This is a genomic window from Flavobacterium sp. HSC-61S13, assembly GCF_024171535.1.
Classification (GTDB): Bacteria; Bacteroidota; Bacteroidia; order Flavobacteriales; family Flavobacteriaceae; genus Flavobacterium.
The window spans coordinates 115344-230686 of the sequence record NZ_JALJZV010000006.1 but is presented as its reverse complement, the minus strand read 5'-3'; the positions used below and the strand labels follow the sequence as shown (position 1 = coordinate 230686).

Sequence of the window (115343 nt, the reverse complement as noted above, 5' to 3'; positions counted from 1 at the left end):
AATAGCACATGTCTTTTTTATAGAGGGAATGTGGTTACTGTTGAAAATTAGGATCAGAGATTTGGCCTCGAATCAATAATTGTGATTTTATCTAAACGTCTGCGTTTGGGTGTGCTGTCCCAAGGTGTCGTAATGCTCCCAAATGCCGCTTTTTACATTATTTTTAAAATAGCCTTCTTCTCTTAAAATGCCGTCTTTATCGTATTTTTTATAATTGCCGTCCAATTGGCCTTTTTTGTATGTTGACAGGGTGTATGAAGGGTCATCAGGAGCGTAATCGCACCATAAGCCGTCGCGATCTTCGCCTTCATAATGGCCGTCTGACGCTCTATGACCGTTTTCGAAGTACGAGACCTGTGGGCCTTTTTTATAACCCATTTGGTAAGTAGCCACAGTTTCAATAGATCCATTGGGGTAATACCAAATCCATCGACCATTAGCTACGCCATGTACATAATGGCTTTCACGTTGCAATATACCGTTTTCATAAAGACACCATAGCCCGTTTTGTTTGCCATTGACGACTTCGCCGACTTCGGTTTGTATTTTGTGTGCTTCGGAGCTGTAATCTGATGCTGTAGAAAGGTGTTGGCTATAACTGTTTTGGAAAAACACAGCTGCAATGGATAAGCTAATCGTTTTAAAAGACGGTGTCAAAAGTTTTTGATTTTTACGGGGTTTAATTTACGGGTCTGATTTAATCGAGGGAGATATGGTGTTCTAGTTCTCAGCTCTTTATCCAGACAAATCCTTATTGTTTGTTGTCGTGACTGATCATCCAATGGATTCCAAACTGATCGGTGAACATACCAAACCAGGCCCCCCAAAATGTTTTTTCTAACGGGGTAGTGATGGTGCCTTTGTCGGATAATTCGCTAAAGAGGCGTTGTGCTTCTTCTTCTGAGGGTACGTTTACAGCGATAGAAACGTTGTTTCCTACTTTTAATTCAGGATCAAAATGTAGGGATTGATCACTGCCAATCAAAGTAGTCGTTGGGTTGATGGGGAGTAATACATGCAATACGCGTTTGCCTTCTTCAGCTGTTAATGGGATATCAGAAGGGAAGTCATTAAAGCGGGTTATTTTAGATAATGTTCCGCCAAAGACGCTGTGGTAGAATGAAAATGCTTGTTCGCAATTTCCATCAAAATGCAAATAGGGGTTAATAGTTGTCATCGGATGTTGTTTTTCAAATAGTATTTGACTTGTGTTGGTTTTATTTTTGTTATTTTAAAGATAAGAAAAATTTTTTTAATAAGTTAATATTCTTGAGTTTAAACAGGAAAAATAGCGTTAAAAAAGTTTTTTTTTGGAATCGCTAGCCGATGCACTAAAGCCGGTTTATCAACTATTTAAAATCCATTAATTCTTTGGTGAAAAATTACCTAATGGTGGTGAATTTTCATTATTTTTGCAAAAAAATACAACACTAACTTCCATATTATGTACAAAACCCTTATTCGTCCGATACTATTTAAGTTTGATCCGGAAAAAGTTCATCATTTTACTTTTTTTTCGGTGCGTTGGATCAATAAGATTCCGGGTGTATCTAGTATGATTAGAAGTTTTTGTCAGTTAAATGACCCTCGATTGGAGCGAGAGGTTTTTGGATTGAAGTTTAAAAATCCGGTTGGATTGGCTGCTGGATTGGATAAAGATGCGGCGATGTTTTCGGAATTGGAAAACTTTGGTTTTGGATTTATTGAAATCGGAACACTAACTCCAAAGCCACAAGAGGGGAATCCAAAAAAGAGATTATTTCGTTTAAAAGCCGACAAAGGCATTATTAACCGAATGGGGTTTAATAATGGGGGTGTTGATGCAGCGGTTACTCGCTTAAAAAAGAATAAGGGAACCTTAATTGGTGGGAATATCGGGAAAAACAAATTAACTGCCAATGAAGACGCTATTAGTGACTATGAAATTTGTTTTGAAACTTTGTTTGATCATGTAGATTATTTTGTCGTGAATGTGAGTTCACCCAATACCCCGAACTTAAGAGCCTTACAGGATAAAGAGCCTTTAAAAGCACTTTTACATGCTTTACAAAATAAAAACTCGAAAAAGAAATCACCCAAACCGATATTGCTTAAAATAGCGCCGGATTTGACAGACGACCAATTATTGGATATCATTGAAATAGTAGATGAAACAAAAATCGCAGGTGTAATTGCTACGAATACAACCATTTCTAGAGACCATCTATTATCTCCAGAGCAGGCTGAGATGGGGGGATTGAGCGGTAAACCACTGGCCAAAAGAAGTACAGAGGTTATTCGTTTTTTATCGGAAAAAAGCCATCGTTCCTTTCCTATAATTGGAGTGGGGGGAATTCATACGGCCGAGGATGCGATAGAGAAATTAGAAGCAGGTGCAAGTTTAGTACAGTTATATACCGGCTTTATCTATGAGGGTCCTGCCTTAATAAAATCGATTAACCAAGCAATTTTAGCGAAAAAATAGAACAAATGGCTTCAGAAGTTTTACTTACTTTTTTTGTGACTAGTTTGGTGTTGATTCTAACTCCTGGCCCAGACATACTGTATGTACTTTCTCAGAGTATTACTCGAGGAAGTAAATACGGTATTGCGACAACTTTGGGACAAATAGGGGGTTTGGTGTTTCACTTAGCGCTCTTTGCCTTTGGTGTTTCGAGTTTGATTATCGGTTCAGATCTGATTTTTACGACGGTCAAAATTATGGGAGCCGCATATCTGTTTTGGTTGTCTTATAAGGTCTATCATACTGAGGATATATTGGTTCGTGAAGATAAAAATGCTGTTGAAAAGTCTTTTATGGGCTTTGTACGTCAGGGGCTCTTGATGAATATAATGAATCCGAAAGTAATGATGTTCTTTTTGGCCTTATTTCCAACTTTTATCTCGGAAAATGCAGGTAGTGTAAGAACGCAAGTTTTTACTTTAGGATTGGTTTTTATTACCCAGACATTGGTGGTTTTTACTACGGTAAGTATTATTGCCTCCCAGCTTACAGACGTTTTAAAAAACAATCATGCCTTCAATTCCTTTTTAAAATGGATGCAGATTGTTGTTTTTACAGGATTAGGAATTTATATTTTACTTTAAAAAGGTAGTCGTAAATAAGCTTTTTCTCGAATGCCTATACCCGAATTTTCTTTTGCACAATAAATATCTTTCCTATATCTTTGAAAACCTATGAAGCCAGTAAAAATTATAGAATGCCCTCGTGATGCGATGCAAGGCATTAAGATGTTTATACCCACTGAAAAGAAGGTACAGTATATCCAATCTCTATTAAGAGTTGGGTTTGATACCATTGACTTTGGGAGTTTTGTATCCGCTAAGGCGATTCCTCAAATGCAGGATACCGCTGAATTATTGGCGCAATTGGATTTGTCTAAAACTCCAAGTAAGTTATTGGCGATAATTGCTAATACGCGTGGAGCAGAATTGGCTTCTGAACACAAGGAAATTAAATATTTAGGTTTTCCTTTTTCTATTTCTGAAAACTTTCAGATGCGAAACACGCATAAAACCATAGCAGAATCTTTAGTAACACTGCAAGAAATCTTGAATATTGCTGCAAAATGCGATAAAGAGGTGGTGGCTTATCTATCGATGGGATTTGGAAATCCTTATGGAGATCCTTGGAATGTGGATATTGTAGGAGAATGGACAGAAAAGCTTTCGAATATGGGAGTTAAGATACTATCGCTTTCGGATACAGTAGGGAGTTCTACGCCGGAGGTGATCGATTATTTGTTTTCAAATTTGATCCCAAAATACCCGAATATTGAATTTGGTGCCCATTTACACACGACTCCGGACCGTTGGTTTGAAAAAATAGATGCGGCTTATAAAGCGGGTTGTCTGAGATTTGACGGAGCGATAAAGGGATATGGCGGTTGCCCGATGGCCAAAGATGACTTGACCGGTAATATGCCTACCGAAAAAATGTTGAGTTATTTTACTGCAAACAAGGTAGATACCAACCTGAGTGCGATGTCATTTGAAAGTTCGTATAACGAAGCGTTAAAAATTTTTAATTTTTATCATTAATCTTTTTTATTTGATTTAAAAACGCTAAATTTGCGTGCAATTCAACTACAAATTGCAATGAAAGCACATACAGCTAAAATCATAGGAGAAGGATTAACATACGACGATGTATTGTTAATTCCAAGTTACTCAGAGATCTTACCGAGAGAGGTAAGTATTAAATCAAAATTTTCCAAAAACATTACTTTAAATGTTCCTATAGTTTCTGCTGCTATGGATACGGTTACTGAAAGCGCTATGGCTATCGCTATGGCTCGTGAGGGAGGTATCGGTGTGTTGCATAAAAACATGACTATAGAACAGCAAGCTGCTGAAGTTCGCAAGGTTAAACGTGCGGAGTCTGGTATGATTATCGATCCAGTGACTTTGCCTTTATCTGCTAATGTTGGTGATGCTAAAAGAGCCATGGCCGAATATGGTATTGGTGGTATTCCAGTAGTTGATGAGAATATGGTATTAAAGGGAATTGTAACCAATCGCGATCTTCGTTTTGAAAAGATAAACGAACGTTCTATTTTGGAAGTGATGACCAAAGAAAATATAGTGACAGCGGCAGAGGGAACAACTTTACCTGAAGCTGAAGGGATACTTCAAGAAAACAAAATCGAAAAACTTCCTGTAGTCAATAGTAACTATCAATTAGTGGGATTAATCACTTTTAGAGATATTACCAAACTGACACAAAAACCGAATGCCAATAAAGATAAATTTGGTAGACTTCGCGTAGCTGCTGCATTAGGAGTAACTGCCGACGCTGTTGAACGTGCCGCTGCACTGGTTGCGGCGGGAGTAGACGCCTTGATTATCGATACAGCTCACGGACATTCCAAAGGTGTAATTAGTGTCTTAAAAGACGTTAAGAGCAACTTTCCTCAGATTGACGTAGTGGTTGGAAATATCGCTACTCCAGAAGCGGCTTTATTTTTAGTTGAAAATGGTGCTGATGCGGTTAAGGTGGGAATTGGACCTGGATCGATCTGTACGACAAGAGTAGTGGCAGGAGTTGGTTTTCCTCAATTCTCAGCTATTTTGGAAGTAGCTGCGGCTTTGGAAGGAACGGGAATTCCAGTTATTGGTGATGGAGGAATTCGTTATACAGGAGATATTCCTAAAGCCTTAGCGGCAGGTGCTGACTGTGTGATGTTGGGATCGATGTTAGCAGGTACTAAGGAATCTCCGGGTGAAACCATTATTTTTGAAGGTAGAAAATTCAAATCATACCGTGGTATGGGATCGGTTGAAGCGATGAAAGAAGGATCTAAAGACCGTTATTTCCAAGATGTTGAAGACGATGTAAAAAAATTGGTACCGGAAGGTATCGTAGGGCGTGTTCCGTATAAAGGAGAGTTGGATGAAAGCATGCAACAATTCATTGGAGGACTACGTGCTGGTATGGGTTACTGTGGAGCTAAAGACGTGAAAACACTTCAAAAAACTTCTCGTTTTATCCGTTTAACCGCTTCGGGTATCGGTGAAAGTCACCCACATAATGTGACCATTACTAAAGAAGCTCCGAATTATTCAAGATAATTTCTGAATTTATAATTTATAGAGACAGCCACATCAGTTTTGATGTGGCTGTCTTTTTCTATTAATACCTTGCCGAACTGCGACATGATAAAATAATTTTGGGATGCATAAACGGAAAATATATTTGTGTGTGAATTACGTGATTATCGTTTGAAAAAGCATTTTTGTTACACTTAGCGGTAGCCAATGCATAAGTTCGTAATATGTTGAAATAAGGTTTAGGTGTATTGTATAATATTGTTGATTATTAGTTTGTTTTTAACTTAAAATTCAGTTAAAAATCTATTTAATGGCGGTTAAACACTCTAAAAGATTAACATATGTTAATCTTTTAGTAACTAATAATTAATACATTAGAAACACCCACCTTCGCGATATTAAATACCTTTGTTTCAGATAATAAGATTGATTAACAAGCTAACTTAATAACGCAATTACTTATGGAAACAATGGTCTCACAAAACCAAGTATTTTATGGTTCTTTATTATATACAATCTCGTTGATTTGGGCATTGAGTTTACTGTATAATCAAGACAGTAAAAAGCTAAAAGAAAACTACTGGAAGACAATTATACTTGCCTTGCCATTTTTAGGTGCTATTATTTATATTCTAAAATATTATACTTCTGGAAAGAAAACAAAATACGCTACATCTTAAGGAATTGTTTTGTGTTTGGATTTTAAAGGTTACCGTTTTAAGAATCTACTGTAAATTTCAGATCAAGGATTTTCATAAAAAAAGTGAGACTATAATCTCACTTTTTTAGTTTATTGTTCTTATAAAAATCTTTATAATTCCGTAACCGTTTTAATATTTATCGAGTAGTCGGCCTTAAAAGTCATTTTCGTACCACAGACACAGGCAATGTACTCGGCTGTATTTCCAGCGTCTTTACCACTGATTATTTTGATGTTTGCTATAGCGCAAGAAGTCAATTGAGAAATGTCTTTTTTGACTCTTGGAATACTGGTAGGATGGGTTATTTTTCCATCGGCCAAACTTCTAAGTTCATCATTGTCGGTAAGTAAACAAACATTGTCCTTCTCGACAGCTTTATTTTTTTCGTCGTTATTAACCACTGCTGTTTTAGAAGCCTTTTCTCTAGTGTTTTGGGCGATTGAACAAGAGTAGGTAACACTCAATACAACCCATATAAATAAAATCTTTTTCATAGCTAAAAGGTTTTGTGTGTTTATAATTAAAGATACGCAAAATTTATTTTATATATATGTGCTTAAAAGTAAGTTTTTCAGCAGTTTAGCGCTGAAGAAAAATGTGATTTTATAGTGTATAATGTATTTTTTGTTGCATTTTCACGAATTTGCCAGCTTAATTCTAATCCAAAGTTTGTACACCACCACCATTGACAAACAGTACTTGCCCGCTTGTCCAACTCGATATAGGCGCTGCAAAATACAACACAGCTCCAGCAATATCTTCGGGTTCACCTAATCTTTGTAAGGGGGTATGTTGAAGCATGCGTTTCTCTATCTCTGGAGTTAAAACCGTGCTTAGGGCATGAGTTCTAACAGCACCTGGTCCGATGGCATTGACGCGGATTTCGGGACCGTAATCAAAGGCAATGTTTCTGGTCATATGGTTTACAGCTGCTTTAGACGACGCATAAGCGCTAATAGCTGGACTGGTATTGATGGAAGCCATAGAAGAAATATTGACGATACTGCCATAACCTGCTTTTTTCATATGTGGTGCTACTAATTGACACAACCTCCACATACTAAAAACGTTCATTTCAAATACTTTGGCAAATTGAGCTACATCTATCTTTTCAGGATTTTCTCTGCCTGCTCCACCACCGCCGACATTGTTGACCAAAATATGTATTCCCCCGTAAGCTGAAATCGTTTGATCTACCAAGTTAACAAGAGCTTCGTCTTTCGTGACATCACAGTGAATAGCCAAAGCCTTTCCACCACTTTTTTGGATCTCGTCAGCCGTTTGCTGTGCCGCTTCTAAATTGTAGTCCGAGACAACCACTTGAGCGCCATAAGCTGCTAATATTTGACAACTGGCTTTTCCTATTCCAGCTGCACCACCGGTTACTACAGCTGTTTTTCCAGTTAAATTGAAGAGTTTTGACGTATCCATATTTTATAATAAATATTTTTTTAATGAAGAATAGCTAGACGCTTAATTTATACAATTTACAAAATAAATGCGATTTATTCGTTTTTTTTATAAAAATAAATTGTTTTTGACTTAAGAGTCTAAACTATTTGATAAAGTAGGGAATTAATATTCATACCTGCTCCAAATGAAGCCATTATAATGTGATTGTTAAATTTAAAATGGTTGTTAATCAATGGACTATGGCTGATTGGACGAAATAAAGTAGGTACGACCGCAACAGATGAATTCCGTGAAAAAGTTCTATTAATAGGGAGGTTATCTGGCTGATAGCCTGTTTTTCATATAATTTAAACAGACGGTCATAGAATCGGCAAAACCATTTTTATGGTTCTAACCTTAATGGGGATCATATAGTATATAATCGATCTATTCTTTGTCTATTGCAGCTTAAGTTATAGTTTTTTTGGCAGTTATTTTCCCCAATTTGGAAAGGCTGTTTTAAGCTGTAGTATATTTTTATTTTTTAGTCGCTGTTATCTCGATATATAGTGCTCGAATTTTCGTAAAAGGTTTGTCCAAAAGTTTGGCTCTTTCATACTATAAGTGAATGTTTTCAAAATATTTTCCGTCTATTGCCAGTTCGAGAATATAGCATTCAATTACTGCTATAAGACTTCCTGTCATTTTTCTTCACTTATCAAGTTTAAGGTTTTGTTGAGTGTCGAAATTTGAGCAGATCTTGTGGTCATTATTCACTGATCGAAGACATGTTATTACTGAAGTTTTGATAAGATTGTTTTGTCAATATAAAAAGTCCCAAAGGGAATTACGCAGGCTACGAGTATTTTACAAGTGGTATTCTTAAAACCCCATTTTTTTTCGATAGACATGCTAAATGTATTGAAAATAAAAAGCAGGAATAGCCCTCCGTGTATCATTCCCATATACTGTGTTGCCTGTGCGAAGTCAAAAAAATATTTTAATGGCATTGCAACGAACAAAAGAAGAAGTAAAGAAGTTCCCTCTAATAGAGCGATTAATCGTAGTTGACCTACGGAATTTTTTAATAAATGTTTCATGGTAATTTTTTTATTTGTTATGTTGATCTAAGGTTTTTATGTAATCTAATACTAACTTAAGTCCTTCTTTGTCGATGACAGTAGTTCCTAACTTCGGCATGTGCATTTCGCCCAGAACGGCCATTCGCATACCGATTTTTCCTTGTTTTATTTTAATTCCTGTTTGCTTAAAAGGCGTTTCATAACGCAAGTCTATTAGCGTAAAATTGGCTGTGCCGCTGGGATTGTGGCAATGTGCGCAATTGATGTCTAGATAGGCTCGGGCTCTTTTATCTATCGGGGCTGCTGTATCGTTATAAGCTACTAATGATGAACTTAAGTTTTTGTTATTTAGCGCCAATACCCCTTCATGCTGAAGGAACTTTAACTCATTCGTCTCTCGATTTTGTAAATTTACCATACGTCCCAAATTTTGAACCTTCGGACCTATTGGAACCAGTTGATCATTTTGACGGTGACAAGTGATGCATGCCTCTTTTGACGGGATTTGGTAGTTTATCTCTTTGATATTTCCTTCGTGATCTTTAAATAGAATCGGGACCTTTTCACCTTTGAGAATCAATAGGGCTTCGTCCTGAGTTTCATTCCACTGATAGGTCGCTGCATTCCACTGCGAATCTTTTTTGATTAGTAATCGGGTTTCAACGATATATTTGGAATTATGATGTTTAATACTGTGTTGATAGAAAAAAGTCTTGGCAATCAAAGTCCCCTCTGGGAAAACAGGAAGCCCCTGTCCAGTAGATTGGATTTTCTCCCCATCAGGCAGGACGATGAATCTTTGCTTTTGCGCATAATCTGTAAATAATTCGGAAGATAGTTCGTAAGTAATAGCATTATCGGTAGGATTTAAATCGGCAAGTGGACCTTTAAACAGTTTATAATGCGTAAGCTTTTGATGGAAAGTTACAGTCTCTACGATTTGGGGATGTCTTGCATTGTTATAAAATAGCACTATCACTGATGGAATTATTAAGAGTATGACTAATATAATGGTCGATTTCTTCATGTTTTTTTAGCAGTTAGAGGTCGCGTAGATAAGGTCTTTGTGATAAAGGCGAAAAAGGCCACGGAATGCATATAAAAATAAGAATCAAGGAAATCAAAAACCATATAAATACGGTTTGATGCTTGTTTTTAGCCTCTAGCTTTCGCTTTGCCAAAGAAGATCCAATAGTAAGCAATACAACGACTATAAACATCGATAAAGGATGTAAAAGTCCATAAAAAAGTATATTTAAATCCGTTGTGGAGAGGCTTAGGTTTTTCCAGAAGTAAGTTGTCATCGGATTGCGGATGTAGAGTATTAAACCCAATATCAACTGTAGGTGAGCTAGGGTGGCAGTCCAATGACGAATTTGGTTGTGGTGAATAGTGTATAGTCGTTGGAATCTATAACCGATATAGGATATAAAAATGGCGTATAGGAGAAATACTAATAACAACCACCGAACTGCGGAGTGCAAAAAAACAAGTGACATATTCCATGCTTTAAAGGTTAATAAAGCAAAGGTATAATAAAAACATACTAACTGGTATGTTTTTTAACTAAAAAAATTACCTAAGAGAATTTAGGTAATTTTTTAATTGTAAAAGATAGGCTTGGTAATATTTATTTTCGGATTCCATTCTCCCAAAATTCCGAATACCCCAATAGCTGGATATAACAAAAATAGCCAGCGCATCTGATGGTAAATCAGAATTTAAGCTCTTTTGAATTTTAGCTTTTTCGAGGCTTTCAACAATAATATTCTGCCATTCTTGTGTTAGTTGCTGTAAAGTTTTAGAGAAAAGCATGTTTTTCGGTGCCATTTCTTGAATAAAATTGGCAATCGGACAGCCTTGATCTATCTTTAAAAAAGTTTGGTCCGACAATAAATGACTGATCATGTTATAAATAGCGTCTAACGGATTTGTCGGTGCGCTCAAAATTTTTGTGATCTGGCTTATGAATTCTGGTTGGAGTATTTCCTGAATTATTGCTATTCCCATTTCATCTTTACTCTTGAAATGATAATAGAAAGCTCCCTTGGTAACCTGTGTTGTTGCTAAGATATCATCAATACTAGTCGTTTGATAGCCGTTTATATAGATTAATTCGTAGGCTTTATGGAGTATATTAAGTCGAGTAATGTTAGCTTTTTTCATATTAAATACTATTCGGTATGTTTTACAAAGTAAGAAATTTCAGTTGATTGTTGCAACTATTCATCGACATAATATCCTTTATGGGTTTCATCCCCGTCGATAATCTCTTTTAACCCTCCTTTTTTCAAATTTTCTTCCCGGAATACATCCTCATAATCTTTGATAAGGAGTTGACTGGGTACTATATGTATATCAAAAATTAATTCCTTAGGCTCATCGTCCTCAAAATTGCCGAAAATGGAGATATGATGTTTTGCATATCCTACATTCATTGAAGCAGTGTAGCTTAGTCGTATAAATCCTTCTTTTTCAATAGGAATCATTTTTGTAGTACCATCATTGATAACAATACAGGCACAAGAAGTGAAAATATCACTGATGACTAACGGTGCATTACCCGTATTTTTAATTTTATAGACTAAGTCTATTGTTTGTTCGTATAGAATAGGGGAGTAATGCCTGTTATTATCATGGATTTCAATGCTAGTCGTTTGATTGGACATCACACCAGTACACGAAATAAATGTAAGTAGTAGGCTGCTAATGATGCAGAATTGTTTTATCATAGGTTATAGAGTTAAGGAATTTAAAACGGTCTTTTATAGTTCAGCAGCTGTGCATTTGTTGGCATTGCCAGTTTTATGTTATTCGTTGCTCGAAATTTGAATTTCATCGCATGCCCATTGGCTTTTAGGATATATTTGGTTGAATATTTTTATATCTATGGCATCGCTATCAAGATCTTTCGTAGTAAAGGTGTATTCGACGGTACTGTCATGGTTTTTTGAGACTGTGGTAAACCATTGTTGTGAGGAATTTGAATAGGATATCCGAACATCTTTAGGGGGGTAAATATTGTGGGCGGGGTCATGAAGGAAGCGCATTTTAACTTGTGAACTACCAGTGGGTAATGAATGAATTTGCAGTTGCAAATCCTTAGGAACTATAGTCCAACCAAGTAAAAAATCTTGACTAAAACCCAGTTTCCCATCGTTTAATCCTGTTAATTCCTCGTTTTTAGATTCGATTTGATCGGCTTGGATCGGCTTGATTGAATAAGGCTTCTCAATCCATTCCTGCCATTGGTTTAAATAGGAGTCTAAGGTATTGCGTTCACTATAGTTTAAGATCTTATGTTGCTTAAAAGCTATTTCTAAACTGCGGATTTTCTTTTCTATAGCGCTCTTTATTTTTATTTGCCCATTGGTATGGTAAAAAGCGCCTTCTGTTGCGATACCACTTGAATAGGCAGTTTGCAATTGTGTAAAACCCATGGCGGTATGTAGTTTTTCCAGTTTTAGTCTTTCGTTATTTTTGGTAGTGGGTATGATTTGGTGTAGGGACTTATAAAATTCAGAGAATTGATCCATATTAAAATAGCTGTGTTTTAGGTCATCGAAACCACTGTATAAGTCATAGTGGCGTTGACTTTGTTGAAAATTATATTCCAATTCAGTATAATAATTTGTCAATAGCTGATGTGATTTTGGATAAAAATGTTTTAAATAAGTAGCAACCAGTTTATATACGTCTTGGTCAACATTCTTCATCAGGGCTGAAATAACATAGGTTTTCACATCGTCAAAAGGGGCATAGTCATATCCGCTTGCATGCAGGAAAAGGCCGTTGATTCCGAGTCTTTTAAATTGTTTCGCTTGCTCTTGAAAACCGATAAGGGATGGAATGGGCGTTAAATAATCGTCAAAATTTGCGGCGTAATCCCATAAATAAACCGCAGTGGTGCGTTTTTTCCATTCGCGAATTTGTCGTTTAAAAGTTTCATATTCCGTTGTGTTTTCATCAAGTTGTTGTCCTTTGGGTAAGTTGATACTGCTTAAAAATATGCCGACATTTTTTTCTAATTTTACAATGCTTGGAGTTTGAGTTGTTCTATAGGCTAACATAAAGAATTGTGCTGTCGGAAAATCTTGTGCCAATCGGTTGTTAAATTGTAAAACCGATGGAGAAGCATTTGTAGCGGTATTTTTTGCAGTTAGGCAAAGCGTACAGTTACATACCAAGTCATTATCATTGGGGGCAACCATAAAATGAACGGTAGGTGTTTTTCCATATTGGTCAATAATATAGGCTTTGACTTGTGAATATAACGATGGGGAGCTAAAACAAAATTGCTGCTTTGTTTTTTTTCCGTTGATTTCCGCTTGAGTATCTGGATTTTGATTGTCTATAATTTGTGCTAATTGATGTCCCCAGATTCCCCAATCAGTGTCTATGGAGTTGTTTCCCAAAATATGGACATAATCAATGTCGGTATTTGGAGCGAAAAAGGGTTCTCTATATTCAAAATCAAATTCTCTTTTAGAAGTCACAAAATCGATAGTTGCTGGCGGTAAATCTTCGACGTTGATTCCGGAATTGTCTTCACCTATTTTTTCGATCAATTCATAGATAAGCCATAATGCAATAGCCTCTGAGCGGCTAATTAAAAGTAGTTTGTTTTGATCTCGAACAATTTCATAACTATAGGTACTTGATGGACGTACTTCTATTTGCAAGGCGAATTCACCTTGAGTTAACTCGGTAAGGCTGTTTTTTTGTAGGACTTTAGGACCTGAGATACTCCTTTTTTTTAAATGGGTATACAGGTAGTCTGCCCATTTATTTGAGTTATGGGCAGTGTTATTATTGATCACTACAAAAACTTCGGAATTCAAAGTGTTTGATTCCATGGTATGACAGCTTGATAGTAAAGCGAACAGGGAACAGAAATAAATTTTAAAAAGCGACATGGATATTAAAGTATAAAGTATAAAAGTTTTTATAAATTGACGGCAGGGTTGATTCTGTAGTACTAGCATTGTCGTCGCTTTCACGAACCACTGTCTCCTTTTGATTTTTGAAATTGTGCCAACTACCGATGATGTTTGCCGATACGTTTTTCGTCAGTAGACGGCCAAATCCAGCACCTAGTACAGTATTGTTTATAGAAAAGCTACGCAGATTTTGTAAGTCAATCACATCAACATCAGTACTAGAACCGATTCCAGTTTGAAACAAGATATAGTCCTTAGGTGTGTCGATAAAATATTTGCCGTTAAAGCTGAGATTGTAAAACCAATTTTTTTCTAATGAAAATTGATTGAGTTTCAGGTTTAACCGAAAATCATTGATTTCCTTGGAAACGCTAACAACTACATTATACAGGGTTTCATCAGTCGTTAGTCGTCTATATCCCAAACCGACTTCGGTTTCCCAGTCTTTGCTCCAATATCGGTTTAGTGCCGCTTGAGCGATTAGTTTGGGAAAATACTCATTGGCTAGTCCAAACTCGATTTGATGTGACCACTTGGTTTTCCATTTTTTATTCCACGCTGCGACGCCTTGTATTCCTTGTCCGTCAGATCTACCGGTATAATTTAAATGACCAGTCCAATATTGATTTTCCCCAATCCGACTGTATTCTACACTAGAAGTGTTAAGTTTAGTACTGTTATCGTCAAAATTTGAGATGGAGTGGGTCAGGCTTAGTTCGTTTTTTAAACTTTTTTGATATAAATAATTAAGGCGCTGCTTAAAACTACTATATTCCACTAAAGTGGGTTCGTAATAGCGTTGGTAATAGTAGGCTGAATCGTTTTTTTGTTGCTCGTAGGCCAAACCTTTTAAATAGTTGATTTCTTTATTTTTAGGGTCTAGACGTAAAGCCGCATTCGTTAATTCCAATACGCGGGCGGATTCTTTTTCTTTTAATAATTGTTGCGAATACGTGAGGACTGTAGCGATAAACGCGGCATTGGATTTCTGATGATACGGATTTGTCTTGACTTCTTGAATCATTAAATTCAGCGCTTCCTCATAATTGTTGTTGCCCAATTGAATGGATTCAGCAAGTTTTACTTTAAAAGTAACGTCTTCGGCATAGGTTTGTGTAGCAATCTCTGCATAATGTTTCATCATATCCCATTTTTTCATGGTTGCTGCGGCGCTTATCGCATATTCCAATGCTTGTTTGTTAAGTGGGTCTTGTATTAACCAATGTTGGGCGTAATCGAAGGCTATTGGAATGGCATGGTTTTCTAAGGCATCTTTAATTATTTTTACCATCAATTCTTCATAGCCTATAAGTGCATGAAAACGATCTTTGTATTCGGTTTTCTGTAACCCCTCTTCATAGATTTTTGGAGCTTGGTCTGGGCGATTGAGTAAGTAATATAAATTTGCTTTTTTAAAATAGAGATTCGCTTGCTGGGGTTGGATGCTGAGCATGGTATTTAAAGCCTCTTCGGCTTTATAATAATTGGCTGATTGAAGATAAGCATTGTAAAGACCAGTATTTGCCGAACTTCTTTGCTCATGATCGCCGTGTTTTTGAACTACTTTCCACAGTTCAATGGCGAGAGGGTAATTGGAATCTGCCATGGCATCTTTGGCGTCAGTGAGGGATATTTGAGCAAAGGCAGCTTCTAAATCAACATCATCTGGGTAATCCATATTTAATCTTCTAGTAATACTTTTAACTTTGGAAGTATTTCCGATTGCTTTAAACAAGCTCAATTCTTTTAAATCCAGTTTTTTTGAATTTCCGATGGCTGCACTATGTCGGTTTAAAACAATAAGTGCTTCATCGTATTGATGTTGGGAAACTAGTTGATTAAATACAATTTCAAAAGCCTCAGTATCTCCAGGGTTTTTGTCTAAAAGCTTGCCGAATAATACAAAGAGGCTACCATCTTTAGCTGCTTGTGCGGAAGAACTGAGGAAATACTTATATTGTTTGTCCAAATTCATCGAAGGATTGGCTTTTTTTTGCTGATTAATATATTTTAAACCGGCTTCGTATTGCTGACCTTGGTCGTATAAACTCAGTTTTTTCAGCACTAAATCGCTGTCATTTGGATATTGATTTAACCCCCTATCGGTAATGATTGTCGCATGAGAATAATCGCCTACTTTAATATACATATTGATCAAATCCAAATAGTTTTTAATGGTGTTGGAATTGGTTTTTAATAGTTTTTTATTCAATTCGATGGCCTCATCGTAATAACCTTGTTTGTTTTTTTGGTCGATACTGACCTCCATCTGGTATTTGATATCATGGAGAATGGATTGATCTTCAGGATAGATATCTGCCAATCTTTTTAACAGTCGATTAGCTTCCGTTGGATTGCCTTGTTGTCGGTATAAATCAATCTTTTTTAGCCATAGTTCTTTGGAATAGGGATTGGCTTCGAGCAGTTCATTAACATAACCGATAGCGCTAGAATAGCGTTGGGTGACCGTTTCGATATGCAATAGCAACTTTTTAACGTCTAAATTATTTGGATTAAACTCCAAAGATTTATTTAATTCGAAAAGTGCTTTCTTATATTGTTTTTTTTCAATGTAGTATTTTCCTAAAAGTATGCGCAATTCGGCATCATTTGGGTATTTTGTAATGGCTTTCACCAGCCACTTATTTGCGGTGTCCCATTGTCCATTGCTATACAATTCATTAATTTTAGTTTGGATCTCTGCTTTATTATTTAGATCTATAGAGGTTTGTCCGTAAGAAAAAATGCTTAAAAAGAAAAAAGAAAAAATAAAAAATGTGCGATTTGTGTACTTTGGAGCTACTTGATTTGAGGTAATTGGTTTCATTAATAACGGATAATTATTGTTTGTGGAATTTGAATATCTAGATTGATGGATTGGGTTGTAATAGCAGAATCAGGATAGGGGTAGGTCGGATTTTTTTTTGGAATTAACGGGATTTTCTGATTGTGAGAAACCTTTGCGCGTCATTTTACCCCATTTGAATTCCTTTCGTGTCAGTAGTTGTATGTAGCCAGCAAGTGTAAATAAAATGATAAAGGGATGGTATAGAAATGCTTCTAGAGCGGAGGATATGATCAATTGAACGTATTCGGATATGGTTTGGTATTGTTTTTTTACAGAGAAATCTAAAGCGATCGTTAGGATTGAAATACATAATCCAACTAAATAAACATAGGCAAACATCAACCAAAATGTATGTGCATTGATTTGTGAAGTAATAGAGAGATACAGTAAAAATAAAAACCCAAGAATTTCTATCAGCGGAGCAAACAATTCAAAGATCAATATATAGGGTAAAGTCACGAGTCCCATTCGTCCGTATTTTTTATTAAACAAAAACCGATGATGGACAAAGAAAATTTGTAGTAAACCTCGGCCCCATCGCGAACGTTGGCGATAGAGTACTTTTAGATTTGGCGGACCTTCTGTCCAACAGCAACTGTGTGGGGTATTAACGATCTTATAAGGTAATTTATGATCTCTCATGTGGGCAATGATACGTAGGGTCATATCCATGTCTTCAGCATGTGATTCTGGGTCATAACCGCCTGCGGCAATCACGATGTTTTTGTCAAACAGTCCAAAGCCACCCGATACATTTGGAATAGCATTAAAGTAAGCCCATCCCATTTTAGTGATTAAATAGGAGCGAAGGTATTCGGTTTCTTGAAATATGGGAAAAAAACTGCGTGGTGGACTTACTCGGGTAATTTGAACCCGATCGATTTCACAACCATTGACCATCCGCATGGTTCCGCCGACGGCAATCACAGGTGTTTTTGAATCGAGTACCGGTAAAATTACCTTGGTTAAGGTATCTTTTGCTAAAATGCAGTCTACATCGGTATTTACGAAGTAGTCGTATTTTGCTACATTAAGCCCCGCATTCATGGCATCGGCTTTGGTACCGCCATTTTTTTTGTCGACCACAGTGAGTTTTCTATAAAGGGGATTCGTGGACTTAAAGATTCTTTTAATGGGCTGACTGATGACTTTCTCTATAATATAATGGGGCACTTCTGTTAATTCAAAGGCCTCAATAAGCAAATGGAGTGTGTCGTCTTTACTACCGTCGTTTACGATAACAACCTCAAAATTGGGGTATTCCAAGTCTAAAAAAGCGCGTGTGGCATCGACAACCACTACTTCTTCATTATAAGCTCCTGCAACGATAGAGATTGGAGGGGCTATCTCTCGGTGCTCTAGCAATATATTTTCTTCTTCCTTGGTGTATTTTAATTTGTTTTTATAAGTATTCAAGTAACCGAAAAATGCCAAAAATAAGGATATTAATACCAGTAAAGTAGCGTAAAAAAATATGGTATATTGATAAAATTGAATAAAGGATTCCATATTAAATAGTTGCGGTGGTTTGACGTTTTTTTTGACTGTTAGCAAACTTAACTTGTGCCAGTATTTTTGAATCAAAGTTGTTGTTGAATTGCGACAGCGATTCCATTTTTAGCTGTCCTTCTATACCATAATCCGTTAAAGCATAGGCTAACTGAATCTTGATGCTACTGTCGTAACTCCGCTGATAGGTATCGCCTAAAAAGGCTAGGGTCTTCTCTGTCTTTAGTTTTGCTAATGTGGTAATAATGGCTTTTTGAAGTAACGTCAGTGAACTGGAGTACATCGCAATCAGTACACTAGCTGACTCTTTGTAATCTAGAGTTCCCAAGGTTTCTATAATTTGTTTCTGTACATATAAATCTTTCTCCTTTTGGAGTAAGTTCATAAGTAAATTAGCGCAATGATATTGTCGTAACAGTCCAATTTCCTTAATAATGAATCGTTTGAAGTTGTTGTTGTTAGCATTCTCGACCCAACGTGAAAAATCAGGGAGCTTATATAATTTGGCTTTTCTTTTCAGATAGTGATGCAATCGAATTTCGTCTAGAGCATTGAATTCGATATCAAAATCTTCCTCAAAAAATTTGTAGGGATCGTTAGTGTCGTATTCAATAAAAGCCGCACGCGACTGTTTTCTAAAATCGTTGTTTCTATGGTAAACAGAATGCAGTAACAGAGAACCAGAAAGTAATTGTTCTAGCTGGTCCATTTTCCGTAATGCCTGTTTACGCTTACTCAAACGTCCTTTTAAAAATGCGCTTTGCCAATAAATGGGGAGGTGAAAATAATTTAATACGATCATTAAATGCTCACTATGGATCTTGATCCCTGAGCTTTTTAACTCCCTGATGATTTCAATCAAACCGTCTGTATACAGCTTTTTATTAACATCCACAGAGTTCGAATTGCCTAACAGGTCTATAATCGCAATTTCCTTCAGCCTTTCTGTACTACTGAGAATTTTGTTCACCTTTGCCCCATATAAACTAATAAATTGATCCTTTGTTCTTTTTTGACGTATAAAACGTAGATTAAGTACTATAATGTGTGAGATTGAAAGTATAAAAACCAATACTAAAAGAATAGCGAATAAGACGGTGATTTTTATTACGGTGGGAGCGCCCTCATATTCTGCCACTAAATAATAGAAGTAGTATTTTAAGTGAAATGGTAAATTCATTGATTTTTGATGTTTTGAAGTTTGTTATGGAGAGTTACTCATTCAGATTTCTGTATAGAATTAATCTCAGTTGATAAGTTTAATTGGCCATGTTTTTTATAAAGTGCAAAACTATCAATCAGTCGCTTTCTAAATTATTTTTAGTTGAGACAAAGCAGGGGACAATGACGGGACATTTTATTAAATATTGATAATCAGTTGTTTGTATACTGTGTTTTGCTGTGAGTTATTAAAAGTAAAAATTATTAGTACCTCATTACCAAAGCTGTGTTAGAAGCCGCTAAATGTTAGAGGGTTTCGGAAAAAGAAGAAAAATGCTGTAAACACTATTGTATAGTGCAGATGGTTTAAAATCAATGTATTAAGCCTGTAAATTATCGAAAAACGGTTTAGAAGGAAAATGGAATAGAAATATTTTGTAAGTCTTATTCATCATTTTGTTATTAAAATTTTTAATGATTTTTTTAATTAAAATACAGATAATTTAGCTTGTTTCTTTGATATATAGCACATTAGATTAATTTTTTTAACTTGATTGGTATTGAAGTATTAATTCGATATTTTTTTCTAAAAAAATAATATGTGACTTTTGGAATAAGTTGGTGTCTAAACAATTTAAGCAATTACTTGATTTTTAATTTTAGATGACCTTGTTCACTTTCTGAATTCGCATTTTTAATAAATTTAGATCTCAAAAGTAGGTGCTTTTTAACGACAGCAATTAACTTGAAATCAACAATTTATTTTCTGTTTCTGTCCTTATTGTTGACTATATGTTGTTTGGATGATAGTTCTTTGATGATAAGGAAGCGGAAATACCCTACCTATGATGCGACCATACCCCAATTTGAGTCGGTAAGATTTTTTATGGATGGCGCTGTTAAATACTTAAAACCTTCAATAAAGGTATTGGATTCTTCTATATATGCTGCTGTTGCTCCGACTAGGGACTTCTCAAAATGGCTTAGCACACGATTTAGTTGCGATCATAGTATTTCTACTGGTGAAATTTCTTTTTTTGATGTATCGCAGTTTTGGTGGAAAAACAACAGAAAAAATAATATTCTGCTCTTGAATAGGAGCAATCCCTTCCTAGAGCTTCATTATTATACTTTTTTGCGGGTTATACAGCTGTTTATTAAAACAGTAGATTGGTCACCATTAGAGCTTGCATATTTAGATACAAAGTCTGTATCCGGTTATTTAGATCATAACAATGCACAAGCAGTATATTTAGATAATACTGAAAAAATCATCATCAAGACCAAAGATCAACTGCGTAATGCTAAAGTTTTAGATAGTAAAGCAGAGATTTATGCAGAGCAATGTTTGTATGTTGAAGCATTAAATGATTTACATAAAAATCTTTCAATTGCAGAGAAATCGGAATCACCTATGCAATTGATGTTCGTTAATCGGCAATTGGCCCTGCTATATATACAATTGGAAGATTACATTCAGGCTCAAAAATATTTAGAAGATGCATTAACATTATCTAGAAGTAAGGTATATTTAAAATCGGATGAATATGATATTTTAAAAATCAAGCTGGAATTAAACAAGAAACTAGGCAATCAAAGTGAAGAATTTACGATTCTAAAACGGTTAAATGAGCTTAGGGATTCTATTGATTATACCGACAATGAACAAAGTATTAATGCGATTACGCTAAAGTATCAAAAGGGTTTGTACGACGAAAGATTTCGCTTAAACCAGACTATTTTAGAGAAGGAAGTTTTTCTTAATCACCTCTTAAGAGTTGTTTTTGTATTGATATTTCTAATCATTATTATACTGATTATAGCTTATCTGATGAAAATTAAAAATAAGACAATCAATCTTAATCGGGAGATTCTCCATTTGCAATATGAGAAACTAAATTTAGAAAAAAATATATCAGAACACAATTACAATCCAATCACGAGCCAGTCAACAGATTATAATACGCCCTTAGTAGCTGTGACTTATCCCATAGAGAAGCGAGGTAAAGTTTTGGAGCCATCAAATTCGTTTGTTGAAAGTAAACTCCCTGATTTATTAAAATCCCATTTGATGACTGAGGAGAATTGGATCGGTTTTAAACGGGCTTTTATAGAAGAATTCCCGTTGTTTTATGACAACTTAAAGACGCATTATCCAGAACTAACGGAATACAATCTGCGTGTGATTTTTTTGACCAAACTCCAATTAACCAATCACGAAATAGCAAGTACGTTAGGAGTCAGTTACGATGCGGTTAAGAAAGCTAAGCAACGTCTTCGCAAAAAAGTGGAAGAACCATCGGTAGAGGATTTCATTAAGATATGGACGTGATTTTTAATAGCTTATTCGCAGATTTACGCTTCTGCGAATAAGCTATGGTGTAAATTAGCCTTTAAAAGGTCGGTTTTTTGCCGTAACCCAAAGGTAAATACCCACCAATATAAAAGGGATGCTCAACCATTGTCCGGTTAATAAAATCGGGTTAGTTCCTTCGAAACCACCTTGACTTTCCTTAACAAACTCGACGATAAAACGTACAGCCCAAAGCAATACTAGGAATACGCCAAAAATCAATCCCAATTTTTTACGGGCATCGGTTTTCCAATACATATAATACAATACGGCAAAGACCAAGATATATCCGAAAGCCTCATACAGTTGAGTTGGATGTTTAGCAACGACCTCGTTGAGGTATGGTAAAAATTCTGGATTCTTTTCAAGGGCTTTATAGGCTTGATTGTAGTCGGATATCCCGGTAAGTTCAACGGCTTCTCTAGCAGTAAACTTATCGCGTAAAAAACGAATTCCAAAAGCACTAGTGGTTTCGTGACCGATGATTTCCGAATTAAAGAAATTCCCTAATCGTACAAATACACCACCAATGGTTACTGGTAGAACGATACGATCTAGGATCCATAAAACAGGTTTTTTAATGATATTACGACTGTAATAGATCATAACTAAGATAATTGCAATAGCAGCACCATGACTGGCTAATCCGCTAAATCCGACAATTTCGAATTTGGGAGAGAAACGAACCGGGGAAATGATTTCAAAAAGATTGTGTTTATAATAATCCCAGTCATAAAAGAATACATGTCCCAATCGGGCACCGATTAGTGTGGCCAACACGGTATAGATAAAAAGTTTGTCGAGTTTTTCAACGGACTCTCCCTCGCGATCGTATATCTTTTTCATGATAAACCATCCCAATCCAAAGGCTACTACAAACATCAAGCTGTAAAAGCGCAGTTTAAAAAATCCAAGATCCCAACCTTCGCTAGGATTCCATATAATATTTAATGCGTATGTCATATAAAAGGTATTGAAAGGTAAATGTATATATTTATCGCTTAGGATAAAAGCGTGTATAGATTTTATTATGGAACCGGATCATAACCGCTACCTCCCCAAGGATGGCAACTCGCAATGCGTTTGATACCCAACCAGCCTCCTTTAAACAAACCGTGTTTTTGCAAAGCCTCTAAAGTATAATGGGAACAAGTAGGAGAGTACCGACATGCTGACGGTAAAAAGGGTGAAATACCCGCTTGATAAAAACGGATCAGTACCACAAACGGAAAAATAGCGATTTTTTTAAGCATAACGATAAAGAATAAAAAAAGCTAGTAGATAAAATCTACTAGCTCCATATTTATTATAAAGTAAATGTAGTGCCTTCTTTTCCATCCTTTAGTTGAATATCTAAAGCCAGGAGGTTGTCACGAATTTCATCGGACAACGCAAAGTTTTTATTGGCACGTGCTTCATTTCTCATAGTAATTAGCAAGTCAACTACTTGTTGCAATTTTTCATTGGCTTGAGTGGAAGATTCAGTAGCTTCCAAGCCCAATACATCAAAAGTAAAGGCGTGAATTGCAGCGGAAAACTCCATCAAATCAGCCGCAGTAATCTGCTCTTTTTGCTCTTTCAACAAATTAATCAACCGAACAGCTTCAAATAACTGCGCTATTAAGATAGGACTGTTAAAATCGTCGTTCATTGCATCATAACAGTTTTGTTTCCAACCAGCAATATCGACTGTAGATGCCGCACTAGGCGTAATCTCATTCAAGTTTTTAATTGCTTCTAAGAGCCTGTTAAAACCTTTCTCAGAAGCAAGTATGGCTTCGTCAGAAAAGTCTAAGATGCTTCTATAATGCGCTTGTAAGATAAAGAAACGCGCTACTGATGGAGAAAAAGCTTTGCTTAAAAGCGCATTGTCTCCAGAGAATAACTCCTCAGGCAAAATATTATTACCCGTTGATTTCGACATTTTTTTACCGTTCAAAGTCAGCATATTGGCATGCATCCAGTAATTAACAGGGGTATTACCTGTACAAGCTTCATTCTGAGCAATTTCACATTCGTGGTGTGGGAATTTTAAATCCATTCCTCCTCCGTGAATGTCAAAGTGTTTTCCTAAATATTTGGTACTCATAGCTGTACATTCCAAATGCCATCCCGGAAAACCATCCCCCCAAGGCGATGGCCAACGCATGATGTGTTGCGGTTCGGCTTTTTTCCAAAGGGCAAAATCATGTGGGCTCTTTTTGTCCGATTGTCCATCCAATTCGCGAGAATTAGACATTAAATCTTCGATGTTTCGACCGCTCAAAATGCCGTACTGATAGGATTTACTGTATTTTTCAACGTCGAAATACACCGATCCGTTCACTTCATAAGCAAAACCATTTTTGATGATTTCGTTGACGATTTCAATCTGCTCTATAATGTGTCCCGTAGCTGTCGGCTCGATATTCGGCGGTAAATTATTGAATTGAGTCAAAATAGAATGAAAATTCAAAGTGTACTTTTGCACCACTTCCATAGGTTCAATCTGTTCCAATCTCGCTTTTTTAGCAATTTTGTCTTCACCTTCATCAACGTCGTCTACAATATGTCCTACGTCGGTAATGTTTCTTACATAACGCACCTGATAGCCCAAATGTTTAAAATAACGATTGACCAAATCAAAAGAGATAAAAGTTCTACAGTTTCCCAAATGTACATAATTGTAAACCGTAGGTCCACATACATACATTCCCACTTTACCTTCGTTAATGGGCGTAAAAACTTCTTTCTTCCCCGTCAGGGAATTGTAAACTTTTAAAGTTTGATTTTGATATAATGTCATTTTAATTGGGGTGTTATATAGGTTTAGAACTGGGTATCCAATTTGATATAATCCAAAAACTCTCTGCGTACTTTATCTTCTTTAAAACGACCACCAAACTCAGCCGTTACCGTACTGCTTTCAATATCGCGTATTCCTCTCGAATTGACACAAAGGTGTTTCGCATCCATCACACAGGCAACATCTTCCGTGTTTAAAACGCGTTTCAATTCGTTGACAATCTGGATGGTTAAACGCTCCTGAACCTGTGGGCGTTTGGCATAATAATCTACAATACGGTTCATTTTGGACAAACCAACAACCGTACCGTTAGAGATATAAGCCACATGGGCTCTTCCAATAATTGGCAATAAGTGATGTTCACAAGTAGAATAAACTGTAATGTTTTTTTCTACCAGCATTTCACCGTATTTATAATTGTTATCAAACGTAGAAGAACTCGGTTTTTTCTTTGGATTTAAACCGCCGAAAATCTCTTTTACAAACATTTTAGCTACGCGGTTTGGGGTTCCCTTCATACTGTCGTCAGTCAGGTCCATTCCCAAAGTGTATAAAATATTCTCTACGTCTTTTTTAATTGATTCGATTTTTTCATCGTCAGAACGATCAAAGGCGCCTGCTCTTAAAGGCGTATGCTCGCTAGAAGCAATATGATCGTCACCTATTTCGTCATGAAGTGTTTCTTCTTGATTCATTCGTGTTTAGATTTAATTACAAATTCGGTACAAATATAAATAATAATGTTGACTAAGTAGGGCAAAAAACAAAAAGAGACCACGCTTTGTTGGCTCTTTGCATTCCTTGTTTTTAGGGCGCTACCCTTTGGGTCGGGCTTTCCGCTATATCTCTCCTAGTCATTTCATGCCAAGGAGAGGATGCCGCTGCAATCCCTAGCGCATGACCTACTTTAATTAGGGATCTGGTAAGTTTAATATTTCCACCAATCTGAAAACGTTTGACCTTCTTTATCGAGGTCAATCAATTGTCCGATTTGAGGTGTATACAAATCGATTTGATGGCGCTCTCGCAAATTATAGACTCTTTCCAAAGGTTCATTCCAGGCGTGATTGGCCAAAGCAAATTTTGAAGAATGTACCGGAAACAAAGCTTTTGCCTTTAATTCTTCGGCAGCTTTCCAAACCTCTTCGGGTTGCATGTGAATGTATTTCCAGGCTAGATTGTATTGTCCGTTTTCCAAAATTGCTAAATCAAAAGGACCGTACTGAGCTCCAATTTCAGCAAAATGAGTGTCGTAACCACTATCGCCACCGAGGTATAATTTTTTGGACGGTGTTTGCAAAACATAAGACATCCACAACGTATTCGATGTCCAAATACTTCGTCCAGAGAAATGACGGGCTGGAGCCGTATGTACTACAAAACCTTCACCCAAATCAATCGTTTGGTACCAATCTTTTTCGATGATCTGAGATGCGGAATAACCCCAATATTCCAAGTGTTCACCAACTCCCAATCCACAGATAACCCGACCTACTTTCGGTTGTAAAGCCTTAATCGCCTCATAATCTAAATGGTCATAATGATCGTGTGTAATCAACAAGAAATCGATAGCAGGCAAATCGGCAACGGTACAAATTTCTGTGCCTTTAAACGATTTACCACCACCGGGTAGCGGTGAAACCGAACCGCTTAATACGGGGTCAATTAAAAAACGCTTACCGTCAATCTGCATATAATACGAGGAATGACCCAGCCAAATCAAAAAGTTGTTCGTCGGTAAATCTGCCCAATTCGGTTGAATCGAAGGTATCGGATTCGTCGGTCGCACATCGGGTGATTTCTTAAAAAAGAACTCGTACAACGCCTTGGGATAGCTATAATTTTCTGCTATTTGAGGGGTGTGATGCTGATTGTGAAATTTACCATCGCGGTAATTCGGAGATTGTTGAATCATTTCAAGCCTTTGTCCTGAAGGCCGTTTTCCAAATATAGGATGCATCATATAAAAAAATGTGGTTATACCTAAAATGAGTATGATCCCCAATACCATACCGAGGACTTTTTTTAATAACTTCTTCGAGGTCATGTTTGTAAAAGTTGATAAGCAAAAATAAGCATCCTTTTTAAGCGGTACTATTGGGTAGGGAAAATTTTAAGATATAAAGGTGATTTCTTGAATATTTACAATGCGCGAATGTGCAAATGTGCGAATACATGCCCTGCGAAATAGATAAATGGGCTCCTTTGCAAAATCGTGAATATTTGCGTAAATTGCCCGTCGATTAAATATCTATTAAACCATGGAACCCACAAAACCTTATCAGCCGATAAATAAAATACGTATCGTTACAGCCGCCTCTTTATTTGACGGACACGACGCTGCAATCAATATCATGCGCCGAATCATACAAGCAACTGGTGTAGAAGTTATTCACCTTGGACACGACCGCAGTGTAGAAGAAGTGGTGAATACCGCCATTCAAGAAGATGCCAATGCTATTGCTATGACTTCCTATCAAGGCGGACATACAGAGTATTTCAAATACATGTATGATTTATTAAAAGAAAAAGGAGCCGAACACATCAAAATCTTCGGAGGAGGAGGAGGAGTAATCCTGCCTACTGAAATTCAAGAATTGGAGGATTATGGTATCGAGCGTATTTATTCGCCAGATGATGGCCGTGCGTTGGGTTTACAAGGAATGATCAACGATTTGGTTCAACGTTCAGACTATCCTTTAGGTGATAAATTGACCAATGAATTAGACCTACTACAAGAAAAGAATGACAGAGCCATAGCGCGTTTGATTTCTTCTGCGGAAAACTTCCCAGAGGTTTCAAAAACTGTTTTTGATAAAATACACGAAATAAATAAAGACAGATCCACTCCAGTTTTGGGAATTACCGGAACAGGTGGGGCGGGTAAATCCTCTTTAGTCGACGAATTGGTTCGTCGTTTCTTGATTGATTTTCCAGAAAAGAATATTGCTTTGGTTTCTGTCGATCCGTCGAAGCGAAAAACCGGTGGTGCTTTGTTAGGTGACCGTATTCGTATGAATGCCATCAACAGCCCTCGTGTTTATATGCGTTCTTTGGCTACACGTCAATCCAACTTGGCCTTGTCGAAATATGTGGCTGAAGCCATACAGGTTTTAAAAGCGGCAAATTACGATTTGATCGTTTTAGAAACTTCAGGTATTGGACAGTCGGATACCGAGATCATGGATCATTCCGATGTTTCTTTATACGTAATGACTCCTGAGTTTGGAGCAGCTACACAGTTAGAGAAAATCGATATGTTGGACTTCGCAGATTTGGTTGCTATCAACAAATTTGACAAAAGAGGTGCTCTAGATGCGATTAGAGACGTTAAAAAACAATACCAACGCAATCATAACTTATGGGATGTTAATCCTGATGAGATGCCGGTATTTGGAACCATCGCTTCTCAATTCAACGACCCGGGTATGAATACGCTATACAAATCCATAATGGATTGTTTGGTAGAGAGAGCCGGTTCGGATTTGGTGTCTACTTTTGAAATCACCAAAGAGATGAGTGAGAAGATTTATGTGATTCCGCCGAGTAGAACGCGTTATCTATCCGAAATTGCAGAAAGCAACAGAAAATACGATCAGATTTCCCTTTCTCAACAAGAAGTGGCCCAGCGTCTGTTTGGAATCTATAGAACAATAGAATCTGTAACAGGAATTTTACCAGAATTGACAAAATTCGGATTGGATGATGCTGTTTTAGTAGGAGCTAAAGCCGATAAGATAGAATTTATCAAATTGTTGTTTGCAGAATTTGACCGTCAAAAATTAAACTTAGATCCGTACAATTGGGAGATTATCATCAATTGGTCGGACAAAAAAGAAAAATACAAAAATCCTTTTTACGAATTTCAGGTTAGAGATAAAGTAATTAAGATTGCCACGCATACCGAGAGTTTGTCGCATTTGCAAATACCAAAAATATCCATGCCTAAGTACCAAGCTTGGGGTGATGTTTTAAGATGGTCGTTGCAAGAAAACGTACCGGGAGAATTTCCTTTTACAGCTGGATTATATCCTTTTAAACGTGAAGGTGAAGATCCAACGCGTATGTTTGCAGGAGAAGGTGGGCCAGAGCGTACCAACAGACGTTTCCATTATGTGAGTTTGGGCATGCCGGCCAAGCGTTTATCAACGGCTTTTGACTCGGTAACCCTTTACGGTAATGATCCAGGACACCGTCCGGATGTTTATGGTAAAATTGGAAATGCTGGAGTTTCTATCTGTTGTTTGGACGATGCTAAGAAACTGTATTCCGGTTTTAACTTGGCGCACGCCATGACTTCCGTGAGTATGACCATCAACGGTCCTGCACCGATGTTGTTGGGCTTCTTTATGAATGCCGCTATTGATCAGCAATGTGAATTGTATATCAAAGAAAACGGATTGGAAAAAGAAGTAGAAGCTAAAATAGCGAAGATCTATAAACAAAAAGGCATAGACCGTCCAACTTATAACGGAGACTTACCAGAGGGTAACGACGGTTTGGGATTGATGCTTTTGGGGGTAACGGGAGATTTGGTATTGCCAAACGATGTTTACCAAGACATCAAAACCAGAACCCTTTCTCAAGTTAGAGGAACGGTACAAGCTGATATCTTAAAAGAAGATCAGGCTCAAAATACTTGTATTTTCTCTACGGAATTTGCCTTGAGATTAATGGGTGACGTGCAACAGTACTTTATCGAGAAAAACGTCAGAAACTTTTATTCGGTTTCTATTTCTGGGTACCACATTGCGGAAGCGGGAGCTAATCCTGTGACTCAGTTAGGTTTTACTTTGGCTAATGGTTTTACTTATGTAGAGTATTACTTAAGCCGCGGTATGGACATCAACGATTTCGGACCGAACTTGTCGTTTTTCTTCTCCAACGGTATTGATCCGGAGTATTCTGTGATTGGACGTGTAGCCAGAAGAATTTGGGCCAAGGCCTTAAAAATAAAATACGGAGCTAATGAGCGTGCACAGATGTTGAAATACCATATTCAAACATCGGGTCGTTCGTTACATGCTCAGGAAATCGATTTTAACGATATCCGTACAACGCTTCAGGCGCTGTATGCTATTTATGACAACTGTAACTCTTTGCATACCAATGCGTATGATGAGGCGATTACAACACCTACCGAAGAATCGGTACGTAGAGCGATGGCAATACAGTTGATTATCAATAAAGAATTGGGATTGGCGAAAAACGAAAACCCGATACAAGGGGCGTTTATCATTGAAGAATTGACCGACTTGGTAGAAGAGGCGGTATTGATGGAATTTGATCGTATCACAGAACGCGGAGGTGTTTTAGGGGCGATGGAAACCATGTACCAACGTTCTAAAATCCAAGAGGAAAGTTTGTATTATGAAACTTTAAAACACACGGGTGAATTCCCTATTATTGGGGTAAATACTTTCTTGAGTAAAAAGGGATCGCCTACAGTAGTTCCTGCTGAGGTAATTCGTGCAACGGAAGAAGAAAAAATGTTCCAAATTCACACCAAAGAGAGTTTAAACAAAGCCAACGAAAGTCAGATACAACACCAAATTGAAGAAATTCAATATGCGGCTATTCAAAACGAAAACATCTTTGAAAAATTGATGGAAGCGACTAAGGTTTGTTCGTTAGGACAAATCACTTCAGCTTTGTTTGAAGTTGGTGGACAATACCGTAGAAATATGTAATTAGCTTGATAACAAAAGTATAGTTTAAACAAAACCCTCTTCTTGAGGGTTTTGTCGTTTATAACATTTCTCGATTGTACTTTAAATAGCTCATTTTATAAATGAGGATTCTCTTTATAATCCATTGGTCAACGTTCTGATGTCATTGGTCAAAAGATTTTCATTGCGATTAGTGCTAAGGCGTTATTTGCATAAAAAATCAATTAAATATGAGAATTTCCATTTTTTATGTCTGGGTATGCGCTGTGTTAGGTGTGGTATCGGGCTATGGACAAACTGGGGTATCCGGTCAGCTTAAAGTTGACTACATTCCGCTTTCAAACTACATTCGCGGTATCGATAGTGTTAAAACCGATTCCAAAAGCGATTTTAAACGCGTTGAATTCGGTTTGGAAATACCGCTGTCTTTGGTGATGAATGCTGAAAATAAGCCAAAAATTTGGTCGGTATTTGTGCAGAGTAGTTATGCAAAAATGCAGAATAAAAATTATGAAAAGGCCTTGTTTCCCGAAGAGATGTGGAATGCTCAAATTGGGTTAAAACACTTTCGTCCTTTGGGAACTAATTGGTCGATGTTGGTAATGGCATCAGTGGGTGTGTATACCGATATGCAGCAAATTACTAGCGACGATATATTGGGACAAGGAGGTGTGATATTTATCAAACACTTCAATCCCAACCTGGCTTTAGGGGTCGGACCAGTACTGACTAACAATTTTGGCGTACCGATGGTTTTACCGGGTATCTATTTTAACTGGGAGTCACAGGGAGCTTTGCATTTCAAAATTACTTTCCCAGAGGGGCTAGAATTGGGTTACCGCGTTTCGGAAAAGGTCGATTTAAAAGCAGTGGTAGAATTACACGGGATGACGGCAGAGATTAAAGTGGATGGGGAATCGATGTTATTGGGGCATCAACAAGTAACGGCTGGATTTCGCCCGCAGTTCAAACTCGGAGAACATTGGGTTGTTGAATTGACCGCAGGAACTAGTCTCGCCAGATCTTTTAGTGCTAATTCGAGAAAACTAAAGGATATATTTAAGATTAAAGACCATGCTGATGATCGATTCTCTACGACCTTATATGGCGCTGCCGCTTTAAAGTGGAAGTTTTAATATGGCTTTGTTAATTGAATAGGTTTATTCACACAGTAGCTCCTTAGCCCTAAATGGGTTAAGGAGCTACTGCATTTACAGCTTATTTACTAAGCAGTTTTTTATACACTACATCTTGCAATAAGGATTCTCTGTAAGTTCTCGATATCGGTAGTTGTTGTCCGCCGACGAACAATCTATTGCCGTTGATGGATTCGATATGAGAAATATTGACCACATAGGATTTGTGTATTCTAAAAAAATGTTCTTTCGGTAGTTTATCGACTAAGGACAGCACGGTTTGATGGATAACGAGTACCTGTTCTTTAAAATGCAACTTAACGTAGTTCTGCATACCTTCGATATAGCGGATTTCTGGCCAGGAAATTTTCTGAAAGCCGTCGCCTTGCCGTATGTATAAAAAAGGATCCACAACATTATTTAGCGTTGTTCCAACTGCCGCTTCGTGCAGTTGCTTGGCTTTGATTACGGCTTGATAATACCTTTGAAAAGAGATTGGTTTTAATAAATAATCGACTACTTGCAATTGATAACCCTCTAGGGCATATTCGGAATAGGCCGTGGTCAAAATGACTAAGGGAGGTTTTTCCAATGATTTTAAAAAATCCAATCCCGACAAATAGGGTAAGTTAATATCGAGAAAAATCAAATCTACAGATCCGTTTTGTAGAAAAGTTGTAGCTTCCAAGGCCGTAGAACAATTGCCGACTACAGTTATAAAATCTATTTTATCTGCAAAGTCAGCAAGTCCTAATCTTGCAAGGGGTTCATCATCGATAATCAAGCAATTTAATTGAAATTCCATAAATTGAATTAAGGGTATTAATTTAATTGTAACTTTAAAACTAGGGTGAAACTGTGATCTGTTTTGTCGATAACAAGTTGATGTCGATCAGGGTATTGGATGCTCAATCTCTTGCGTACGTTGGTCAATCCCAATCCTTGACTATGTGAAGGGGTTTTGTATGTATGGGAATAGGAGTTTTCAATGCGCAATTCCAACGTTTTTTCTTGTTGTCGGCAGCACAGGTGGATATATCCTTTTTCATTGGGCATACGCGATACGTGTTTAAAAGCATTTTCAATCAGAGGCACTAGTAATAGGGGGGTGATGTGTTGTTTGGGATTTTGTATATCCCATTGGCATTGTACTTCGAGTTCATCTCCCCAGCGGACCTGTTCGATGGCGACCAAATCCTTCAGGTATTTAATTTCGCGTTCCAAATCGACAAATTCGCGATTACATTCGTAGAGTTGGTAACGCAATATATCGGAAAATTGGATCAACAGATCTGAAGCCAAAGCGACGTCGCGTTGCATTAAAATGTGGATATGATTCAAAACATTAAACATCAAATGTGGATTAATTTGATCTTGAAGTAATTTGATTTGAGCTTCCAAGTGAATACGCTGTAGATTGGCGTGATTTTGTTCGATCGTATGATGTTCAATATAAAAGCGCAACCCGCAGGCGGTACCGATAATTAAGGCAGCGGAGGGAATGGAACTGTAAGAACGGGTCCATATAGCATGAACTAGATCGCCATTGATTTCTTTATCCCGAAAGATTTCGTCGGCGTATAATTGTGTGAAAATAGTTTCTATAAATCCGATTAAAAAAGCGAGTAAAAGCACATTGAAAAAGCATTGAATAAGAAACGTTTTCATTTTATCCTCCTGTAAGGCTTTGGGTAAAAGGATGTCACTTAATCCGTGGGCAATGATAAAACAGACGAACAGTAGTGACAGTAGTAGAAAACTAGCAGGACCTACATCGAATGTTTTAATTAATTGTACCCAGATAGCAAATCCAAATAAACCCCAGAACAGTACGATAAAAACCCAGCGTCGGTATAGTATATTTAATTTCATGGATTAGGGGGATAATAAAAAAAGAGGTTATAAAAAAGGCAAAGAGAAACATCTCTTTGCCTTTTTTATTATTAGATAGGAATGGATTAATTACAAAAAGAAATAACCTACACTAAGGTTAAATGAGCTGGTTTTTTTATCAAAGTCTTTGCTCAATTTGCTTAAACCACCTTCATAACGCAAGTCTACATTTAAACCGATTACATCGATTCCAGCTCCAACTTGGAAGCCCACTTGGGACTTGTCAAAGCTGCTTTTTGTAGAATTTTGAATATTTTTAAAAACAGAAGAATTATCATCAAATACATAAGAATATACACCGCCTCCAAAAACGCGTACATTAATTAAGGAAAGATCAAGTACTTTATAACCTACTAAAACGGGTACATCAATACTTTTCCACGTTACATTGGAACTTCCTCCTTCTGAGTTTTCAATTTTAGATTTTTTCTCAGAATATAAAACCTCTCCTTGAAGGTAGGCTTTGCCTAAATCTAATCGTACCATAGCACCTCCAAAATATCCTGCTGAATATTTAGAGTTCAGGTTCATCTCAGATAGGGATAGATCGGTAAAGTTTGCTCCTCCTTTAATACCGATATGGATCGGTAACGGAGATTGAGCAAATGTAGGAACTGATAGAAGACCCAAGCCTATAAAAAGCAAGAAGACAATTTTTTTCATTTTAATTTATTTTGAGATTAATAAGTACAAAGTAACGCAAATGAATGTAAAACTTGAAAATTATTTTGACCAACGACACCGATAATAGGTTCAACGGTTTCTGAAAACAGTTAATCCTTATAAAACACTTTTTAGTATTACAATTAAAAAATAGGAACCCGATGTTTTTTTCTCGTATAATGGCATTAACTTATTTTCAATACCATTATATTTGGTATAAGAAATATACGATAAAATTTTTACAACAAGAAACTTTTTATCTTACTTTTTTGCAAAACAATAAATTATGATTAAACAAGCCTATACTTCAGAACGGTTGATTCTGAATCCCATACACATTTCCGATGCCACATTTATACTTCGCTTGGTGAATTCACCGGGATGGCTTGAATTTATCGGTGATCGAAAAATTAGTGATATAGCTGGGGCCATAAAATATATTGAAAACATCGATAACAACTCGGACTCTTTCTTTTGGGTTGTCTTTGACAAAGTCAGTCAACAACCGCTGGGTGTGGTTAGTCTGATTCAAAGAACGTACTTGCCTTGTCCGGATATTGGTTTTGCTTTTCTATCTGAGTTTGGTAAACAGGGTTATGCCTTTGAAGCGGCAACGTGTATCCTTGAGAAACTGGCGGTAAATTCCGATCATAAAACCATTTTAGCCACTACACTGACAACGAACACCAATTCGAAACGCTTGTTGGAGTGCTTGGGGCTGGTTTACGTTCAAAATATAATGGTAGAGGGGGAAGAGCTGATGTTGTATACTACGGATAGAGATCAAACTGAAATTGACTTACTGATCGAGGGCTATTATGCATTTTTTAAAAATAGCAATCAAGATTGGGAAATGATTCAGCGTTTCTTTACTGCCAAGGCTACGATAACAAAGGTTTTTCAGAGAAACATAGAGCAATTTGATGTAGCGGCATTTCTTGCACCGCGTAAAAAATTATTGACGAATGGAACTTTAACGGAGTTTTCGGAAGTAGAAATGGAACGACATACTCAAATTGAGGGGCAGATAGCGCATCGTTTTTCGGGATATAGAAAAAATGGATTATGGGAAGGCAAACTCTACACGGGTTCGGGGACCAAATCATTTCAATTGGTTAAAACTACGGACGGATGGAAAATTCATTCCTTACTATGGGATGATACGGTTTCAACTCCTTTTGCAGAGGCATAAATAAATAGCTCGATTGCTGTAGTATTGTAGTATATTAGAAAACTTAATTATCTTCAGCTGGTTTTAAAATAAACGGATTAACATGGGTTTAGAAAGTGCGAGAGAGCATTTAAGAAAATGGGGAAAAGATACCGACATACAGGTTTTTGACGTATCGAGTGCTACGGTTGAATTAGCGGCTAAGGCTTTGGGGGTGAATGAAGCTCAGATTGCCAAAAGCATTTCATTGAAACATCCGGATAATGGAGCTCTGTTGATTGTAGTAGGAGGTCTTCACAAAATCGATAACAAAAAATTTAAAGCACATTTTGGATTTAAGTTTAAGATGTTGGGTTTTGAAGAGGTTGAAACCGTTATCGGCCATCCCGTTGGTGGGGTTTGCCCTTTTGGTATTAATAAGGGTATTCCGGTGTATTTGGATGTTTCCTTAAAGCAGAATACGGAGGTATATCCTGCTTGTGGAAACTCGCGATCTGTGATTAAAATGACCATAGGTGAGATGGAACAAATGACAGCCTACATACAATGGATTGATGTATGTACCTTTTAAGTGTAGCTGCCCATTCGCCCATCAGCCTTTAAAGCCTATATGCCCATTTGCATATACGCGAATACGCTTTATCACGTAAGAACGGAACGGCCTTTCAAGTTATTTGCATTTAAAGCCAATATGCCCATCAGCTCATCAGCCTTTAAAGCTCATACGCCCATATGCTTATCCGCGTATGGGCGTATGGGCGTATGGGCGTATCCGCTAATCAACGTATCCGCTAATCAAAAAACATCTTTTGTTGTGCTAATAGCGATACGGTTCCAAGCATTAATCGTAATGACTGCCATGATCAATTGGGCAGTATAACTTTCGCCAAAAAAAGTAACAACTTCTTGATAGGTTGAATCGCTAACTCCACCTTGGTGTATCAAGGTTACCTCTTCGGCTAATTGTAGTATGGCTTTTTCTTCTTTCGTAAATAATGCGGTTTCCTTCCAAGCGTTTAATAAAAACAAACGTTGTGCTGTTTCGCCAATTTTCATTGCTTCTTGAGTATGCATATTTAGGCAGAAAGCACAGCCGTTGATTTGTGATACCCTGACTTTGATCAATTCTTTGTGAATAGCGGTTAAGTCCGATTTTTTTAATTGCATTTCTAATTCCATGACAGCATTATAGCCTTTTGGGAAAATTTCACTGATATCGAGTCTCTGTGACATAATTATATATTTTTAAGATTACTCAAAGGTAGACTACCGCAAGATCAAAAAACTTAAGCGGGTTTAAGAAAGTTAATGGGAACAGAATAAGATCGTTGTAAACCTTGAAATCGTATACAACAACAATGTAAGTTCTGGTTTGTTATTTCAGCACTCTACATAAAATAATAAATAAAAGTTCGACAAAAATGCTTTATTTTGAGAAATTAAAATCAGGTATCTATCATGAAATTGACACAAATAATTATAAAAAGACTAAAAGGCTATAAAAAAGTAATATTTACGATGAGCGTATTGGTACTCGCCAGTTTTAGTACGAGAGCGCAGACTCCCAATTCGGATGCCCCTAAAGAGGAAGATCCCATTTATAAAACGGTAGAGGTCAATCCTACTTTTCCCGATGGTGTTGCGGCATTTCAACGGTATTTAGCTGTGAATTTAATCGTTCCGAAAGAGGTAAAGTCGGCCATTGGTTTGGAATATGCTCGTGCTGTGTTGGCTATTGTTATCGAGAAGGATGGAACCTTAAGTGCTGTTGAGGTTGTGCAAGGTGTTCAGGAAGACTATGACGAATTGCTGAAGAGCGCTTTGCTGAATGGTCCCAAATGGATTGCTGCTAGACAAAATGAGGTTGCTGTTCGATTTCAATTTATCCTGCCCATAACGATGAACGTCGATAAATTAAAATCGCCGCGTTAGTTATATAAGTAGAAAAATCATTTAATTAAAAAGTGCGTATTAAAAGAATCAGACATTTTTTTTGCGTAATTCGCTCAAATATTCGGGGGTAAAACCTAGGAATGACGCCAGCATATATTGAGGAACCCGTTGTACAAATTCGGGGTAAAGCGATTTAAAATGCAAATAGGATTCTTCTTTGCTAAAGGAATATTGATACAGCAAGCGGTACTGAGCAGCACCATAAGCGCGTTGTAGGTTTAATCTGAAATAACGTTCTAAATAGGGAAAAGCCTTTAATAAGGCCTCCTGATTGTCTTTGGTTAATTCGTAGACTTCGGTATTTTCTACTGCTTGTATAAAAAAAGAGGAGGGTTGATTTAAAGTAAAACTTAGAAAGTCGGCCATCCACCATTGTTCTGTGGCAAAATAGGTCGTTTTCTCATCCCCATTTTCTCGGACAAAAAATAATCGCAAACAGCCCTGAGACACAAAATAAAGTGACTTACAAATTGTCGGAGCTTTTAAAAGATAATCTTTTTTGCGTAAATTTGTTTTTTGAAAAAAACCGAGGATGCTGTTGTGATCTTCGGGATTTACCGTTACGGTTTTATTAAAAGATTGTAGCAACGTAATTTCTGAGGTATTCATATAAGTACAAATAAAAAATCGAAAATAAAGTTAAAGTGAATTATTCGTTTAACGATACTTTTAAAGATTTTTTTGTACAAAGATTTTTTTGGCGCAGTTCTTGTAATTATAATTAAAAACTAAACAAATATATACTATGAAAAAGATTTTTTTACTATTATTCGCCGTTGTTGGCTTGGTTGGATTACAGAGTTGCGAAGGACCAGAAGGACCTCCGGGATTTGACGGTGCTCCCGGACCAATTTTTGAAGCTGAGGTTTTTGAGGTAACTACTGACTTTTTAAGAAGCAATAATTATGAATCAGTTTTTACTTTTAGCAAGCCAATTTTAAAAACAGATCATCTTTTAGTGTACCATTTAGATCAAGTTGTGAATGGCGAAGATGTTTGGAAAATGACGCCAGCTACCTATTATATTGGTTCAGAAAATTTAATCTACAATTTTGACTTTACTAGACTTGATTTTAAACTTTTTCTAGATACAAATATCGCAAATATTGATAGAGTGGATGGTGGAGCTTGGACTAATAAGCAAACGTTTAGAGTTGTAATTATTCCTGGATACATGCCAAAGAGATCTTTGGATACTTCTTCAACTGCTGTTGAAAATACAGATTACAATACTATAATCAAAAAATACAATTTGGAGAATGCTCCAATCAAACAATTGCAAGCTAAATAACAGCATATAATTGATAGTAAAAAACCTCAGCGCGAGCTGAGGTTTTTTTTGTTTTACCAAAGTGTTAAGTTAGTGTAAAGTATTTTTTTTGCACCATTGTCAAAAAAAATAGGGGGTAGTGGTTATTAATTGTCGAAAATAAATTATTTTTGCTATCAAAATAGGGGGTGTCCCATAAAATACATACAATATGTCAACATTACGTTTTCGAGCAATTGAAAAAGCCGCTTCTAGAGAAGTGGTGAAAGTAGAGGAACTGGGTAGAAAATCTTTGATCTTTGGAGATAATGTTTTTAACGATAAATCCATGCGACAGTTTTTAACGCCACAAGCTTATCAGGCCGTTAAAAATGCACAGAATGGCATTAAAATCGATAGAAAGTTGGCAGAGTACATTGCTTTGGGTATGAAGGAATGGGCGCTTTCTAAAGGGGTAACTCATTATACGCACTGGTTTCAACCTTTAACGGGGACGACTGCTGAAAAGCACGATGCTTTTTTTGAAACACAATTTGATGGCGATCCGGTGGAGAAATTCAACGGAAGTCAGTTGGTTCAGCAAGAACCGGATGCATCGAGTTTTCCAAATGGAGGAATCAGAAACACCTTTGAAGCTAGAGGCTATACCGCTTGGGATCCTACTTCACCAGCCTTTATCTTTGGCTCTACTTTGTGTATCCCAACCGTATTTGTATCGTATACCGGGGAGGCATTAGATAACAAAACCCCGTTGATCAAAGCGTTAAATGCTATTGATGCAGCAGCTACAGAAGTAGTACACTATTTTGATAAAAACGTAAAGAAAGTTACAGCTACACTGGGATGGGAACAGGAGTATTTCTTAGTCGATACGGCTTTGGCAAATTCTAGACCCGATATCCTAGCTACTGGACGTACTTTATTAGGACATACCGCAGCTAAGGGACAACAATTGGATGATCACTATTTTGGATCAATTCCAACCCGAGTGTTAAATTATATGCACGATTTGGAGAACAACTGTATCCTATTGGGGATTCCAGTTAAGACACGTCACAACGAGGTGGCTCCAAACCAATTTGAATTGGCTCCGATTTTTGAGGAAACCAATTTAGCAGTAGATCACAATTCCCTATTGATGGATGTGATGAGAAAAGTGGCAGAACGCCATCATTTCAAAGTACTTTTCCATGAAAAACCTTTTAAAGGGGTGAACGGTTCTGGAAAACACAACAACTGGTCTTTGGCAACGGATACGGGAATCAATTTATTGAGCCCGAGTAAAACACCAAAGAGCAACATGCAATTTTTGACGTTTTTTATCAATACGATTAAAGCGGTTCACGACAACGAAGAATTGTTGCGTTCTTCTATTGCCTCTGCGGGTAATGATCACCGTTTAGGAGCAAATGAAGCACCTCCTGCAATTATTTCGGTATTTATTGGACAACAATTGTTCAATGTATTACAAGAGCTTAAAGGCGTGTCTTACGGTAAATTGTCACCAGAAGAAAAAACAGATCTAAAGCTTAATGTAGTAGGAAAAATTCCAGACGTATTGTTGGATAACACCGATAGAAACAGAACTTCTCCTTTTGCTTTTACTGGAAACAAATGGGAATTTAGAGCGGTTGGATCTACGGCAAACTGTGCCAATCCGATGACTACTTTAAATACTATTGTCGCCAAACAATTAAAGGATTTCAAAGTTGAAGTGGATACCATGATCGAACGTGAAGGCATGAAAAAAGATGAGGCCATCTTTAATGTACTACGCGAATACATCAAACAAACGGAGAAAATCTTGTTTGAAGGTGATGGATACAGTAAAGAGTGGGAAGTTGAAGCGGAAAAACGCGGATTGAGTAACCATAAAAATACACCAGCAGCTTTGAGAGCTAAGGTTTCAAAAAGATCTATTGATTTATTTGAAGAGATGAATGTAATGAATCGTGTAGAAGTAGAGGCGCGTTATGAAATCGAAATGGAGGAATACGTAAAGAAAATCCAAATCGAAGGACGTGTATTAGGTGATATGGCTAGAAATCATGTGATTCCAACTGCGATTGCTTACCAAAACAGAGTTATTGAGAACGTTAAGGGAATCAAAGAGATTTTTGGAGCGGGATATGAAGCTCATGCCGCTGAACAAATTGTAATGGTTAAGGAAATTTCTAATCACATTGCACAGATCAGTACCCATGTTACAGAAATGATTGACGAGCGTAAAGCGGCGAATTTGATTAGTGATATCGAATTACAAGCGATTGCTTACTGTGAAAGAGTAAAACCTCATTTCGATATTATTCGTTACCACAGTGACAAATTAGAATTGTTGGTCGATAATGAAATGTGGACCTTAACTAAATATAGAGAGTTGTTGTTTACCAACTAATGGTCAACTCAATGACCAATATAATCAAAAGCGCCCTTCCATATCGGAAGGGCGCTTTTTTAAATAATAAAAACATGAACTAATAATTATTTTTTATTGCGGTACGCCAGATAGAATATTTGTGGCAGTACAGTAAACGATAATACCATACACACGACCAATCCACCAACGATCATAATAGCTAAGGGTTTTTGGATTTCAGATCCCATACCGTGAGATAGGGCAGCAGGTAGCAGTCCCATGGAGCCCATTAAAGCAATCATGACTACCGGACGAATTCTACTTCGGACTCCTTCAGCAATAGCTTGATTTAACGGCATTTTCATTCGTAAATTTTCGCGCATCACTCCGATTAAAACGATGCCGTCTATGGTTGCAACACCAAAGAGAATGATAAATCCGATTCCAGCGGAGATACCAAACACGGTTCCCGTAGCCCAAAGTGATAGAAAACCACCGATAAAGGCAAAAGGCAAAGTGGCGGCAGATATTAAAGTATCCTTGACATTTCCAAAATTGAAATACAACAGCATCATAATCAAGATCAGCGATACAGGTACCACCATCATCAACTGTTTGGCAGCGCGTTCCTTACTTTCAAATTCTCCAGCCCATTCCATTTTGTTCGCCGCAGGTAGTTTGACTTCACGATCTACTTTAGCTCGAGCCTCTGCGATGGTACTACCCAAATCACGCCCTTCAATACTAAATCCGACCCCGATATAACGACTGTTACCCTCTCTATAAATAAAGGCTGGCCCAGTGTGGTAATCTATAGTAGCAATCTCTTTTAGCGGTACTTGTTTACCGTCTAAGGTAGGAATTAAGATTTCGCCTATCTTTTCAGCAGAATCTCGAGATTCCTTCTTAAAGCGCAGTACCACATCAAACATGCGTTCGTTTTCGTAAAAAGTCGTCGCGGCCTGACCACCAATAGTCATTGATATCACGGCCTGAGCATCGGCAGTGGTCACGGCATAACGAGCCATTTTTGCATCGTGAAGTTGGATGCGCAATTCCGGTAAGCCAATGTTTTTATACACATTGATATCCGTAATTCCAGGTACATCTTCTATGGATTTGGCGACTTGATTCGCCATTTTTTCTAAGTCAAATAAATCATCTCCAAATATTTTGATGACCAAAGCGCTTTTCACTCCGGCAACATATTCCTCGACATTATCTTGTATCGGTTGGCTGAATCCGAAATTGATTCCCGGATATTTCTCTAAACTTGTACGCATTTCAGACAGCAACTCCTCTTTGGATACCTTTCGACTCCAATCGTTTTCCGGTTTTAATTGTATGTGGAACTCGATATTGAAAAAACCCGTGGGATCAGTACCGTCGTTCGGTCGACCGGTTTGAGACATCACAAATTCAACCTCCTCATATTCGCGCAGTAAGCCCTTCATCTCTTGGGTCAGTTGTACCGATTCCTCTAAGTGTATGCTATTCGGTAAAGTTGCTCTAACATAAATAGCTCCTTCGTTTAATTTCGGTAAAAACTCTGAACCATAATAGTGAAAGCGAACTCCACAGATCACGAGTAAAATTCCAAACGAGATTAAAGTCGCTTTTTTATGACGGTAGCTCCAATCAAATAATTTGAACATATTGACTTTAAAAAATCGAGAGATAAGGTTTTCTTTTTCTACAATGTTTTTCGTCAATAAGATCTTACACATGGCAGGTACATAGGTCAAACTCAAAATTAAAGAACCTAAAAGGGCATATCCCAATGTAAAAGCCAAGGGTGAAAACATTTTTCCTTCGACTTTCTGAAAAGAGAAAATAGGCAGTAAGGCGACAATTAAGATCAATAAGGCAAAGAAGATATAACTGGCAACACTACCGGCACTTTTCTTTATAATACCCATTTTGGACATTTTATTAAAGCGTTTCATACCGACGTGATGGGCTTTTTTCTCCAATCCAACAAATACCTGTTCGACGATAACTAGGGTTCCCTCGAGCAATAGTCCAAAATCCAAAGCACCCATAGAAATTAAATTCGCTGGTAGCCCTTGTATTTTTAACATGATGATTGCAAATAGAAAGGCTAGTGGAATGACGGATGCGACGATAAAAGTCGTTCGCCAGTTGTATAAAAATATAAAAACGATTAACGAAACCAACACCACCCCTTCAATCAGGTTTTTAGTAACGGTATGTACCGTGGTTTTCACCAAGTCGGTACGATCTATGATCGGCACAATCTCGACATTTTTAGGAAGTATGCGCTCATTGAGATCCGTAATCTTATCCTTTAACTTCTCAATGACTTCACTCGGGTTTTCACCTCTGAGCATGATGACTATACCTTCAACAACATCTTTTTCATCGTTATAACCCACTTGACCCAATCGGGGTTTGGCAGAAATCACAACTTCAGCGACGTGTTTAACCAAAATAGGCGTAGACCCCTTTACTTCGATTAAAATATTTCCGATATCATCGATATTGTCTAATAAGCCAACACCGCGTACCACATAGGCCTGATCGCCTTTTTGAATCACATCGCCGCCGACATTGATATTACTCTTGGATACCGCTTCATAGACGTCTAAAGGGGATAAGTTGTAATTGACCAATTCTGTAGGATGAATTTTAATCTCATAGATCTTTTCTTCACCTCCAAAACTGACTACATCAGCTACACCGGGAACGGAGAGCAATTCGCGTTCAACTACCCAATCTTGGATAGATGCCACTTCTTTAATCGGCAATTCGCTCTTGATGATATAGCGAAAAATTTCTCCTGTAGCTCCTGACGGGGGCTCGATCTCAAAAAAGGCTCCCTCGGGTAAATCGACATTTCCCATACGCGTAGATGCGTATTGTTGTGCATAAAAATCCTCTACATCATCATTAAATAATACCGTCACTACTGAAAGACCAAAGAGCGAAATGGATCGCACCTCGGCTTTTTTGGGTATGGTATTCATTTCTTTGGAGATCGGCAGTGTGATAAACTTTTCTATTTCCTCCGCGCTTCGTCCGGGCCATTGAATGATGATTCGAGCTCGCGTATTGGTCACATCGGGAAAAGCTTCAATCGGCGTATGTATATAACTATAGATTCCTCCTAAAAGCAACAATATAGTGGCAAAAAGCACCAAAAAGGAATTCTTTAAGGATAGGGAAACTATGTTTTGAACAAATTTTTGCATAGTGTTTTATTTTTCTTTTTTAAAGCGAACGATTATTGATTTCCTCTAAAAGAAGTAATTGATTTTTGGTTACTACCACTTCATTTTCTTGAACACCATCTTCGATATAGGTGTAGAAATCGTTTTTAGCAAGGATCTTAACCAATCGAACTTCTAGAGTGCAGTCGTCTTTATAAACGACTACGTAATTTTGATTGTTTTCAAAAACCAAAGCTTGATTGGGAACGGCAATGCTTTTTTTATCGCTGGCATTTAAACCTAGAATAATATCTGCAGACATACCCGGTTTGAGTTTCATATCCGTGTTCTTCATCACAATTTTAGCTTTTAATACGCGTTCGTCTTGATCAAAAACTTGTGAAATGGACGTGATTTTACCGTCAAAAGATTCATCTGGATAGGCTAAGGTCTTAACTGTTACTGGCATATTAGTAGATACATGACGCATGTTGGTCGCATATACATTGGCCATCACCCAAACCTCGGATAGATTTGAAATGGTAAACAATTCGTCATCTGCACCAGCAACCGGCATCCCTGGGCTGATGTTTTTGCTGACGATATAACCGTTAGATGGGGCCTTAATGGCAAAAACGGACTTATCACTACTAGCACTGTATAAATCCATAGTGCTTCGATTACTTTGTTTTTTCGATTTCAACATATCGAGTTCCGATTCAGCTTCCAACAAATCTTTTTGAGAGGCAATACCGTCGTTAAACATCGACTGAACGGACGATAAATGACGTTGTGCCACTTTTATCTGAGAGTTTATAGTGCGGCTTTCATCTTGAATCTCATTGAGAGAGGAACTCTTAATTTCAGCCAGTATTTGACCTTTTTTAACGTAGTCGCCCAACGAAAAATAGGTTGCGGTAACCACACCGTCTAACAAACTGACAAAGGGAGTAGTCTGATCGATGTCGTATTGTATATTACCCGTTAGTGACAAGGTCTCTTCTATAGGACGCAGGGAAACGGTCTCAAAACTTAAAGTCTTCTTTAATTCTTCCGTTATACAATAGGGTTTGTTGTCAGAAATACTAGTAGTGTCGGTGGTGCTTTTTTGACAGCTATTAAATAATATAAAAGCGAAAGGTAGGTATATAAAATACTTGCTGTTCATGATATGTTTTTTTTAGATTAGAGTTCTTTTCCAAGGGTAAATTGAAGGGATTCGAAGTAGTGATTAAGATCTTTTTTATTCTCCAACAAGATGTTTTTGTTGTCGAGATAAGCTTCTACGAAGTCGAGATATTCAATCATACTGGTATTTCGTAGTTTGAAATTTTTATAGTAGCTCTGTAGTAAGTCGTCTAAGTGATTCTCATAATCCGTTTCAACCTGATCGTACAGGGCTTTAGACTGCTGGTAATTTCTAAGAGCTTGTACAATTTCATTGGAAATGGTATTGCTGGTTTGGCTAAGCTCTAATCGGGTCTTTTCTATTTCAATTTGCGCATCTTTGATGTTTCCCTTATTGAGATTAAAGATGGGTAGTTCAAAGGAAATGCCCAAACCAACGAAATCACGCATGATATTTCCCCCGCGATCGTAGTTGGCAGACAAGGTAACATCAGGTACACGCATGGCGCGCTCGAGTTGATGTTTTTGAATGGCAATGGTTTCTGTATTTTTAGCAACCAGCATTTCGGCTCGCTCATCAAGGGCTTCTTGAGTCCAGACTGCTAGGTCATCTGCATTAACTAAAACTGTCGGGACATGGAGACCGTCGGTGATATTAATGACTGTGGAGGCCGGGAGATTTAGCAGAATCTTGAGATCTTTTTGAGTTTCTGCCCAAGCTTGGTGAATTTCAACTAATTCTTTTCTAAAAGACATTTCAGCTGCTTTAAGACGAATGTATTCCGATCGACTGATATTGCCTTCTTTTAACTGATTTTGATAGGCTTGAAGTAGACTTGAAGTAGATTCAATCTGTGCGGTATATAGAATTTGCTGTTGCTGATAGGTTTGTAAATCCGTTAACGCATTTCTGAATTCGAGTTTTAAATTTTGTAACAGCTGTTTAAATTGAAGACGCTTGCCTTCGACTTCCATCTTCTGTAAAGCGATATTTTTTCTGCGTTTTCCGGCGGTTTGAATTAGCTGCTCAATTTCAATTCCAACCTGAGAAGTCTTCCCCCAATTTCGGTATAAGGCTGGTAATTCCTCAGAAGAAGAGTTGGACCAGAGGTTGACCTCGCTAATATTTAAAGTGGGATTGGGCCACAATTTGGCTTGAATAACTTGAGCTTCTGCCTGAGAAATCTCTAAATGTGTAGCGAGCAACTCTAAATTTTGCTTTAAAAAAAGGGTTTCTGCCTCCTTTTTTGAAATGGATAAGGTATCTGTAATTTGTGCTTGCACAAAAACGGTACTCATCAACAGACCGGTTAGCGTAAGGAAATATCGTTTCAAATTCAATAGATTTTATAATATACAAAGGTAATTTGGGTATATTACAAGAGAATTTGAGTCAGATTAAAATTCGATTAGAATTGGATAGTAGTGACGGTTCTTGAACTGTCCGTATTAATATATTCGGTTATAGTGTAATGTATAACCGATATATCAAGACAGCGATTTCTTCCTTCAGTATTTGGAAGGCGTATCCATAGCTATAGTAAGACCTCTTTAATTTCTGAGAGTATTTTCTCATGGGGTGCTCCTTCGGAGATTTCATAAAAATAATTCAGTTGCCACTCTTGTGTTTTTAGCGCTTGTTTACTCGTGGGTTGATCCCAAGCTGGATACAATCTAAAGGCGCGTTTTCCGTCTCTTTTAGAATCGGATAAGATACCCTTTTGATGTAATATCGATTTCGGAAAAATAAATTGACCAAACCGCTTGTCATGTTGAACGCAAACGACCAAAAAATCAAAGGTATCATCGATTTGAAAAGGTTCAATAGGACCACTTTTACTTCGTTTCCAAAGGGTTACAAATTGCCCGATTTTTGTAGGTGTAATTTTTGCAGATCTGAATATGATCTCGTGTTTATTGATGTTAAAACTGCAAGCCGCATATTCTGAACTTTCCTCGTCTAGTAGAGGTATTGTACAAGTCAGCCCCAATACATCATAAATTAAAGTCTTTGAATACGTAAAGGCATTTGGTGGTAGAGACATGTTTAAAAGGCGTTGTGATTAGGTGGTTTTATAAAAGAAGTGTTATCCTGCTGCATTTAAGCGTAAGTACTTTAATTGATTGTTGTACCATTCAAATTTCCATTCGAGATAGTGTTCCGTTTCAGATCGGTAGTTGGTGTAAACATCGAAGTCTTCCATGATCGATGAATGCTCCATATAATTATATATCAGGTGAACAAATTGATTTTCAATAGTGATGGCATAAGTGATTTTTACGAATCCATTATCGATGACTACTTCATAAATACCTTTGTTTTTATACCAATTGATATCGTTTAAATCGAGTTGTTTTAATACGAGTGTCAGATTTTTTTGATCTTCATTGCCACTGTATTTAAAGTGAAATTGTTGTTGTAAGTCGTATGTATTGGCGGAAAGAAAGGCTGTTTTAAACTTTTTGAGCGATTGGAGTAGATTGGAGCGATCGGCTGTTAAAAAGGATATTTGCTGTTGTAAATAGGCTATATTTTGTTTTTCGATAGGATTTAATTGAATTGCACTGTTATCTATACCAGCTTTATACCAGTTTAAAGACTCGAAGTGATCTTGATAACGACTTTCTTTAAAGAGATAGCCGTGTCGTGCATAAATTTCATTGACCAACAAACGCAATTCATCGGCACTTTTATTTTTGAGGTCTTGTGTGCTAATTTTTTGTTGGGAGCACTGCTGACAATCGCTGAGCGATTGGGCGATACTTGTACAAGAGATCAGTAATACGAATATTGGAAGGATAAATTTCATGATTTCGTAGAATTAAGATACCGCTAAGAGTATGTTTTAATTTGAGGTGGATTTTTTAAATAACAATTGAATGGTGGTACTGTGATTGAGAATGGAATCAATTTGAAATTGAACCTGATGTTGTTCTAAAATGATTTTTGATAAGGAGAGGCCGATCCCACTTCCGGGAATGCGTCCAACGTTTTTTCCTCTGTAGAAAGTCTGTCCGATATATTGGAGATCCTCCGGAGAAATTCCTTTTCCAGAATCGCGAATTTCGAGTAATAATTGACCGGCATTTTCAGAAATTGTAATCAAAATCGGTTCGGTAGTCGAATACTTTAGCGCATTTTCAATTAAATTAAATAAGGCTAATTGTATTAAGGTTTCGTTGCCATTAATTTCTAATAGGGAAGGATCTAGTACTTCAAGATTGATTTTTATAGGGATTTTTAATGCATTTGATTTTTCAGAAAGCGATTCGTAAATATTCCAGATCACTTCATCAATTCTAAAGGTATCCAATTCGTTACTGTTGTTTTTTAATCCAGACATCAACAGCAGATTTGATAGTAAGTCTTCTATTTTATATACGTTTTCAAGGGCATCTTCAGCGACTTTTTTATATTCACCAGGGGAACGATCTTTTTGAGCAAAAACTTCTAAGTTACCTGCAATCGCTGTTAAGGGTGTTTTAAACTCATGCGAAACATAATTGATAAAGTTTTTTTGGATTAAGAAGGTTTCTGATAAACGCGCAAATAGTTTATTGTAGGTTTTAATCAGCTCATCGACTTCGTCGTTGGTGTTGGGAGGGCTGATGGCTTGGCCTAAATTCGAATCGTCAATTTGGTTGATTTGTTGTACCACATTGGCAATAGGTCGATAGGCCCAATGCGACAGATATCGACTCAAAATAAAGATTAGGGCTAAACCAGCGAGTAACACAATGGTCATGATCAAGAGTAAACGATGGGTCTGTGCTACAAACTCCGCATTGGATGATTTGACAAAAACGACAAAATTCCCTTGATTATCGGGGTAATAAATACCGTAATAGAAAAAATCGTCGGTTTGGAATTGTATCTTTTGTTGTTTACGTACGCGGTTTAAATAATCCTTTGTGATATTGCTATCGGAAAAAAGCTGTCCATATTCGACTTGGTTGTCGCTGTTGTAGACAGCGACCATAGAACTTTCAATTGTAGCTCTAAATTCCTTACGGATGGTAGAGTGTTCAAAATGGGGTAGCTCATCTTTCTCTAAATAATAGAAGGCTGTTAGTAAGCTTGTTTTTTTTAATTCATTGAAAAAAACGCGTTCGGAACTGTTGTAAAATGCCAGATAGATCAGTAATGAGGTGATAAAAAATACCACACCAAAAGTCACGGTTGAAATTAAGGTCAGTCTGTTGCGTAGTTTCATCGTATTAATCTTGAATCATATATCCAGTTCCCTTAATGGTATGAATGATTTTCATGTCAGTTTCATCGATTTTATTGCGCAAATACGAAATATAGACATCGACTACATTGGTGTTATTCTCATAATTTATTCCCCAAACAGCGTTTAAAATTAATGTTCGGGATACCGCCTTGTTTTTGTTTTCGAGTAAAAACAGTAATAGCTTGTATTCTCGTGGCGATAAATCAATGTTTTTATTGTTTTGACTAACGCTGTGGTTATCGGGGTTTAAAACTAGTGTTCCACAACGATAGACCTTTTCTTTGTCTTGATAGTTAAACTTCGTTCTTCGGGTCAAGGCATTAATTCGCGAAATCAATTCATTAAAATGAAAGGGCTTGGATAGATAGTCGTCTGCACCACTATCCAATGCTGCAATTTTATCTGTAGAATCGCTCAAGGCACTTAAAACCAATATCGGGGTATAGATCTTTTTGTATCGAATCAGTTGAGTCAGTTGAATACCGTCGATACCGGGAAGCATAATATCCATCAATATAATATCCCATTGCGTTTCATTAATCATTTCTCGAGCTTGTTCTCCTGATGTGGCTAGAGTGACATGAAAATCATTTTCTTCTAGTCCTTTCACGACAAAATCGCTAATTCGTTGATCGTCTTCAATGAGTAAAATATTCATTTACTTAAATTTTTTCGGAATTAATTTTAATAAAATCGGTTACCAGATAAGCGATGAGCTTACCGACTAGGTGGCTGTTTTTTTCCGTGTCTAAATTAGGTGCTCCTTCACAAATATGTAGGTATCCTGCATTTTTTGATTTTCCAAAAAAGTGAATAAACTGTCTGAGTCGTTCTGCCGAAAAACCGGTAGGCGTGATCGCGCTACTGGCCACCTGAGGTATGGAATCTAAATCGATTTCGATACCGTAAAAACTGTTATCGATATGTTTTTGAGCAGCTAATAATTCGGTGTCAAACGATTTTTCCTTGCGAATTCTGATTTGCTCATAGGTGTTGTATTTCACTTTATCCGCGACAGCTTTGATACTGTCAAAAACACTTTTAGGTGTATAGTTTTCATGTAGACCAAATATGAAATAATTTTTCAAAAAGCCCTCTTCGAAAGCATAGGAAAATCCATTGCCACTATGACGACCTTCTAAAGGTCTGAAATCGGTGTGTGCATCGAAGTTAATAACGTTTACACTTTTAGCTTTTCCTAGGGCCAAACCTTTGATGTTACCATAAGCATTGTTATGTCCCCCCCCAATAATTATCGGTATTTTATCTGCTTTGACAATTTGAGTGACGATATGCGATACTTCTTTATCGATCGATTCCACCAATTTAAAAAGCTGTTTGCGGTCTTCTTTTTGATTGACATCCAATTGAGAAGCTGCGTCCATAGCTTCCGTGAAATCGAGGTGTCCCAAAATAGTAATTTGATTGCCTTTGCAAAAGCGATTGTGCTGAATGTTGAGAAAACTACTCAAGAAATTTTCCCATGCAGTTGCGGTCCCTGTTCTGCCAAAGTTAGCGCGTACACCAATGTCTTCCGGAATTCCCAATACCACATATTTCGAATCGTTTTCCTTGAGCTCCGTAAAGCAATGCTCCAAATTGGAAAGAATTTGTATGCGTTCGCCAAATTTGATTTCGCCTTGTCTAAAGCGCGTATATTTTGTGATATCCGACCGTGAAAATAATTGGAGTAGATGCATAAATAAAATTGTTAATTTTTATACTATTTTGATAATTATTCCGTTAATATATACCGGACTTATTTTTTTTATACAAGTCGGTTTTATTATTGAGGAATTAGTTTAAAATAATTTATTATTTTACCTCAGACCACAACCGTAGTCTGAGGTTTTTTATTTTTAAATAATTTGTCCGTTTAGGATGACTTTATCGATCAGTTGACTACCAAAAGCATAAGGAATTTCATAAAATGAACTCAAGGGTTTGGTGATGATTAAACTCGCCTTTTTCCCAACGGTTATACTACCATATTCGTCTGAAACTCCCATGGCATATGCTCCATTGATTGTCGCAGCATTGATGGCTTCTTCTGGGGTCATTTTCATTTTGATGCAGGCAGTTGCTACAACGAAATTCATATTTCCTGAGGGAGTGGTACCCGGATTAAAGTCCGAAGCCAAGGCCAGAGGCAGACCAGCATCAATCATCTTACGAGCCGGTGTATACGGTATCGATATAAAATAGGAACAAGTTGGCAAGGCAACAGGCATGGTAATACTGTCTTTCAATACTTCGATATCTTCGTCTGTGACTATTTCAAGATGGTCTACGCTTAAAGCGCCATTCTCCACACAAGCAGCTATACCGCCAATGGCTGTAAATTGATTGACGTGAATCTTAGAGATTAAACCGTGTTTTTTCCCCGCTTGCATTATGCGTGCTGTTTCCGCTACCGAAAAATAACCAGTCTCTAAAAAAGCATCGATGTAGTCCGCTAATTTTTCTTGAGCAATAACCGGTATCATTTCGTTGATCAATAATTGTATATATCCTTCGTGGTCTTCCTTATATTCCAAGGGAAAGGCATGAGCTCCTAAAAAGGTAGCCTTGATCTTTACTGGGTAATTTTGGCCGAGTTTTTTAATGACGCGAAGCATTTTTAGCTCCGACTCTAGGGTCAAACCATAACCAGATTTGATCTCTACAGCTCCTGTACCTTGCTGAATAACTTCTTCTAAGCGTACTTTGGATTGTTCATATAAATCCTCTTCAGTAGTTTCTTGTAGTTTCTTGGCCGAATTTAAGATACCTCCACCACGATTAAAGATCTCCTCGTAACTCAAACCGTTGATACGATCTACAAATTCCTGTTGACGGTTGCCTGCATATACGATATGGGTATGGCTATCAACCCAAGTCGGTAAAACGGTTTGCCCAGTTAAATCCAATACCTGATCGACCGCTATTGAAGGACAATGATCCATAGAACCAAAGTCTACAATCCGTTCGTCCTCAATCAATACATAGGCATTTTGTATCATCGGGAGGCTTTTCATCGCATCTCCGGATACTTTGTCAATACCGCGATCACGTATTTGTAAAAGCTCTTTTATATGGGTCAGTAAAATTTTCATCTTCTAAAATAGTTAATTTCCGTAAAAATAGAATGGAATTTTAAAAACTCCTATCTTTATCACAAATTTAATATTTTGAGGAGAGTTAAATATAAGAAAAATAGGAAACTTCAACCCAATTATCTCGAATATTCTGGGGGTTATCCCGACGTGTTGATCGCGATGCAATTGTTTGTCTACGATGAAAATCATTATGAAGAGTATAATGACTTGACATTAAGTGAGATACATGAGATTGTTCAAAATTCCAGCCCTACGGCAACCAAATGGTTTAACCTCCACGGCTTACACGATATTGAACTTTTAAAAGCAATCGGTAAAGTTTTTGAAATTGAGGGATATCTCATTGCTGAGGTACTTAATTTTTCGAGACGTACCCGTATGGAGGAATTAGACGATACCATATTTTTCAGTGTCAAATCGATTTTGGCTCATGAAGATATCGAAAGCGTCGAAATTGAACAGATTAGTTTTATTTTAAAAGATAATTTACTATTGTCTTTCCAAGAGAAAAAAGGGGATATTTTTTCACTGGTTCGCGAGCGTATCCGTACTAAAACTGGAAGCGTACGTAAAAAAAGCAATGAATTTCTATTGTTTTTATTGCTCGAGGCTATTATGGAAAACTTCTTTATTACTATGGATAATATTGAGGATACCATAGAGGAAGTTTTGATTGCTTCCAAAGCCAGCTATAAGCGGAATGTTTTGGAAAGCATTGAACGAAATATAGAAAGTTTAAATTATATCAAAAGAGCGATTATACCGCTGCGGGACGTACTTTTCAATTTGAAAAGCGGTTCATCAGATCTTGACCCGAAGTTTATTTTACCGACAGATGTAATCTATTTTACGCGTTTGCATTATCGATCTTTAGAACTTTTAGATCAGATCGAATATAATCTTTCCAAGATGGAAAGTGCGACTAATTACTTTTTCTCTGCTCAAAGTCACCGAATGAACGAAATCATGAAGGTATTGACCATAGTATCCGTAATCTTTATACCCTTAACTTTTATCGTTGGAGTGTATGGGATGAATTTTGATAATATGCCGGAATTGCATTATGAAAACGGTTATTTTGCAACCATGTTTGTCATGTTTGTATTAGTCCTATTTATGGTTGGTTATTTTAAATTTAAAAAATGGTTTTAGCTGAGTAAACAGCCATCCGTAGAGCTTCTAATTTCAATATATAAAACACCCAATTTTTGGGTGTTTTTTTTTGAAAAAAAAGTTTGGGACCATTTTTACTGTTTTGATAAAAATTAGTGATATTAATTAGCAAATTCTTTTTATGTTATAAATAGCCTGCTTAAGTGTTCTTTTTTAAGGGTTTAAAAATGGTATTTATGAAATCTAGAAATGGCATTTTTGACTATTCCTTTAGTATAGTGTTTTTTGGTCTTGTAAATATTACTTAGTTTTGCCTTTATTAATAATAAGTCTAAATAAAAACTAATGCTAATTCGGGCTATAATGCTATTCACGCTTTTGCTATTATCCTTACTTTCTTTGTTTGTAGGGGTTAAGGAAATTTCACTTAAAGATGTCTTTGACTTAAGTGAAGAAAGCATACTGGTTCTATATGTAAGCAGAATACCTCGTTTAGTGTCCATATTAATAGCAGGGGTAGGTATGAGTATCTGTGGATTGATTATGCAGCAGATCACGATGAACAAATTTGTTTCACCGACCACAGCCGGTACTTTAGATGCCACTAAGATGGGAATTCTATTTAGTTTGATCTTGTTTCCCACGGGAGGTATGATGACCAAGATGTTGTTGTCATTTACCATTGCTTTTTTAGCGAGTTTGTTATTTCTAAAAATTGCAGACGGGGTGAAGTATAAAAGTTTGATTTTTATTCCATTAATCGGAATTGTCTTTGGGAATATTTTAAATGCTATTTCAACTTTTTTTGCCTTTAAGTACGGGGTGATTCAAAATATGGAGGGCTGGATGATTGGCGATTTTTCGTCGATTATTAAGGGCAACTATGAAATACTTTATATCGGTATTCCGGTGGTGATCTTGTGTTATTTCTATGCGAATAAGTTTACGATAATAGGGTTGGGGGAGGACACGGCAAAAAGTCTGGGATTGGACCACAAAAAAATAACCTATTTGGGGTTGGTTTTTGTAGCAATCACATCCAGTGTGGTGGTTTTAACCGCAGGGGTAATTCCATTTTTAGGCCTTATTATTCCCAATGTGGTCAGTATGATGTTTGGTGATAATCTTAAAAAAACTTTGCCTTATACCGCTTTAATGGGAGCGATCTTTCTGTTGGTTTGTGATATTATCAGCAGGTTGGTCATTTATCCTTATGAAATCCCGATTGGATTAACGGTCAGTATCATCGGTGGAAGCGTTTTTTTGGCCATGTTATTAAAAAAGACAAAACATGTTTAAAGATAAAACTATAGTGACTATGGCAATCATTCTACTGCTGATCATAGCCGTTTTTATGTTTACCTATACTGGAACCAAACTCGACTATGTCTTGCCGCGTCGTGGTTTTAAGGTAGCTGCTATGCTTTTGATATCCTGTTGTATAGCGTACTCATCAATCGTTTTTCAAACGATAGCCTCCAACAGAATTTTGACGCCTTCCATCATGGGGTTTGATTCTTTTTTCCTGTTGATACAGGCAGTAATTGTATTTGCCTATGGAGATCAGACCTTTAAAGTTTTGTCTAGTGAATGGAATTTTGCCTTGTCCGTGGTATTAATGCTCTTATTCGCTTTGGGTTTATACTACTTAGTATTTAAAAAAGAATCAAAAAGCATCTATTTACTGTTGCTGATTGGGTTGTTATTGGGAACCTTATTTCGCAGCATCTCTTCCTTTATTACGGTCATTTTAAACCCCAACGAATTCCAAGTTTTACAAGGAGCGATGTTTGCCAGTTTTGATAAAATCAACCTGAGTTTGTTGGGGTTTTCAGCGGTAATCTTAATTGCATCCATCATTTACGGCAGTTCTTTTTTTAGGCAGCTAGACGTTTTATCTTTAGGGCGTGATCATGCCATTAGCTTAGGAGTGAATTACAATCAAGTAGTGCGTCAAAACTTGCTGATCATCGCTGTCATGGTTTCCGTGTCTACGGCCTTGGTCGGACCCATTACTTTTTTAGGCATTTTAGTGGCCAATTTGACCTATCAGTTGGTCCGATCAAACAATCATAAAACCCTGATTTTCGCTTGCTGTTTATTGACTTCAATAACGGTTATCGGCGGGCAATATCTAGTGGAACACCTCTTTAATATGTCGACGACAATCAGTATTATAATCAATTTTGTAGGCGGTATTTACTTTATCTACCTCCTGTTAAAAACCAGTAAGTTATGATAGCAGTTCAAAATATTTCAAAATCCTATGGCGATAAAATAATCCTAGATGATGTTTCCATCACTTTTCCCCAGGGTAAGATCAGTTGTTTGGTCGGCGGAAATGGAACGGGTAAAAGCACTTTATTATCTATTATCAGTCGGTTAATTACTAAAAATACTGGTGAAATTCATTTGCTTAATGAGGATGTGATGAAAATGACACATCGCGATTTTGCAAAGCGCTTAGCCATCCTAAAACAATCTAATCAGCCCAATATTCGCTTGACCATACGTGAATTGGTGTCCTTTGGTAGATTTCCACACTCCCAAGGACGTATGACTCAAGTGGATCGAGATAAGATAGCCGAATCACTAGAATTTATGGGGCTAACGGCTATTGAGGACTATTATTTAGACGAGCTCAGTGGCGGACAGCGTCAACGTGCTTTTCTGGCCATGGTATTGGTTCAAGACACCGAATATATATTATTGGACGAACCGCTAAATAATTTGGATATGAAACACTCGGTGGAGATTATGAAAATCCTAAGAGTTTTAGCCGATCAATACCATAAAACCATCATCATAGTCGTACACGATATTAATTTTGCTTCCTCTTATGCCGATTATATAGCGACGGTAAAAAACCATAAAATCAGCCATTTTGGAAAAACAGACGATATCATAAAACCAGAGATCATGAAAGAAGTTTTTGGAATAGATATGACGATTATTGACAATTGCAACCACAAATTTTGTATATATTTTAAATAGTTAATTATGAGAAAAATAATTTTGACGGGCTTATTATTAGCCTTTGTAGCAACGACCAGTTGTAAGGATAAAACAAAGGAAACTGCTGGCACCGAGCAGACAGCTTCTACAGATAAATTGGTAATCAAGCATCATTTGGGAACTACTGAGGTAGTGAAAAACCCTAAAAAGGTGGTATTGCTAAGTTATGGAGTGATCGACTCTTTTGATAAATTATCCATCCAAATAGCGGGCTTACCAAAGGGAAACTTACCGGGGTATTTAAGCAAATACGGTGATGACGATACCATAGTGGATATAGGAAACTTGATGGATCCCAACTTTGAGAAGATTAATGAACTCGGACCTGATTTGATTGTTGTTTCTGCGAGACAGAGTAAGTTATACGACGAATTGTCCAAAATCGCACCTACGATTTATATGGATATTGACAAAGATGATTACCTGGGATCTTTTGAAAAAAATGCGCGTCAGTTAGGTGAATTATTTGATAAAGAGGTCGAAGTTGAAAAAGAGCTGATGATCATTAAATCCAAAATCGCAAAAATTAAGCAAATCAGTGAGACTAGTCATAAAACGGGATTAATCGTATTGGTTAATGAAGGGCGTTACAGTGCTTATGGCAAGGGATCGCGATTTGGAATCATTCACGATGTTTTTGGTATTAAACCCGCTGATCAAAATATTGAGGTTGCCACACACGGCCAATCGGTATCTAATGAGTTTATACAAAAAATCAATCCCGACTATTTGTTTGTAATCGATAGAGGTGCGGCCTTAAAGAAAAACGATCTGAATAAGGCGGCATTCTCCAATCCGTTAATAGAAAAAACCAAGGCGTATCAAAATAATAAAATCATCTTTTTATCGCCAGATGTGTGGTATTTGTCTGGTGGTGGACTTGAATCGGTATCGATGATGGTTGATGAAATAGAAAAGGCTATTCAATAAAGGCGGTATTGAATCGTAATAGAGTTAGTTAATTGTTATTTTATTGTGTAAGAAAGGGATGTGTTTATAGCATCCCTTTTTTGTTTTTAAGCGTTATTTTAATTATGCATAATTACGCGAAGTGGCTTCTTTAAAAACATCTATTAAAATGGCAATCAATTTTTCTTATTTTGAAAAGAACTATCACAAGTAATAGCTTTTTCGGCAATTCACGGCGTACAGGCTTTTGAATTCAATCAATAAAGGAGGAATAGCGGTACCTTTTTTACCTCTCCAATTAAGTAAACCTACCGATACCTCTCCATTTTTATTTTTATAAGTAAGTGTCTGTTTAGTAGTGTTTTGAAAAAAAAGTTAAAATTTTTTGCTGACTTTTTATTTTTTTTTAGTTTTATCCAAAGAGCTAAAAATATGAAAAAAACGATACCCATACTTGCACTAATTTGTTTATTCGGTTGTACTAAAAACGACGCGGAGAAAGAGGGGTATTTAAGCGATAAATTACCATTTTTAAGTGAAAATTTATCCGCGACAGAACTTGCCTTATTCAAGGAGAGTATGGAATTTAATCAGGATAATGCTTTGATTTCTTGGAACATGACTTTGCTTGAAAAAGGATCTAAGGAACGGTTTGATAGTGTTATGGTTAATATCTCATCAGAAATGGGAGGTAGTATAGACAATATTGTAATCATTGATACACTGGGAAACGAACGTAAAATAGACGCTTCTCGATTTAGGGTAAATTCTCTTGATGGTAAAGCGTACATTTTAAATGATTTTAATGCCCCTAAAACTGTTTTTTTGATAACATCAACTACTTGCGGGTACTGTATTCAGTTTTTTGATAAAGCTAATAAGTTGGCCGATGATCCGAGATTTTTAAATGTCAATTTTGTCGCTTTATTTGGCAATTCTCAAGAAACGATTGATCGTTATAAAACGGGCACAGTGATTAAGAATTTTGGTTTTTTAAATAAAAAATGGATAGCTTTTTCGAAAGATAGTAACGTAATTCAAAGCTTAAAACTCGATTTTGTAGAAAGGGAAGATGGCTATCCGGTGTTGTTTTATAAGAAAAACGGAAAGCTTGTTAAGACTAATCAAATCGATCAAATGGAAGAAATTTTAATTAACTTAAATATATAAAATTATGAGAAGAATATTTATTATACTATTGGTATTTGCCTCTATTACAGTTTCTTGTGAGAAAGAGGATAGCATTATGGATTATGGCTCAGATAAAGTGAGTTATAATAAAGTAGAACCAGGAACATATCATTATCCAAACCAAAAGAATAGGCTATTCGCTGATGGATGTAACTCAAAGAGTAATGCAACATGTGTCCTTGTTGTTACGGCATATAATCAACCTGTAATTGACTTTGAGGAAGTGGATGTAGAAGAGTCTTTTAAAGATTCGTACTTAGATTTCAATATGCCGGTTTTAAAAAAGAATCTTACTAAAGAATCTTTTTCGATTTTTAAAAAAACGATGGTATTTAACAGCCAGTATGCATTAATCTCATGGGATATGGATTTACTTGAAACTGGAGCGAAGGAATATTTTGAAAACTATATAACGATCATTACTGAAAAAATGGGGGCAGATATAAACCGAATCGTAATTGTATATGAATCGGGTATGGAGAGAATTATCAATATAGTTTGAAGTTACCAATAGTATGGGCTGTAAAGAAACACTGCAATAGGTACTTTTAGGAGTGCTGTCACGTAGGCTATGACAATTTCTTAAAAACAAAAAAACCTCTCGATAGAGAGGTTTTTTTGTTTTATTCGTTGATGTTGTTGTCGAGTAATAGCTGTTGTGCTTTGGCTAAATCTTGACTATAGACAAAGACGTGTACTGCTTTATCGGCACTTCCAAAACCGGCACTGATTGCGGATTGTATGTCATCGCGCAAAATAAATTCAATATTGTTTTCTTCTAAAATGTCTTTAACGGCTAAAGTGGTGATTTCACTTCCCGAAAACAGTCGTACGTGGTTCATAGTTTTTATTTTAATCTAAAAATAGGTAAAAAGGATCAATTAGCTAGTAATAAAAAGCTAAAATTTTAGACTTGGAATTAAAAACTAAAATAGTACTAGATAATTGTTTACAAGAAATAAAAAAAGGACTGTCATTATTGACAGTCCTTAATAAAATTACTTGGAATCGAGGTTTCTAAAAACCAGTTGATTGTCAAAACAATCCAGTACTACGATGGAATCGGCTTTTACGTTGCCACCTAATATCTCTTTGGAAAGTTGGTTTAAAACCTCGCGTTGTACGACTCTTTTTACCGGACGTGCTCCGAAATGCGGATCATAGCCTTTGGTCGCTAAATAATCAATAGCTTCCGGAGTGGTCTCTAGAGTAATATGTTGTAAAGACAACATCTTAATAACGCCTTTTAATTGTAAACTAACTATCGCATGTATGTTTTCACGAGTCAGCGGTGTAAACATAACAATTTCGTCAATACGGTTAATAAACTCTGGACGTACCGTCTGCTTTAAGATGTTTAATACTTCTGTTTTAGCACTCTCTGAAGCACTTTCGATATCATTACCGGCATTTTCGAATTTCTCTTGAATGACCTGACTTCCAATGTTGGAGGTCATAATGATAATCGTGTTTTTAAAGTCGGCCAAACGTCCTTTGTTGTCGGTTAATCGTCCTTCATCCAATACCTGTAGTAAAATATTATACGTATCGGGATGCGCTTTTTCAATCTCGTCGAGTAATACTACCGAATACGGTTTACGTCTAACGGCTTCTGTCAACTGACCACCTTCGTCATAACCCACATATCCTGGAGGTGCTCCGACCAATCTACTCACGCTATGACGTTCTGAGTACTCACTCATATCGATACGTGTCATCGCATTTTCATCGTCAAATAGATATTCCGCCAAAGCTTTAGCCAATTCGGTTTTACCCACACCTGTCGTTCCTAGGAAAAGGAAAGAGCCTATTGGACGTTTTGGATCTTGTAAACCAGATCTACTGCGTCTTACCGCATCGCTGATGGCTTCAATCGCTTCTTCCTGACCCACCACACGTTGGTGTAGTTCAGCTTCGAGATGCAACAGTTTGTCACGCTCGCTTTGAAGCATTTTGGTTACCGGTACTCCGGTCCATTTGGCTACAATCTCGGCTATATTATCATAGGTAACCTCTTCTTTAATCAAAGTGTGTCCCTTTTGATTTTCATCCAATTGCAATTGCTGTTTTTGCAATTCCTCTTGAGCATCTTTGATTTTTCCGTATCGGATTTCAGCTACCTTTCCATAATCACCCTCACGTTCCGCTTTTTCAGCTTCCAATTTATAGTTTTCAATGTCGAGTTTAATGCTTTGGATGTTGTCCACTACATCTTTCTCGGCTTTCCATTTCGAATAGATATCGTTACGCTCCTCTTTTAAATTGGCTAAATCCAATCCCAGTATCTTGAGCTTATTTTCGTCATTCTCGCGTTTTATCGCCTCAATCTCAATTTCCAATTGCATGATTTTACGATCTAAGGCGTCGAGTTCTTCTGGTTTTGAGTTGATTTCCATTCGAAGTTTGGCAGCAGCTTCATCCATTAAGTCAATGGCTTTATCTGGCAAATATCGATTGGTGATATAACGTTGTGATAACTCTACAGCGCCGATAATCGCCTCGTCTTTGATACGAACTTTATGATGCGCTTCATACTTTTCCTTAATACCACGTAAGATCGAAATCGCACTTTCGGTATCGGGCTCATCAATCATAATCTTTTGAAAACGACGTTCCAAAGCTTTGTCCTTTTCAAAGTATTTTTGATACTCATCCAAAGTTGTCGCTCCGATCGCTCTGAGTTCTCCACGAGCTAATGCCGGTTTAAGTATGTTGGCCGCATCCATAGCACCATCACCACCTCCAGCACCCACCAAGGTGTGAATCTCATCGATAAATAAGATGATGTTTCCATCGGATGAGGTAACCTCTTTGACAACCGATTTCAAACGCTCTTCAAATTCTCCTTTGTATTTTGCCCCGGCAATCAAAGAACCCATATCCAACGAGAAAACCATTTTGTCCTGTAGGTTTTCAGGTACGTCACCCTGCACTATTCTTCGAGCTAGGCCCTCTGCTATAGCTGTTTTACCAACTCCAGGTTCACCGATTAACATCGGATTGTTTTTAGTTCTTCTCGATAGAATTTGTAATACTCTACGAATTTCCTCATCACGACCAATAACCGGATCTAATTTTCCGTCCTTGGCGAGCTGATTTAAGTTTTTCGCATATTTGTTTAAGGAGTTATAGGTTTCTTCTGCAGAAGCAGAAGTTACGCGTTCTCCTCCTCGGATTTCGGTTATAGCCGCAAGCAAATCTTTCTCGGTCACGCCCTGATCTTTTAAAATCTGTGCAACCTTGCTTTTCGATTTAAAAATAGCCAATATCAAATGCTCGATAGAAACGTATTCGTCGTTCATCTTTTGAGCAATAGAACTAGCCTCGGTTAACGCATTGCTGGCTTCTCTAGAAAGCGTAATCGTGCCGCCACTAACCTTCGGAAAACTTGCGATAGTACTGTCCAATATTTGCTTGAACAAGTCCACGTTAATGTTTAATTTTTTTAAGATAAAGGGAGTCACATTTTCGTCTACAGCGAGTATCGCTTTGAAAATATGCTCGTTCTCTATCAATTGTTGCCCGTTGCCCTGCACCATGACTTGTGCTTGCTGTAAGGCTTCTTGCGATTTAATAGTGAAATTATTTAGATTCATTTTTCAATATTTTTTTTGGTTATTAACTCACAAACAATTTATATTCCATACTTTAAAAAGCGACAAAGTGTCTTGTTTTTTGCGGATTACTTATAACAAACCATGTCTTTTTGTCATTAGCTAGCGCTATTTGACTATCTACACTAAGCATTCAGCCCTCGGTAGTTTCTTCCTATAAATTTACAGCTAATTATTTAATAATGAGTGATAAAACGTTTTTTAATTAGCGTTGAAGCTTATTGATATAAAAGACTAAACTTTAACGATATGAAAATTTTGTTTTATGAAAAAAAACATATTTTTAAAAAATATAAGATTTTATTCTTATCATCAAAAGTTATAAACTTAATCTTAAACTATTTTTTATGAAGAATGCAATTGTTTTATTGATTTTATTCGTTGTATTGATATCCTGCAAAAGTGATGATGGTAGCAACGCACAGCGTTTGGGGAATTGGAGAGTGTACAGCCATACGGAGAGCGGTATGGTGCCCGTTCCTAATCCTACAACGATTTTTGAAGAAGATATTTATTTGAATTTTGAGAGCGAATTAACCGTATCCGGAAATTCCATGGGCAAGTTTCATTTAAAAGATGGTATTTATCCTTACACTGCAAAGTATGATTCTAAATTAAGTAGCGAAGTAGTAGAGATTGGAAATTTTTCATATATGAAATACTATATCGGTGATACATTGGTTTTAAGCATTGCTTATATGGATGGAGGAACTCTTAAATTAGTGAAACCGTAACCTTCTATTTGTGATAGCTCATATTTGATTTAAGGTTTATATATTATTTGATCTTTTGTTTAAAAAAAAGTGAATTGGTTGTTTTATTAGTAAAAATGCGAGTTTTTATTTTATAAAAATAGCTAATTATAAATGGGTGAGTGGTATAGTATTTGAGCCTAAAGTATTGACACTTAGTGTTCAAATAGTATAAATTTAAATCACTAACCATTATGAAAAGATTAGAAAATAAAACAGCCATTATTACAGGAGGAGCAAGTGGAATTGGCAAAGCAACGGTAGAATTATTTGTGAAAGAGGGAGCTCAAGTAGTCATTGCTGATTTTTCGGATTCGGGCAAAGAGCTTGAGGAGCGGTTGAATCGGGAAGGACATCAAACCTTATTTGTCAAAACGGACGTCACCAATGAGGAGGATGTGAAAAATATGGTTGCTAAAACCGTGGAGAAATTCGGTAAACTGGATATTTTATATGCCAATGCGGGAATTGCCAATGATGGAAATATCGATGAATTGGAATACGATAAATGGAAGAGAACCATCGACATCAATTTGAATGGCGTTTTTCTTTCCGATAAATATGCTATTATGCAAATGTTAAAACAGGGTACAGGCGGTGCGATTGTCAATGCGGGCTCTATACACAGTTTTGTGGGTAAAGTAGGAGTAACAGCCTATGCTTCAGCAAAAGGAGGAGTTAAGTTATTGACTCAAACTTTGGGGGCTACCTATGGAAAAAAAGGAATTCGAGTAAATGCTGTTGCACCGGGTTATATCGATACACCTTTGATACACGGAGCCAATACTCAAGATCTGGTTAATTTACACCCTATGGGACGTCTGGGAACACCAGAGGAAGTAGCTAAAGCGGTCTTGTTTTTGGCCTCTGATGATGCTTCGTTTGTCTCGGGAACCGAAATTTTAGTCGATGGAGGTTATACAGCGGTATAACTTTTAGGCTGATACGCTGATACGCTGATACGCTGATACGCTGATACGCTGATACGCTGATACGCTGATACGCTGATACGCTGATACGCTGATACGCTGATACGCTGATCGGCGAATGGGCGTATATGCAAATGGGCATATAGGCTTTAAAAACAGATAAATTGGAAGGCTGATCCCTTTTTACGTGTTAGGGCGAATGGGCGTATATGCAAATGGGCATATAGGCTTTAAAAGCAGATAAGTTGGAAGGCTGATCCCTTTTTACGTGTTAGGGCGAATGGGCGTATATGCAAATGGGCATATAGGCTTTAAAAGCAGATAAGTTGGAAGGCTTATCCATTTTTACGTGTTAGGGCGAATGGGCTGATGGGCGAATGGGCATATAGGCTTTAAAAGCAGATAGGTTGAAAGGCTGTTCCGTTTTTACGTGATAAAGCGTATTCGCGTATGTGCGTATGGACATATAGGCTTATAGAGAAGTTTGCAAAAAAAAGCCTAACTTTGTTTAAAAGCGACAACTATGAAATGGATACAACTAGAATCGGAAGATCAATTGGCAGAGTTAGCAACGCTGTCAGAGCAAACACCTGTATTGATATTTAAGCACAGTACCAAGTGTTACATTAGTAAAACGGTATTAAAGAATTTTGAGAACACCTATCAAGAGCAGGATAAGGTGGTTACTTATTTTTTGGATCTCATTGCATATAGAGCTATTTCAAACAAAATAGCGGCAGATTATAAGGTAGAACATCAGTCGCCTCAGTTGATTGCAATCTACAAAAATGAGGTCATTTACCACGCGTCTCACAGTGATATCGATGCAGATGCCGTACTAAAAGCGGTAAATGCTAAAATTTAAACAAGATATTTTTAAATAAAAAAAGCTCCAAATTGGGAGCTTTTTTTTATTTAAAAGGATTTTTATATACTTAGGGTGTTGGCTAGTAATTGACTAGAAACTTCGCCAAAACCAATTCGAACTTGGCCATTTTGGCAATAACCTCTCATAATTACCGTGTCGTTGTCTTCGATAAAGGTGCGTTTGGAACCATCTTTCATAGTGATCGGATTTTGTCCAGCCCAGGTTAATTCCAATAGCGATCCGAAACTCTCTGGAGCTTTGCCCGAAATGGTTCCTGACCCCATTAAATCGCCTGAATTAATTCGGCAACCGTTGATGGTGTGATGTGCCAATTGTTGGCTCATCGTCCAATACAGGTATTTAAAATTGGAAACAGTAACACGAGTGGCATCACTATTTTCAGGTTTGATATGCACTTCTAAATTGATATCAAACGCGTGGTCACCATCTTGCTGTAAATAAAGGAACGGCTTAGGGTCTTGTTGTGGGCTAGCTGTTCGATACGGTTCTAAAGCATCCATAGTAACGATCCAAGGTGAGATCGATGAAGCAAAGTTTTTTGCTAAGAATGGGCCTAATGGAACGTACTCCCAAGTTTGTATATCGCGAGCGCTCCAATCGTTTAATAAGACCATACCGAAAATGTGCTCTTCGGCTTCTGCAATGGGAATATTTTCGCCCATTACATTGGCATCGGTGGTGATAAAAGCGGTTTCCAATTCAAAGTCTACTCGTTTTGAAGGACCAAATACGGGTTGTGTTTCTCCTTTTGGTAAGGTTTGTCCCAAAGGCCTACGTACCGGTACGCCCGATGGAACTATGGTAGAACTTCTACCGTGATAACCCACTGGTATGTGAAGCCAGTTTGGCAACAAGGCATTGGCGGGGTCTCTAAACATCATTCCGACATTGGTAGCGTGTTCTTTACTGGAGTAAAAATCGGTATAATCACCGATTAAAACGGGTAATTGCATTTCGATATCGCTGATGTTGAATATGATCACATCGCGATGAGAAATAGTATCTCTAAGAGTAGTGTTGTTGGCATCGAATATATCGGCCAAACGGTTGCGCACCGCTCTCCATGTTTTTTTTCCTGCAGAAATAAAATCGTTTAAAGTGTCTTGCATAAAAAGGTCGTCGGTCAAATCGATTCCCTCAAAATACCCTAACTGATGTAGTGCATTCATGTCAATAGCAAACTTTCCAATTCGAGTACCAATAGTGATAACATCTTCTTTGGTTATAAAAACGCCAAAAGGAAGATTCTGGATGGGAAAGTCACAATCGGGTGCAACTTCTAACCAACTCTTTCTTTTGGGGTCATTAGCAGTTATTATCATAGTTACAATTTTTAAATGATTTTGGTTATATAAGTAGATCAAATATATAATTAAGCGTGTAATTAACAAACGTTTTTCGTATTTTTGAAATCATTTTAACGTAAACAAATAAAATGCAAAACGATACACAAATTTTTGACCTGATTCTTGAAGAACAAGACAGACAAATACACGGATTAGAATTAATTGCTTCTGAAAACTTTGTAAGTGAGCAAGTAATGGAGGCCGCTGGATCAGTATTGACCAACAAATACGCCGAAGGATATCCTAATAAACGTTATTACGGAGGTTGCGAAGTTGTCGATGTGATTGAGCAAATCGCCATTGATAGAGCTAAAGCTTTGTTTGGAGCAGCATATGTAAACGTACAACCCCATTCGGGTTCACAAGCCAATACAGCAGTGTATTTTGCTTGTCTAAAGCCCGGAGACAAAATATTGGGATTTGACCTTTCTCATGGAGGACATTTAACACACGGTTCGTCCGTAAACTTTTCTGGTAGATTGTATCAACCGGTATTCTACGGAGTTGACCAAGAAACTGGCGTTTTGAATTACGATAAAATTCAAGAAATAGCTACTAGAGAGCAACCAAAAATGATCATTGCAGGAGCTTCGGCATATTCCCGTGATATGGATTTTGAGCGTTTTAGAGCTATTGCAGACAGTGTTGGAGCTATTCTAATGGCTGATATCGCTCACCCTGCAGGTTTGATCGCTAAGGGATTGATGAATGACCCTGTGCCTCATTGTCATATAATCACTACTACTACACATAAAACACTGCGTGGACCTCGTGGAGGAATGATCATGATGGGGAAAGATTTCGAAAACCCATTCGGATTGAAAACGCCAAAAGGTGAAGTGAGAATGATGTCATCTCTTTTAGACAGTGCAGTTTTCCCTGGAAACCAAGGAGGACCTTTAATGCATATCATAGCTGCTAAGGCTGTGGCATTTGGAGAGGCGCTTTCTGATGAGTTTTTTGAATACATGTTACAAGTGCAAAAAAATGCCAAAGCTATGGCAGCTGCTTTTGTAGCCAAAGGATATAACATCATCTCTGGGGGTACAGACAACCACATGATGTTGATCGATTTGAGAAACAAAAACATCAGTGGAAAAGATGCAGAGCAAGCCTTGGTAAAAGCAGAAATCACTGTAAATAAAAACATGGTTCCATTTGACGATAAATCACCGTTTGTAACTTCTGGAATCCGTATTGGAACTCCTGCGGTAACTACAAGAGGATTGGTAGAGGCAGACATGGTAACCATCGTGGAATTAATCGATCGCGTTTTGACTAATCATACCGACGAGGATGTGATTGAAGCGGTTGCAGATGAAGTAAATGATATGATGGGAGAACGAGCGATGTTCGTATACTAAAACCCATTTAAAATACGTAATAAGAGCAGCTCTAGCAATGGAGCTGCTTTTTTTAGCGTTTAGCTGAAGCGGAAAAAGTGATTTCGAGGGAGCAACTAAAACGAATTTTGGGTTTGATGCTCTGCCCATAATTTTTGGTGTAGGAAAAACATGTCAAATATTTTAATAATATGAGTAGAATTTATAAACTTTTTGCCATACTGTCGCTTTTAATGTTTTATTCTTGTATTGATTGTGAGCAATCAGCTCAAACTTACAGAAAGTATGACTTAGAAGTTGTTTTAATAGAAAAGCCGACTATAATCTCGGATATGGAATTTGTAGGAACTAAAATAAATTCCAGTGAGATAATTACTACTAGAATAATGGGGCGATGGTTTCGTAATTATATCGATTATATGGAAGTAGGAGATACGGTTATCAAACGCAAAGGAGAATTACCTTTGTATATACATAAAAAAGATACTGTGATGTCTTTTAGTTGGGATTGTCAAGGTAAAATATATGAATAATTTTTTTGCATAAGCATTAATGAGCAGAATTCTTACGCCTGCGCCAACATCTTGTCGATGTGCGTAAATTAATCGCTTAGTTTAGTCACTAGTTTATATTGCCAACAAAAAAATCCCAACCGTAAAAAGTTGGGATTTTATGTTTATAAGTTCTAGAAAAGCAAAGCGCAAAAAAAGCGGTCCTTATAGACCGCTTTTGCTGATTATCTCAATTGAGCATCGAGTTCCGATTCCAATTGTTTTTGTATTTTACTCATGATCTTGTCGATTTGTACATCAGTCAAGGTTTTGTTGGCGTCCTGTAATTTGATCTTAATAGCATAAGATTTTTTGCCTTCTGGTAATTTATCGCCTTGGTATACGTCAAACAAACTCACTTCTTGAATTAAGCTCTTATCCACTTGTTTTACCAAGTTGTATATCGCTTCAAAGGAAACACTGTTGTTAACGAGTAAAGCTAAATCTCTACGCACTACTGGAAACTTAGTAATGTCGTTAAATTTAATCTTCGTACTAAGCATTTTTAAAACAGCATCCCATTTAAATCCGGCATAACACACTTCTTGTTTGATGTCAAAACTCTTTAAAATCGTCTTTTTCAAAATTCCGAGTTCAACCAATAATTCGTTACCAACATAAAAAGAAATTCCCTCAGAGAAGATATCATTTTCAACGGGTTGGCTGTGGAAATTAGTGATTCCCAAGCGCTCTAAAAGACTGTTGACATAACCTTTGAATTCAAAGAAATCCGATGGTTTTTGTGTGGTATTCCAGCTTTCTGCTACGTTGTTACCAGTAGAAAAAAGAGCCAAATGTTTGGGTTCTTCGTATCCTGAAGGCAACTTGTGATAGCTTTTTCCGAATTCAAATAATTTTAAATCCGATTGTTTTCTATTGATGTTGTAAGAGATCGTTTCCAATCCACCAAACAGCAAGGTTTGTCTCATCACAGACAGTTCATTGCTCAAAGGATTTAAAATATCAACCTGATAAGCTGATTTTAGATGCTCTGTCAATTCGGTATAAGCAGGTGTGGTCAACGAATTGTTCATGATTTCATGAAATCCTTGAGATACCAATTGGTTGGCACAGATGTTTTGAACTTTAAAATCGTCTGTTTTTGACGTATTTGAAATGGTTGCGTTAAGTTTTGAAGGTGTTTTGATGTTGTTGTATCCATACACTCTTAAAATCTCTTCAATAACGTCTATTTCGCGTTGTACATCTACTCGGTATGCAGGAATAAGGATTCCCAATCCCAAATCAGACATACTGTTGACTTTGATGTCCAAGGATACCAAGATTTTCTTGATGGTTTCTTTAGAAATCTCTTCACCAAGTATTTTAGTGACGTTGTTGAAATTTAAGAATACCGAATGATCTTCTATTTTCTTAGGATAGAAATCGATGATATCCGAAGTGATTTCTCCACCGGCAACCTCTTGTATTAAAAGTGCTGCGTGTTTTAAGGCGTATTCTGTTATCGACGGATCGATACCGCGTTCGAAACGGAACGAAGAATCGGTGTTTAAACCGTGTCTTTTCGCTGCTTTACGAATCGCGATCGGATCGAAATAAGCACTTTCTAAGAAAATAGATGTCGTGTTTTCTGAAACGGCTGATTTGATACCGCCAAAAACACCGGCCAAGCACATTGGACCGTTTTCGTCGCAAATCATCAAATCGTCTTCGTGCAAGATGCGTTCAACACCATCTAGTGTGGTGAATTTTGTACCTGCTTCAACGTTTTTAACTTTGATTTTTAATCCTTTGATCTTTGCTGTATCAAAGGCGTGTAGCGGTTGTCCCAAATCGTGTAAAACGTAATTGGTAACGTCAACTATATTGTTTTTTGGAGTAATCCCAATTGATTTTAATCTGTTTTGCAACCATTCTGGTGAAGGTCTAACATCGATATCAGAGATGGTAACCCCACAGTAGCGCGGTACTTTCTTAGAGTTCTCGATAACAACATCTACCTTTAGTGTGCGTTTTTCTACTTTGAATTTGCTAACCGACGGTGTGATTATCTCATTGTTGTGGTTATGAGCTGGGTTTTGTAATAAACCCGCTCTCAAATCACGCGCAACACCCCAATGACTCATGGCGTCAGAGCGATTTGGCGTAAGTCCAATTTCGAAAACATCATCCGTTACAATGTTAAATACGTTTGCAGCAGTAGTACCCGCATCCCATTTATCATCCAAAACCAAGATACCATCATGTCCTTGACCCAATCCCAATTCCTCTTCAGAGCAGATCATTCCAAAGCTTTCTTCACCGCGAATTTTACCTTTTTTAATGGTAAAGGCATTGCCTTCTCCATCGGTAAGTATCGTTCCAATAGTAGCTACAGGAACTTTTTGTCCAGCTGCGACATTAGGAGCGCCACAAACAATTTGCAACGGTGTACCCGTTCCAACATCAACTTTGGTGATTCGTAATTTGTCTGCATTTGGGTGAGGATCACAAGATAAAACATGACCAACTACTACGCCTTGCAGGCCTCCTTTTAAGCTTTCATAGCGGGTAAGCCCCTCTACTTCAAGACCTAAGTCAGTTAGTATTTTGGAAGTTTCTTCTGGTGTAATGTCTAACTTAATGAATTGTTTTAACCAATTGTATGAAATATGCATTAGTTTCGATTTTATAAGTAGGCAAATATACGCAATGCCTATTTTTAAGTGAAATTATTTGAGATATTTAACGATAAAAAAATCTGCCCAAATTTAGATGAATTTATTTCGAGTTTCGGCAGTCGGAATCATGCAAGCATCTTTCTTGCCATACCAGCGATACCGGTTTTTGGCTATATAATCATAACCGCGATTGAGTAGGGCATTGGGCAGTACATTTAAAAAGGACAAAAAGGTGTACTTTCCTCCGAGGAATTCCGCAATTTTTAATGCGGCCTCTGCTTTTACATAATAAGCTTGGCCGGGCTCATACAGGATAATACTGTCAATTTTACCAGGCTCTACTCCGATGTAATTCAATATCTCTAAACCTTTTTCCGAAGTCAAAGGTGTAAATCGAAATTGGTCGTTAACATCTGCTTGAATGACTTTTTGTACCGTACTGTCACACAGGTTACAAACGCCATCAAACAGGACTATTTTCTTGTCTTTGGGAAGGTCTAACATCTTATTTGTTTTTTGGTCGTTCCACCAATTCTAACGTGTCCAGTGCAACTTTAGATACAAAGATACCATAATTTACAGTAGCTTTTTTCTTTTCGATTTGGTCTAAGGTTCCCACGGCTTTTCCGTCGATCATTCGCACGCGATCTCCAACTTTTAGTGCCACTTTAGGCTGATTGGCTAATTCTTGTTTAACCAATTCTTTTTTCTCCTTCTTCTCAACGCGGATTTGTTCTACTTTTTCCTCAACTTCCTTAATCAACACTTCCTGCTGTTTTTCCTTGACTTTTTTCTCTTTAACCGGTATGGGTTTTCTCTTGGAGTTTTCAATCTCTACCACACGTAATAATTCGCCAAATAGGGTTTTCTTGCTCTTGTTGTTAAAATATTTCTCCGACAGATCGTCCATCTTCTGTCCCAAGTATATCAAACGTTGATTGGCATCAAACAGCTCTTGATAACGTTCGAGTTTGTCTTGTATCTTAACGTTGATATGCTCCATTTTCTTACTTTCTTCTCGTGCCTTAGTCTCTTCCTCCTTAAGGTTTTTGGAAGTAGTTTCTAATTTAGAACGTTCTTTTTGTAAGTTGGCAATGGTTTTATCAAAACGCACCTTGTCGCCTTCAATTTTTTTCTTCGCGCGATTGATTAGACTGTACGGAATTCCGTTTTTCTGAGCAACCTCAAAAGTAAAGGAACTACCGGCCTGACCCACGTGAAGTTTGTAAAGCGGTTCTAAGGTTTTTTCATCGAAAAGCATGTTTGCGTTGGTAGCATGAGGCAATTCGTTGGCTAAAATTTTTAAATTGGTGTAATGTGTCGTGATAATTCCAAAAGCCTCTCGATCGTAAAACTCTTCTAGAAAAGTTTCTGCCAAGGCACCTCCGAGTTCGGGATCCGATCCCGTTCCAAATTCATCGATGAGGAATAAGGTTTTATCGTTACACTTCTTTAAAAAGTAATTCATGTTTTTTAAGCGGTAACTGTAGGTGCTCAAATGATTTTCTATCGATTGATTGTCGCCAATATCGGTTAGTATACGGTCGAAAATAAAGGTTTCACTACGCTCGTGTACCGGTATTAGTAAACCGCATTGTAACATCAGTTGAAGTAATCCTACCGTTTTTAAGGTAATACTCTTTCCACCGGCATTGGGACCAGAAATTACAATAATTCGACTGTTCTGTTCGAGTTCAATCGTCTGTGGGTAAGTAGGCTTCTTTTTCTTTTTATTGTTTAAGTATAACACCGGATGATAGGCATCTCTAAAATACACCCGACGTTCTTCGGTGATATTGGGCTTAATCCCGTTGATTTTTTCAGCGTATTTGGCTTTTCCAGCAATCAGATCAATATGTGCTAAAAAATCTTGATAGTCGGAAATAAGGTACTGGAAAGGACGTATCACGTTGGTCAGGCGTTTTAGTATACGCATAACTTCCTCGCGCTCTTCAAATTGTAAGTTGTTGAGCTCTCTTGAATAACGCAAAGTGGCTTCTGGTTCTATATATACGATACTTCCCGTTTTGGATTGTCCCAAAACACTACCTTTTACTTTCTTGCGATACATCGCTATAACGGCCAAAACCCGTTTATTATCGACTACAGACTCGCGAATGTCATCTAAATAACCAGAACTGCTGCTGCTGCTTAAAGCTGCCACAAAACTCTGGTTGATCTTACCGCGAACCGCATTGATTTGTTTGCGGATCTCTTGTAGATTTAAAGAAGCATTGTCCTTTACTTCGCCATATTTATCCAGAACAGCATCTATTTCTTTGGAAATCTGCTTGTTGATTTCCAGTTCTGTAGTCTGTGCTTGTAAAGTAGGGTAGTATTCTTGAAATTTATTTAAAAAAGCGAGCAGGGTTAAAGTCGTTTCAACCAAAGTCGCTATTTTTTTAAAACTACCTACATCGAGGTAACTGTCTTCAATAGCTAGAAACTTTAGCTCATAATGGATCTCGTCAAAATAATGATTCGGAATCACATTGTTATTCGTGAAAGAGGACAAGTATTCAGAGGTTTGCAAAAGGCCTTCGATGGTTTGTTCCGATGTAGAGAAAGGAACAACCTCTAGGGCTTTTTCTTTTCCCATTATCGTGACACAAAGATCAGAAATGGTTTGAAGTACCGTGTGGAACTCTAAATCTTGAAGGGTTTTGGGTTGTATAGAAGTCATAGATTCGCTCTCGTAATAAAGAGCAAAATTACTACTATTTTATGAGTTATCAACAGCTATTTCGATTCGAGAGAATACATTATAATGAAATAGATTTCGAGAATTATCTATATTTGTTTAAAATATGCGAGAGTCGTTGTCTTTGCGACAGCGAAAACTGGGGCATGGGTGTTTATAGGGCGGATAAGTATGATTAAATCGTGTAATATAACTGCTTAATAGCTAAGTAATGAACTGGTTCGATTTGCCTTGAAAAGAAGGCATTATAGTATATAAGATATAAAAAAAATAAGGATATATGAGTTTACAAATGCCAGACTCTTGGGCGGATTTTTATAAGTGCGAACAGCAAAAACCGTACTTTCTGGAATTGACGCAGTTTGTCTCTTCAGCTTATGAGTCTAAAAGGTGTTTCCCACCTATGGATCAAGTTTTTGCGGCCTTTGATGCTGTTTCGCCAGCGGATATTAAAGTGGTTATCTTGGGACAAGACCCTTATCACGGCTTGGGTCAGGCAAACGGTTTGTGTTTTTCTGTTCAGGATGGCGTGCGTTTTCCTCCTTCATTAGTCAATATATTTAAAGAGATTGAGCAAGATATCGGAGAACCTATACCGATTTGGGGTAATCTCGAACGCTGGGCAAATCAGGGGGTTTTGCTGTTAAATGCAACGCTAACTGTCGAGGAAGCTAAGGCGGGGAGCCATCAAAAAAAGGGATGGGAAGTTTTTACAGATGCCGTTATTCAATATGTGTCGGACAATTGTGAAGGGGTGGTTTTTTTGCTCTGGGGCAATTATGCCATTCAAAAAGGCAAAAAAATTGATGGTATAAAACATTTTGTATTAACTGCCGGACATCCATCACCCTTAAGTGCTAACCGTGGATATTGGTTTGGTAACAAGCATTTCAGTCAGGCGAATAGTTTGTTGGAGCAGCTGGGCAAAACAGCCATAGTATGGTAAATGGGAATGAAGTGAAGGCAAACAGTATTGTGTTGATAAAACAATAAAAAAAGGGTTGTCTCTATAGCAGAGACAACCCTTTTTTATTATGTAGTGAGAAAACTATTTTGCCAATAACTCAGCAACTTTAGCTTCTAATTCAGCACCTCTTAAATCTCTTGCAACAATAACTCCGTTTTCGTCCAATACGAAAGTTGCAGGAATCGCTTTTACAGAATAATCTGCAGCGATTGGATCTTGCCAGAATTGTAAGTTAGAAACTTGAGCCCAAGTTAAACCATCTTTAGCGATAGCTTCTTTCCATTTGTCACCATCTTTATCTAAAGATACACCGATGATGTTAAGTCCTTTTTCATGAAATTTCTCGTACAATTTAACCACATTAGGGTTTTCAACTCTACAAGGACCACACCATGAAGCCCAGAAATCGATGATGGTCACTTTACCTAAACTTTCTTTTAAGCTAACCATTTTTCCTTCAGGACTTGGAGCTGAGAAATCTGGAGCTTTTTTTCCAACAGTTACTTTGGCTACTTTACTCAATATTTCAGCTAATTCTTTTCCTTGTTTAGATTCTTTGATCTCTTTAGGCATTTTGTCAAACAAAGCTTGAGACTTTGCTGGTTCAATGCTATTTCCTTGAGTCATTTGATTTAAAATCAAAATTGAGATAAAGGCATCTGGAGTTTTTTCAACAAATGATAACGTATAGTTTTTTAACTCATTCGTGTATTTCTCATTGATTCCGTAAAGTGAATCCAATACTTTTTCATTGTTGTTTTGTTGTGCTTCCATAATCAACATTTGATTTTGTTGTTGGAAGTCAACTACTTTTTTCTGTAAAACACCAGCTTCTTTGTTGAAAGTAACAAAGTATTCGTTGTTTTTTGTTCCTGTTGCTTTAGCGTTTTGAACGTCATCTTTATTGAATTCAACTTTGATATCACCATTTTCAAGTACGAATGGCATACCTAGGTTATCAGAATCTTTTCCAAAAGCGATATATGAAATTTCCGTTTCAACTGCTTTTCCTTTTATTTCAAATTTCCCGTTTTTTACTACTGTCGAATCGATAGAAACGACATCCATATCGGATTGTTTTTTTAAGTAAACTTTAGTTCCATCTTCAATGCCTGTTACATTACCAGAGATAGTGAAACTATCGGTTGATGCATTGTTACATGAAGCCATAAGTGCTAGTGCACCAACTAGAGAAAAGATTTTTTTCATTTGTATTGATTAATTTATTTATTCTTAATTAGGTTGCTTGATAGATAGTGTATTACGCGATAGATAATTTCTATAATATAGCGAAATACGAGTACAAAGATACCGAAAAAAGTAGAATAAGAATTAAAAAATTGTTAATTTATAGGCCCTTTTTGCGGTAAATTTTGGTATAAATAATTTATTGAGTTTTTATACTAAAAAAATACACCAACAGCATGACCCATCCTCCGACTAAGAATAAACCGCCGATAGGTGTAATTGGTCCCAGTATTTTAATCTTGCTTTTCATGGCGCTACTGATCGTTAGTCCATAAATACTCAGGGAAAACAACAGGGTTCCCAATATAAAAAAGCGCACGGCATTGGTGAGGTATTCATTGGGGGTGGCAGCTGAAAGTCCGATGGCTAAAAGTGCTATGGCGTGATACATTTGATACCGAACTCCGGTTTCAAAATTGGAAAGTTGCTCTTTATTAAAACGTTTTTTGAGTAGATGAGCGCCAAAAGCGCCAAATATAACGGCAGTTCCTCCAAATATACTTCCAAATAATAGGGCTGTTTCGTGCATGTTTGTTTTTTAATTTAAGGTTAGAGCTCCGAGGATTTCCTCCGACATAAAAGGGCCTCCAGGGTAGCGTGCAGTATAGTCTAAATTTAACCAGATTTGCCCGCGTTCATCGATGTGGTAGTGAATTTCTTTTCCACGACTTTCTTCTTTAAACAAAACCTCCTTGATTAAGTAGTTGATGTTTTCTAAATCAGCCTTGGTTCCGATCAGCATTTCTGGATAAAGGTGTTCTTTGGTGTGAATGATCCGCGGGGTTCCTCCAATGGCTTGTATCAAGGCTGACATCAGGATCGCATGATCATCACAATCCCCAGAAAAATGCTGAAGGGATTCAGATGCTGTAGCTATGTATTCTCTGCCTTTTGGATCGTTGACGTAGTTCCATCGATTTCTAATTTCTTTAAAGATAGCAAAACACTGAATGATTTGGCGGTATTCGCTATATCCTTTGACATTAGTAAAGTGTTTGGTTGTAGCTAATAAGGCGAAATTTCGAACCTTTGGATTGTTGTACTCAACCGCATTGATAATTTTTGACTTGTTCGGAAACGGCAATAATTTTGAGATGATGACATCCTGTGGATTAGGACTGTCTGACATCGAGTAAATCATGGCTCTATAATCGTCATAGACTGCTGCAAATCCATAGCCTTGAAACAAGGTGCCCCAAATCAAAAAGGCGATGTAGATGAAAATACAAACAAATAAAAAGGTTTTCAGTAAGCGCAGTAATAATTGAAATAACATCACCAAAGCGATGAATAGCAGTATACGGTCAATGTGATAAGGCCAATCGGGATCTATAATATTCTGGTGAATAATTATAAATACGGGAATGATTATCAAAATATTTAAAATAAGTACAATAATAGAGTCCCAAGGCTTCGGAATAGTAAGCTTAGAAATGATTTTCTTGTATTGGGACACTTTAGTTTCGCTCATTGACTCGCGCTTATGACTTTACGACTTGTTGATAACTACTGGGTTTTGTAATCAAATTTAAGGCTAAAAGCTCCTTTTGTACGGCTTCAAAGTCTTGTTGGTTTAATTTTTTCTGTGACCACTGTGTCAACTGTAACCATTGTTGAATGTCGGTTACTTGTTGGTTAAATTTGGAAGCCAGAGTTCTATCGATACTTGGGATTTGTTTAAACTCGGCTGTGGTGTTATTGATGATTTCTAAAACGTGTTCGACAACGGCGCCATGCTGTTCTAAGTATTCATTGCGACAAACGATAACAAAAGAAGGCCAGGGCGTTGGGCATTGGCCGATGCGTCTAAAAACTCCTTGATCTACTAAGGGCTGTGTCATAAAGCGTTCCCACATAAAATAGTCTGCTTCACCGTTGGTCAATGCGTTAACTGCACCATCGATGGTGTTAACAATTTTTAGGGGTACCTCAGTATTCCAATTTTGCTGTTTGGCATGTACTAAGGCCATCAGATGCGAGCCAGACCCCAGACGACTGATAGCTGCGGTTTTGTCCAGCAATTGCCCAACCTGATTAAAATCCGATGAGGCATTAACGTGTATCCCCCAGAGCAATGGCGAAGAAACATATTCTTGAACAATCGTGCACGCATTGCCTAAAGCGATATCCTTGACAATTCCTTCGGTCAGTATAACCGCTAAATCAGTAGATCCGTCACGAAGCATTTGGCACATTTTGCCAGTTCCTTCAGGGATATCCGTCCATTCTAAATTCAAATCGACAGCTTCAAAATCACCGCTATCTATCGCTAAATGCCAAGGAAGATTGAAATGTTCCGGTACTCCTGCAATCCGAACTGTTTTCATCTTTTAAATTTTAACTGCTAAGATAGGAATTGCAAGCGTGATTTGTAATAATTTTTGGTTAAAACGCAAAAAAAATCTCCATTTTTTTAGATGGAGATTTTTTTAGAAATTTTTATTTCATCGAACCGGTTTGCTTGAATTTTAAATGAAAGTTAAACGCTTCATTTAAAAGGTGTGGGGTATGGCCACCTTCTAGTTTGGCGCGTTCAAAGTAGTCGCGTATAGCCTCTCGATAATCGGGATGTACACAGTTGTCGATGATTACTTCGGCGCGTTCTCTCGGTGAAAGCCCTCTTAAGTCGGCAAGTCCTTGGTCGGTTACTAAGATATCGACATCGTGTTCGGTATGATCCACGTGTGAAACCATAGGTAAGACATGGGATATCGCATTTTGATCCTTAGATGCAGCTTGAGTGACAAAAATACTTAAGTAAGCGTTTCGAGCAAAATCACCGGAGCCACCGATTCCGTTCATCATGCGATTGCCACCTATATGTGTGGAATTGACGTTTCCGTATATATCAAACTCTATAGCGGTGTTGATGGCTATAATTCCCAGACGACGAATCACCTCGGGTGAATTACTGATGTTTTGAGGGCGCAATACCAATTTATCTTGATAATTGTCAAAGTTCTTTAAAATGCGTTGGTAACAATTTTCAGTCACTGTAATCGATGATCCGGAAGCAAAGTTCATTTTACCCGAGTCGATAAGGTCAAAGGTGCTGTCTTGCAATACCTCGGAATACATAGTAAGGTTTTCGAAAGGGCCATCAATCAATCCGGTGAGCACCGCATTGGCTACTTTGCCGATTCCTGCTTGTAAAGGCAGTAAAGAAGGGGTTAAGCTGCCTTTTTTAATTTCTCCTTCGAAAAAACGAAGTAAATGTTGTGAAATGGCAGTGGTTTTTTCGTCGGGATGTGTCAATTCTGCCGGTGTGTCGAGTATATCGGTAAAAACAATACCGATCACGTGCTCTGGGTTGAGTCGGATAAACGCTTCTCCAATGCGATCGCTGACGGTTTGTATGGGGATAATTTCTCGGTTTGGATAACTTTGAGGGACACAATTGTCGTGAATTCCTCTAAATGAAACCGGTACTAAGGTATTTATTTCTATAATAATTTTAGGTGCAGCAGCGGCAAAATAAGCGGAATTTCCGATCGAAGTGGTCGGGATGATAAAACCTTGATCGTTGATAAAAGAAGCTTCGATGATCGCGATGTCTACAGCGGGTATATGACCACATTGAAGTTGTTCAATCGTTTCACTCAAATGTTGATCGACATATTTTACTTCGTAGTTGTTGATGCTTTTCCGTAAAGTGGCATCTGCTTGAAAGGGCATTCTGCGAATCAGTGCATGATTGGCTGCTAAATCAGCATCGGTAGTGTGACCTAAAGAAGCGCCTGTCAACAGGGTGATGGCTACATCTTCGGTGGCCGCTCTTTTTGCAAAAGCGGGTAGTACCGACTTACTGTCTCCGGCTTTAGTAAAACCACTTGCACCTACTACAGCTCCATTTGGTATCAGTTGCGCTGCTTGCTCAGCGGTGATAATTTTAGTTTTATACGCCTCAAAATTAATTCTTTCTAAAGGCAAATTATCTTCGATCATGTTCAAAATAAATTAAGCCCTAAATTTACTGACATTTTGAGAGTTATGAAAAATATATGACAACCTATTTTTGATAAAAGTCTATTTTAGACTGATTTTAAAAAACTTATAAAAAAAAGCCAACCTATTCGGTTAGCTTTTCTAAAGTATATTCGATTAATGCGTTAACCGCTTTATATGGATCAGAGCTGAAAGTTCCATCAGCCCTATTGGCTACGATGGCATTTAAGGATACGGCCTGATGGCCTAATAATTTTGACAAACCATAAATGGCTGCCGTTTCCATTTCCAGGTTTGTGATTCTGTAATAATCAAAAGTAAAAGTATCAATCTTGTGATTGAGGTTTTGATCTTGAAGAGCCAGTCTTAAAACTCTTCCTTGTGCACCATAAAAACCACTTGCGGTTGCGGTGATTCCATAATTCATTTGGCTGCCACTGAGGCGAGCTTCTAGAACAGTACTATTACTCACAATATAAGGACGTCCTTTTCTGCTGTCCCAATCGGTATGTGCGATAAAAGCCTCTTCCATATCTTCTTCACAGATATCGTGTAGTTCATAAGAGCGTAACATATTGTCCATGCCGATGCCGTATTGAGACAATAAAAAGCTGTCTACTGGCAGATCGGAATGTAGGGAGCCCGAAGTACCTACGCGAATAATATTTAAGGAAGTGTGTTGCTTAAGCGGTAGGCGCGTTTCAAAATCAATATTGACTAGGGCATCAAGTTCATTTAATACAATGTCTATGTTGTCTGGGCCAATTCCAGTGGAAATCACGGTGATTCGTTTGCCTTTGTAGGTACCGGTATGTGTTTTAAATTCTCTCTTTTGAGTGGTGAATTCAATCGTATCAAAATGTTTAGAAATTTGTTCTACACGGTCTTGATCTCCGACAAAAATCACATCTCGAGCTAAATTTTCTGGACGAAGGTTCAAGTGATAGATGCTTCCGTCGGGATTTAAAATTAATTCAGATGATTTGATGGGCATGGTTTTGATTTTTAAATTAGCCGCCTACGCGTTTGATTTTATACCCCTGTTTGCTGAGGTGTTCCATGATTTTGTCTCTGAAGTTTCCCTGAATAATGATTTCCCCGTCTTTTGCTGAGCCACCAACGCCGCATAGGGTTTTAAGCTGTTTAGCTAAAGACTTTAAGTCGTCATCACTTCCTTGAAAACCTTTAATCAAGGTAGCAACTTTGCCACCTCGATTTTTCTTGTCTAAATGAGCTTCTAATCGTTGTTCATTAGCAGCTAAAGGAATTTGATCTTCATCGGATTCCTCATACGAAAAAGAGGCATTGGTCGAAAATACGAAACCGCCTAAATCTTCTAAATTACTGATTTTTTTGCCCATTATTAATTTATTTCTTGATTAATCCCAATTCTACCAAACGCTCATGTAAATAAGCCCCAGCGGTGATGTCTTCAAACTGTTTTGGATGGTTGTCATCAATGCACTCGGCTAAACAGTTTAACGGCATCTCACTGATTGGATGCATAAAGAAAGGAATGGAGTAACGTGAGGTTCCCCATAACTCTCTTGGCGGATTAACCACTTGATGTATGGTTGATTTTAAACGGTTGTTGGAATGACGAGACAACATATCCCCGACATTAATAACCAGTTCGTCGGGTTGCGCAATAGCGTCAATCCATTCCCCATCGTGGTTTTGAACCTGTAATCCTTTACCCTGGGCACCCATAAGTAGGGTGATCAAGTTGATGTCGCCATGAGCGGCTGCGCGCAAAGCATTTTTTGGTTCGTCCTTAATAGGAGGGTAGTGGATTGGACGTAAAATACTGTTCCCGTTTTTGAGGTAAGCGTCAAAATAGAATTCGTCTAGCCCTAAAAATAAAGCTAATGCTCTTAGTACATAAACACCTGTTTTTTCAAGCATCTGATAAGTCTCTTTACCTACTTCATTGAAATGAGGCAATTCCTTTACCTGTACATTGGCGGGATAGCTGGCTTCGAGTTCCGCATTGTTTTCGACATATTGTCCAAAATGCCAAAACTCCTTTAGATCACCTTCTTTTCGTCCTTTAGCATGTTCCTTTCCAAAAGAAACATAACCGCGCTGTCCACCGATACCCGGTACTTCATAACTTTCTTTTACTTCCAACGGAAGGTTAAAGAAGTTGCGAACCTCAGTGTATAAATTTTCAACGAGTTGGTCATTAAGGAAATGACCTTTTAATGCTACGAATCCAATTTCTTCGTAGGCTTTTCCGATTTCATTTACAAATTTTTGTTTACGTATCGGGTCGTCCGATAGGAAATCACGCAAGTCAACACTAGGAATGTTTTGCATTGTTATAATTTGTTTAATAAAAAAACTTAATATAAGTGAAGCAAATTTACTGATATTTTTTAATAGGTTGGTACCGAAAAAGCAACTATCGTATTTATAAAAGGACAAAGGGCAGTTGGAAGTGTTTTTGAGGACTGAGCTGCATCTGAACGAGCTCACCGGCAAAACGCTAACAAACTGAAATTCGGGGAGGTTCTAGAAGACTTTTGGTGCAGTTGTCATCGGGTGTAGTTGCTCGAGTCAGTAGTTGCTCGAGTCAGTAGTTGCTCGAGTCAGTAGTTGCTCGAGTCAGTAGTTGCTCGAGTCAGTAGTTTTGCATTGTGATACTGTCTAATTATTTTCTGTCAAAAAAAACTTATTTTTTAACAGAAAGCATGTCGTAGGTAGTCGTTTCGAAGGAAGGTATTTATTATATTGTCTTTTTATTAAAATTTTTAATGAATATAAGTTGGTATTTGATAATAATAAGTGTATATTTACTAGTATAGGTTAAGATGTATAGTGAACTAGATAGATAACATTAAAAATTACAATTATGAAATTAAGACTTTTATTGTTTTTAGTAGTGCCGTTTTTTATTGCTTGTAATTCCAATGCAACTAAAGGAGGGCTAAGACAAGATGAAAGAGCGGCGGAAGCTGTAGGTGGGTGGTTGTATTACCATTCGATGAATAAAAACTACGATTCGATTTATAATTTGATGAGTAAGGATTATTTCGTAAATTCTTCAAAGGATAAATTGAAAACCTATCTGATCGAGAAAGAATCGAAGTTAGGCGATATCAAAACCTTTGAGATCACGGATTGGGAAAAAAACACCTCGACTAACGAAGCCAACGTGGATGCCCAATATGTGTTGAGGTATAAAGTAGAATACGTAAACGGAAAATCAGATGAAACCCTATACCTTTCCAAAGAAGGAAAAGATTTAAAAATAACGGATTACCAAGTGGAATCCGCAGGTTTATAAAAGGTCAAATAAGGTTTTAAAACTTTATTAATATAAATGAAATCACCTCTTCTATGGCTAAAATCCAGAGTTGAGGTGATTTTTTCTTTTAACTATAATGTTGTTTTTGTTTTTTTAGACATCAAGGCATCGTCTTGATATTTACAAAAGCAAGAGGATTGTTATCTCTTAACTTGGTTGATTTTGTCTTCAGCTTTATTGACTTCTTTTTTCATGTCTTTTACTTTGCTATCTACTTTAGCGTTTTCTTTTGTTTTTACCTCTTCCACTTTTGTTTTGGATTTAGCAACTTGGTTGTTGACTTGAGCTTCAGCCGTTTCAACTTTTTTAGTTGCTTTAGCGGTTTCTTGTTTAGTCGCGGTTTTTAATTTTTCAGGAGTTTGAGCCATAATGCTTGCTGAAGAAAATAAAGCTAAAGCTGCGGTAAGTACCATTGATTTTTTAATGTTCATAATTTTTAGTTTTAAATTGGTTATAATATATTGAAATCATTATTTGATTTCGTAAAGTGAAATTAATGTATAATTTGATTACGAAATTCGCAATTGTATTATTTGTGATAAAATTAGTATTTCCAATAAAAAATTAAAGAAATGCGAAACCCAAAAAAGCTTGAAATTACTGGTTTTTTTGTGGTTTGACCTCGACTTTAAAAAACATCTTTACAGGTTTTTCTGACTGGAAAATGTTAAAATAACAGTCTTTTTTCTGACAAAGGAATGCTTGGTTTGCAATTTGTGTAGCAGGCTGAAGTGGGAAGGAGGCTAAAGTGGAATTGATCGTCTTGAAATCGCAATTTTATCGGCATAAAGGGTGGAATCTTTAGATTAAAATAACTTCTGTGGTTATTGGCTTGAAAATCAATCATTAATACAGTTGATTTAACAACTGATTTTTTTAGTTATTCTTTTAAAGAATTATTAATTTTAACCCCTTTATCAATAACTATGGAAAATATAAAATACGACAAAAGAGATTTGACTGATCATACCCTTTTGGATTTGTATAAAAAAATACTTAAACCTCGATTAATAGAAGAAAAGATGTTGATACTTATTCGTCAGGGAAAAGTATCAAAGTGGTTTTCCGGCATTGGACAAGAGGCTATTTCAGTTGGGGTAACCAGTGTTTTGGATCGCGATGAATACGTATTGCCGATGCATAGAAATTTGGCGGTTTTTACCAGTCGTGACATCCCTTTGTATCGCTTGTTTTCACAATGGCAGGGCAAGGCCGATGGTTTTTCTAAAGGTCGAGAACGCTCATTTCATTTTGGAACCCAAGAATTTAATATCGTAGGAATGATTTCGCATCTCGGTCCGCAATTGGGATTGGCTGACGGAATTGCTTTGGCGCATAAATTAAAGGGGGAGAAAAAAGTAACTGCTGTATTTACTGGTGAGGGAGGAACTTCGGAAGGAGATTTCCACGAAGCATTGAATGTCGCTTCTGTGTGGGATCTGCCGGTATTATTCATTATTGAAAATAATGGTTATGGACTATCGACACCAACCAATGAGCAGTATCGCTGTGAAAACTTGGCTGATCGTGCCGTTGGTTATGGTATGGAAAGTCATATCATCGATGGAAATAATATATTAGAAGTTTATAATAAACTAACGGATATCGTTCATGCAATGCGCGAAAATCCGCATCCGGTTTTAATAGAATTTAAAACCTTTAGAATGCGCGGACATGAAGAGGCCAGTGGAACTAAATATGTTCCTCAGGAATTGATGGATATGTGGGCGGTCAAAGATCCGTTAGAGAATTACAAAAAATATCTATTGGATTTGGGGGTTTTGACTCCGGAAATAGATGCGGAGATTCGCGCCATATTCAAAAGTGAGATCGACGAACATTGGGCTAAAGTTCAAAAAGAACCGTTGATTGAGGCCAATCTCGAAGAGGAATTGAATGATATGTATGCTCCCTACGAGCACGAGGTCTTTGAGATGGCTGAGGAAACGCATAAAATACGTTTGGTAGACGCTGTGTCTGAAGGTTTAAAGCAGTCTTTTGAACGCCATCCTAACTTGGTGATGATGGGGCAAGATATCGCGGAATATGGTGGTGCGTTTAAAGTTTCAGATGGCTTTGTTGACTTATTTGGCAAAGAGCGCATTAGAAATACGCCGATTTGTGAAAGTGCTATCGTATCTGCTGCTATGGGATTGTCTATTAACGGACAAAAAGCCATAGTTGAAATGCAGTTTGGTGATTTCGTTTCAACGGGATTTAATCCAATTGTCAATTACTTGGCTAAAATTCACTACAGATGGAACGAAAAGGCCGATGTAGTGGTGAGGATGCCTTGTGGTGGTGGAACTCAAGCAGGACCATTTCATTCGCAAACCAATGAGGCTTGGTTTACTAAAACTCCAGGTTTAAAAGTGGTATACCCCGCTTTTCCACTAGATGCCAAAGGTTTGATGAATACTGCGATCAACGATCCAAATCCCGTAATGTTTTTTGAACACAAAATGTTGTATAGAAGCATTTATCAGGAAGTGCCTACCAACTATTATACGATACCGTTTGGTCAGGCAGCCCTATTGAGAACCGGTGATGCGGTTACTATAATCACTTTTGGTGCAGGGGTGCATTGGGCATTGGAAACCCTAGATAAAAACCCGACTATTCAAGCTGATCTATTGGATTTAAGAACGCTTCAACCCTTGGACTTGGAATCAATTTACCAATCGGTTAAAAAGACTGGGAAAGTGATTATTTTACAAGAAGATTCTTTATTTGGAGGAGTAGCAAGTGATATTGCTGCAACAATTATGGAAAATTGTTTTGAGTTTTTAGACGCTCCGGTCAAAAGAGTTGCCAGTTTGGATACGGCGATTCCATTTGTTAAAGCTTTAGAAGATCAATACTTGCCTAAAGGAAGATTCGAAAAAGAACTTATCGATTTATTGGCCTATTAAATCACACGGATACAACAACACTACAAAACCCTATATATGAATACAATCACACGAACCGACTTTAATTTTCCAAATCAAAAATCAGTGTATCACGGTAAAGTACGTGAGGTCTATAATATTAATGACCAATTATTGGTGATGATTGCAACGGATCGCCTATCTGCTTTTGATGTTGTCATGCCTAAGGGGATTCCTTATAAAGGACAGATTCTCAATCAGATTGCTACTCAGTTTATGCAAAAAACCCAAGACATCGTTCCGAATTGGTTAATTGCTACACCAGATCCAAACGTTGCAGTGGGTCATCTTTGCGAGCCATTTAAAGTGGAAATGGTTATTAGAGGATATTTATCTGGACATGCCGCAAGGGAATATGCTTTGGGGAAAAGAGTATTGTGTGGGGTTGTAATGCAAGAGGGTTTAAAGGAAAACGATCCATTTTCTCATCCGATCATCACTCCGTCGACTAAGGCCGATTTGGGAGATCACGATGAGGATATTTCAAGAGAGGATATACTTAAAAGAAATATAGTATCTGAAGCAGATTATTTGGTATTGGAACAGTATACTCGAGCGCTTTATCAAAGAGGAACTGAGATGGCAGCCAGTAGAGGTTTGATATTGGTGGATACTAAATATGAATTTGGAAAAACAAAAGACGGAAAAATTGTTTTGATCGATGAGATTCATACACCAGATTCATCGCGGTATTTTTATGCAGAGGGTTATCAACAGCGTCAAGATAACGGAGAGCAACAAAAACAATTATCCAAGGAGTTTGTAAGACAATGGTTGATTTCGAATGGTTTTCAAGGTAAAGAGGGACAGGTTGTTCCGGAAATGACTGATGAATATATCCAGACGGTTTCTGATCGTTATATCGAATTGTGCGAAAATATTCTAGGAGAGCCCTTTGTAAAAGCGGATGTATCTGATATTCTAGCGCGTATTGAGAATAATGTTGTGGCTTTTTTAGCTGCATATAAAAAAGATAAATAACCAATTGTAATTATGGAACTACTAAAGAGTTTATACTGGAGGCATGCGACCAAGAAAATGAATGGAGCAGTTGTTCCGGAATCGCAGGTAAATCAAATTATTAAAGCCGCTATAATGGCACCCACTTCGTCGGGTTTACAGCCTTTTGAGATGATTTTGGTTAAAAACAAAGCCTTTAAAGAACGTATATATAATGAGGCGGCTCAGCAAACGCAGATTTTAGATTGTTCTCATTTGTTGATTTTTGCAGCTTGGGATCAATATACAGAAGCACGTTTGGATTCGGTATTTGACAATATGGAAGCAATACGCGAATTGCCTAAGGGGACTATGGATGATTTTAAGAATAGTATCTTATTAAATTTTGCTCCTTGGGATTTGGAAAGACAATTCCAGCATGCTGCGCGTCAAGCGTATATTGCTTTTGGAATGGCGATAGCGGCTGCGGCAGAATTAAAAGTTGATGCGACACCGATGGAAGGCTTTGACAATGCGATCTTGGATGAACTTTTGGGACTGCGAGAGAAAGGATTGAGAAGTGTTACTTTGCTGCCTTTGGGTTATCGTGATGAAGAACATGATTGGTTGGCGCCTTTAAAAAAAGTGCGTTTTCCCATCGAAAAAATGTTGAACGTTATCGAATAAAAAACAAAAAACCACCTCCAAATCGAGGTGGTTTTTTGTTTTTAATGCTGCTAATTACCCGGATAAAAGGCGGATAAAAAATCTATTTTGGTTAAAAAAAAGCTTTTTTTGTCCTTGTTAATTTGATAATTAAAGTTTGTTTTTTGTCGATTTAGCAAGTTATAATGAGGTGATTTTTGTTTTGACAGAGAATAATGTAACGTATTCGGCTTTTTTTAAGAATTTTTTCAAAATCAATATATTAGTTTTTCTAATTAGATTGTCTTATATTCGTGACCTGTAATATTATTTATTTCATCACAAGGTTTTACTATGAATCAAACGGCTATAAAAGAACCTCTTTCTTTTGAAGATTTCAAAAAAGAAGTTTTACAAGACTATAAAATTGCGCGTACCAGTAGAGAATGTAGTTTATTGGGAAGACGGGAAGTACTGACTGGGAAGGCGAAATTCGGTATCTTTGGAGATGGGAAGGAAGTGCCACAATTAGCCTTGGCCAAAGCGTTTAGAGATGGAGATTTCCGTTCTGGATATTACCGCGATCAAACCTTTATGATGGCTATTGGAGCGCTGAACGTACAGCAATTTTTCGCAGGATTATTTGGACATTCAGATATAGAACACGATCCGATGTCAGCGGGACGACAAATGGGAGGGCATTTTGCTACCCACAGTTTGGATGAAAATGGAGATTGGAAAAAATTAACGGCTCAGAAAAACTCGAGCGCGGATATTTCTCCAACTGCAGGGCAAATGCCAAGACTTTTAGGTTTGGCACAAGCCTCTAAAGTGTATAGAGAATTTGCCAACATGGATACGGCTAATAATTTTTCTGTAGCGGGAAATGAAGTAGCGTGGGGAACGATTGGTAATGCTTCTACATCAGAAGGTTTGTTTTTCGAAACCATCAATGCAGCTGGGGTATTACAGGTACCGATGGTTATGAGTGTATGGGATGATGAATACGGAATATCTGTTCACGCAAAATATCAGACTACTAAAGAAAATATCTCGGAAATTCTAAAAGGATTTCAAAGAGATGAAGATCATAAAGGATACGAAATCATTCGTGTTGCCGGTTGGGATTATGTCGCATTAATTGAAGCATATAACAAAGCTTCACAGATTGCGAGAGAACAACACGTGCCGGTTTTGATTCACGTACAGCAATTGACACAACCTCAAGGACATTCCACTTCGGGATCGCATGAACGTTATAAGAGCAAAGAGCGCTTAGAATGGGAAGCGGAATTCGATTGTTTGTCTAAAATGAGAAATTGGATTATTGAAAACGGCATCTCGACAGAAGAATCGTTAGATGAGTTGGATCAAATCCTTAAAAAAGAAGTTTTAGAAGCTAAAAAAGCAGCTTGGAGTGCCTATATTGATCCGATTAAAAACGAGCGTACGGAATTGGTAAACTTACTGAGAAGTATTGCGGCACAAAGTGTTAATCGCGATTCAATTGAAAAAAGCGCCAACGAATTGGAATCGATTAAAGAGCCGATTAGAAAAGAAATCCTATCTACGGCTAGGAAAATCTTGAGATTGGTGATTAACGAAGCTCCGCAGGCTACGATAGCGGAATTTATCCAACAGTATTTTGAAAAAATACAACCGAAATTCAGCTCTAATCTGTATTCTAACTCAAAAGATAGTTTAGCTCATATCGTTGAGGTTCCAGCAACTTATGACGATCAAGCGGAAGAAGTTGATGCAAGAGTGGTATTGAGAGATAATTTTGATGCGATTTTTACGAAACATGAAAACGCTTTGATCTTTGGAGAAGATTCTGGGAATATCGGTGATGTGAATCAAGGATTAGAAGGTTTACAAGAAAAATTTGGTGAAACTAGAATTTCCGATGCGGGAATCCGTGAGGCAACCATTTTAGGACAAGGTATAGGTATGGCCATGAGAGGATTACGACCTATTGCTGAAATTCAATATTTAGATTATTTATTGTATGCTATTCAGATCATGAGTGATGATTTAGCTACTTTACAATACAGAACTTCGGGTAAGCAAAAAGCACCGCTTATTGTGCGTACTCGAGGACATCGTTTGGAGGGAATCTGGCATTCGGGTTCGCCGATGGGGATGATTATCAATGCGATTAGAGGAATGCATGTATTGGTACCGCGTAATATGACCAAGGCAGCAGGTTTTTACAATGCTTTATTGGAAACCGACGAACCGGCTTTGGTAATTGAATGTTTGAACGGTTACCGTTTAAAAGAAACCATGCCGAATAACCTTGGAGAATTCAAAACGCCGATTGGTGTTGTTGAAACCATCAAAGAAGGTAAGGATATTACGGTAGTGTCTTATGGATCTACCTTACGTGTTATAGAACAAGCTGCTGCAGAATTATTGGAATTGGGAATTGAAGTTGAATTAATCGACTGTCAATCTCTACTGCCATTTGATATCAAACACGATATCGCAGTGAGTTTGAAAAAGACCAATCGTTTGTTGGTCGTTGATGAAGATGTTCCTGGAGGAGCATCGGCCTATTTACTACAAGAAATACTTGAAACTCAAGCGGGTTACCGTTATTTGGACAGCGCTCCTCAGACACTTACAGCGAAAGCACATAGACCTTCTTATGGCACGGATGGAGATTACTTCTCTAAACCATCATCAGAAGATGTTTTTGAAGCTATTTATGCTATAATGAACGAGGCGAATCCAACTAAATATCCAAGTTTATATTAATTCGAATTATATTTTTGGTACAAAAATGGCTTTTCATACGAAAAGCCATTTTTTTTTAATGCCTGTTGTACTGTAGAGAAACGACTTTAACAATATGGTAAAAATGAGGGGGTTTAATTGATGAAAATAAAAAAAAAGCAGGAAAAAAATAAATTTCGCAAGGGCGGTTGATTTTTAACTTCATTATATTATAATAAATGATTTACGTGAAAACTTGTGTTTTAGAGTTGAGATTGAGAACTATTTTTGTTTTTAACTTTTTTTCCTCAAAAACAACTTGTATTCTAAGGCTTTGACAAATAAAATTGACAGCTAAATATTATGATTGCATATAAAATATCATTAATTTTGCGCATTGTTTTAAACATAGCTATATTATGATAAATGATTTATTCGACAGAATACATAAAAGTAAAGGACCGCTAGGAAAATGGGCTTCACAAGCTGAAGGATACTACGTGTTCCCTAAATTAGAAGGACCTTTGTCTAATCGTATGATGTTTCATGGCAAAGAAATTATCAATTGGAGTATCAACGATTACCTCGGATTGTCTAATCATCCTGAAGTGCGTCGTGTTGATGCTGAAGCAGCAGCAGAATATGGTGCAGCTTATCCTATGGGAGCTCGAATGATGTCTGGACACACTACCATGCATGAACAGCTTCAAGACGAATTGGCTGCTTTTGTAGATAAAGAAGCCGCTTATCTTTTAAACTTTGGATACCAAGGAATGGTTTCGATCATCGATGCTTTGGTAACGAAAAATGATATTATTGTTTACGATGTGGATTCGCATGCTTGTATTATCGACGGAGTTCGTTTGCACATGGGAAAACGTTTTACATACAAACATAACGATATTGAAAGTTTTGAAAAAAACTTACAACGTGCGACTAAAATGGCTGAAACCACAGGTGGCGGAATTTTGGTAATTACGGAAGGTGTTTTTGGAATGCGTGGACAACAAGGGAAATTGAAGGAAATTATTGCTTTAAAAGAGCATTATAACTTTAGATTGTTGGTAGACGATGCTCATGGTTTTGGTACTCTTGGAGCTACTGGAGCAGGAGCAGGAGAAGAACAAGGATGTCAAGACGGTATCGATGTATACTTTTCTACCTTTGCTAAGTCTATGGCTAGTATCGGAGCATTTGTTGCTGCAGATCAAGATATTATCGATTATTTGAAATACAACTTGCGTTCTCAAATGTTTGCTAAGGCGCTTCCGATGATTTTTGTAAAAGGAGCTTTGACGCGTTTGGACTTATTGAGAACCCAACCGGAGTTAAAAGCTAAACTTTGGGAAAATGTAAATGCTTTACAAAACGGATTAAAAGATAAAGGATTTAATATCGGAGACACGAATACTTGTGTAACTCCAGTATATCTTGAGGGAAGTATACCTGAAGCAATGGTGTTGGTCAATGATTTAAGAGAGAATTATAGTATTTTCTTATCGATTGTTGTATATCCAGTGATTCCTAAGGGAATTATCCTGTTGAGAATGATTCCAACGACTTCACATACCATGGAGGATATCACGGAAACTTTAGCGGCATACGAAGCGGTTAGAGAAAAATTAGAAAACGGAACTTATAAAGAAATCGCCAACAGAACTACGGTTGATGTTAGTGATGCTTCTTAAGGCATTTATATCAAAAAAAAGCTTCCTGAAAAGGAAGCTTTTTTTTTCGATTTTCGTGATTCGAAAATCGAAAATCGAATCACGATTTTCGATTCCCGAGTTCCTTCTTAAACGTTTTTCTCCTTTTGTGAATGATTGGACTAAACTGTTTCCACAATTGTTGAATTTTATTGTTTTCCACCAATAGGGGATTGGTTTCGATAAAGGTGATGCCTCGTTTGGTAAAGTGGTCGTATATCTCTTTAAACATCAAGGCGTTTACACCTTTATTTTGATATTCCGGATCGATTCCGATCAGATAAAATTCGGCATGGTGGTTTTTCTTTACAGCTTGTAGCAAATGCCAGAAACCGAAAGGGAATAAACTTCCATTGGCCTTTTGAAACGCTTTGGAAAAGGAGGGCATGGTTATGGAGAATCCGATCATCTTATGATTTTTGTCCATGACGCAGGAAATAAACTCCGGATGTATGAAAGACAAGTATTTTTTCTTGTAGTGTTCAATTTGAAACTGTTGGATGGGAACAAAACTCTGTAGGTTTGCGTAGGTTTTGTTGAGCAGGCCAAACATCTCATCGACATAAGGTAATAGCTCTTTAATGGTTTTAAACTCGAGGAGCTTAACCTCGTAACGTTTGGCAACCAAACCGGCCATGACGTTAATTTTATCGGGATTAAAAGTATTGATATCGAGTTTGTATTCCAACCATTCCGCTTCGGTGGTGTATCCGAGTTGTTCTAGGTGTTTTGGGTAGTATTCCATATTATAGATACCGATCATGGTCGCTATATAATCAAAACCTTCGGTAAGCATACCGGCCTTGTCCATATTGGAGAAGCCCATAGGGCCTTCGATATATGACAATTGATGCTGCTGACCGAGTTCCTCGACTTTTTTCAACAAGGCTTTGGTTACCTCTATATCGTCGATCATGTCTATCCAGCCAAATCGCACTTTGGATTTTTGTAGCTCCCGCACTTCGATCCAGTTGATGCAGCCCGCGATGCGTCCGACGATCTGACCGTCTTTATAAGCGAGAAAATATTGAACCGTTACACTTTTAAAAATGTCGTTATTTTTATTAAAACTTTTAAATTCATCTTTTATTAAAGGGGGAACCCAGTACGCATTTCCCTTATAAAGCGAAAATGGAAATTTTACAAAGTCCATCATTTCACGATCCGTAATAGCTTCTCTTATTTCTATCATTGTATTTATTTTAATTCTACTGACTGGTGGTTTTTATCGAATCGCCAGGAAAGACCTACTTGTGCAAAAAAGGACGAATGGCTTTCGCGAAGATTCATACCTGCCGAAAAGTCAATTTGCATGTTTTTGTCTATAAGGGTCGCGGCACCTGCTCTAAAATTCATGTCCTTATAAAAATCATTTTTGTACCCTTGATTCTCGGCAAATACAGACCATTGGTTGTTGATGCCGTGAGTCAGTGTTAGCACATATCCGTAACCGCGGTATTCTTCTGAACTGAGTTTGTCTGCGATCAGATTCGTAATTAGCGCCCATTTCTGGCTAAAATGCTGCTGAGCGATTACTATGACCTTTGGACTTAGTTCGGGCGCGTCAGGGCCTGAAAACACCCCTGTTGGCTTGGCTGTTGCGCCTGCGTAAACCGCTACAGCAGGAATAAGTCTGCGCCATTTAAAACGGTGGTTGGCCTTCCAACTGTAAACATTGATTTTTTCTTCGTAGTTTTTAAACGGATCGTAAACCAAATATTTAGCACCGAGCTCTATATTGGAAAAACCCGTGGAAGAAGCTCCGTCAATCGGTGTATAAAAACCTTGTTTGGCGAAGTTTACATCGGCAATCAATTCGAGTGATTCTAAAAAGGCTCCATAGCGAAGTTGTACTTCTGCCGAATATTGATTCTTGACATTCTCAGCACCGGGGTCGTCGTGATAAATCCCACCAGCTTCGAGCTGAAATACGGTTTTACCAACGGAAAAGGCTCCCATCGATTGACTGGGGCGGTTAGCATTTATTTCAGTAGTATGTTGGGCATATAAACTGCAACTCAATAATAAAGATAAAAAAAGCAGGGGTTTTTGAAACATTTTACAAAGTTTAGTTTCTCAAAAATAAAGAAATATAATGGAAACGGTGTTTATAGTTTTTTAATAATAATGATTTCGTTGTGATTTTGTATTTTCGACAAACGCTTGACGTGATATTCATCGCGATCAAAATGCTCTATATAGGCTGTATTCCTGGCGTTCTGTTGTGAATTTAGGGCAATGGTATTAAATAAAAGTGTGCTCCCAACGGCAAACATCCTTTTCAGATGATCGATAAAGTATTTTTCAAATAAAAAGTTAGGCATGTCGGCATCTTGAAAAATATCTAAGATAATCAGATCGTATTGTCGTGTATTCTTTAAAGCAAATTCAAAAACATCGACGGTTATAATGTCGTGGTTATCGAATTGATCGAGTTGAAAGAATTTTTTGCCTACCTCAATCACAGCGGGGTCCAGCTCAATACTAGTAATTTTGTTTGTATAGCCAATTTCATTTCTCAAGGTATCGATTACGCTACCGGCGCCGAGTCCGAGTATTAATACGGAATCCAGCTGCTTGACTTTGGTAAAACCAATAGCGCGTAATCCGCGTCTTAGAATTTTCTGGAGATTACCATAGGAGTAATTGGTGTGGGGGGTATCCAAAACCAACTTGCCGTTGTTCCAGGTTACTTCTAAGGTGGAATTGATTTTAGAAGGGAATTTTTTTATGGTTACAGGAATAAAAAAGCTTAAGAAACGCGCGATCATATTTAGGATTGTAAACTACAAATATAAATGTATTTTAGCGGTATATAATTTACAAATGAAGAAAAAGCTTTATCAATGGATCTTTCATGGATTAATGGGATGGAAGATTTCAGGTACCTTGGATCCAGAAATAAAAAAATGTGTGATGATAGTGGTGCCACATACCAGTTGGCATGATTTCTACCTAGGAGTATTTACCCGTGGAATCTTGCAGATGGATATGAATTTCGTCGCTAAAAAGGAATTGTTTGTATTTCCGTTTAATTATTATTTTTCGTGGATGGGTGGAGCGCCGCTTCATCGGGATAAAAAGACGAATAAGGTTGAAGCGATTGCGGCAATTTTCGAATCGAAGGAAATCTTTAGATTGGCAATTGCTCCTGAGGGTACCCGAAAAAAAGTCGGAACTTGGAAAAGTGGTTTTTACTACATTGCTCAAAAAGCCGGCGTACCTATAATACCGGTCGCTTTTGATTACGGTAAAAAGGAGGTGAAATTTTTTGAACCGTTTTGGACAACCGATGATTTTGAAAAAGACTTGTTTTTTCTTCAAAGCCTTTACGCGGATATCCAAGGTAAAAAGAAGGCCAATAGTTTTGTGCCCAACTCGGATTAATTAGGTAGGTAATTACTAAACGATCCATCTTTATAAAAAATAACGATCTGCTCAATCTCTTTGGTTGAGCAGATTTTTTTTAGGTCTATTTTGGGTGAATCCGCCGGTGTTATTTTTTCATCAGTACGAATTTCATTCGCCTCTATTTTTGGATTTGCTGTCGGATACTCGCGATGCAATTCGGCTGTTTCTACGGGGATGGATTTGGAAGTTTCTACGGGAATACTGCTGCTTGCAATTTCGTTGGTTTCGGAAAAAAGTGACGGTGAAACACTAGTGGCAGGAGCGGAATTATTGTCTGTATAAACACCTTCTCCTTTTAATAACCAATAGAGATTTAGCTCGGGAAAAGCATCGTAAATTTTCATGATTAAATCCAAGCTAGGTTTGTTTCTGCCCGACAATAAATGAGACAAACTTGAGCGTTGTACGCCAATTTTATCCGCAAATGTGGAGGCGGTAAACTCATAATGTTGTAGTAAAAATTCCAAGCGGTTTACAAAGTTATCCATAGTTGATTTGTTGAAATTTAGCAATCGAAGTGTTTACAAATGTAATAAAATATTGTTTACAAATGCAAATTATTGTTTCGATACGTAAATTTAAAGTGAAGTTTCAGTTTAAATAAATGACTTTAAAACACTGAATTATAAAATAGTAACAGAGGTTTTAATCACAGCAAAATAATTTTTGTAAAATAGGGGGTAATTGGATTTATTAAAAAATAAAATTTGTTACAATTGTAAACAAAAGGAAGGAATAAGTTGTTTACAATTGTAAATGATAAGTTATTTACATTTGTAACTCGTAAAATTAGAACATGAATATAGATAATATAGTACGTGCATATAAATCGACAGTGGTTTATGGTAGGTATGTAACGGCAGATGATTTAGAGGTTTTGTACACGGAGTTGTCTTCGGATTTTAAGGTGAAAACCGTAGGGGTTTCCGTATTGGATAAGGCTATTAAATCGGTTGAAATCGGCAGTGGAAAAACGCGGATTTTGATGTGGTCTCAGATGCATGGAAATGAAGCTACGACGACCAAGGCTGTTGTAGATTTGCTTCATTTTTTAAATTCAAACGAACCATTAGCCGACTCTTTTAAAGCTGATTTTACGCTGTTGATTGTGCCGGTTTTAAATCCCGATGGTGCAGAAATGTATACCCGTGTCAATGCCAATCAAGTTGATTTGAATCGAGATTCGGTTGATCTAACTCAGCCGGAAAGCAGATGTATTCGATTTCTATTTGATCAGTTTAAGCCCGATTACGCCTTTAATCTACATGATCAAAGAACGATTTTTGCGGCTGGGAAAACGGCAAATCCTGCGGCCATTTCCTTTTTAGCGCCTTCGTATAATGAGACTCGTGAAGTGAATCCTTGTCGCTTAGAGGCAATGCTGTTGATTGCAGCGATGAATCAGGAGTTGCAAAAGTATCTACCTAATAGTATAGGACGATTTGACGACGGCTTTAATTTGAATTGTATTGGTGATTGTTTTCAGTCTTTAGGAGTTCCGACGATTTTATTTGAAGCAGGGCATTTTAATGGAGATTATGAAAGAGAAAACACAAGAAGAGAGGTTTTTCGATCGCTATTAACAGTTTTAACAAAAATTACAGCTAAAACACACAGAAATCTAATAATAAATGATTATCTTGTGATACCGGAAAACGAAAAAACCTTTAGAGATGTATTATTCACAAATGTACGATCTATAGGTGACGATTCTGATAAAAAAGATTGGGTTTGGGTTCAGTATAGTGAAGTTTTGAAAGATAAAATGGTTAGTTTTGTCCCGACAATTGTTGCGGTCAATCAAAAAGACGGGTTACAGGCACATTTAATTATAGATGCGCCGGTCAGATGGAAAGTCGTTGCTTCGGATATAAATGAATTAATTGATAGAAATCTATTAGATTTGATTGATTTGGAGTCTTTAAGTGTTAACGAATTGCTAAAAAAATAATAAAACGATGGATTTACTAAATATCACTGTTTTTTTGTAGTATTTTTGTAGTTCAAATTAGAATTAGATAAATTATTGATTTATGAGTAAGTTTCGATTAGATGAGATAGATCATCAAATTTTGGATATGTTGATTGACAACACAAGAGTACCCTTTACAGATATTGCAAAGAAACTTTTGATATCCGCAGGAACAGTTCATGTTCGTGTTAAGAAAATGGAGGATGCAGGGATAATTCAAGGATCATCTCTTACCTTAGATTATGAGAAATTAGGATATTCTTTTATTGCATATATAGGAATCTTCTTACACAATACTTCTCAGACTAAATTTGTATTGGAAAGAATTAATGAAATTCCTTTCGTTACTGTTGCTCACGTTACTACTGGTAAATTTAATATTTTCTGTAAGATTAGAGCAAAGGACACTCGTCATGCCAAAGAGGTTATTTATTTAATCGATGATATTGAGGGGGTTTACAGAACAGAGTCAATGATTTCTCTTGAAGAAAGCATTAATGATAAAAAACGTTTAATGCATACTATCTTCAAAGAACTTTAGTAGTTAAGCGAAAAATATCAATTATTAAACTGCCTTAGGGCGGTTTTTTTTATACTTATTTATCAGTGTTTTTTTATGGATTCTCTTTCCCAAATTGTTTTAGGGGCAGCGGTTGGAAATGCAGTTCTAGGGACAAAAATTAAAAATAAAGCGGTGGTCTACGGCGCCATCGCTGCTACTATTCCTGATTTAGATATCTTAGCAGGAAAATTATTAGATCCAATTGAGGCTCTGGGAATTCACAGAGGCGTCAGTCACTCGTTCGTATTTGCAGCGGTATTGGCCTTGGTGTTGGGTTACGGTATCTTTCGCTTAGACCGAAGTAAAGGGGTCACGTTTAAAGAGGGCTTTAATCTGGTGTTTTTAGCCTTGGTTACCCATTCTTTTCTCGATGTATTTACTACTTGGGGAACTCAGGTATTGTGGCCGTGGACGTATTCCTTCGCGTTTAAATCAATTTTTGTTGTTGATCCACTTTATACGATTCCCTTTGCGGTTTTCTTAGTCCTCTCTATGTTGGAGAAAAAAGATATGAAACGTAGAATGAGGTGGAATAACTACGGTATTTTAGTGAGTTCGGCCTACCTATTACTCACCTTGGTGTTAAAATATTTTGCCTATATCGAGTTTAAAGACAGTTTAAATCGCCGAGATGTTAGTTATCATTCTTTGGTTGTAAAGCCAACAGCATTTAATACTATTTTGTGGAACGGTATCGTGGAGACTGATTCCGCCTATTGGATTGGCGATTACTCTTTTTTCGATAGTTCAGATATTGAATACCAACAATATGCTAAAAACAGGTATTTGATCGAGCATATTTACGCGGAACCGATTGTACAGAAGTTGATTGACTTGTCCGAAGGGGAATATGTTATTTCAAAGACTAAAGGACAATTGTATTTTAACGATTTGAGATTTGGGCTATTGAAAAATGATCCACAGGATATTCAATTTGCTTTTAGTTATCACTTGTTTCAAAATGGTGACGGCGATTGGAAAGCTAAGGAAGTGGTTAAAGATAAAAGAGATGGGCTGATGTTGATTAAAAGGCTTTGGGCTCGAATTCAGGGTCAATAAGTAAGGATGCTGCTGATTGTAAGTCGATAACTTTCTCCATATTTGTAATTGCTTAAAAGAGGTGAAACAACTAATAATATTTATCTTTGAAAAGATACTAAGATATAAATCAAATGAAAATACTAATTTCTCCTGCCAAGTCATTAGACTATAAAAGCCCAATTCCCTTTAATCAAAAAACAGTACCTGTTTTTAAACAACAAACCGCATTGGTGAATGATGTTTTAAAAAGTTACAGTCAGAAAGATTTGGCTGCATTGATGCATATCTCCGATAAGTTAGCAGAACTTAATTGGACGAGAAATCAACAGAGAAAATTGGTTACTAAAGGAAGTTCAGATGAAGTTCGGGCTGCTATTTACGCTTTTAATGGTGATGTGTATAGCGGATTGGATGCTTATACGTTAAAAGAAGATCAAATAGCTGTGTTGCAAAAAAAGCTGCGAATACTTTCTGGTTTATACGGTTTGTTAAAGCCTTTTGATCAAATAGAACCTTATCGATTGGAAATGGGAACGAAGATGCCGGTTGCTGATGCGGCAAACCTCCATGAATTTTGGAAACCCTTGGTTGCTGCGGAATTAAATAAGGAAATGAAAAAAGGAGAGTTGTTGGTCAATTTAGCCAGTGTGGAATATTTTTCTGCTGTGGACAAAAAAAAGTTGATCGGCACCTTGATTACTCCGGATTTTAAAGAATTCAGGGAAGGGAAATTAAAGTCAATCAGTTTTTTTGCCAAAAAAGCTCGGGGAATGATGGTTCGGTATATTATCGATCATCAGGTAGAAACGATAGATCAGTTAAAGGGTTTTAACCTAGAAGGGTATGCTTTTAGTGACTCGGGGTCTTCGGCGACTAATTTATTATTTACAAGATAACCGACTCGAATATTATTTCTAAATAAGTAGGTCATTTTATAATTAATAGTTGCTTTTTAAACTCTTAATGTTGAAATTTGACTTTTTAATACAAGAACCATAATGGAAGAAATACATTATATAAGTTCTGATGTTTTTTCCTTGGAAACACTTCAGAAAATAATTATAGAAAATCAAAAAATTCAACTCTCAGAAGAAGCTAGAGCAAATATTGAAAATTGCAGAGCCTATTTGGATGAGAAAATGAGAACACAAGATGCGCCGATCTACGGTATAAACACGGGTTTCGGATCGTTGTGTAATGTGAAAATTGACACGGAAAATCTATCTAAATTACAGGAAAACTTAGTTAAGTCTCATGCTTGCGGAACGGGCGAGTTGGTTCCGGAAAGTATCGTGAAGATTATGTTGCTATTGAAAATAAAATCTTTGAGTTTTGGAAACTCAGGTGTGCAACTCATTACTGTAGAACGTTTGGTGGATTTTTATAATTCAGATATACTACCGGTTATTTATAATCAAGGATCGCTTGGTGCTTCGGGCGATTTAGCGCCTTTGGCTCATTTGTCTTTACCATTGATTGGTGAGGGTGAGGTGTATTACCAGGGAGTTAGACAAGATGCGAAAAGCGTATTGGCTCAGTTCAACTGGGAGCCTATTAAGTTGCAATCCAAAGAGGGATTGGCGCTACTGAACGGTACGCAGTTTATGAGTGCGTATGGGTGTTATATCTTGATGAAATCGCAGAAATTATCTTATCTAGCAGATTTGATTGGTGCGGTTTCTTTAGAAGCGTTTGACGGACGTATAGAGCCGTTTAACGAATTGATTCATTTGGTACGTCCTCATAAAGGACAGATACTAACGGCACAGTTTTTTAATGAGGTATTAGAGGGTAGTCAAATTATTACGCAGGCGAAAGAGCATGTTCAAGATCCGTACTCTTTTAGATGTATTCCTCAAGTACACGGGGCATCTAAAGACACTATAGATTATGTATCTAAGATTTTTAAAACAGAAATCAATTCCGTGACGGATAATCCCAATGTGTTTTACAACCAAGATTTAATTATCTCGGGTGGTAACTTTCATGGTCAACCGTTGGCTTTGGGATTGGATTTCTTGGGAATAGCGTTAGCGGAATTAGGGAATATATCTGAACGAAGAACCTATCAGTTGATTTCGGGAATTAGAGGTTTACCTCCTTTCTTGGTTAATGATCCGGGTTTAAATTCGGGCTTTATGATTCCTCAATATACTGCAGCCAGTATAGTTAGTCAAAACAAGCAATTAGCTACGCCGGCTAGTGTTGATAGTATTGTTTCCAGTAATGGACAGGAGGATCACGTGAGTATGGGGGCAAATGGTGCAACAAAAACACTTAGAATCCTTGAAAACCTAGAGCGTATTTTGGCTATCGAGTTGATGAATGCGAGTCAGGCCTTAGAGTTTAGAAGACCTTTAAAATCCAGTGAATTGATCGAGTCTTTTATTGGTATCTATAGACTAGATGTGCCTTTTGTTAGTGAAGACCGTATTTTGCACTACGATATTCAAAAATCAATTGCCTTTTTAAATTCATTCGAAATTGATTCAGAGGTTTTTTATTAAACCATTTTTATATTAATATACTAAACCACACTTTTGTAGTTAAAAAGTGTGGTTTTTTTTTATATATTCCTATCTTTGTTTGGATTAAAACAACTGCTTTTGACTACTATAAACAAACTGAAGATATTAAACGATCCTATTTACGGATTCATTACCATACCCAATACTTTATTGTATGACCTGATAGAACATCCTTATTTTCAACGCTTGAGAAGGATTTCTCAAATGGGAATGTCTTATTTAGTTTATCCAGGAGCACACCATACCCGTTTTCATCACGCTTTAGGTTGTATGCATATCATGCAAAAGGCTGTTCAAGTACTACGGTCCAAAAATATAGAAATTTCTGCAGAAGAGGAAAAAGCGCTTTATATAGCTATTTTGTTGCACGATATTGGTCATGGACCTTTTTCGCATGCGATGGAACACAGCATTGTTGAAAAGGTATCTCATGAAGCGATATCGCTATTGTTTATGGATCAATTAAACGAGACTTTCAAAGGAGAGTTGTCCTTGGCTATTCAGATTTTTAAAGGGCAGTACCATCGTAAATTTATGTTGGAATTGATCTCTAGTCAATTGGATATGGATCGTATGGATTATCTTAAGAGAGACAGTTTCTATAGTGGTGTGGCTGAAGGAAATATCAATTCCGAACGTTTAATACAGATGATTAATGTGCAAGACGACACCCTAGTGGTTGAGGAAAAGGGCATTTACTCTGTCGAGAAGTTTATTGTTGCCCGACGATTGATGTATTGGCAGGCTTATTTACATAAAACCAGTGTTTGTGCTGAATTGATTTTGATGCGTGTACTGAAAAGAGCTAAGGAACTCACGCACAAGGGAACTACTTTATGGTGTAGTAATGCACTGCAATTTTTCCTACAGAATCAGATTTCTGAACAAACTTTTGACTTAAAAGCATTAGAGCAATTTGCACTTTTGGATGATTCGGACATCATAGGGGCTTTGAAAAGTTGGCAATTTCATGAGGATTATGTATTGTCAGAACTAAGTAGGATGATAATTAATCGTGATTTGTTAAAAATTAGATTAATTTCGGAGAAAGTTTCCAAAGAAGAGGTGGAGGAGATGCGTTTGAAATGGATGAATTTGAAAAATCTGAGTAAAGAGGAGGCTAGTTATTTTATTTTTAAAGGTAAAGTAAAGAATCAAGCCTATAAAAAAACGGAAGAACCGATTAGAATTTTGAAAAAAAGCAAGGAAGTTATCGATGTTTTAGAAGCTTCGGATCAATTAAATCTAAAAGCACTGTCCAAACCGGTAACAAAGTATTTTGTTTGTTACCCAAAAACCTTATTAGAAACTTAAATTTCAATTATATTTTATATTTTTGCGGTGATGAAAATAACAGCAGGACAAATAGCGAGCGTTTTAGATGGTGAGGTTGTAGGAGATCCTACGATTGAGGTCCATAGATTGGCCAAAATCGAAGAAGGAACTGAAGGTTCACTGACTTTCTTAGCCAATCCAAAATATTTAAGCCACATATATACTACCAAAGCGTCGGTTGTTATTGTAAATAATAGCTTTGAACCGGAGCATGAGATCACGACAACTTTGATTAAGGTTGACGATGCCTATAAATCTTTTTCTAAAGTATTAGAATACTACAATCAAGTAAAATTGATGAAATCGGGTATAGAACAGCCTTCAGTGTTGTCTGAAGGGGTGGTTTATGGCGATGATTTGTATTTGGGAAGTTTCAGTTATATTGGAAAAAACACTAAAATAGGAAACAATGTAAAAATATATCCCAATACCTTTGTTGGAGACAATGTAGTTATTGGAGATAATACTGTATTATTTGCTGGAGTTCGAATTTATTCGGAGACCATTATTGGAAAAAATTGTACCTTTCATTCGGGATCAATTATCGGTTCAGATGGATTTGGTTTTGCACCGTCAGAAGACGGGAGTTATACCAAAGTTCCTCAAATCGGTAATGTGATCATAGAAGACGACGTAGAAGTTGGTTCAGGCACCACGATTGATCGGGCTACCTTGGGTTCGACCTTTATTCGCAAAGGAGTGAAATTGGATAATCAAATTCAAATTGCACACAATGTGGAAATTGGTGAACACACCGTAATTGCCTCGCAAACCGGGGTCGCTGGATCGGCAAAAATAGGAAAGTATTGCATGATCGGGGGACAAGTTGGAATAGTTGGACATATCGTTATCGGCGATCATGTCAAGATTCAAGCTCAAACGGGCGTTTCGAGAAGTTTAAGCGACAACGAATCCGTTCAGGGCTCGCCACAATTGCCGTATCATGATTTTTTAAAATCCTATATCCATTTTAAAAATTTACCAAAAATCGTTCAGGAAATTGAAGATTTGAAAAAGAAATAACACATAGTCAAGAAGGTAGAATGTGTGCAAAATGTTTAAAAATAAAATAAACTACTATGGTTAAACAAAAAACCATCCAAAATGAAATTTCGTTAGAAGGGGTTGGACTTCACACTGGGCAACAAGTCAAAATGACCTTGAAACCAGCGCCAATCAATAATGGATTCTCATTTGTACGAATGGATTTGGAGGGATACCCTGTTATCGAAGCAGATGCTACTTATGTAGTGAATACGCAAAGAGGAACCAATCTAGAGAAAAGAGGTGTTAAAGTACAAACCACAGAACATGTTTTAGCTGCTTTAGTTGGATGTGATTTAGATAATGTAATTATTGAAGTCAATGCATCTGAACCTCCGATAATGGATGGATCATCTAAGTATTTCGTCGAAGCAGTTGAAAAAGCGGGCATAGTTGAACAAGATGCAGAAAGAGAGGAATACATTGTTAAGGAGGTCATTTCATATGTAGATGAGGCTTCGGGCAGTGAAATTATTCTGATGCCTTCTGATACCTATCAAGTCACTGCTATGGTAGATTTTGGTACTAAGGTACTGGGAACTCAAAACGCTACTTTAAAGTCTCTTAGTGATTTTAAAAGCGAAATTGCAAATTCAAGGACGTTTAGTTTTTTACATGAATTAGAAACTTTATTGTCTCACGGTTTGATTAAGGGAGGGGATTTAAACAATGCCATCGTTTATGTAGATAAAGATATCTCGGAAGAGACCATGCAGAATCTTAAATTGGTTTTTGGAAAAGAAACCATCAACGTTAAACCCAACGGTATCTTAGATAATTTGACATTGCATCATCCCAATGAGGCGGCGCGCCATAAATTATTAGATGTGATCGGTGATTTAGCGCTAGTTGGAGTTCGTATTAGAGGAAAAGTTATTGCTAATAAGCCCGGACATTTTGTCAATACCCAATTTGCTAAAAAATTATCTAAAATCATCAAAGCGGAGAAGAGAAATCAGGTTCCTGTTTATGATTTACACAAAGAACCGTTGATGGATACGACTCAAATCATGGCTATGTTGCCACACCGTCCTCCGTTTTTATTGGTTGATAAAATATTGGAAATGTCCGAAACCCATGTGGTTGGACTTAAAAATGTGACGATGAATGAGCCTTTCTTTGTAGGGCACTTTCCAGGTGCTCCAGTAATGCCAGGCGTACTAACGGTAGAGGCTATGGCACAAACCGGAGGTATCCTGATTTTGAGCTCGGTTCCAGATCCAGAAAATTACCTGACTTATTTTATGAAAATAGATAATGTTAGATTTAAACATAAAGTTTTACCAGGAGATACTTTAACTTTTAGATTGGAGTTGTTATCTCCAATCCGCAGAGGAATTTGTCATATGCAAGCCAATGCTTATGCCAATGGAAAACTTGTCACTGAAGCAGAACTGATGGCGCAAATAGTGAGAAAACAAAATTAAAAAACGATCGTATGAATCAACCTTTAGCCTATGTTCATCCAGGAGCAAAAATAGCTAAAAATGTAGTGATTGAACCTTTTACAACGATTCATAATAATGTTGAGATTGGAGAAGGGACTTGGATAGGATCCAACGTTACTATCATGGAGGGAGCTAGAATTGGTAAAAATTGCAACATTTTTCCAGGAGCTGTTATATCAGCTGTTCCTCAAGATTTAAAATTTGGAGGAGAAGATTCCCTAGCCATAATTGGAGACCATACTACTATCAGAGAGTGTGTAACGATCAACAGAGGAACTATCGCCTCAGGGAAAACCACTATTGGTTCAAACTGCTTGGTGATGGCTACGGCACATATCGCACACGACTGTCATATTGGAAATAATGTCATTATTGTAAATGGTGTATTACTCGGCGGTCATGTTACTGTAGGAAATCATGCTATTATCGGAGGACTAACCGCGGTGCATCAATTCATCAATATCGGAGACCATGCTATGATTTCCGGTGGATCGCTTTTGAGAAAAGACGTACCTCCTTATGCCAAAGCAGCAAAAGAACCTTTGTCTTTTATTGGAATCAATTCTGTAGGACTTAGAAGACGCGGCTTTAGTACAGAGAAAATTCGTGAAATTCAAGATATCTATAGAATTCTATATCAAAAGAATTACAATACTACACAAGCTTTAAGTATTATTGAAGCAGATCTAGAGGCAACTCCTGAACGCGATGAAATCATTATGTTTATTCGAAATTCCTCAAGAGGAATTATGAAGGGCTACACAGGAATTTATTAATTTATAAAAAATACAAAATGGCAAGTACATCAGATATTAGAAACGGATTGTGCATCAAATTTAATAACGATATTTATAAAATCACTGAATTTTTACACGTTAAACCAGGAAAAGGTCCTGCTTTTGTACGTACTAAAATGAAAAGTTTGACTAATGGAAAGGTGTTGGATAATACTTTTTCTGCGGGACATAAAATTGATCCAGTTCGTGTGGAAACTCATAAATTCCAGTTTTTATACCCAGAAGGTGACCAATTTCACTTTATGCACGTGGAAACATTCGAGCAAATCACTTTGATGAAAAACATATTAGATGCTCCAGATTTGTTAAAAGAAGGAGAGAATGTAATGGTACAAATCAATACGGAAACCGATATGCCGATTGCGGTAGATATGCCTGCTTCAGTTATTTTAGAAGTAACTTATGCTGAGCCAGGAATCAAAGGAAACACGGCTACTAATGCAACGAAACCTGCTACTGTAGAAACAGGTGCTTCTGTAAACGTTCCTTTGTTTATCAATGAAGGGGATAAAATCAAAATTGATACTGCTACCGGTGCTTACATCGAACGTATTAAAGAATAATTAGTTTTTTTTAAAATCTTTCAATATATTTAACTCAGGTAAATGAGATTTAAAAGCGTTCAAGAGCTACAAACTATAGCTGAAATCATCGGTTGTAAGTTTGTAGGAGATCCCGGATTTGAGGTATACGGAATGAATGAAATTCATGTCGTGGAAGCAGGCGAAATAGTTTTTGTTGATCATCCAAAATATTACGATAAAGCTTTACAGTCTAAAGCGACTATTGTATTGATTAATAAAGATGTGCCTTGTCCTGAAGGTAAAGCATTGTTGATTTCTGACGATCCTTTTAGGGATTTTAATAAGTTGTCTACATACTTTAATCCTTTTAAACCGGCAACTGTTGCTGTAGCAGTGGATGCACAAATTGGTGAGGGAACTCACATCCAACCTAATGTTTTTATTGGGAATGGGGTTGTTATTGGACAGCATTGTTTGATTCATCCCAATGTAGTACTTTATGATAATACGGTTATTGGTGATTATGTAGTGATCCATGCGGGTGCTATTTTAGGAGCTGATGCTTTTTATTTTAAGAACCGTCCAGAAGGTTATGATCCTTTGGTCTCCTGTGGAAGAGTGGTGGTAAGAGATCGTGTTTCTATCGGAGCAGCTTGTACAATAGATCGTGGCGTAACTGGAGATACTACTATCGGAGAAGGAACAAAAATTGATAATCAAGTGCATATCGGACACGATACGGTAATTGGTAAAAAATGTCTTATCGCAGCACAAACCGGCATTGCGGGTTGTGTGATTGTGGAAGATGAAGTCACCCTTTGGGGACAAGTAGGTACTACAAGTGGTATCACCATAGGTGAGAAAGCAGTAGTATTAGGGCAGACAGGAGTAACCAAATCCATTGAAGGGGGTAAGGTTTATTTTGGAACGCCTATCGAAGAATCGAGAGAAAAATTAAAGCAATTAGCTAATATCAAGAAACTTCCTGAAATTCTAATTAAAGTAAAGAATATATGACCGCAAAAGATATCGTCGTTAAGTTTTATGAATCTGTTGCTATTTTAAGTAAGAACTATCTCCAAGAAGTTCTTCACGAGGAAGTGCTTATGGATTGGATTAGCTCTAAGGGCTTTGTACAACTTGACAAACAAGATATCTTAGCTTTGTCGAAGGAAATTCGATTGAGTTATTATTCGTTGCGTTGTGAAATTCATCAAGTTGTTGCTGCGGATAATGAAGTTGCCATTCGGTACACGCATTATGTGAGTACCTTTGAAAATCCAGATGAGGAACTGGTTCTAGCGACCTTTAGTGCCACTTGGGAAATCAAAGATGATAAGCTTTATCGAGGCTATCAGATGAGTCACTTAGTAATTTAATAGATAGAAATATAAAAGCAAGAAAAGTTTCACAGATTGCTTTCAAATGGCTATTTTTGTATAACGAAATTTTAATAAAAAAAACAAAATCATGAGTGTTTTAGTCAATAAGGATTCAAAAATAATAGTTCAAGGTTTTACAGGTAGTGAAGGTACTTTTCACGCATCTCAAATGATTGAATACGGAACAAACGTTGTTGGTGGTGTAACTCCAGGAAAAGGTGGAACAATGCATTTAGATCGTCCTGTTTTTAATACGGTTCAAGATGCCGTTGAACAAGCTGGCGCTGATACATCAATTATTTTTGTACCACCAGCTTTTGCTGCTGATGCTATTATGGAAGCTGCTGATGCAGGAATCAAAGTAATTATTACAATTACAGAAGGTATCCCAGTTGCTGATATGATTCGTGCAAATAATTACGTTAAGGAAAGAAGCTCAAGATTAATCGGACCTAACTGTCCAGGTGTAATTACACCAGGTGAAGCTAAAGTTGGTATTATGCCAGGTTTCGTTTTCAAAAAAGGTACAGTAGGGATTGTTTCTAAATCGGGAACTTTAACTTATGAAGCTGCTGACCAAGTAGTAAAACAAGGTTTAGGTATTACTACAGCTATCGGTATTGGTGGAGATCCAATCATTGGAACGACAACTAAAGAAGCTGTTGAATTGTTGATGAATGACCCAGAGACTGAAGCAATTATTATGATTGGTGAAATCGGTGGTCAATTGGAAGCTGATGCTGCTCGTTGGATTAAAGCAGATGGAAACAGAAAACCAGTTATTGGATTTATCGCTGGAGAAACTGCTCCAAAAGGTAGAACAATGGGACATGCTGGTGCAATTGTTGGTGGAGCTGATGATACAGCTGAAGCTAAAAAACGCATCATGAAAGAATGTGGTATCCACGTTGTAGACTCTCCTGCTGAAATCGGTAAAAAAGTGAAAGAGGTTTTAGGATAATTCATTCTAAATTCAATATATAAAACCAGTAATCCTCATCGATTACTGGTTTTTTCGTTTGTGTAAGTCGAGATTCGATTTTCGTAAGTCGATTTTCGTAAGTCGCGATTCCCAGTTACTGATCACATCACTTGGCAGTCGATTCTTGAAATTAAATTATTCTTAAAAGCATAATTTTATCGAATTAAGATATTTATCTTTAGGTTTGATAAATCCGTGGGTTTTTGTCACCCTTATATACTCTTGAAATCACCAGCACCTAGCAACTCAGATTAATGAGAACGACTATGCTTTGATTATAATGAAAAAAAATAGTTTCCTATGAATAAAAATTTCGTTTATCTCTTTTCTGCCTTGATCTGTTCTGGTATACTCGCTGCGCAGACACAGTCTTTACCGCCTAGTTACCAAAAGAATCTGTCGAATCCGATATCGATCTATAGAGCCGAACCCGAGCGAATTAATAATCTCGTTCACACAAAGTTAGATTTAAAGTTTGACTATGCGAAACAGTTGGTTTTGGGAGAGGCTTGGATTACGCTTCAGCCTCATTTTTACCCAACAGCAATTTTGCAATTAGACGCTAAGGCTATGTTGATACATAAAGTAGAATTAGTAGACGGGAGTAAAACCAAAAAACTGAAGTTCAAATACGATGGATTGGAATTGTCAATCGATTTGGATCGCACGTATAAAAAGGGAGAATCCTATACCGTTTATATAGACTATACCGCACAACCCAATGAAGTAAAACAGGAGGGAAGTCAAGCGATTAATGATGCGAAGGGAATTTATTTTATCAATCCTGAAGGTAAACAAGCTCAGGTACCGACGCAAATATGGACACAGGGTGAAAGTGAGTCTTCCTCTTGTTGGTTTCCTACTATTGATAAGACCAATCAGAAAACCACTCAGGAAATCTATTTGACCTATCCACAAAAATACGTTTCGCTGTCCAATGGTACTTTAGTGTCAACAACGCAGAATAAAAATGGATCTAAGACTGATTATTGGAAGATGAGTCAAAAACATGCTCCGTATTTATTTTTTATAGGTATTGGCGATTATGCTGTTGTTAAGGACAAGTGGCGTAATATTGAGGTTGATTACTATGTAGAGCCCGAGTACAAGGAATATGCTCGTGAAATCTTTGGAGATACGCCAGCGATGATGGAATTCTTTTCAAATCTGTTGGATTATCCTTACCCGTGGGAAAAGTATGCTCAGATGACTGCTCGTGAATATGTAAGTGGCGCTATGGAAAATACAACGGCGTCGTTGTTCAATGATGGTGTTCAGCAAAAACCAGGTCAGCTTATTGATGAAAATTCAGCTGAAACGGTTATCGCACATGAATTGTTTCATCATTGGTTTGGTGATTTGGTAACTGCGGAAAGCTGGTCAAATCTGTCGATGAATGAAGCCTTTGCAAATTATTCAGAGTATTTATGGACCGAACACAAATACGGAAAAGAAAAAGCAGATCAGTATTTATATGCTCAGGTGGAGTCTTATAAAAATGGAGACCATTTCGATAAAAACTTAGTTCGTATGCATTATCATTCGCAAGAAGATATGTTTGACCAAGTGACGTATAATAAAGGTGGTGCTATTTTGCATATGCTTCGAAATTATCTGGGTGATGAGGCCTTCTTCAAAGGTTTAAGTAAATATTTAAAGGACAATGAATTTGGCAAGGCGGAATATACGCAATTGCGCTTGGCACTTGAAGATGTAAGTGGGCGGGATTTGAATTGGTTTTTCAATCAGTGGTTTATCGGAAGTGGGCAACCGAATTTGATTGTAAAATCGGACTATGATGCAAAAGCAAAGAAATCTAAGATAACCGTGACGCAACAAGGGGATACGTTTTTTGAATTTCCCTACGCACTTGATATCGTAGTAGCGGGCAAGATTAAAAGGGAGCAGGTTTGGGTAGGAGCGCAAGAGCATAGTATTTTTGAATTCGAAACTTCAAAAAAGCCAGAAGTTGTTATCTATAATGCCGATCAGGTTTTGCTATCGGATTTACAGGACGACCAAAAAACCGTCGAGGAATATCTGGCGCAATATCGGGTTGCAAAAGGTAATTATACTGCTCGTCGAGAAGCGGTAGAAGCTTTTGCAAAACAACAATCGACTAGTGTTGTTGCTTTGACTGCTTTATTGGAATCTTTGAAAGACGACAATGATGGTATTCGAGGCTTAGCTATTAATAGCTTAGATTTTACGGTACCCTTGGTTGTCGAGAAAGCGACTCCTGTTTTAAAAAGTATTGCTGAGCATGACTCTAAAACCTTGGTTCAGGCGCAGGCTATTTCTGCGTTAAACAGTATGGGAGCATTTGATGTCGAATTGTTGGACAAGGCGGCAAAAAGCGTCTCCTATCGCGTACAAGCAGCGGCTATTGATGGTGTTCTTCAACATGATCCATCAAAATTTTCAAATTATAAAGAAGGTCTTGATGAAGAGGTGATTAAAAATAGTGAACAATTGATCACGGCTTTTATACCAGTATGGGTTGCGGAAAATGATTTCTCCAAAGCTAACTTGGTTATACAAACCGCTGTTTTTTATTTGTTTGCAAAAAGTCAGGGTGCACCAGTAGCCGATCAGTTGGAAAAGGGATTTACTTGGGTAATGAGTAATGATACGGAAGAAGCAACGAATGTGGCAGCACAGATGTATACGATGTATTATGCTTATATTAAAACCCAAAGTGAAGCTGCGGCATCTTTAATGAAGACTATGGCTGAAACCGCTGTGGATTTGAAAAAAACGGCCTACGAAAAGGATAAGGTTAAAAACTCAAACTTAAAAAAACAATGGGATGTTTTGCAGCAAGCCGTTGATAAAATGAATTGATTAAAAGCAGATTTTAAATAAAAAAAGCGGCCAAGTGGCCGCTTTTTTTAGTGTCTAATTATTCCGAAGTCAGTCCAAACATCAATATTAATTGATTGTTTTTATAGATGTTAAAAGTCTGATCAGCGACATCATAAGTCAGTCCCTTCTCATTTAACAAAGAAACGAATTCATTTTCTTGACGTGAAATTACTTCATCCATACAAGCCATTCTGGTCATTCCCAGTGCTCCAAAAGACAAGTTCTCACTATCGATATCAAATGCTCCGAAGAAATTGTTACATCCCGTTCTTCCGTTTACTTTTTTGTTTTCCACATCAAAAATAATTTCGGGTTGTCCTTTTTCGATCGCTTTGCCATTCATTTGAATCAATTTCCATTTTTTATTGGAAACGAAAGCTAGTGCAGAACCATTTTTTTCTGTGGTTTTCTTAAACTTCATCAACACGTTTTTTTTGTGAATTAAATTTAATTGACCATCTATAACTTTTAGCTCAATTTTTTTATCGCCTATTGTTTGTAAGAATTCGCCTTCTATTTTCATGATTTCCGGTTGACAGGCCATCATAGTTCCGGCACCGTGTTTGGTTACCATAGTGGTTCTTTTCTTGTTCATGCTAATCGGCATATTAAAATTGTTGCATCCGCTACTTCCGTATAGGCTATTGTTTGCTGCATTAAATTCAACCTTTACAGCGTCTTGTTGTATGGCTTTTCCGTTTAATTCAATCAAAGTCCAATTGGTGTTCCAGATGGCTTGATTAGCGGGAACTTTGCAAACTATTTTTTTTAATTTATAACGTACCGAAGAGGCATCAGCTGGCACTTGTTCTTTAGGAAGGGCGGTTTCTTCAACCAATAACTCATATTGAAAACCCGGTTCATAAGTAAAACCATCAATATTACTGTAGAAAAATGTCCAATCTAAATCATTTTCAAAGCGTACATTTAAACAGTTCATAGGAGCAACTCCAGTGCAAGGGCTGGTGTTTTCTTTGACGAATACTCTTTTTACTACTTGTGCCTGAAGGGTTACTGCAGTTATTACTGTGAATAAAGTAACCATAAGTGTCTTTTTTGTCATAATCAATTTTTAAATTTAGGAAGTACTAGGCAAATAGCCTGCCATTTTTTTGGTAGTTAGATAAATACTGCGGTACCGCTAGCAGTAACCATTAGCATACTTCCGGATTGTCCGATGGTTTCATAGTCTAAATCTACCCCTACGATGGCATTGGCTCCGAGTTGTTTAGCGCGTTCTTGCATTTCGTGTAAAGCAGTGTTTTTCGCTTCGATAACCACTTTTTCATAAGAAGTTGATCGACCTCCAAAAAAATCGGTGAAACTCGCTTTAAAATCTTTTATAGCATTGGCTCCAATGATGGTTTCGCCAGTAACGATACCTTTATATTCCTTAATTGGGTGACCTTCAAGTGTTGGGGTCGTAGAGATAATCATAAGTTATGTTTTAAATTAGGATTATAAATATACAATTTTTTGATTTTTAAAGTGTATTTGATAGTGTTTATTTAAAAAGACAAAGAAGAAAGGGGATATAACTATTAGGGAGGATTCTCTAAAAATATTATTTTGAAAGCAGAAAAAATTGTACTTTTACCTCCCAAACACAACACTTCATTATGGATCCTAAAGTATTGCTTACTGCTAAAGAGGTCAATATCATTTTGCATCGTTTGGCTTGTCAATTAGTCGAAAAACATCTTGATTTTTCGAATACCATCCTCATTGGAATTCAACCGAGAGGTAAATTTTTAGCCGAAAGATTAAAGTTAATCATTGAAAGGGAATATGCTGTCCAAGATATCAGCTTGGGTTTTCTGGATATTACTTTTTTTAGAGATGATTTTAGAAGAAATTTAAAACCTTTAGAAGCCAATAAAACTCAGATTGATTTTCTAGTAGAGAATAAAAAAGTCATTTTTATCGATGATGTTTTATATACTGGTCGAAGTATTCGTTCAGCACTAACTGCGATACAATCTTTTGGACGTCCGTCTGAAATCGAACTTTTGGTTTTAATTGACCGCAGATTCAGCCGCCATTTGCCAATACAACCCGATTATCGTGGTCGCCAAGTCGATGCAATTAACGACGAAAAAGTTTTGGTAAGTTGGGGTGAAAACGATGATCAGGAAGACGGAGTATTCTTGATTCAAAACGAGGTAAAATAGTAAAATTAATAACATAGAGGAATCCATTGCACGATGAAAGAATTAAGTGTAAACCATTTGTTGGGAATTAAATACATTACAAAAAGTGATATTGATTTAATCTTTGAAACTGCTGATCAGTTTAAAGAGGTTATTAATAGACCTATAAAGAAAGTTCCTTCGTTACGAGATATAACGATCGCGAACATTTTTTTTGAAAACAGTACGCGTACTAAGCTGTCCTTTGAGCTCGCACAGAAGCGATTATCCGCTGATGTGATCAGTTTCTCAGCAGCGCAATCTTCCGTTAAAAAAGGAGAGACACTATTGGATACGGTCAACAATATTCTGGCGATGAAAGTGGATATGGTGGTTATGCGTCATAGCCATGCTGGTGCGGCACATTTTTTGTCTAAAAATGTAAAAGCGAGTATTGTTAATGCTGGTGATGGAGCTCATGAACATCCTACACAAGCCTTGTTAGATAGCTATTCGATTCGTGAAAGACTCGGAGAAGTAGCGGGAAAGAAGATTGTGATTGTTGGTGATGTATTACATTCTAGAGTAGCTTTGTCCAATATTTTTGCCTTGCAGATGCAGGGAGCTGAAGTTCGAGTTTGTGGGCCGAAGACACTGATTCCTAAATTTATTGAAAGTCTTGGAGTGAAAGTGGAGCCTCAATTGAGAAAAGCCTTGGAGTGGTGTGATGTCGCTAACGTATTGCGGGTTCAAAATGAGCGTATGGATGTCAATTATTTTCCATCGACTCGCGAGTATGCACAACAGTACGGGATAGATAAAGAATTGTTAGATTCATTAAATAAAGAAATCGTGATTATGCACCCTGGTCCAATTAATCGTGGTGTGGAGTTGACTTCTGATGTAGCCGATTCACAACAGGCTATTATTTTAGATCAAGTAGAAAATGGAGTTGCGGTTAGAATGGCGGTGACGTATTTATTGGCTTCAAAAATTAAATAACAAGTCGTACAAGCGCGATTTCAAATAGGAGGAAAAATGAAAATTAAAGAAAAGGGACACACGCTAATAATTAAAAAAAATGAAGGGTCTGTAGCTGATTTTATAGTGAAATTGAAAGGGCAATATGAATCTTTGAAAAAACACAATATCGTTATTGATTTACTTAATGAACCGGAATTGGAACAAGAATCTTTAAATGATTTTTTAGATTTAGTCCAATTGCAGGCCAGTAATAAGAAGTCGTTTGTATTGGTCATGTCTTCTGTTAATTATAATGATTTCGACGAAGATTTAGTAATCGTACCAAGTATACAAGAAGCTCACGATATCATCGAGATGGACGAGATTGAACGCGATTTAGGATTTTAAAAGAACGAAGCTTAATTATTAAGCTTTTTTTTTGAGCCTTTCCTAAATTTATTTTGTACTTTCATATCTTGACTATTTAAAAAAAAGTATCTTGAAATTAACCATACTCGGTTGTTATGCAGCCACCCCAAGAACGATGACAAATCCCACTGCGCAAGTTTTGGAGATTAAGAACCAGATGTTTTTAATTGATTGTGGAGAGGGAACTCAGGTTCAATTGCGAAAGAAGAAGATTAAATTTTCTAGAATTAATCACATTTTTATTTCACACTTACACGGAGATCATTTTTATGGTTTAATTGGATTGATTTCAACCTTTATGTTGCTAAATCGTCAGTCCGATTTACATGTGTATGGTCCTAAGGGAATTAAAGAAGTGATTTTGTTACAACTTCGCTTATCGAATTCTTTTACGGGATATAATTTGTATTTCCATGAATTGGAAAGTAAGGAAAGTGTCGTGGTTTATGAAGATGATCAGGTGACAGTAAATACCATTCCGTTGAT

General features: G+C 37.2%; 104 protein-coding genes (1 of these 104 only partly in view). 51 read left to right on the top strand and 53 right to left on the bottom strand.

The genetic code is table 11. The features are described from left to right. Nucleotides 1–87 precede the first annotated feature (87 nt). Nucleotides 88–657, bottom strand: a complete 570-nt coding sequence (locus tag L1275_RS08285; protein WP_253471710.1) for a toxin-antitoxin system YwqK family antitoxin — start codon at nt 655–657, stop codon at nt 88–90. Between the two features lie 94 nt (nt 658–751). After that, a complete protein-coding gene (locus L1275_RS08280; RefSeq protein WP_253471708.1) occupies nt 752–1177 on the bottom strand; it encodes a VOC family protein in 426 nt (141 codons plus the stop codon). A gap of 267 nt (nt 1178–1444) precedes the next feature. Here L1275_RS08280 and L1275_RS08275 point away from each other — a divergent pair, with 267 nt between their 5' ends. From L1275_RS08275 to L1275_RS08255, 5 genes are all read left to right on the top strand, one after another. Next, entirely contained in the window at nt 1445–2464 is a 1020-nt protein-coding gene (locus L1275_RS08275) for a quinone-dependent dihydroorotate dehydrogenase (RefSeq protein WP_253471706.1), read from the top strand. Between the two features lie 5 nt (nt 2465–2469). Further along, nucleotides 2470–3087 (top strand): LysE family translocator, encoded by a 618-nt coding sequence (locus tag L1275_RS08270; protein WP_253471704.1) that lies wholly within the window; start codon nt 2470–2472, stop codon nt 3085–3087. A gap of 90 nt (nt 3088–3177) precedes the next feature. Then, nucleotides 3178–4041 (top strand): hydroxymethylglutaryl-CoA lyase, encoded by an 864-nt coding sequence (locus tag L1275_RS08265; RefSeq protein ID WP_253471702.1) that lies wholly within the window; start codon nt 3178–3180, stop codon nt 4039–4041. Nucleotides 4042–4098: 57 nt separating this feature from the next. Further along, nucleotides 4099–5571, top strand: coding sequence for an IMP dehydrogenase (gene guaB / locus L1275_RS08260; RefSeq protein ID WP_219294698.1), 1473 nt, complete (start codon nt 4099–4101; stop codon nt 5569–5571). A 440-nt stretch (nt 5572–6011) separates the two neighbouring features. Next, nucleotides 6012–6230: a hypothetical protein gene (locus tag L1275_RS08255; protein ID WP_253471700.1), complete on the top strand. Its 219-nt coding sequence runs from the start codon at nt 6012–6014 to the stop codon at nt 6228–6230. A gap of 131 nt (nt 6231–6361) precedes the next feature. Here L1275_RS08255 and L1275_RS08250 read toward each other — a convergent pair whose 3' ends face one another. The 11 genes from L1275_RS08250 to L1275_RS08200 all read right to left on the bottom strand — a co-directional run bounded on the left by L1275_RS08250 (nt 6362) and on the right by L1275_RS08200 (nt 19202). Then, complete coding sequence (locus tag L1275_RS08250; RefSeq protein WP_253471698.1) at nt 6362–6745, bottom strand: hypothetical protein; 384 nt, start codon at nt 6743–6745, stop codon at nt 6362–6364. Between the two features lie 163 nt (nt 6746–6908). Next, a complete protein-coding gene (locus L1275_RS08245; RefSeq protein ID WP_253471696.1) occupies nt 6909–7682 on the bottom strand; it encodes a glucose 1-dehydrogenase in 774 nt (257 codons plus the stop codon). Between the two features lie 755 nt (nt 7683–8437). Beyond that, the gene (locus L1275_RS08240; protein ID WP_253471694.1) at nt 8438–8743 is read right to left on the bottom strand and encodes a DUF3817 domain-containing protein; all 306 of its coding nucleotides are present in this window, start codon (nt 8741–8743) and stop codon (nt 8438–8440) included. A 10-nt stretch (nt 8744–8753) separates the two neighbouring features. Further along, on the bottom strand, nt 8754–9752 hold the full coding sequence (locus L1275_RS08235; protein WP_253471692.1) for a hypothetical protein: 999 nt from the start codon (nt 9750–9752) through the stop codon (nt 8754–8756). Nucleotides 9753–9765: 13 nt separating this feature from the next. Next, a complete protein-coding gene (locus L1275_RS08230) occupies nt 9766–10224 on the bottom strand; it encodes a hypothetical protein (protein WP_253471690.1) in 459 nt (152 codons plus the stop codon). Between the two features lie 76 nt (nt 10225–10300). Next, the gene (locus L1275_RS08225) at nt 10301–10891 is read right to left on the bottom strand and encodes a TetR/AcrR family transcriptional regulator (protein WP_253471688.1); all 591 of its coding nucleotides are present in this window, start codon (nt 10889–10891) and stop codon (nt 10301–10303) included. Nucleotides 10892–10947: 56 nt separating this feature from the next. Further along, entirely contained in the window at nt 10948–11457 is a 510-nt protein-coding gene (locus L1275_RS08220; RefSeq protein ID WP_253471686.1) for a DUF1573 domain-containing protein, read from the bottom strand. Nucleotides 11458–11535: 78 nt separating this feature from the next. Next, nucleotides 11536–13581 (bottom strand): DUF4838 domain-containing protein, encoded by a 2046-nt coding sequence (locus L1275_RS08215; RefSeq protein WP_253471684.1) that lies wholly within the window; start codon nt 13579–13581, stop codon nt 11536–11538. 46 nt (nt 13582–13627) lie between these two features. Continuing rightward, nucleotides 13628–16492, bottom strand: coding sequence for a tetratricopeptide repeat protein (locus tag L1275_RS08210; protein WP_253471682.1), 2865 nt, complete (start codon nt 16490–16492; stop codon nt 13628–13630). Between the two features lie 69 nt (nt 16493–16561). Then, a complete protein-coding gene (locus tag L1275_RS08205) occupies nt 16562–18022 on the bottom strand; it encodes a glycosyltransferase (protein ID WP_253471680.1) in 1461 nt (486 codons plus the stop codon). Between the two features lies 1 nt (nt 18023). Beyond that, a complete protein-coding gene (locus tag L1275_RS08200; protein WP_253471678.1) occupies nt 18024–19202 on the bottom strand; it encodes a HEAT repeat domain-containing protein in 1179 nt (392 codons plus the stop codon). A 798-nt stretch (nt 19203–20000) separates the two neighbouring features. On the opposite strand from L1275_RS08200, the gene L1275_RS08195 reads away from it, so the two are divergent. Then, nucleotides 20001–21515 carry a tetratricopeptide repeat protein gene (locus tag L1275_RS08195; protein ID WP_253471676.1) on the top strand — a complete coding sequence of 505 codons (1515 nt, stop codon included), beginning with the start codon at nt 20001–20003 and terminating at the stop codon, nt 21513–21515. A 54-nt stretch (nt 21516–21569) separates the two neighbouring features. Here the strand turns inward: L1275_RS08195 and lgt are convergent, their stop codons facing one another. The 5 genes from lgt to L1275_RS08170 all read right to left on the bottom strand — a co-directional run bounded on the left by lgt (nt 21570) and on the right by L1275_RS08170 (nt 26368). After that, nucleotides 21570–22499 carry a prolipoprotein diacylglyceryl transferase gene (gene lgt, locus L1275_RS08190; protein ID WP_253471674.1) on the bottom strand — a complete coding sequence of 310 codons (930 nt, stop codon included), beginning with the start codon at nt 22497–22499 and terminating at the stop codon, nt 21570–21572. 65 nt (nt 22500–22564) lie between these two features. Then, nucleotides 22565–22789, bottom strand: a complete 225-nt coding sequence (yidD, locus tag L1275_RS08185; RefSeq protein ID WP_219294646.1) for a membrane protein insertion efficiency factor YidD — start codon at nt 22787–22789, stop codon at nt 22565–22567. Between the two features lie 53 nt (nt 22790–22842). Further along, entirely contained in the window at nt 22843–24321 is a 1479-nt protein-coding gene (cysS, locus tag L1275_RS08180) for a cysteine--tRNA ligase (RefSeq protein WP_253471672.1), read from the bottom strand. A 23-nt stretch (nt 24322–24344) separates the two neighbouring features. Continuing rightward, nucleotides 24345–25016, bottom strand: a complete 672-nt coding sequence (gene folE / locus L1275_RS08175; RefSeq protein ID WP_219294649.1) for a GTP cyclohydrolase I FolE — start codon at nt 25014–25016, stop codon at nt 24345–24347. A gap of 233 nt (nt 25017–25249) precedes the next feature. Beyond that, nucleotides 25250–26368, bottom strand: coding sequence for an MBL fold metallo-hydrolase (locus tag L1275_RS08170; RefSeq protein WP_253471662.1), 1119 nt, complete (start codon nt 26366–26368; stop codon nt 25250–25252). Nucleotides 26369–26582: 214 nt separating this feature from the next. Here L1275_RS08170 and L1275_RS08165 point away from each other — a divergent pair, with 214 nt between their 5' ends. Continuing rightward, nucleotides 26583–30011: a methylmalonyl-CoA mutase family protein gene (locus L1275_RS08165; protein ID WP_253471659.1), complete on the top strand. Its 3429-nt coding sequence runs from the start codon at nt 26583–26585 to the stop codon at nt 30009–30011. Nucleotides 30012–30220: 209 nt separating this feature from the next. Next, nucleotides 30221–31126, top strand: coding sequence for a DUF6268 family outer membrane beta-barrel protein (locus L1275_RS08160; protein WP_253471657.1), 906 nt, complete (start codon nt 30221–30223; stop codon nt 31124–31126). Nucleotides 31127–31208: 82 nt separating this feature from the next. Here the strand turns inward: L1275_RS08160 and L1275_RS08155 are convergent, their stop codons facing one another. From L1275_RS08155 to L1275_RS08145, 3 genes are all read right to left on the bottom strand, one after another. Then, a complete protein-coding gene (locus tag L1275_RS08155; RefSeq protein WP_253471655.1) occupies nt 31209–31931 on the bottom strand; it encodes a LytTR family DNA-binding domain-containing protein in 723 nt (240 codons plus the stop codon). 17 nt (nt 31932–31948) lie between these two features. Next, complete coding sequence (locus L1275_RS08150) at nt 31949–32998, bottom strand: sensor histidine kinase (protein WP_253471653.1); 1050 nt, start codon at nt 32996–32998, stop codon at nt 31949–31951. A gap of 90 nt (nt 32999–33088) precedes the next feature. Further along, complete coding sequence (locus L1275_RS08145; protein WP_253471650.1) at nt 33089–33682, bottom strand: porin family protein; 594 nt, start codon at nt 33680–33682, stop codon at nt 33089–33091. A gap of 286 nt (nt 33683–33968) precedes the next feature. Between L1275_RS08145 and L1275_RS08140 the strand changes: the two genes are divergently transcribed. Together L1275_RS08140 and L1275_RS08135 are read left to right on the top strand one after the other, a co-directional pair. Further along, nucleotides 33969–34874: a GNAT family N-acetyltransferase gene (locus L1275_RS08140; protein WP_253471648.1), complete on the top strand. Its 906-nt coding sequence runs from the start codon at nt 33969–33971 to the stop codon at nt 34872–34874. 82 nt (nt 34875–34956) lie between these two features. Further along, nucleotides 34957–35424, top strand: a complete 468-nt coding sequence (locus L1275_RS08135) for a YbaK/EbsC family protein (protein ID WP_253471645.1) — start codon at nt 34957–34959, stop codon at nt 35422–35424. A 224-nt stretch (nt 35425–35648) separates the two neighbouring features. On the opposite strand, the gene L1275_RS08130 is transcribed toward L1275_RS08135, so the two are convergent. Next, nucleotides 35649–36086, bottom strand: a complete 438-nt coding sequence (locus L1275_RS08130; protein WP_253471643.1) for a carboxymuconolactone decarboxylase family protein — start codon at nt 36084–36086, stop codon at nt 35649–35651. A gap of 225 nt (nt 36087–36311) precedes the next feature. Here L1275_RS08130 and L1275_RS08125 point away from each other — a divergent pair, with 225 nt between their 5' ends. Further along, nucleotides 36312–36785, top strand: coding sequence for an energy transducer TonB (locus tag L1275_RS08125; protein WP_253471640.1), 474 nt, complete (start codon nt 36312–36314; stop codon nt 36783–36785). 48 nt (nt 36786–36833) lie between these two features. Here the strand turns inward: L1275_RS08125 and L1275_RS08120 are convergent, their stop codons facing one another. Beyond that, a complete protein-coding gene (locus L1275_RS08120; RefSeq protein WP_253471638.1) occupies nt 36834–37415 on the bottom strand; it encodes a Crp/Fnr family transcriptional regulator in 582 nt (193 codons plus the stop codon). 136 nt (nt 37416–37551) lie between these two features. Between L1275_RS08120 and L1275_RS08115 the strand changes: the two genes are divergently transcribed. Then, the gene (locus L1275_RS08115; RefSeq protein ID WP_253471635.1) at nt 37552–38097 is read left to right on the top strand and encodes a hypothetical protein; all 546 of its coding nucleotides are present in this window, start codon (nt 37552–37554) and stop codon (nt 38095–38097) included. 190 nt (nt 38098–38287) lie between these two features. Beyond that, nucleotides 38288–40471 (top strand): glutamine synthetase III, encoded by a 2184-nt coding sequence (locus L1275_RS08110; protein WP_253471633.1) that lies wholly within the window; start codon nt 38288–38290, stop codon nt 40469–40471. 86 nt (nt 40472–40557) lie between these two features. Here the strand turns inward: L1275_RS08110 and L1275_RS08105 are convergent, their stop codons facing one another. From L1275_RS08105 to hutI, 9 genes are all read right to left on the bottom strand, one after another. Next, complete coding sequence (locus L1275_RS08105; protein WP_253471631.1) at nt 40558–43644, bottom strand: efflux RND transporter permease subunit; 3087 nt, start codon at nt 43642–43644, stop codon at nt 40558–40560. A 19-nt stretch (nt 43645–43663) separates the two neighbouring features. After that, a complete protein-coding gene (locus L1275_RS08100; protein WP_253471629.1) occupies nt 43664–44770 on the bottom strand; it encodes an efflux RND transporter periplasmic adaptor subunit in 1107 nt (368 codons plus the stop codon). Nucleotides 44771–44787: 17 nt separating this feature from the next. Beyond that, complete coding sequence (locus tag L1275_RS08095) at nt 44788–46065, bottom strand: TolC family protein (RefSeq protein ID WP_253471627.1); 1278 nt, start codon at nt 46063–46065, stop codon at nt 44788–44790. Between the two features lie 200 nt (nt 46066–46265). Continuing rightward, the gene (locus L1275_RS08090) at nt 46266–46775 is read right to left on the bottom strand and encodes a MepB family protein (RefSeq protein WP_253471625.1); all 510 of its coding nucleotides are present in this window, start codon (nt 46773–46775) and stop codon (nt 46266–46268) included. Between the two features lie 42 nt (nt 46776–46817). After that, nucleotides 46818–47540 (bottom strand): YARHG domain-containing protein, encoded by a 723-nt coding sequence (locus L1275_RS08085; RefSeq protein ID WP_253471623.1) that lies wholly within the window; start codon nt 47538–47540, stop codon nt 46818–46820. Nucleotides 47541–47576: 36 nt separating this feature from the next. After that, nucleotides 47577–48944: a sensor histidine kinase KdpD gene (locus tag L1275_RS08080; RefSeq protein ID WP_253471621.1), complete on the bottom strand. Its 1368-nt coding sequence runs from the start codon at nt 48942–48944 to the stop codon at nt 47577–47579. A 4-nt stretch (nt 48945–48948) separates the two neighbouring features. Continuing rightward, the gene (locus tag L1275_RS08075) at nt 48949–49623 is read right to left on the bottom strand and encodes a response regulator transcription factor (protein ID WP_253471619.1); all 675 of its coding nucleotides are present in this window, start codon (nt 49621–49623) and stop codon (nt 48949–48951) included. 4 nt (nt 49624–49627) lie between these two features. Continuing rightward, complete coding sequence (locus L1275_RS08070) at nt 49628–50665, bottom strand: formimidoylglutamase (RefSeq protein ID WP_253471617.1); 1038 nt, start codon at nt 50663–50665, stop codon at nt 49628–49630. 159 nt (nt 50666–50824) lie between these two features. Beyond that, a complete protein-coding gene (gene hutI / locus L1275_RS08065; RefSeq protein ID WP_253471615.1) occupies nt 50825–52060 on the bottom strand; it encodes an imidazolonepropionase in 1236 nt (411 codons plus the stop codon). 75 nt (nt 52061–52135) lie between these two features. On the opposite strand from hutI, the gene corA reads away from it, so the two are divergent. The 7 genes from corA to L1275_RS08030 all read left to right on the top strand — a co-directional run bounded on the left by corA (nt 52136) and on the right by L1275_RS08030 (nt 58793). Next, nucleotides 52136–53215, top strand: coding sequence for a magnesium/cobalt transporter CorA (corA, locus tag L1275_RS08060; protein WP_253471612.1), 1080 nt, complete (start codon nt 52136–52138; stop codon nt 53213–53215). Nucleotides 53216–53539: 324 nt separating this feature from the next. Next, entirely contained in the window at nt 53540–54475 is a 936-nt protein-coding gene (locus L1275_RS08055; RefSeq protein WP_305882328.1) for an ABC transporter permease, read from the top strand. Continuing rightward, a complete protein-coding gene (locus tag L1275_RS08050; RefSeq protein ID WP_253471608.1) occupies nt 54468–55415 on the top strand; it encodes an iron chelate uptake ABC transporter family permease subunit in 948 nt (315 codons plus the stop codon). The genes L1275_RS08055 and L1275_RS08050 overlap by 8 nt, the downstream gene beginning before the upstream one ends. After that, nucleotides 55412–56170 carry an ABC transporter ATP-binding protein gene (locus L1275_RS08045; RefSeq protein WP_253471606.1) on the top strand — a complete coding sequence of 253 codons (759 nt, stop codon included), beginning with the start codon at nt 55412–55414 and terminating at the stop codon, nt 56168–56170. The genes L1275_RS08050 and L1275_RS08045 overlap by 4 nt, the downstream gene beginning before the upstream one ends. A 6-nt stretch (nt 56171–56176) precedes the next feature. After that, nucleotides 56177–57121: a siderophore ABC transporter substrate-binding protein gene (locus L1275_RS08040; protein ID WP_253471603.1), complete on the top strand. Its 945-nt coding sequence runs from the start codon at nt 56177–56179 to the stop codon at nt 57119–57121. 342 nt (nt 57122–57463) lie between these two features. Continuing rightward, a complete protein-coding gene (locus L1275_RS08035; protein WP_253471601.1) occupies nt 57464–58270 on the top strand; it encodes a hypothetical protein in 807 nt (268 codons plus the stop codon). 4 nt (nt 58271–58274) lie between these two features. Beyond that, entirely contained in the window at nt 58275–58793 is a 519-nt protein-coding gene (locus L1275_RS08030) for a hypothetical protein (RefSeq protein WP_253471599.1), read from the top strand. A 121-nt stretch (nt 58794–58914) separates the two neighbouring features. Here the strand turns inward: L1275_RS08030 and L1275_RS08025 are convergent, their stop codons facing one another. Together L1275_RS08025 and clpB are read right to left on the bottom strand one after the other, a co-directional pair. After that, complete coding sequence (locus L1275_RS08025) at nt 58915–59133, bottom strand: putative signal transducing protein (protein WP_253471597.1); 219 nt, start codon at nt 59131–59133, stop codon at nt 58915–58917. Nucleotides 59134–59289: 156 nt separating this feature from the next. Continuing rightward, a complete protein-coding gene (gene clpB, locus L1275_RS08020; RefSeq protein WP_253471595.1) occupies nt 59290–61887 on the bottom strand; it encodes an ATP-dependent chaperone ClpB in 2598 nt (865 codons plus the stop codon). A 365-nt stretch (nt 61888–62252) separates the two neighbouring features. Between clpB and L1275_RS08015 the strand changes: the two genes are divergently transcribed. The 3 genes from L1275_RS08015 (at nt 62253) to ytxJ (ending at nt 64451) form a co-directional block, all read left to right on the top strand. Beyond that, complete coding sequence (locus L1275_RS08015) at nt 62253–62639, top strand: hypothetical protein (protein ID WP_253471593.1); 387 nt, start codon at nt 62253–62255, stop codon at nt 62637–62639. Between the two features lie 212 nt (nt 62640–62851). Further along, nucleotides 62852–63589 carry an SDR family NAD(P)-dependent oxidoreductase gene (locus L1275_RS08010; RefSeq protein WP_253471590.1) on the top strand — a complete coding sequence of 246 codons (738 nt, stop codon included), beginning with the start codon at nt 62852–62854 and terminating at the stop codon, nt 63587–63589. Between the two features lie 520 nt (nt 63590–64109). Continuing rightward, entirely contained in the window at nt 64110–64451 is a 342-nt protein-coding gene (gene ytxJ / locus L1275_RS08005; RefSeq protein WP_253471588.1) for a bacillithiol system redox-active protein YtxJ, read from the top strand. A 62-nt stretch (nt 64452–64513) separates the two neighbouring features. On the opposite strand, the gene fahA is transcribed toward ytxJ, so the two are convergent. After that, on the bottom strand, nt 64514–65797 hold the full coding sequence (gene fahA, locus L1275_RS08000) for a fumarylacetoacetase (protein WP_253471586.1): 1284 nt from the start codon (nt 65795–65797) through the stop codon (nt 64514–64516). 113 nt (nt 65798–65910) lie between these two features. Between fahA and glyA the strand changes: the two genes are divergently transcribed. Both glyA and L1275_RS07990 read left to right on the top strand, forming a co-directional pair. Continuing rightward, nucleotides 65911–67185, top strand: a complete 1275-nt coding sequence (glyA, locus tag L1275_RS07995) for a serine hydroxymethyltransferase (RefSeq protein WP_253471583.1) — start codon at nt 65911–65913, stop codon at nt 67183–67185. Nucleotides 67186–67355: 170 nt separating this feature from the next. After that, nucleotides 67356–67697 (top strand): hypothetical protein, encoded by a 342-nt coding sequence (locus L1275_RS07990; protein ID WP_253471581.1) that lies wholly within the window; start codon nt 67356–67358, stop codon nt 67695–67697. Nucleotides 67698–67900: 203 nt separating this feature from the next. Here L1275_RS07990 and pheT read toward each other — a convergent pair whose 3' ends face one another. The 3 genes from pheT to L1275_RS07975 form a co-directional block, all read right to left on the bottom strand. Then, nucleotides 67901–70333 carry a phenylalanine--tRNA ligase subunit beta gene (gene pheT / locus L1275_RS07985; protein WP_253471579.1) on the bottom strand — a complete coding sequence of 811 codons (2433 nt, stop codon included), beginning with the start codon at nt 70331–70333 and terminating at the stop codon, nt 67901–67903. A 93-nt stretch (nt 70334–70426) separates the two neighbouring features. Next, nucleotides 70427–70840, bottom strand: coding sequence for a thiol-disulfide oxidoreductase DCC family protein (locus L1275_RS07980; protein ID WP_253471577.1), 414 nt, complete (start codon nt 70838–70840; stop codon nt 70427–70429). 1 nt (nt 70841) lies between these two features. After that, nucleotides 70842–73019, bottom strand: coding sequence for a DNA mismatch repair protein MutS (locus L1275_RS07975; RefSeq protein ID WP_253471575.1), 2178 nt, complete (start codon nt 73017–73019; stop codon nt 70842–70844). 298 nt (nt 73020–73317) lie between these two features. On the opposite strand from L1275_RS07975, the gene ung reads away from it, so the two are divergent. Further along, nucleotides 73318–73983, top strand: coding sequence for a uracil-DNA glycosylase (gene ung, locus L1275_RS07970; RefSeq protein ID WP_253471573.1), 666 nt, complete (start codon nt 73318–73320; stop codon nt 73981–73983). Between the two features lie 102 nt (nt 73984–74085). On the opposite strand, the gene L1275_RS07965 is transcribed toward ung, so the two are convergent. The 8 genes from L1275_RS07965 to L1275_RS07930 form a co-directional block, all read right to left on the bottom strand. Beyond that, on the bottom strand, nt 74086–75213 hold the full coding sequence (locus L1275_RS07965; protein ID WP_253471571.1) for a redoxin domain-containing protein: 1128 nt from the start codon (nt 75211–75213) through the stop codon (nt 74086–74088). Between the two features lie 178 nt (nt 75214–75391). Beyond that, entirely contained in the window at nt 75392–75781 is a 390-nt protein-coding gene (locus L1275_RS07960) for a DUF423 domain-containing protein (protein WP_253471570.1), read from the bottom strand. Between the two features lie 9 nt (nt 75782–75790). Beyond that, the gene (locus L1275_RS07955) at nt 75791–76723 is read right to left on the bottom strand and encodes a transglutaminase-like domain-containing protein (RefSeq protein ID WP_253471568.1); all 933 of its coding nucleotides are present in this window, start codon (nt 76721–76723) and stop codon (nt 75791–75793) included. A gap of 10 nt (nt 76724–76733) precedes the next feature. Continuing rightward, nucleotides 76734–77579: a substrate-binding domain-containing protein gene (locus L1275_RS07950; protein ID WP_253471565.1), complete on the bottom strand. Its 846-nt coding sequence runs from the start codon at nt 77577–77579 to the stop codon at nt 76734–76736. 112 nt (nt 77580–77691) lie between these two features. Continuing rightward, the gene (locus L1275_RS07945) at nt 77692–79197 is read right to left on the bottom strand and encodes a succinate CoA transferase (protein WP_253471563.1); all 1506 of its coding nucleotides are present in this window, start codon (nt 79195–79197) and stop codon (nt 77692–77694) included. Nucleotides 79198–79321: 124 nt separating this feature from the next. Next, nucleotides 79322–80191, bottom strand: a complete 870-nt coding sequence (locus L1275_RS07940) for a nucleoside phosphorylase (protein WP_253471560.1) — start codon at nt 80189–80191, stop codon at nt 79322–79324. A 16-nt stretch (nt 80192–80207) separates the two neighbouring features. Next, complete coding sequence (locus L1275_RS07935; RefSeq protein ID WP_253471557.1) at nt 80208–80558, bottom strand: translation initiation factor; 351 nt, start codon at nt 80556–80558, stop codon at nt 80208–80210. A gap of 7 nt (nt 80559–80565) precedes the next feature. Continuing rightward, complete coding sequence (locus tag L1275_RS07930) at nt 80566–81516, bottom strand: isopenicillin N synthase family oxygenase (protein ID WP_253471555.1); 951 nt, start codon at nt 81514–81516, stop codon at nt 80566–80568. Between the two features lie 535 nt (nt 81517–82051). Between L1275_RS07930 and L1275_RS07925 the strand changes: the two genes are divergently transcribed. Next, a complete protein-coding gene (locus L1275_RS07925; protein ID WP_253471552.1) occupies nt 82052–82486 on the top strand; it encodes a hypothetical protein in 435 nt (144 codons plus the stop codon). Nucleotides 82487–82647: 161 nt separating this feature from the next. Here the strand turns inward: L1275_RS07925 and L1275_RS07920 are convergent, their stop codons facing one another. Next, a complete protein-coding gene (locus L1275_RS07920; RefSeq protein WP_253471551.1) occupies nt 82648–82938 on the bottom strand; it encodes a hypothetical protein in 291 nt (96 codons plus the stop codon). Between the two features lie 495 nt (nt 82939–83433). Here L1275_RS07920 and L1275_RS07915 point away from each other — a divergent pair, with 495 nt between their 5' ends. The 5 genes from L1275_RS07915 to L1275_RS07895 all read left to right on the top strand — a co-directional run bounded on the left by L1275_RS07915 (nt 83434) and on the right by L1275_RS07895 (nt 91427). Further along, complete coding sequence (locus L1275_RS07915; RefSeq protein ID WP_253471549.1) at nt 83434–85419, top strand: thiamine pyrophosphate-dependent enzyme; 1986 nt, start codon at nt 83434–83436, stop codon at nt 85417–85419. 36 nt (nt 85420–85455) lie between these two features. Continuing rightward, nucleotides 85456–86418 carry a phosphoribosylaminoimidazolesuccinocarboxamide synthase gene (locus tag L1275_RS07910; protein ID WP_253471547.1) on the top strand — a complete coding sequence of 321 codons (963 nt, stop codon included), beginning with the start codon at nt 85456–85458 and terminating at the stop codon, nt 86416–86418. Nucleotides 86419–86430: 12 nt separating this feature from the next. Further along, entirely contained in the window at nt 86431–87063 is a 633-nt protein-coding gene (locus tag L1275_RS07905; protein ID WP_253471545.1) for a nitroreductase family protein, read from the top strand. A gap of 312 nt (nt 87064–87375) precedes the next feature. Beyond that, a complete protein-coding gene (locus tag L1275_RS07900) occupies nt 87376–89781 on the top strand; it encodes a thiamine pyrophosphate-dependent enzyme (protein WP_253471543.1) in 2406 nt (801 codons plus the stop codon). Nucleotides 89782–90158: 377 nt separating this feature from the next. Further along, nucleotides 90159–91427, top strand: coding sequence for an aminotransferase class I/II-fold pyridoxal phosphate-dependent enzyme (locus tag L1275_RS07895; protein WP_253471541.1), 1269 nt, complete (start codon nt 90159–90161; stop codon nt 91425–91427). Between the two features lie 79 nt (nt 91428–91506). Here the strand turns inward: L1275_RS07895 and L1275_RS07890 are convergent, their stop codons facing one another. Genes L1275_RS07890 through L1275_RS07880 form a run of 3 tightly spaced genes read right to left on the bottom strand, consistent with a single transcriptional unit; the run spans nt 91507 to nt 94216 of the window. Beyond that, on the bottom strand, nt 91507–92637 hold the full coding sequence (locus L1275_RS07890; protein ID WP_253471539.1) for a GNAT family N-acetyltransferase: 1131 nt from the start codon (nt 92635–92637) through the stop codon (nt 91507–91509). 5 nt (nt 92638–92642) lie between these two features. Beyond that, on the bottom strand, nt 92643–93503 hold the full coding sequence (locus tag L1275_RS07885) for a transporter (protein ID WP_253471537.1): 861 nt from the start codon (nt 93501–93503) through the stop codon (nt 92643–92645). Nucleotides 93504–93553: 50 nt separating this feature from the next. Next, nucleotides 93554–94216: a spermidine synthase gene (locus L1275_RS07880; protein WP_253471535.1), complete on the bottom strand. Its 663-nt coding sequence runs from the start codon at nt 94214–94216 to the stop codon at nt 93554–93556. A 55-nt stretch (nt 94217–94271) separates the two neighbouring features. Between L1275_RS07880 and L1275_RS07875 the strand changes: the two genes are divergently transcribed. Then, on the top strand, nt 94272–94832 hold the full coding sequence (locus tag L1275_RS07875; protein WP_253471533.1) for a 1-acyl-sn-glycerol-3-phosphate acyltransferase: 561 nt from the start codon (nt 94272–94274) through the stop codon (nt 94830–94832). On the opposite strand, the gene L1275_RS07870 is transcribed toward L1275_RS07875, so the two are convergent. Then, nucleotides 94829–95344, bottom strand: a complete 516-nt coding sequence (locus L1275_RS07870) for a helix-turn-helix transcriptional regulator (RefSeq protein WP_253471531.1) — start codon at nt 95342–95344, stop codon at nt 94829–94831. The two genes, L1275_RS07875 and L1275_RS07870, sit on opposite strands and share 4 nt — an antisense overlap. A gap of 308 nt (nt 95345–95652) precedes the next feature. Here L1275_RS07870 and L1275_RS07865 point away from each other — a divergent pair, with 308 nt between their 5' ends. From L1275_RS07865 to L1275_RS07800, 14 genes are all read left to right on the top strand, one after another. After that, nucleotides 95653–96807: a M14 metallopeptidase family protein gene (locus tag L1275_RS07865; RefSeq protein WP_253471529.1), complete on the top strand. Its 1155-nt coding sequence runs from the start codon at nt 95653–95655 to the stop codon at nt 96805–96807. A gap of 82 nt (nt 96808–96889) precedes the next feature. Then, nucleotides 96890–97369 (top strand): Lrp/AsnC family transcriptional regulator, encoded by a 480-nt coding sequence (locus tag L1275_RS07860; protein WP_253471527.1) that lies wholly within the window; start codon nt 96890–96892, stop codon nt 97367–97369. Between the two features lie 75 nt (nt 97370–97444). Beyond that, entirely contained in the window at nt 97445–98449 is a 1005-nt protein-coding gene (locus tag L1275_RS07855; RefSeq protein ID WP_253471525.1) for a metal-dependent hydrolase, read from the top strand. Nucleotides 98450–98562: 113 nt separating this feature from the next. After that, entirely contained in the window at nt 98563–99327 is a 765-nt protein-coding gene (gene yaaA / locus L1275_RS07850) for a peroxide stress protein YaaA (protein WP_253471523.1), read from the top strand. Nucleotides 99328–99429: 102 nt separating this feature from the next. Beyond that, on the top strand, nt 99430–100938 hold the full coding sequence (gene hutH, locus L1275_RS07845; protein WP_253471520.1) for a histidine ammonia-lyase: 1509 nt from the start codon (nt 99430–99432) through the stop codon (nt 100936–100938). Nucleotides 100939–101037: 99 nt separating this feature from the next. Then, nucleotides 101038–102273: an HD domain-containing protein gene (locus L1275_RS07840; RefSeq protein ID WP_253471518.1), complete on the top strand. Its 1236-nt coding sequence runs from the start codon at nt 101038–101040 to the stop codon at nt 102271–102273. Between the two features lie 30 nt (nt 102274–102303). Beyond that, nucleotides 102304–103317 (top strand): UDP-3-O-(3-hydroxymyristoyl)glucosamine N-acyltransferase, encoded by a 1014-nt coding sequence (gene lpxD / locus L1275_RS07835; protein ID WP_253471516.1) that lies wholly within the window; start codon nt 102304–102306, stop codon nt 103315–103317. Nucleotides 103318–103373: 56 nt separating this feature from the next. Then, complete coding sequence (locus L1275_RS07830; RefSeq protein WP_253471514.1) at nt 103374–104765, top strand: bifunctional UDP-3-O-[3-hydroxymyristoyl] N-acetylglucosamine deacetylase/3-hydroxyacyl-ACP dehydratase; 1392 nt, start codon at nt 103374–103376, stop codon at nt 104763–104765. Between the two features lie 11 nt (nt 104766–104776). Then, nucleotides 104777–105562, top strand: coding sequence for an acyl-ACP--UDP-N-acetylglucosamine O-acyltransferase (gene lpxA, locus L1275_RS07825; RefSeq protein ID WP_253471512.1), 786 nt, complete (start codon nt 104777–104779; stop codon nt 105560–105562). A 17-nt stretch (nt 105563–105579) separates the two neighbouring features. Then, on the top strand, nt 105580–106146 hold the full coding sequence (efp, locus tag L1275_RS07820) for an elongation factor P (protein WP_253471510.1): 567 nt from the start codon (nt 105580–105582) through the stop codon (nt 106144–106146). 42 nt (nt 106147–106188) lie between these two features. Then, nucleotides 106189–107124 carry a UDP-3-O-(3-hydroxymyristoyl)glucosamine N-acyltransferase gene (locus L1275_RS07815; RefSeq protein ID WP_253471508.1) on the top strand — a complete coding sequence of 312 codons (936 nt, stop codon included), beginning with the start codon at nt 106189–106191 and terminating at the stop codon, nt 107122–107124. Beyond that, the gene (locus L1275_RS07810; RefSeq protein WP_253471506.1) at nt 107121–107486 is read left to right on the top strand and encodes a nuclear transport factor 2 family protein; all 366 of its coding nucleotides are present in this window, start codon (nt 107121–107123) and stop codon (nt 107484–107486) included. Before L1275_RS07815 ends, L1275_RS07810 begins: the two co-directional genes overlap by 4 nt. Nucleotides 107487–107577: 91 nt before the next feature. Beyond that, nucleotides 107578–108450: a succinate--CoA ligase subunit alpha gene (sucD, locus tag L1275_RS07805; protein ID WP_253471504.1), complete on the top strand. Its 873-nt coding sequence runs from the start codon at nt 107578–107580 to the stop codon at nt 108448–108450. Between the two features lie 321 nt (nt 108451–108771). Next, nucleotides 108772–111315 carry a M1 family aminopeptidase gene (locus tag L1275_RS07800; protein ID WP_253471502.1) on the top strand — a complete coding sequence of 848 codons (2544 nt, stop codon included), beginning with the start codon at nt 108772–108774 and terminating at the stop codon, nt 111313–111315. Between the two features lie 58 nt (nt 111316–111373). On the opposite strand, the gene L1275_RS07795 is transcribed toward L1275_RS07800, so the two are convergent. Together L1275_RS07795 and L1275_RS07790 are read right to left on the bottom strand one after the other, a co-directional pair. After that, nucleotides 111374–112399 carry an META domain-containing protein gene (locus L1275_RS07795; protein WP_253471500.1) on the bottom strand — a complete coding sequence of 342 codons (1026 nt, stop codon included), beginning with the start codon at nt 112397–112399 and terminating at the stop codon, nt 111374–111376. 56 nt (nt 112400–112455) lie between these two features. Beyond that, entirely contained in the window at nt 112456–112773 is a 318-nt protein-coding gene (locus L1275_RS07790) for a YbjQ family protein (RefSeq protein WP_253471499.1), read from the bottom strand. Between the two features lie 182 nt (nt 112774–112955). Here L1275_RS07790 and pyrR point away from each other — a divergent pair, with 182 nt between their 5' ends. The 4 genes from pyrR to L1275_RS07770 form a co-directional block, all read left to right on the top strand. Further along, nucleotides 112956–113507, top strand: coding sequence for a bifunctional pyr operon transcriptional regulator/uracil phosphoribosyltransferase PyrR (pyrR, locus tag L1275_RS07785; protein WP_253471498.1), 552 nt, complete (start codon nt 112956–112958; stop codon nt 113505–113507). Nucleotides 113508–113540: 33 nt separating this feature from the next. Continuing rightward, a complete protein-coding gene (locus L1275_RS07780; RefSeq protein ID WP_253471497.1) occupies nt 113541–114467 on the top strand; it encodes an aspartate carbamoyltransferase catalytic subunit in 927 nt (308 codons plus the stop codon). A 36-nt stretch (nt 114468–114503) separates the two neighbouring features. Beyond that, a complete protein-coding gene (locus L1275_RS07775) occupies nt 114504–114836 on the top strand; it encodes a ribonuclease Z (RefSeq protein ID WP_253471496.1) in 333 nt (110 codons plus the stop codon). Nucleotides 114837–114927: 91 nt separating this feature from the next. Then, on the top strand, nt 114928–115343 hold the start of the coding sequence (locus L1275_RS07770; RefSeq protein WP_253471495.1) for a ribonuclease Z. The gene runs 490 nt beyond the window's last position; only the first 416 of its 906 coding nucleotides appear in the window; the start codon lies at nt 114928–114930; the stop codon falls past the right edge of the window.

Excerpts from the sequence above, each read along its gene's own strand:
- folE (WP_219294649.1), bottom strand. The coding sequence starts at position 25,016 with ATGAATCAAGAAGAAACACTTCATGACGAAATAGGTGACGATCATATT.
- L1275_RS08225 (WP_253471688.1), bottom strand. The coding sequence starts at position 10,891 with ATGAAAAAAGCTAACATTACTCGACTTAATATACTCCATAAAGCCTAC.
- L1275_RS08265 (WP_253471702.1), top strand. The coding sequence starts at position 3,178 with ATGAAGCCAGTAAAAATTATAGAATGCCCTCGTGATGCGATGCAAGGC.
- L1275_RS08030 (WP_253471599.1), top strand. The coding sequence starts at position 58,275 with ATGAGAAGAATATTTATTATACTATTGGTATTTGCCTCTATTACAGTT.
- L1275_RS08170 (WP_253471662.1), bottom strand. The coding sequence starts at position 26,368 with ATGACCTCGAAGAAGTTATTAAAAAAAGTCCTCGGTATGGTATTGGGG.
- cysS (WP_253471672.1), bottom strand. The coding sequence starts at position 24,321 with ATGACATTATATCAAAATCAAACTTTAAAAGTTTACAATTCCCTGACG.
- L1275_RS07855 (WP_253471525.1), top strand. The coding sequence starts at position 97,445 with ATGGATTCTCTTTCCCAAATTGTTTTAGGGGCAGCGGTTGGAAATGCA.
- L1275_RS08055 (WP_305882328.1), top strand. The coding sequence starts at position 53,540 with ATGCTATTCACGCTTTTGCTATTATCCTTACTTTCTTTGTTTGTAGGG.
- L1275_RS08135 (WP_253471645.1), top strand. The coding sequence starts at position 34,957 with ATGGGTTTAGAAAGTGCGAGAGAGCATTTAAGAAAATGGGGAAAAGAT.
- L1275_RS08255 (WP_253471700.1), top strand. The coding sequence starts at position 6,012 with ATGGAAACAATGGTCTCACAAAACCAAGTATTTTATGGTTCTTTATTA.
- L1275_RS07980 (WP_253471577.1), bottom strand. The coding sequence starts at position 70,840 with ATGTTAGACCTTCCCAAAGACAAGAAAATAGTCCTGTTTGATGGCGTT.
- L1275_RS07780 (WP_253471497.1), top strand. The coding sequence starts at position 113,541 with ATGAAAGAATTAAGTGTAAACCATTTGTTGGGAATTAAATACATTACA.
- L1275_RS08115 (WP_253471635.1), top strand. The coding sequence starts at position 37,552 with ATGAAAAAGATTTTTTTACTATTATTCGCCGTTGTTGGCTTGGTTGGA.
- fahA (WP_253471586.1), bottom strand. The coding sequence starts at position 65,797 with ATGATAATAACTGCTAATGACCCCAAAAGAAAGAGTTGGTTAGAAGTT.
- L1275_RS07885 (WP_253471537.1), bottom strand. The coding sequence starts at position 93,503 with ATGTTTCAAAAACCCCTGCTTTTTTTATCTTTATTATTGAGTTGCAGT.
- L1275_RS08025 (WP_253471597.1), bottom strand. The coding sequence starts at position 59,133 with ATGAACCACGTACGACTGTTTTCGGGAAGTGAAATCACCACTTTAGCC.
- L1275_RS08090 (WP_253471625.1), bottom strand. The coding sequence starts at position 46,775 with ATGTCTCTACCACCAAATGCCTTTACGTATTCAAAGACTTTAATTTAT.
- L1275_RS07875 (WP_253471533.1), top strand. The coding sequence starts at position 94,272 with ATGAAGAAAAAGCTTTATCAATGGATCTTTCATGGATTAATGGGATGG.
- L1275_RS07775 (WP_253471496.1), top strand. The coding sequence starts at position 114,504 with ATGAAAATTAAAGAAAAGGGACACACGCTAATAATTAAAAAAAATGAA.
- lgt (WP_253471674.1), bottom strand. The coding sequence starts at position 22,499 with ATGACATACGCATTAAATATTATATGGAATCCTAGCGAAGGTTGGGAT.
- L1275_RS08150 (WP_253471653.1), bottom strand. The coding sequence starts at position 32,998 with ATGAAATTAAATATACTATACCGACGCTGGGTTTTTATCGTACTGTTC.
- L1275_RS07915 (WP_253471549.1), top strand. The coding sequence starts at position 83,434 with ATGGAAAATATAAAATACGACAAAAGAGATTTGACTGATCATACCCTT.
- pyrR (WP_253471498.1), top strand. The coding sequence starts at position 112,956 with ATGGATCCTAAAGTATTGCTTACTGCTAAAGAGGTCAATATCATTTTG.
- pheT (WP_253471579.1), bottom strand. The coding sequence starts at position 70,333 with ATGCATATTTCATACAATTGGTTAAAACAATTCATTAAGTTAGACATT.
- lpxA (WP_253471512.1), top strand. The coding sequence starts at position 104,777 with ATGAATCAACCTTTAGCCTATGTTCATCCAGGAGCAAAAATAGCTAAA.
- sucD (WP_253471504.1), top strand. The coding sequence starts at position 107,578 with ATGAGTGTTTTAGTCAATAAGGATTCAAAAATAATAGTTCAAGGTTTT.
- efp (WP_253471510.1), top strand. The coding sequence starts at position 105,580 with ATGGCAAGTACATCAGATATTAGAAACGGATTGTGCATCAAATTTAAT.
- L1275_RS08080 (WP_253471621.1), bottom strand. The coding sequence starts at position 48,944 with ATGAAACTACGCAACAGACTGACCTTAATTTCAACCGTGACTTTTGGT.
- L1275_RS08125 (WP_253471640.1), top strand. The coding sequence starts at position 36,312 with ATGAAATTGACACAAATAATTATAAAAAGACTAAAAGGCTATAAAAAA.
- L1275_RS08250 (WP_253471698.1), bottom strand. The coding sequence starts at position 6,745 with ATGAAAAAGATTTTATTTATATGGGTTGTATTGAGTGTTACCTACTCT.
- L1275_RS08215 (WP_253471684.1), bottom strand. The coding sequence starts at position 13,581 with ATGGAATCAAACACTTTGAATTCCGAAGTTTTTGTAGTGATCAATAAT.
- L1275_RS07880 (WP_253471535.1), bottom strand. The coding sequence starts at position 94,216 with ATGATCGCGCGTTTCTTAAGCTTTTTTATTCCTGTAACCATAAAAAAA.
- L1275_RS08070 (WP_253471617.1), bottom strand. The coding sequence starts at position 50,665 with ATGCATCTACTCCAATTATTTTCACGGTCGGATATCACAAAATATACG.
- glyA (WP_253471583.1), top strand. The coding sequence starts at position 65,911 with ATGCAAAACGATACACAAATTTTTGACCTGATTCTTGAAGAACAAGAC.
- L1275_RS07935 (WP_253471557.1), bottom strand. The coding sequence starts at position 80,558 with ATGGGCAAAAAAATCAGTAATTTAGAAGATTTAGGCGGTTTCGTATTT.
- L1275_RS07865 (WP_253471529.1), top strand. The coding sequence starts at position 95,653 with ATGAATATAGATAATATAGTACGTGCATATAAATCGACAGTGGTTTAT.
- L1275_RS07905 (WP_253471545.1), top strand. The coding sequence starts at position 86,431 with ATGGAACTACTAAAGAGTTTATACTGGAGGCATGCGACCAAGAAAATG.
- L1275_RS08220 (WP_253471686.1), bottom strand. The coding sequence starts at position 11,457 with ATGATAAAACAATTCTGCATCATTAGCAGCCTACTACTTACATTTATT.
- L1275_RS08210 (WP_253471682.1), bottom strand. The coding sequence starts at position 16,492 with ATGAAACCAATTACCTCAAATCAAGTAGCTCCAAAGTACACAAATCGC.
- L1275_RS07960 (WP_253471570.1), bottom strand. The coding sequence starts at position 75,781 with ATGCACGAAACAGCCCTATTATTTGGAAGTATATTTGGAGGAACTGCC.
- L1275_RS08050 (WP_253471608.1), top strand. The coding sequence starts at position 54,468 with ATGTTTAAAGATAAAACTATAGTGACTATGGCAATCATTCTACTGCTG.
- L1275_RS07900 (WP_253471543.1), top strand. The coding sequence starts at position 87,376 with ATGAATCAAACGGCTATAAAAGAACCTCTTTCTTTTGAAGATTTCAAA.
- L1275_RS07940 (WP_253471560.1), bottom strand. The coding sequence starts at position 80,191 with ATGCCCATCAAATCATCTGAATTAATTTTAAATCCCGACGGAAGCATC.
- ytxJ (WP_253471588.1), top strand. The coding sequence starts at position 64,110 with ATGAAATGGATACAACTAGAATCGGAAGATCAATTGGCAGAGTTAGCA.
- guaB (WP_219294698.1), top strand. The coding sequence starts at position 4,099 with ATGAAAGCACATACAGCTAAAATCATAGGAGAAGGATTAACATACGAC.
- hutH (WP_253471520.1), top strand. The coding sequence starts at position 99,430 with ATGGAAGAAATACATTATATAAGTTCTGATGTTTTTTCCTTGGAAACA.
- L1275_RS08200 (WP_253471678.1), bottom strand. The coding sequence starts at position 19,202 with ATGAATTTACCATTTCACTTAAAATACTACTTCTATTATTTAGTGGCA.
- L1275_RS08145 (WP_253471650.1), bottom strand. The coding sequence starts at position 33,682 with ATGAAAAAAATTGTCTTCTTGCTTTTTATAGGCTTGGGTCTTCTATCA.
- L1275_RS08155 (WP_253471655.1), bottom strand. The coding sequence starts at position 31,931 with ATGGAATTTCAATTAAATTGCTTGATTATCGATGATGAACCCCTTGCA.
- L1275_RS07800 (WP_253471502.1), top strand. The coding sequence starts at position 108,772 with ATGAATAAAAATTTCGTTTATCTCTTTTCTGCCTTGATCTGTTCTGGT.
- L1275_RS07895 (WP_253471541.1), top strand. The coding sequence starts at position 90,159 with ATGATAAATGATTTATTCGACAGAATACATAAAAGTAAAGGACCGCTA.
- L1275_RS08280 (WP_253471708.1), bottom strand. The coding sequence starts at position 1,177 with ATGACAACTATTAACCCCTATTTGCATTTTGATGGAAATTGCGAACAA.
- L1275_RS07860 (WP_253471527.1), top strand. The coding sequence starts at position 96,890 with ATGAGTAAGTTTCGATTAGATGAGATAGATCATCAAATTTTGGATATG.
- L1275_RS08195 (WP_253471676.1), top strand. The coding sequence starts at position 20,001 with ATGATAAGGAAGCGGAAATACCCTACCTATGATGCGACCATACCCCAA.
- L1275_RS07795 (WP_253471500.1), bottom strand. The coding sequence starts at position 112,399 with ATGACAAAAAAGACACTTATGGTTACTTTATTCACAGTAATAACTGCA.
- L1275_RS08230 (WP_253471690.1), bottom strand. The coding sequence starts at position 10,224 with ATGTCACTTGTTTTTTTGCACTCCGCAGTTCGGTGGTTGTTATTAGTA.
- L1275_RS08235 (WP_253471692.1), bottom strand. The coding sequence starts at position 9,752 with ATGAAGAAATCGACCATTATATTAGTCATACTCTTAATAATTCCATCA.
- L1275_RS07910 (WP_253471547.1), top strand. The coding sequence starts at position 85,456 with ATGAATACAATCACACGAACCGACTTTAATTTTCCAAATCAAAAATCA.
- lpxD (WP_253471516.1), top strand. The coding sequence starts at position 102,304 with ATGAAAATAACAGCAGGACAAATAGCGAGCGTTTTAGATGGTGAGGTT.
- L1275_RS07945 (WP_253471563.1), bottom strand. The coding sequence starts at position 79,197 with ATGATCGAAGATAATTTGCCTTTAGAAAGAATTAATTTTGAGGCGTAT.
- L1275_RS08045 (WP_253471606.1), top strand. The coding sequence starts at position 55,412 with ATGATAGCAGTTCAAAATATTTCAAAATCCTATGGCGATAAAATAATC.
- L1275_RS07930 (WP_253471555.1), bottom strand. The coding sequence starts at position 81,516 with ATGCAAAACATTCCTAGTGTTGACTTGCGTGATTTCCTATCGGACGAC.
- L1275_RS08010 (WP_253471590.1), top strand. The coding sequence starts at position 62,852 with ATGAAAAGATTAGAAAATAAAACAGCCATTATTACAGGAGGAGCAAGT.
- L1275_RS07810 (WP_253471506.1), top strand. The coding sequence starts at position 107,121 with ATGACCGCAAAAGATATCGTCGTTAAGTTTTATGAATCTGTTGCTATT.
- L1275_RS08085 (WP_253471623.1), bottom strand. The coding sequence starts at position 47,540 with ATGAAATTTATCCTTCCAATATTCGTATTACTGATCTCTTGTACAAGT.
- L1275_RS08275 (WP_253471706.1), top strand. The coding sequence starts at position 1,445 with ATGTACAAAACCCTTATTCGTCCGATACTATTTAAGTTTGATCCGGAA.
- yidD (WP_219294646.1), bottom strand. The coding sequence starts at position 22,789 with ATGCTTAAAAAAATCGCTATTTTTCCGTTTGTGGTACTGATCCGTTTT.
- yaaA (WP_253471523.1), top strand. The coding sequence starts at position 98,563 with ATGAAAATACTAATTTCTCCTGCCAAGTCATTAGACTATAAAAGCCCA.
- L1275_RS07955 (WP_253471568.1), bottom strand. The coding sequence starts at position 76,723 with ATGAGCGAAACTAAAGTGTCCCAATACAAGAAAATCATTTCTAAGCTT.
- L1275_RS07990 (WP_253471581.1), top strand. The coding sequence starts at position 67,356 with ATGAGTAGAATTTATAAACTTTTTGCCATACTGTCGCTTTTAATGTTT.
- L1275_RS07975 (WP_253471575.1), bottom strand. The coding sequence starts at position 73,019 with ATGACTTCTATACAACCCAAAACCCTTCAAGATTTAGAGTTCCACACG.
- L1275_RS08160 (WP_253471657.1), top strand. The coding sequence starts at position 30,221 with ATGAGAATTTCCATTTTTTATGTCTGGGTATGCGCTGTGTTAGGTGTG.
- L1275_RS07790 (WP_253471499.1), bottom strand. The coding sequence starts at position 112,773 with ATGATTATCTCTACGACCCCAACACTTGAAGGTCACCCAATTAAGGAA.
- L1275_RS07815 (WP_253471508.1), top strand. The coding sequence starts at position 106,189 with ATGAGATTTAAAAGCGTTCAAGAGCTACAAACTATAGCTGAAATCATC.
- hutI (WP_253471615.1), bottom strand. The coding sequence starts at position 52,060 with ATGAAAATTTTACTGACCCATATAAAAGAGCTTTTACAAATACGTGAT.
- L1275_RS08245 (WP_253471696.1), bottom strand. The coding sequence starts at position 7,682 with ATGGATACGTCAAAACTCTTCAATTTAACTGGAAAAACAGCTGTAGTA.
- ung (WP_253471573.1), top strand. The coding sequence starts at position 73,318 with ATGAGTTTACAAATGCCAGACTCTTGGGCGGATTTTTATAAGTGCGAA.
- L1275_RS07890 (WP_253471539.1), bottom strand. The coding sequence starts at position 92,637 with ATGATAGAAATAAGAGAAGCTATTACGGATCGTGAAATGATGGACTTT.
- L1275_RS08015 (WP_253471593.1), top strand. The coding sequence starts at position 62,253 with ATGAAGAATGCAATTGTTTTATTGATTTTATTCGTTGTATTGATATCC.
- L1275_RS07925 (WP_253471552.1), top strand. The coding sequence starts at position 82,052 with ATGAAATTAAGACTTTTATTGTTTTTAGTAGTGCCGTTTTTTATTGCT.
- L1275_RS08100 (WP_253471629.1), bottom strand. The coding sequence starts at position 44,770 with ATGAACAGCAAGTATTTTATATACCTACCTTTCGCTTTTATATTATTT.
- L1275_RS08165 (WP_253471659.1), top strand. The coding sequence starts at position 26,583 with ATGGAACCCACAAAACCTTATCAGCCGATAAATAAAATACGTATCGTT.
- L1275_RS08270 (WP_253471704.1), top strand. The coding sequence starts at position 2,470 with ATGGCTTCAGAAGTTTTACTTACTTTTTTTGTGACTAGTTTGGTGTTG.
- L1275_RS08140 (WP_253471648.1), top strand. The coding sequence starts at position 33,969 with ATGATTAAACAAGCCTATACTTCAGAACGGTTGATTCTGAATCCCATA.
- L1275_RS08105 (WP_253471631.1), bottom strand. The coding sequence starts at position 43,644 with ATGCAAAAATTTGTTCAAAACATAGTTTCCCTATCCTTAAAGAATTCC.
- L1275_RS08120 (WP_253471638.1), bottom strand. The coding sequence starts at position 37,415 with ATGAATACCTCAGAAATTACGTTGCTACAATCTTTTAATAAAACCGTA.
- L1275_RS08040 (WP_253471603.1), top strand. The coding sequence starts at position 56,177 with ATGAGAAAAATAATTTTGACGGGCTTATTATTAGCCTTTGTAGCAACG.
- L1275_RS07965 (WP_253471571.1), bottom strand. The coding sequence starts at position 75,213 with ATGAAAAAAATCTTTTCTCTAGTTGGTGCACTAGCACTTATGGCTTCA.
- L1275_RS08240 (WP_253471694.1), bottom strand. The coding sequence starts at position 8,743 with ATGAAACATTTATTAAAAAATTCCGTAGGTCAACTACGATTAATCGCT.
- L1275_RS07950 (WP_253471565.1), bottom strand. The coding sequence starts at position 77,579 with ATGAAAACAGTTCGGATTGCAGGAGTACCGGAACATTTCAATCTTCCT.
- L1275_RS07920 (WP_253471551.1), bottom strand. The coding sequence starts at position 82,938 with ATGAACATTAAAAAATCAATGGTACTTACCGCAGCTTTAGCTTTATTT.
- L1275_RS07870 (WP_253471531.1), bottom strand. The coding sequence starts at position 95,344 with ATGGATAACTTTGTAAACCGCTTGGAATTTTTACTACAACATTATGAG.
- L1275_RS08130 (WP_253471643.1), bottom strand. The coding sequence starts at position 36,086 with ATGTCACAGAGACTCGATATCAGTGAAATTTTCCCAAAAGGCTATAAT.
- L1275_RS08075 (WP_253471619.1), bottom strand. The coding sequence starts at position 49,623 with ATGAATATTTTACTCATTGAAGACGATCAACGAATTAGCGATTTTGTC.
- L1275_RS08205 (WP_253471680.1), bottom strand. The coding sequence starts at position 18,022 with ATGGAATCCTTTATTCAATTTTATCAATATACCATATTTTTTTACGCT.
- L1275_RS07830 (WP_253471514.1), top strand. The coding sequence starts at position 103,374 with ATGGTTAAACAAAAAACCATCCAAAATGAAATTTCGTTAGAAGGGGTT.
- L1275_RS08110 (WP_253471633.1), top strand. The coding sequence starts at position 38,288 with ATGTCAACATTACGTTTTCGAGCAATTGAAAAAGCCGCTTCTAGAGAA.
- clpB (WP_253471595.1), bottom strand. The coding sequence starts at position 61,887 with ATGAATCTAAATAATTTCACTATTAAATCGCAAGAAGCCTTACAGCAA.